Source organism: Arthrobacter sp. MW3 TE3886 (genome assembly GCF_041262145.1).
Classification (GTDB): Bacteria; Actinomycetota; Actinomycetes; order Actinomycetales; family Micrococcaceae; genus Arthrobacter.
This window is the reverse complement of sequence record NZ_JBGCAN010000001.1, coordinates 4,459,470-4,574,812: the sequence shown is the minus strand read 5'-3', so window position 1 is coordinate 4,574,812 and position 115,343 is coordinate 4,459,470. Positions and strand designations below refer to the sequence as shown.

Below are 115,343 nucleotides of genomic sequence, written 5' to 3'. Positions count from 1 at the left end.
CGCAGGGTTCCATTGGAGCCAGCAGGCCTTTGATGCCTCCGGCCGGCCCGTCAACGCAGGTCCCCAGCAGAACGCGGCAGCTCAGTCCGGCCGCATCAGTGTGGCCCCGGGCGGCTTTACCTGGGTGAGCCTGGTCCGCAACCAGTAGCAAGTAACCAAGAACCATCGCCGCCGCCGGGAGGCCTGGTCCCTGCGGCCCCGGCACCACAATCCAAGGACAGGAAGAGCCCACATGCAGAAAATCACCACCGAAGCGTTGCTCACGAGCTACGAGGGAGCGCTCAAGTTCAGCAACCCGCTGACGGACACCATCTCCACCGATCAATTTTCCGCCGAGTACCCCGAGCACCCCGAATGGGCTGTGGGCCCGTTCCGCAAGGACGATTCGCTTTCCTTCCGGCAGGTCCAGGACTGGGACGACCCCACCGGCATCGGCTGGACCGCGGATTCGATCTACAACCCGTCCATCATGGAGCGCGACGGCAAGCTCTACCTCTTCTACCGCGCCTCCCCGCGCAAGGAATCGGTCTCCAGCCGGATCGGTGTGGCGGTCTTCGATCCCGAAACCGGGTGGCAGGACAGCCCCTCCAACCCGGCAATCTACCCCACCATGGACAACGAGATCCTCGGCTGCGAGGACCCCAAGGTGTACCTGGCCAACGGCCGGTACTACATGTTCTACAACGGGATCTGGACGATCGAGCGCGGCGCGGGGGAGGCCGGCCAGGATGCGGATGTCTACCCCCTGGGCGATGTTGGCTGCGACATCAACGTTGCGGTGTCCGATGACCTGATCCATTGGGAGAAGCTCGGCCTGGCTGTCCCGCACGAGATTTCACGGTATTGGGCCAAGGGGGCCGTCATCCCCCGAAACGCCCACGGCGAAGCCGTCAAGATTGGCGGGGACTACCTGATGTATCTGTCGGAGGGCTGCGGGGGCACCACCCACGTCGGACGGTCCTCGGACATGGTGAACTGGACGTTCGCGCCGCAGGAATACCTGGACCTTGAAGCGTTGGGCGGTTCACTGCACGAAGTGGCCTGCGCAATCGTCGGCGACGGCGAGCGGCCCCAGCTGGTCCTGGACTTCTTCTATGCCGACCCCGAGGGCCAATTCGCGGCCGCGCAGGCACTGTATGACATCGACCAGCCCTTCACCCAGAAGGCCGTCCACCGGGGCGGGTCTCTGGCGTGGGGAGGGCTGCTGAAATTCGGCGGCACCTGGATGTTTGCACAGGGCTGGGATGCGCCCTCGGGATCCAGGGACATGTACTTCTACCGCGCCGACCTCAGCTAGCCCCGAAGGCGCACTGGGCCGGGCCGGTATTGGTCGCGGTGCGTCGTGCCCGGCGGATGTTACATAGTTGCAACTGCCGGGACACCCGTGCGAAATCGTCCCGGGAGGATACTTGAAGTGCGTCCTCCCGGGGACGATTCTCATGCAGGCATTGGGGACTACTCGAAGGACCGCGCCGATGCCCACACCGCTCAACCAGGCCCTGGCCGACTCTGCGCTTCTGACCAAATCCCTCCCGCTGGGCCTGCTCCGCGCTTTCGTGCAGACCAACGCGGCTGACGACGGGCTCACCCCGCAACTGCTCGCCGAGCTCAAGATCCTGGCCCGCACCCCCGGGCTGCTCGTGGCCTGCAATTACGGCGGCACGCTGTGCGCGGCGGAAGGCATTTCCACCGAGACCCTCCCGCTGGGCAGCGCGGCGATAGCGCTGCGGGCGCTGGCAGCCCTCCCGAACACGCACGCTGCCGTCATCTCCGGGCGGTCGCTGCGGGATCTGGCCGCAGTCTCTCGGCTCCCCGCGGAGGTGCACCTGGTCGGCTCGCACGGCGCGGAGTTCGACATGGGCTACGCCCACGGGCTGTCCCTGGCCACCGAATCAGTGCTGCAGCAGGCCAGCCAGGCGCTCGCCGAAACCGTAGGTGCCTACCGGGGCATCAGCATCGAGCGCAAGCCGGTCGCTGTGTCGGTGCACACCCGCCCGGCGGCCCCTGACGTCGTCGCACTGGCCACCTTGAAGGCGGAGGAGATCGCCCGGGCGCACGGGCTGCACTTCATCGTGGACGGCTCGGTGCTGGATCTCTCCGTGGTGGAGCCGTCCAAGGCCTCCGCGCTGGAGCACCTGCGCTCCATGCTCGGCGTGAGTGCCGCCCTCTACGCCGGCGACGCCTCCAGCGATGAGTTGGCCATGGCGACGCTGCGCGGGCCGGACATGGCGCTGCGCGTGGGGGAGGGGCCCAGCGTGGCAGCCCACACGCTTCGGGACCCGGAGTCGTTCGCCCGCGTCCTGGCGATCCTGTTCGAACTGCGGCGGGCGTGGCTCTTCGGCGAGGACGCCGTGGGGCTGGAGCGGCACTCCATGATCGGCAACGGCTCGTCCACTGCCCTGATCACGCCGGACGCGAAGATCTGCTGGATGAGCCACCCGCTGCCGGACAGCGGGTCGCTGTTTGCCCATTTGCTCGGCGGCGATGCGGCGGGGCACTTCTCCGTGGAACCGGCGAAGTCCTCGCAGGTCCTGGGCCAGCGCTACGTAGACAGCACCATGATCGTCGAAACCCGCTGGGCCGACGTCACCGTGACGGACTATCTGGAGCCGGCCCCGGACGGCATCACCAGCCTGGTCCGGGTGCTGTCCGGCACCGGCACGGCCCGGATTGTTTTCGCCCCGCGGCCGGATTACGCGAATGCCCCGTTCAGCATGGAGGCGCGCGGAACCGAACTGCACGTCGTGGGAACCGCGGATCCGATCATTCTCCAGGCGCCCGGCGTTGCCTTTGCCATCACCTCCGACGGCCGGCACGCCACCGCCACGGGCGACGTCGACCTGCGGGACGGGCCGGTGGTCCTCAACCTGCGCTGCGGCGACACCGAACCCCAGCCCGCGGTGCCGGAGGATGAAACCGGGCGCCGCGCCGCCGTCGCCCATCACTCCCGGCGCTGGGTGCACGAACTGCAACTGCCCGGCGTGAAGCCGTCGCTGGTCCGCCGGTCCGCGCTGGTGCTCCGGGCACTGGTCCACGAACCCACCGGCGCCGTACTGGCCGCGCCCACCACCTCACTGCCGGAGGGAATCGGCGGCACCCGCAACTGGGACTACCGGTACTGCTGGCTGCGGGACGGGTCCATGACCGTCAATGCGCTCGTGGACCTGGGATCCACCGCGGAGGCCGAGGGCTTCCTGGCCTGGCTGGGCCGGATCCTGGCCCACGCCCCGGGCCCGGAGTGGCTCCATCCGCTCTACTCAGTGACCGGGGCGCCGCTGTCCACCGAGGCCATCATCGAGAGCCTGCCCGGCTACGCGGGGTCCCGCCCGGTGCGGATCGGGAACGCCGCCGACCACCAGGTGCAGCTGGACGTGTTCGGCCCGATCGCCGAGCTGATCCACGCCCTCAGCGCCCGCCAGGGCGTGCTCTCCGACGACCACTGGGACCTGCTGGTCCAGATGGCCGTGGCCGTGCTGGCCCGCTGGCACGAGGCTGACCACGGCATCTGGGAGGCCCGGCGGGCGCCGCGGCACCATGTCTACACGAAGGTGATGTGCTGGGTGGCGCTCGACCGGGCGCTGCGCACGGCCGCCCGGCATGGCCGGGAACCGCTGCCGGCCTGGGAACCCACGGCGGCGAGGATCCGGGAGGAAGTCCTGCGCGAAGGCTGGGACGAGTCGGCGGCCTCCTACACCGTGGCGTACGACAGCCCGGACCTGGACGCAGCCGTGCTGCACATCGGTCTCTCCGGCCTGCTGGACGCCAACGACCCCCGATTCCTGGCCACCGTCACGGCGGTGGAACGGGAACTGCGGGTGGGGCCCACCGTTTTCCGCTACAGGTACGACGACGGCCTGCCGGGCCTGGAGGGCGGCTTCCACATCTGCACCACCTGGCTGATCGAGGCCTACATCGCCGTCGGCCGGATTGAGGAGGCCTGGGACCTCTTTGACCAGCTGGTGAACCTGTTCGGTCCCACCGGGCTGCTGCCCGAGGAATACGACCCCGGCACGGAAACCCACCTGGGCAACCATCCGCAGGCCTACTCGCACCTGGGCTTCATCCGCTGCGCCCGGCTCCTGCACGAGCACCAGAAGAACTGACCACCCGACCCGCGGACGGACGGCCGCCGCTACTCGCAGCCGACGCCGTCCCCGTCCCCGTCCAGCTTGCGGTTGTACCCCGGCTGGCCGACGTGGATGGGCGCCGCGCCGGCCGCACGGACCGCGGCGCAGTTCGCGTAAGCCACCCCGGGCGCCGGGGCAGGCGCAGGGGCGGGTGCAGGTGCGGGACGCGGCGCAGGCGCTGGGGCGGCTGCCGGCTGGTTCTTGGGGGCCAGGGCGGCCGGGCAGCTCGCCAGGACCCGGGCCATGGCGTCGTGCTCGGCCTGGGTCACCCAGAGCCCATAGCTGGATTTCACCGAAATCTGGCGGCCGACGTAGTCGCAGCGATAGGACTTGTTCGGCGGCAGCCAGGTGGCGGCGTCGCCGTCGCTCTTGCCCTGGTTGGCCGGACCGTCCACCGCCAGCAGGTTCAGCGGATCGTTGGCGAAGGCCAGCCGCCGTGCCGGGCTGAGCTGCTGGGCGCCCTTCTGCCAGGCGTCGCTGAGGGCCACGACGTGGTCGATCTGGACCGCGGTGCTGGTGGCGTTGCCGCGCAGGAAGTGGATGGCGGCGGCCGTGTAGGGATCGGCCAGGACGCCGGAGAGCACCACGCAGTTCCGTGTCCCGGGCCGGAACGCGACGGAAGTGAGGTCGCGGCGGAGCACGTCATTGCGGGTATCGCAGCCGTTGTGGTCGACGTCGGACCAGGCCGGGCCGAACTGGTCGCGGGAATAACCCGTCTTGGGGGCGCGGCCCTTGACGGGCAGCGTGGCCAGTACTGTCAGGGCTTTGCCCGCAGAAGCCGGCTGCCGGGGCGCGGCGCCGGCAACATCGGCGCCGGCAACTTCGACACCGGCCGCATCGGCGCCGGGAACCCCGGCGCCGGGGGTGGCGTCCGGATCCAGCGGAGCGCCGTCCGTGCCGGCTGACGCAGTGGCGGGGGCAGCCGTGACGACGGGCCGGACGCCGGTACCGGCGGCCGGGGGGACTGCCCCGGGGCCGGCGCACGCCGACGTCGCCACCAGCAGCAAGCCCGCCACTCCGCGCACGACCCAGTCAACCGCGCCGATTCGCGGGCTGCGGGCACCTGTAGTTTGGGCGCTGCCGGACTGGATGTCGCTGCACCGGGTGCTGCCTGATCGCGTGCTGAGCAATTCTTCCCCCACCTCATGCTGTTGCCCCGGGTACCCGCGGGGCGCTTAAGACCGGCCCCAGCCTACCGGTTGCTCGGGCGGAGTCAGCGGACCCCGGTGCGGGAGGCTGAGAAGATGGCCGGCGCTCCGCCGTCGCCGGTCGCGAGGTCGGCCAGCATCCTGCCCACGACCGGCGTGAACTTGAATCCGTGCCCGGAGAAGCCGGCGCCGATGACAACCGGGCCGATCCGGTCCAGGACAAAGTTCTCATCCACAGTGGTCGTGTAGGTGCAGCTGATGTCGGTGAGCGAGTCGGCGTCGACCCCGGGCAGCCAGTCCCGGGCGTAGCGCTGCAGAGCCGCCCGCTGTTCGGGCTCCGCCGCGAAGCTCCGCCGGTCCGGGTCCACCACCGGGCCCACCCCGTGCCATCCGGCCTTGATCCCCTCGCCCGGGGTTTGCATGCCGTAAACCGGAGAACGCCAGTACCCGTACGCATCGCCGTGGCCGGGCATGTGGTTGAACCCCGGCCACTGGGCTCCGCCGTCCGTGATGGCGAAGTGTGCGGGTTGTTCCTGCGTGACCGTCAGCCGGGGCAGGGGCGCCACTCCGGCCAGCAGTTTCGTGGTCCAGCCGCCGGCGGTGACTACCGCCCGCCTGGCGGCGAGGACCTCGGTGCGGCCGCCGGCCTCAAGCGTGAGCCGCACGCCGTCGTCGTGGACCTTCAGCTCGAGGACCTTTACATGGTGGCGGATCTCGGCGCCGAGCCCGGCGGCGAGGCGCTGCAGCGCCGGCAGTGCGGCGTCGGGGTTCAACTGGCCGCCGTCCGCCATGTGCAGCACGCGCGTCACGAACCGGATGCCCCGCCAGCGCTCGGCGGCTTCCTCGGCGGAGAGGAACTCCGCCCGGAGCCCGGCGGCGAGCAGCGCGTTCCGGACCTCGGGCAGCCGCGGATCGGGGCCGTGGTTGACGACGCCGGTGCGCGCCAGCAGGCGCTCGCCGGCGTCCGTTTCGATCTCACCCCACAGCCGCGCCGCCTCGGCCAGCATGGCGACGTAGTCCGGATCCGCGTAGCCGGGGTTGAAGTTCCGGGTGGTGCCATGGGAGGCACCGTTGCGGTGGCCGGGCCCGAACTGCTCCAGCAGGGTCACGTCCCGGCCGCGCCGGGCCAGCGCCCACGCGGCGGCGGAGCCCATCGCGCCGCCGCCGATGACCACGGTGTCCAGGGTTGTTCTCAAGGGTCCTCCTCCGGGTTGGGTGCCGGTCCGCCAGCGGGTCAGGCCAGCAACAGGGCCACGCCGATCATGGCGGGCACAGCTACCACAGTAGTGATCAGCACGGTGTCCCTGGCTACCGTGACGCCGGTGCGGTAACGGCTGGCCGCGACAAACACGTTCTGGGCGGTGGGCAGGGCTGCGGTGACGACGGCGGCAAAGAGCGCCTGCTCCTGCATGCCGAGGACAAAATGGGCGAAAAGGTACGCCACCAGCGGGTGGACAACGAGTTTGAAGAAGCTCGCCAGCAGGGCGTCCAGCCGGCGTCCGGCGGCCGCCTGCAGCGGTTTGGAACCGTTCAGGCTCATGCCGAAGGCGATCAGCATGGCCGGGATGGCGGCCCCGCCGATCAAGTGGATGGGCTCCAGGATCAGCGGCGGTACCGTCCAGCCGGTTGCTGCCACCAGAAGCCCTAGTCCGGTGCCCACGATCATCGGGTTGCGCAGGATCATGAGCACGAAACTCAGGGGCGTGGTGCGGTGCGAGCTGGTGGTGGCGTCCAACGCCATGAGGAACAAGGGGGTGAAGAAGGCCAGCTGGAAAATCAGCAGGGGTGCCACATAGCTGGCATCACCGAGCACGAAGACGGCGATGGGAATGCCGAGGTTGGCCGAGTTGGCCAGCGACGAGCTCATGGAGGAGATGAGGGCTTCCGGAAGGGACCGCTTGAGCGCGAAGCGCACTATGCCAAAGAACAGGACCGCCGTCGTCACGGCCCCGACGGCCGTCACGAGAAGCGGCGCGGCAAAGACGTCGTGCAGCTTCGCCTTGCTGAGGGTCTCAAACAGCAGGGCGGGGCTGGCCACAAAAAACGTCAGGGCGCTCAGGACGGGGCGGGCGTTCTCGCCGAGAATATTGCGCCGGCCCACGAACATGCCGACCAGGATGATGACCCAGACGACAAAGAATCCCGCCAGTACCCCTAGCACGCGGTTCTCCCCGGCGGGGCGGGCGGGCGGCGGGTTAGGGTCACCCGTCCAGAGTAATCAGCTTTATTCCGCGGGCTGTCCTATTACGCCCGACGGCGCGCTGCCGCTAGTTAAGCGTGGCGTTGTTAAGCGAGTGCGGCGGACGCATGAGGCCGGGCGTCATGCCCTCCGCGGGGTCGTTGCCGATCTGGACAATCTTGTTGTCCTGGTCAACGTGGACCACCTTGGGGTTGTACGCCCTGGCCTCTTCCGTGGTCATCTGGGCGTAGGTGATGAGGATGACGATGTCGTTCTCGTGCATCAGGTGGGCGGCGGCGCCGTTGATGCCGATCACGCCGGAACCGCGCTCGCCGGCAATCGTGTACGTCTCGAGCCGGGCGCCGTTCGTGACGTCGACAATTGCCACGAGCTCCCCGGGCAGGATGTCGGCCGCCTCCAGCAGATCCAGGTCCACGGTGACGGATCCGACATAGTGAAGGTCCGCGTGCGTGACCGTCGCGCGGTGGATCTTGGATTTGAATATTGTGCGATTCATAACGACATCAGTCTAACGCGGGGCCACCGTCCGCGCTGTGGCCCACTGCACACGGTGCAGGCCCGTCACGCGCGCCGTCCCACAAGGACCGGCAGTCACGCGGGCCGGTCCACGGGGGCCGGATCAAGAGCGCCGGCGGCCGCCGCCGGCACGATGGATGCCGCCGTCACCGCCAGGATTTCCCGGGCCGCCAGCAGTGCGGGCCGCCTGGCGCTCGAGCGCCGCACCGAGGTGAACACCGTCCGGTGCGGATCCCCGGGCAGGTCCAGGAGCTGCGCGCTGGTGCCGCGGCCGGTCCACACGAGGTCGGGCATCAGGGCCACCGCATTACCGGATTCGATCAGCCGGATCTGGGCCTGCAGGTCGGCGGTTTCAAAGCGGACATCGGGCTCGAACCCGGCGCTCCGGCAGGCCTGCTCGGCCCAGTGCCGGGAGGCCGCCCCGCGCGGTTCCATCACCCAGGGCAGCCCCGCCGTATCGGCCAGCGTCCTGATGGGCTCGCGCTCGGGCGAGGGCGGCGGAACGGCGAGCCGGATGGCGTCGCGGGTCAGGGCCACCCGGTCCAGTTCGGCATAGTGCGGGGCGGCATGGCCCGGGTACTGCTCGGCGATCACGAGGTCGAAGTCGCGGGCCCACGTCTCGTGAAGGGCCGTCTCCGGTTCCCGCTGGGTCATTTCCACCCGGACTTCCGGGTAGCTGGCGGTCATCCTGGTCAGGGTGTCCGGCATGAGCGCCAGCGCGGCGGACTGGAAGACCGCAATCCGCACGGTGCCGGTGACCGTGGTCAGCGACGCGGCCAAATCCGCCTCCGCCTGCTCGAGGGTCTCGAGGAGCTGGGAGGTGTGGGCCACCAGGACTTCAGCCTGCGGGGTCAGCTGCACCCGGCGCCCGGTCTTGCGCAGGAGCTCCACCCCGGCCTCCTTCTCAAGGAGCGCCAGCTGCTGCGAGACTGACGACGGGCTGTACTGGAGCGCTTCCGCCACCTCGGCCAAAGTGCCCCGGATCTTCAGTTCGCGCAACAGCCGCAAACGCCGGACGTCGAGCATCGCCATTCCTTTGTGAATTCTGACGGTTATTCATTAAGAGAATTCACTTTATCTAATGCAATCGGGCTTGCATACTGTTCTCACTCGATAATCCCCATCACAGGGTGGAGTGATGGGCACCGCACCTAAGCAGGAGGCCCTCATGGCTACAAGGGATTTGTCACAGTCGATCATGCGGCGCAAGCCCATCGACGACATCGAGGAAGAAAACAAACACAGCGGACTGCACAAGAGCCTGGGGCTCTGGCAGCTGACGGCCATCGGCGTCGGCGGCATTATCGGCGTCGGCATCTTCTCGTTGGCGGGCCTCGTGGCCCACGGCAGCGAGACCGAGCCCGGCGTCGGCCCGGCCGTGCTCATCTCGTTCCTGATCGCCGGCCTGGCATCCGCCGCCGCGGCGCTGTCCTACGCCGAGTTCGCCGGCATGATCCCGCGGGCAGGCTCGGCCTACACCTACGGCTACGTTGCCCTCGGCGAGATCATCGGCTGGTTTATCGGCTGGGACCTGCTGCTGGAGTACATCGCCATCGTGGCTGTGGTGGCCATCGGCATCTCGGGCTACTTCGATGCCTTCCTCTCCGGCATTGGCATCCACATGCCCGCCTGGATGACCTCGACGCCGGATGAGGGCACGGGCGGAATCATCAACCTTCCCGCGATCCTCGTCTGCCTGCTGGTGACCTGGATCCTCTCCCGCGGCACCAAGACCTTTGGACGCTTCGAACTGATCGCCGTCGGCATCAAGGTGCTGCTGATCCTGTTCATCATCGGTCTGGGCGTTTTCTACGTGAACACCAACAACTACAACCCGTTCTTCCCCAGCGGCTTCGGTCCGGTAGTGGCCGGTTCCGCCACGGTGTTCTTCGCGGTGTTCGGCTACGACGCCATGAGTACCGCGGCGGAGGAGGCCACCGACGGCAAGAAGCACATGCCGAAGGCGATCATCCTCTCGCTGGTCATCGCCATGCTGCTCTATGCCGCCGCCACCCTGGTGCTGACCGGCATGCAGAACTTCACGGAAATCGACCCCAAGGCCGGCTTCGCGTCCGCCTTCAACAGCGTCGGGTTGCCGGTGATCGCGACCATCATCTCCGTGTTCGCCGTGCTGTCCATCCTCACCGTAATGCTGACCTTCCTCCTCGGCGTCACCCGCGTCTGGTTCTCGATGAGCCGCGACGGCCTGCTGCCCGGCTGGTTCTCAAAGACGGACCGGCATGGCACGCCGCAGCGCGTAACGTGGATCGCCGGCCTCGGGGCCGCGATCCTGGCCGGCATCCTCCCGATCAAGGCTGTGGCCGACCTGACCAACATCGGCATCCTGGCCGCGTTCGTCGTCGTCTGCGTGTCGGTGATCGTGTTCCGCTACAAGAAGCCCGACGCCCCGCGGACCTTCCGCCTGCCGCTGATGCCCCTGGTTCCGGCGTTCGGTGTGTTTGCCTCGCTCTTCCTGATGTTCCAGCTGCACTGGGAGACCTGGCTGCGGTTCGGCGTCTGGCTCGTGATCGGGCTGATCATCTACTTCACGTACGGCCGCAAGAACTCGCTGATGAACCCGGACAGCCCGCGGCACGAGGAGATCGTGGAGATGCACCGCCCCCTGACATAGCCGCCCTACCCCCGTTGCGCTATCACTTCTGGCTCCCATTCCCCGGTCTTCCCCGGACTTGAGGCCCAGAAGTGATAGCGCAACGGGTTTTAAAGGGTCCGGGGTGGTTTCCGAACGTTAGGGCGGGAAAACAAAGCTTCGGTTTTTCTAACCGGTATTGCTCAGAAAACTTCGCTTTATCTTATGAAAATCCGGTCGCATACTGTTTCCTAAGAGGTCCACATTTTGAGAAAGAACGTGTTTCAGCCATGACCAACATCTCCACGGAGCCCGGCGCCACCACCGGAAACGCCGCAGGCAACGACGCCACGCACGCCGCCGTTTCGGAAGGCTCCACGGTCCTTGAGGCCGCAGCCCTCGCCGAGGACACCATCGCGCTGGTGCGCCACTGGCTCACCGAGGCCGCTAAGGTCCCCGTCGACGCCTCGGCCGAGCAGCTCGCCGGGGTCCTGAAGGACCCCAACGGCCTGGACTTCACCGTAGGGTTCGTCGACGGCGTCGTCCGTCCCGAGGACCTGCAGGTCGCCGCCCGCAACCTCGCCGCCCTGGCCCCCAAGGTCCCGGCGTTCCTGCCCTGGTACATGCGCAGCGCGGTCCGCCTCGGCGGCACCATGGCCCCGGTCCTGCCCCAGGTGGTCATCCCGGTTGCCCGCCGGGTGCTGCGTGAAATGGTCGGCCACCTCATTGTCGACGCCACCGACGCCAAGCTCGGCCCGGCCATCGCCAAGATCCGCAAAGACGGCATCAAGCTCAACGTCAACCTCCTCGGCGAGGCCGTGCTCGGCGAACACGAGGCCTCCCGCCGGCTCGAGGGCACGCACGCCCTGCTGTCCCGGCCCGACGTCGACTACGTCTCGATCAAGGTCTCCTCCACGGTGGCCCCGCACTCGGCATGGGCCTTCGACGAGGCCGTGGAGCATGTCGTGGAGAAGCTCACCCCGCTCTTCGCCCGCGCCGCCTCCTACGCGTCCGCTGGGCAGAAAGCCAAGTTCATCAACCTGGACATGGAGGAATACAAGGACCTGGACATGACCATCGCGGTCTTCACCCGGATCCTGGACAAGCCCGAATTCAAAAACCTCGAGGCCGGCATCGTGCTCCAGGCCTACCTCCCGGATGCCCTGTCCGCCATGATCCGCCTGCAGGACTGGGCCGCCGCCCGCCGCGTTGACGGCGGCGCCGCCATCAAGGTCCGCGTCGTCAAGGGCGCCAACCTGCCGATGGAGCAGGTCGAGGCCTCCCTGCATGACTGGCCGCTCGCCACCTGGGGCACCAAGCAGGACTCGGACACCAATTACAAGCGGGTCATCAACTACTCGCTGCACCCGGACCGGATCCGCAACATCCGGATCGGCGTCGCCGGCCACAACCTCTTCGACATAGCCTTCGCCTGGCTCCTGGCCAAGCAGCGCGGCATCGCGGATACCGCACAGCAGGGCATCGAATTCGAAATGCTTCTCGGCATGGCCCAGGGCCAGGCCGAAGCCGTCAGACAAGACGTCGGCTCCCTCCTGCTCTACACCCCGGTGGTCCACCCGGCCGAGTTCGACGTCGCGATCGCCTACCTGATCCGCCGCCTCGAAGAGGGCGCCAGCCAGGACAACTTCATGTCCGCCGTTTTCGAGCTCAGCGAAAACGAAACGTTGTTTGAGCGCGAGAAGCAGCGCTTCCTCGCCTCGCTTGCCAAGCTCGACGACGAGGTCCCGGGCCCGAACCGGCTGCAGAACCGCGCCCTTCCGGCCGCGCCGCTGCCGCACGACTCGTTCGAGAACACCGCTGACACGGATCCATCGCTGCCCGCGAACCGCGACTGGGGCCGCGCCATCCTGGGCCGCGTGACGACGTCGACACTGGGCAACGCCTCCGTCGAGGCCGCCACGATCAACGATGCCGCGACCCTGAACGCCGTGATCGACACCGCCGTCGAGAAGGGCAAGGCCTGGGGTGCACTCTCCGGCGCGGAGCGCGCCGAAATCCTGCACCGCGCCGGCGACGTCCTCGAGGCCCGCCGCGCGGACCTCCTGGAGGTCATGGCCTCCGAGACCGGCAAGACGATCGACCAGGGCGATCCCGAGGTCAGCGAGGCCGTGGACTTCGCGCACTACTACGCCGAGTCCGCCCGCAAGCTCGACGACGTCGACGGCGCCACCTTCGTCCCGGCCAAGCTCACCGTCGTGACGCCGCCGTGGAACTTCCCGGTCGCCATCCCGGCCGGCTCCACCCTCGCGGCCCTCGCCGCCGGCTCCGCCGTCGTGGTCAAGCCCGCCAAGCAGGCCCGCCGCAGCGGCGCCGTCATGATCGAGGCCCTCTGGGAGGCCGGCGTTCCGCGCGACGTGCTCACCATGGTCCAGCTGGGCGAGCGGGAACTGGGCCAGCAGCTCATTTCCCACCCGGCCGTGGACCGCGTCATCCTGACCGGCGGCTACGAGACCGCCGAGCTGTTCCGCTCGTTCCGCAAGGACCTGCCCCTGCTGGCCGAGACCAGCGGCAAGAACGCCATCATCGTCACCCCGAGCGCGGACCTGGACCTCGCGGCCAAGGACGTCGCATACTCAGCGTTCGGCCACGCCGGGCAGAAGTGCTCTGCCGCCTCGCTGGTGATCCTCGTCGGCTCCGTGGCGAAGTCGAAGCGCTTCCACAACCAGCTGATCGACGCCGTCACCTCGCTGAAGGTCGGGTACCCGCAGGACCCGGCGAGCCAGATGGGCCCGATTATCGAGCCCGCCAACGGCAAGCTCCTGAACGCCCTCACCACCCTCGGCGAGGGTGAGACCTGGGCCGTCGAGCCGCGGAAGCTCGATGATTCGGGCAAGCTCTGGAGCCCCGGCGTGCGCTCCGGTGTCCGCCGCGGATCCTACTTCCACCTCACCGAGTTCTTCGGCCCGGTCCTGGGCGTCATGACCGCGGAGACCCTCGAGGAAGCCATCGCGATCCAGAACCAGATCGAATACGGCCTCACCGCGGGCCTGCACTCGCTGAACACCGAGGAACTGGGGATCTGGCTGGACACCATCCAGGCCGGCAACCTCTACGTCAACCGCGGCATCACGGGCGCGATCGTCCAGCGCCAGCCCTTCGGCGGCTGGAAGAAATCCGCCGTCGGCGCCGGCACCAAGGCCGGCGGGCCGAACTACCTCGTCGGCCTCGGCGAATGGGTCAGCAAGCCCAGCACCGCCGCCGGCACCCCGGGCGCTGCTCCCGCCCACGCCGGCGTCCGCCGGATCGAGGACGCGGCCAAGGGCTTCCTGACCGCCGACGAACTCGCACCGCTGCAGCGCGCGCTCGCCTCCGACGCCCGCGCCTGGGCCGAAGAGTTCGGCACCGCGAGGGACGTCTCCGGCCTGAGCGCGGAGCGCAACGTCTTCCGTTACCGTCCGCTGCCCGTCACGGTCCGCCTCGCGGAAGGCGAGGCCCTTGCCGGCCTCGTCCGGACCGTCGCCGCCGGCGTCCTGGCCGGGTCGGCCCTGACGGTCTCCACCGCCGTCGAACTGCCCGCCCAGCTGCGTGCCGTCCTGTCCGGGCTTGGCGTCGCCGCGACTGTTGAGAACGACGCCGAATGGCTCGCTTCCGCCGGCACCCTCGCCGCGGCGGGCAAGCTCTCCGGCGCACGGATCCGGCTGATTGGCGGGGACGCCAAGGCGTTGTCCGAGGCCACGGGCGGACGCCCGGACCTGGCGGTGTATGTCCACCCCGTCACGGAAGCCGGACGCGTGGAACTGCTGCCGTTCCTGCACGAGCAGGCCATCAGCATCACGGCGCACCGCTTCGGTACGCCCAACCACATCTCGGACGCCCTGATCTAGCCCGGGGCTGCTAAAACCCCGGCTCGGGCGTGCTGGAACCCTAAAACACCGTCGCCGCTGTGCAGGCACCATAAGGTGCGGCACGGCGGCGACGGCGTTTAACGGCGAAGGCGATAAGCGGAGTCCGGGTTAGCCGAAGTACCAGCCCGGCGGGACCCAGGAAGCCGGGACCGCGTGGGCGGAGAAATCGTCGCAGCCCGAGCAGAAGTAGGTGACCTCGCCGAGCTTGCTGACCGAGCCGTCCCTCCGGTGCGTGGCCGGGACGAAAGTCTCAAGGAAAATGAACTCGTCCGTGCCGCAGCGTTCGCAGTACGGGCTGGCCACATAATCGGAGTCTGCGAGGGTAGCCGGGCGGACTCCCAGTTGGCCCGGGGTGCTCGCGTGCTGGGCGGCGGCTGAGTGCTGCATTCCGGCGGTCGAGTGGTGCATGGCCGCCGCGGGGTGGGACGGCGCGGTTGCCTGACGGGCAGGCTTTGGCGCGTGGGTGGCGGGGGCGGACAGTCGGGGATGATTAATGGCTGGCATCAATGGCGGCCTATCCCGAACGCCCCGACGCCAGCCATAGGGCTTCAGCGACGGACAGCGTTCGTATTTCGAATCGTTGTCGTGGGCCACTGCTTGACCTCGAACGGTTGATCTTAAGTATTGTCAGGATAGAGGAAGTACGTGCACCGTTCAATGGTCAAGTAAGTATGGTCAAGTAAGTACTGCTCGCGTCCGGGTAGTCCGGCTCCGTATGTGCCGATGCCCGATCACCGCTGGCTGCGGGACCGCCCGTGTGTCAGGCCGGTCGCTTCAGGGTTCGGCCCACGATCGCCTGCGTGAGGGCATCGATCACCTCGGTATTGGCCAGCGGATTGCGGATGAGTGTGAAATCGACGTCGCCTACCGGCGGCAAATCGAAGCGGCGGGTGATGATTTTCAGGTCCTCCGGCACCAGGGAGGAAGGCATCACCGCCACCCCGATGCCGGCCCGGACGGCGGCCAGCACGCCGCTGATCTGACGCGTGGTGCAGGTGATCCGCCACGTGCGCCCAGTGGCCTCCAGGGCGTCGATCGCAAGCTTCCGGCTCAGGCTGGGGGAGGGGTAGGCGATCAGCGGGACAGGATCAGACGGTTCCAGCACGGTCTGCTCCAAGCCGACCCAGGCGAAGGCGTCCTGCTGGACCACGGTCCCGTCCTTGGCCCCGGCCACCCATTTCACAAAGACCAGGTCCAGCTGCCCTGCATTGAGGCGCTTGTAGAGCTGGTCGCTCTGCCCCACCGTCAGCTCGAGGTTGATCTGCGGATAGATCTGCCGGAACTCCCGGAGGATGCGTGGCAGCCCGGTGATGGCGAGGTCATCGGCCGTGCCGAAGCGCAGGCGGCCGCGCATGGCGGAGCCGGAGAAATAGCGGGCGGCGGAGTCGTGCGCGGCGAGGATGCTGCGGGCGAACCCGGCCATGGCATCGCCATTGTCGGTCAGGCGTACATCCCGGGTATCCCGGGCAATCAGCACCCGCTTGGCGGCGGTCTCCAGCTTGCGGACGTGCTGGCTGACGGTGGGTTGGGCCAGGCCGAGGCGCTCCGCGGCCTTGGTAAAGCTCAAGGTTTCGGCCACGGCCAGGAACGAGCGGAGCTGGGCGGGTTCAAACATGGGGGTCTCCGGATCGGGTCGCCGCCAACCCTGCATTGCGTTCTGTAATGCGAGTTATGCGTGGGATAGGCTTCCATAATCTCTTGGGGCCAGCCTAGCGTTAAGTCCATCCCACTCACCCGCTCTTTTGAGGACTTTTCCGTGGCACCCCCTCCGCCGCTAGAGGCGAACGCAGCTTCCCTGCCGGACACCATCACCCAACCACTCGCCGTCGTCAACGAGCGCCTGCCCTGGCGCCACACCTTTATTTCGCTGAAGGTCCGCAACTTCCGCATCTTCGCGATCGGGCACTTCGTCGCCGTCATTGCGCTCTGGATGCAGCGGATCGCGCAGGACTGGCTGGTGCTCCAGCTCTCCGGTTCCGTCACCGCCGTCGGCATCACCGTGGCCTTGCAGTTCCTGCCGTCCCTGTTCCTGGGCCCGTGGGCCGGCATGATGGCGGACCGCTTCGCGAAGCGGAAGATCCTCATGCTGTGCCAGTCGGTGGCCGCCGCGTTGGCCGCGCTCCTTGCAGTCCTGGCGCTCAGCCAGCGGATCGAAGTGGGGCACGTCTACGCGATCGCGCTGGTCCTGGGCCTCGTGACCGTGCTGGACCAGCCGGCCCGCCAGGTGTTCGTCAACGAGCTCGTGGGCCCCGGCTACCTGCGAAATGCGATCAGCGTGAACTCCACGATCTTCCAGCTGGGCGGCCTGATCGGTCCTGCGATCGCCGGGCTCCTGCTGACCGCCGTGGGCGCAGGCTGGGCCTTTGCCGCCAACGCGGTGGCCTGCTGCTTCACGGTGGCCATGCTCCTGAGCCTGCGGACGGACCAGCTGCATGTCAGCACCCCGGCCGCCAAGCGCCGGGGCATGCTGCGGGAAGGGCTGGACTATGCGCTCAGCAAGCCCACCATCTACTGGCCCTGGCTGATGGCCGGGTTCATCGCGGTGTTCGCGATGAGCCTGCCGGTGCTGTTGGCCGCGTTCGCGGACCACGTGTACGACGCCGGTGCCGGCGGCTACGGGCTGCTCAACACGCTCGTGGCCCTCGGCGCCCTGGCCGGCGCCATCACCTCGGCCCGGCGGCGTGCTTTGCGGCTGCGCTCCGTGGTGCTGGGCGCCGGAATGTACGGGCTCATGCTGTGCCTGGCGTCCCTGGCGCCGTCGATGGCGTGGTTCGGCGTGGCCATGGTGCTGGCCGGCTTCTGGTGCCTGATGTTCCTGACCGCCGCGAACCAGCTGGTCCAGGTCAGCGCCAACCTGGCCATCCGCGGGCGGGTGATGAGCCTGTACATCATGGTGCTGATCGGCGGCCAGGCGATCGGCGGCCCGATGATGGGCTGGCTGGCCGAGCACGCGGACCCGCACACCGCCGTCCTCGTTGCCGGCGGGCGTGCCGGTGCTGGCCGCCGCGACCGTCGCCGTCGTCCTCGCCCGGCGCGGACAGCTCATGCTCAAGCTGGACCTGAAGGACCGGCGCCGGCTGCTGCGGATCGTCCCGACCCAGGGCGGCCGTGAGGCAGCCGCGACACCGTAGCTGTCCAAGAAAGGGCAGCCGTTGCGTGGATTCACGCAACGGCCGCCTCTTTTGCATGGGAACTCCCTAGACCGCCCGGGGGCGGTGCGGGAACTCTGCCTCCCGCTGCTGGAACTGCAGCACATCCGGGTTGAGGACCACGCCGTCGCGGACTTCGATCGCTCGGCGGATGGTCTCGTTCTCCGCCCAGGCCTCGGGGCCCGAGACCACAGTATTGAGGAACGGAAGCAGCGCCTCGCTGATTTCCCAGCTGGAGGAATTCCAGAGGTAGGACGGGCTGTGGTCCACGGCGTAGTAGTCGATGTGGTCCCCGACTTTGAACATCGGTTCGGCGAAAGTGGTGGTTTTCGCCCAGCTGAAGCCCATGCCCTCGTCGCAGGACACGTCGACTATCAGGCTGCCGGGCCGGAAAGCGGACAGGTCCTCGGTGCGCAGATAGGTCAGCGGCGCGTTGGGGTCCTGCAGCGTGCAGTTGACCACGATGTCACGCTCGGCGAGGAACGGCGCCAGCGGCACCCGCCCGCGCTCGGTAATGACCTCGCTGAGGAACGGCGCTTCGTTATCGTGGTCGAACTGCGCGATCCGGACCGAGTGGATGGGCGAGCCCACCGCGGCAACCCCGCGGTTGGTCAGCACCTGCACATCGTGGACGCCGTGGGCGTTCAACGCGGTCACAGCACCGCGGGCGGTGGCCCCGAAGCCGATCACGACGGCGCTTAGCCGGCGGCCGTAGTCGCCGGTGGACCCCGTCAGGGCGAGGGAGTGCAGCACGGAGCAGTAGCCGGCGAGCTCGTTGTTCTTGTGGAAGACGTGGAGGCCGAAGCCGCCGTCGCTGGCCCAGTGGTTCATCGCCTCAAAGGCGATCAGCGTCAGCTTCTTGTCGATTGCCAGCTGGGTGATGGCCCGGTCCTGCACACAGTGCGGCCAGCCCCAGAGGACCTGCCCGTCGCGGAGCTCGGCCAGGTCCTCTGGCTGCGGCTTGGGCAGGAGGACGACGTCGGCGTCGGCCAGCAGCTGCTGCCGCGGTGCGATGCGCCCCACGAGCGGCGCGAGCTCGGCGTCGGAAAGGCCGAAGCGCCCGCCGTAGCCTTCCTCGAGGATTATCCGGTCCCGGATATCCGGCGCGATGCGGTCCAGGTGCAGCGGGTGGATCGGGAGGCGCCGCTCGTCCGGTTTGCGCGTGGAGGCGAGGATGCCGAGAGTGAGGTAATTCGGTGTACCGGTCACTTCTTTTTGGGGCTCGCCGTCTTTGCGGCGGTCACTTTATCGAGGGAGCTGGCCGGCGCTGAAGCGGCCCTCTTGTCAGCGCGCTTTTCCTTGATGGATTTGCCGGATTTTTTGGATGCTGCTTGACGGGGGGATTTGTCAGCCATGATTGCTCCTGTAGCGGAACCGAAGAGGTTCCTGACTTCCGACGATACAGGTAGCAACCTAATGGGAGCCCGGGGGACATCTCGGCGCACAGGTAGCGCTGCGGAAACCAGGGAGCGCTGGAGGCTGTGGAGGCAATTGGAGCGGCTGACGGGAATCGAACCCGCGTATCAAGCTTGGGAAGCTAGCGCTCTACCATTGAGCTACAGCCGCAGTGGGACCGGCCAGAATTCCAGCCGTGAGTCCCGATCAACGAGGATTACATTACCTCAGTCTGAGTTAGAGGTTGTACACCCCGCTGTCGCCGGGCCGGTAAAGCCTGGCCGGCGCGACTGTGACCGGATGGCGCACTTGCGATGTCCCTTGCGCTGAAGATCGCTGATCCCAGCACCCGGAGCCCGTCATTTCCTCGAAACGCTGTGGGAACGCCGCGTTCATCTGCAGAGAATGGCGGCCGAAACCGCACCCCAAAATGGGTAGTGCTATCTCGAATCCGGGTAATGAGCGCAAGTAGTCCGCCCATGGCGGCGTAATTGACGAGTGGTCCCCCAACTCAAGAGGGGTAGGCCACACTCGTGTGCAGCAGAAAGCCATCGAATTTACTGGAGGGGACCACAGCCAACCGAGTCGCTAGAAGGTCTCACATGTACGACCAGAAGTTGATGGTGGCCCGTCCTTTGTTGCCAACGGGTGGGCTTGCCCAGCCAAACGTGCCGGATCAAAACCGCTCGCGGGCCAGTCAATTGGCGCGACATCGGGACCGCCGGACGGCCGGGCTAAGTGGTCAGCCGGGCGATATTGGCGGCAGGCATGAGTGAGCTCAAGCAGCGCGTTCCGGTCCATACGGGGTATCGGGCTCCGGATCATGTACGGGTCACCCCACGAGCGCAGGATTCACCGGGGCCTGTTGCCGGCGCGGCAGCTTTAGCCCCGCCGTCCATCCCATTTCCCGACTTCAGGTCGGCGAAGCTCCGGCTTGCGAGCAGTTCCCGGCGCGAGGGCATTCGTTGGGCAAACCGCTATCGGCATCTGCTGATAGCCGCAGACGCCCTGGTAATTGCGGGGGTGACTGCGGCCGCCCACATCACCCGGTTCGGGTTAAGCACCGTGAGCTCGGTGCAAGTGGGCGAGTTCCATGTTGACTACCTTTACATTTCCGTAATCATCGCGGCCGCCTGGATGGTTGCGTTGGGGCTGTACAAGAGCAGGGATGCGCGGATCGTCGGCATCGGAATCGACGAATACAGACGGGTCGTCAGCGCAAGCGCAATGCTGCTGGGCCTCATCGCTCTGGTGTGCTTTGTTCTAAATGTCGACGTAGCCCGCGGATTCTTCGCGCTCGCACTGCCCGCCGGGCTGACAGGCCTGCTGGCGGCCCGCTGGAGCATGCGTCAGTGGCTGTCCAGGCAGCGGGTTCACGGCCATTACCTTTCGCGTGTGGTCGTGCTGGGCCGGCCGAATGACGTCCGATACGTTGTCAGCCAAATAGAAAAGAAGTCAGGTGCGGCGTACAAGGTCGTGGGTGTCGCACTTTCCGGGTCCGCCGGCGCCGGCACCTTCACCCAGGGCAGCCATGTCCTCAACGTCGTCGGAGACGAACGGACCGTCGTGGAAGCTGTGGCTTCCGTGGACGCCGATGCTGTCATCGTGGCGGGACCCATGAAGGGCGGCAGCCGTTACATCCAAAGACTCGGATGGAAGCTGGAGCAGTCGTCCACCCAGTTGATCCTCACCACCGGACTGACCAATGTCGCCGGTCCCCGGATCCATTCCCGTCCCGTGGAGGGACTGCCCCTCATGCACGTGGAACTGCCGCAGTACGCCGGCGCCAAGCATGCTCTCAAGAGGCTGTTCGACATCACGTTGGCTGCAGCGGCGCTAGTGGCGCTCATCCCTGTGTTTCTTGTCCTCGCGGTGATGATCAAGCGGGACAGCCCCGGGCCCGTGATCTTCAGGCAGGAACGGGTAGGGCGCGGCGGTGAGAAATTCAACATGCTGAAATTTCGCTCGATGGTCGAAACCGCGGAGGACGATCTCGCCGGGCTCCTGGAACACAACGAGGGCGCGGGGGTGCTCTTCAAGATGCAGAACGATCCGCGGGTCACCGGGGTGGGCCGCTGGATGCGGAAGCACTCCCTCGACGAACTGCCGCAGTTCTGGAACGTCCTCAAGGGCGACATGAGCCTGGTCGGTCCACGGCCCCCGCTGCAGCGCGAGGTCGACAACTACCACCACAAGGTGCTCCGGCGTCTCTACATCAAGCCTGGGCTGACAGGCATGTGGCAGATCAATGGCAGGTCGGAGCTGAACTGGCGTGACAGCGTCCGACTGGATTTGTACTACGTCGAAAACTGGTCGCTGGCCGGAGACCTGATCATCCTTTGGCGCACAGCAAAGATGCTCATCAATCCGGTCGGGGCCTACTGACAAACCGAGGTTTTCTGTTCTACAAAATTGAGAAAGGCAAAACAATGACCACACTTGTTTCGGGGGCTGGTGGATTCATCGGAGGCCATTTGGTGGCCCAACTCCTCAAAGACGGACAATCTGTCCGGGCAGTAGACCGCAAGCCTTTTGCAGAGTGGTACCAGGTGCACCCGGCGGCGGAGAACGTGCAGGGCGACTGCTCGCTGCTCGAGACGGCCCGGGAGGTCAACCGGGGTGTGCAGCACGTCTACAACCTCGCCGCGGACATGGGCGGCATGGGCTTCATCGAGAACAACAAGGCAGCCTGCATGCTGACTGTGCTCACCAGCACCCACATGCTCATGGCAGCGCAGGAAGCTGGCGTTGAGCGGTTCTTCTACTCCAGCTCAGCTTGCGTTTACGCGGCGGGACATCAAACGTCCGCCAACGTCATCGCTCTGCGTGAGGAAGACGCCTACCCCGCACAGCCGGAAGACGGTTACGGATGGGAGAAGCTGTTCACCGAGCGTATGGCCCGGCATTACCGGGAGGACTTCGGGCTGCAGACCAGGATCGCCCGGTATCACAACGTCTACGGCCCACACGGCACTTGGGACGGTGGGCGCGAGAAAGCGCCGGCCGCACTCTCGCGCAAGTTCGCGCGGGCGGCCCTGACGGGCGACACCAATCTTGAGATCTGGGGCGACGGGGAACAGACCCGCAGCTTCATGTACATCGACGACTGCGTCCAGGGCACGAAGGACATCCTGCACGGCGACCTGACCGAACCGGTAAACCTGGGATCCTCTGAGCTGGTCTCGATCAACCAGATGGTGGATCTCCTCGAGCAGATCTCCGGCACCGTGGTGACCAGGCACTACAAGCTCGACGCCCCGCAGGGAGTTCGTGGGCGGAACAGCGACAACACGCTCTTCCATGCCACCTACGGCTGGGAACCGTCCATCACGCTCAGGACAGGACTGGAAAAGACCTACGAGTGGATCTTCGACCAGCTCAAGGCGCAAGGGTGAACCCCCGTGCGCATCCATATTCACGACTTCGCCGGGCACCCATTCCAGGCAGAGCTGTCCCGGGAACTCGCCGCGCGGGGACACCACGTCGAACATGCCTACGCGACCCAGTACCCCAGTGGCAAGGGAAAGCTGGAGCGCCTGGACGGTGACCCGGACGCGTTGACTTTCCGCGGAATCACGGCCGTCAGGACATTCGAGAAGTATTCGCCGCTGGGACGGATGCGGTTCGAGAAGTCATTTGCCCGGGCCTGGGTCAGCCACCTCGAGCAGACCCGTCCCGACTGCGTCGTGGCATGCAACGTTCCGTTGTTCGTACTGAACAGATTCAGTTCAACGATGGCAAAGTCGGGGCAGCCCTGGGTGTTGTGGCATCAGGACCTCTTCAGCAGGGCAATCGGAGAAGAGATCAGGAAGCGGCTGCCTGCGGCTGTCAGCCCGGCAGCGCAGCGATGGGTCACGCGCACGGAGAAGAACCTGGTCCGCAGCGCCAGCCAGGTCGTCGCAATTGGCGAGGAATTCCGCCGGGCTTACCGGCGCTGGGGCCTCGATGTGCGCCACGTTTCTGTCATTCCAAACTGGGCGCCGCTCGGTGAGATCCTTCCCGGGCCAAGGGACAATGGGTGGGCGCGCGCCCATCTCCCGCAGGCCCGGGAGATACGTCTGCTCTATGCCGGAACGCTGGGCCGGAAGCATAACCCGCTGCTGCTGATTGATCTCCTGCGCGGCGCCCTGGACAGGGGCATCCCGGCGCGTCTCGTGGTCGCCTCGGAGGGGGAAGGGATTGAAGCCGTGCGTGAGATCGCGGAGCGGCAACCGGAATTGCCGATCACCCTGCTGCCGTTCCAGCCGGCCTCCGAACTCTCTGACATGCTCGGCTCCGCCGATGTGCTCCTTGCCCTCCTTGAACCCGGGGCGTCAAAGTTTTCGATACCCAGCAAGGTGCTTTCGTCCTTGGCGGCCGGCCGTCCGGTCCTGGGACTCATGCCACGGGACAATCCAGCGGCCCTGGACATCAAGGCAGCCGGCGGGTACGTCGGAACTCCGGACGCGCAGGGCGTGGTGGGTGCCGCCGATTGGCTCCAAGGGATGGCGCAGTCGCCGACGGCGCTTGTGTCCGCCGGAGAGCGAAGCCGCCAGCTTTCCGTCGAGCGGTTTGGAATTGGTCCGATCGCTACCCGCTTCGAAGAAGTGCTGGCCAAAGCCGTTGCGGACCGTCCCCGTGCACCTCAAGGGTTCGCGCAGACTGCCGAGGCGGTGTCCTGATGCCAGCACAATCATCGCCGGACGCCGGACCAGGGCGGCAGACGCCCGTCATTGATCTGGCCCAGGCGCCGGGCGCGGGTGAGGCCTGGGACAGGCCACGGGCAATTGTCTATCTGTGGGGGGCCTGTGAGCTGTTGTTCGTGAGCAACCCCTGGCAGATAAGTTCACGGCTCCGGGTCGCCGTGCTGCGGGCCTTCGGCGCCGAGATCGGTCCGGGCGTCACCTTCCGGCCCCGCACCCGCGTCAAGTTTCCTTGGAAGCTGCACATCGGGGCCGGCTGCTGGATTGGGGAGGGCGTCTGGTTCCACAACCAGGACGATGTCTACATCGGCGCCAACGTTGTGGTTTCACAGGAATGCTTCATCACCACGGGAAGTCACCGCGCGCGCAGCGACATGGGCCTCATAACGAGCCCGGTGTATATAGACGATGGTGCATGGGTCACCTCGCGCTGCATGGTGCTCGGCGGAGCCCACATTGGCCAGTCAGCCGTCGTGGAGCCGCTCACCGTGGTCCGCGGTGACATTCCACCGAATGCTGTTTACGGGCGGGTGCCTGGCCCCTCAGTGATCAGGGAACGGTTCCGGGACAATGATGTCCTGTGATGGCACAATGCAGCCTAGGGGGTAGCCATGGTGGCCAGGGTCTTGGAAATCAACCCGTACATTTTTTCGGCGAGGTACTGATGGCCGGCGTCGGTCGGGTGGACGCCGTCGGCGCCGATGAGCTTGGAATCGGCGCCGAAGAACCAGCGCTCGCTCAGCGGGTTGACGAACTGAATGCCACCGGCAGACGCTGCCTCGGAGATCGCTTTGCTGTCACTGAGGATGAAGTCCGGCACCCGCTCGTCGACCCAGGCCGGCCCGACGACGATCAGCTTCGCGTGGGGCGCCCGCTCGTGGATCTTTGTGTAGAGATCAGTCGCAGCCGCGGCCATTGCTGCAGGGTCCTGCTTACCGTCGTTCCTGCTCCCGAAGACAAGGACCAGATCAGCCGTCGAGCGCAAGCTGGTGGTGGCGGCTTCGGCGAAAGTGACTTTCTCGGTTCCCCTGACGATGTACCCGGCACCGGGATGGCCGATGACGTTCATGTCGACCGGATGGGATTCCGAGTAAAAGCGGGACCCGACGATCTTTGCCCAGTTGGCTGCTCCGTAGCCACCCTGGTCGGAGCCGACAACGTACGAGTCGCCGATGATGTCAACGTTAGGGACCGCAGCACGGCTGGATTCCGGCGTGCTGGCAGCTGGAGCCGGCGAGGGGCCGGCCCCGTTGCCCCGCGCGGTGAACGCCAGCACAGCAATGATGACCGCCACCACGGCCAGCAGGCCAAAACCAAGTTCCTTCAGGTGACGGAACCGGAAGGATGATCTGGTCCTGTTTGTGCTCTTCAGAAAATCCATTCGCAAAGACTATCGGCAATCCACTCTTGAGGGGGAAGTGAATGCGTAAGATACCAGCTTCGATCCTGATTCAGACGAAAAATGAAGAGGCGAGCATCGAGAGGTGCTTGGCGGCACTGGGCGACTTCGACGAGATCATCGTGGTCGATTCAAACAGTACCGATCGGACGGCGGAACTTGCCGCCGCCAGAGGTGCGACCGTCATCAACTTCACCTGGAACGGGGCGTACCCCCAGAAGAAGCAGTGGCAGCTTGAACATGCGCCGACCCGCCATCCCTGGATTCTGTTTCTTGACGCCGACGAATTTCCGAGCCAGGAACTGATCGAGGAAATCGCCGTCATCGTCTCGGATCCGCTGGAACGCCGCGTGGCTTTCGACATTCCCATCTCCTATCACTTCGCTGGCAAGGTTCTCAAACACGGCCACCGGGTGGTCAAGCGTTCGCTGTTGAAGCGGGGCTTCAACCGCTATGAGGACACTGGTTTGGTGAATCTTCCGGTGATGACGGAGCTGGAAGTGCACTACCAGCCAGAGGCGACGGGCGAGGTGGGGCGCACTTCGGGCCTGCTGGCACACCACGATCTTGACCCGGTCCGCACCTGGTTCGACAGGCACAACAAGTACTCCGACTGGGAAGCCTATATCCATGCCGACCCGGCCATGCGGCGCTCGGTGCGCTCGTCGAAAAGCCTGCAGGGGCAGCGCTTTGACGTCGTCCCGTTCAAACCACTTGCCTTCTGGGTCTACAGCTACATTGTCCGGGCCGGCTTCCTGGATGGACGGGCCGGCCTTGACTACGCCGTCGCCCTGGCTTCGTACTACTGGCAGATCGGCCTGAAGACCCGCGAACTACAGCAATACGGCCGTCGGCTGGCTGAACATGCCTGAAAAACGCGCATCGTCGAGGCCGCCCCTGAGCGTGCTGCAGATCGGCGGCCTGGCCGGACCGGGCGCCGTCGCGGGCGGTGTCTGGGCGGTCGCGCGCATGCAAAGTGCAGCGCTGGTGCGCCACGGCGCCGCTGTTGAACTCGTCGGGGGCTGGCTCGGCGGCCGGCCGGCCACTCGACCGGAACCGCATGAAAGAATCTTTCCGGTCCGGCGCCCGTTCCGGGGCGCCCGTCTCAGGGGCCTGATTGGGGTCGGTCTCGTCAGGCATGTTTGGGACCGGAGCCGCGAGGTCGACGTCGTCCAGCTGCACCTCTGCCGCGACTTCATCACAACGTCCAGCGCCCTCTTGCTGCGCGGTGCCGCCATTCCCGTCATCGCCCAGGCACACGGCATGCTTGCAGCGCCGCGTTCGCGCGGGTTGCGCGTGTTCGATGCGCTGATCTTCCGACGGGCGATGCGGACGCCACAACTATGGCTGACCCTGACGGAGGCCGAGGAAAGGAACCTTGAGTCCCTCGGCGTGCCGAGGACGAAGATGCGCCGGGTGGTGAACGCGACAGCCGACCCCGGCACCGTGTGGGAAGACCCGCAGACCCCCACCTTTCTGTTTGTTTCACGGCTTGCGGCGCGCAAGCAGCCCACGGTGTTCGTCGAGGCAGCAATTGCCCTCCTGCGGGACGGAGCGGAAGCCCGATTCGTGGTTGCAGGACCTGATCAAGGCGAACTGGAGACCGTGCGCCGTTTGATCGACGCTTCAGGCTTCCGGGACCGGTTCGATGTTCCGGGGGAGTTGACGGAACCTCAGGTGCTGGAGGCTCTGTCCCAGGCGACCGCCGTCGTTTTGCCGGCCCGCCACGAGCCTTACCCGATGGTGATCATCGAGGCCGCGGCTGTGGGTACGCCCATCATTCTGACCTCGGAATGCGGACTGGCCGCGGCCTTGCAGAAAGCGGGTGCGGCGATTGTCGCTGCGCCCACGGCCGATGCTTTCCACGCAGCCATGGCCACAGTGGCGGCCAACAAGGATCTGCGGTACCGGCTGAGTGCGCGGGCCCGTGAGCTGCACCTGGGTCTATGGTCTGCCGAATCCCTCGCGGAGAGTCTCCTGGGATTGTATGCGGAGGCGATAAATGCTGGCCGGCAGTGACTTCCGAAGCCCGGTCAGCCTGCCGGGCGAGAGGAAGTCCGGAATCGGTGCGGCGGTGGCGATCCTGACTTTCCTGTGTTTTGCCGTGGCCATACCGCTCATCCTGCGGTCGACGTCGGAAGCCTCCTACAGCGATACTGACTTCCTCATCCGATACTCGGTGCTCCTCTATGCAGCCTTCCGCATGAGCGTCATTCTGTGGAAGGACCAGGTGCGACCGGTGGCCGGCGTCTTCTGGATGTTCGTCTACATCTGCCTCGGCGTTGTTCCACTGGCCCAATTGTCAACCGGCGCGTCAACCGTACTGGCCGTCCAGGTCGACGATTCGACTTTGTACGCGACGACCGCCATCACTCTTCTCGGCTGCATCAGCTTCGATCTGGCCTATCACCTTAGACTCTTCCGGAACTTGGGAGGCCCGGCGCCCGTGCGCAAGCTGCGGAGCATGGATGCCCTGAGGATCTTTGCGACAGCCGCGATCCTGGGCGGGTTGATCTACGTGGCTCAGGTCGGCGGAATCAGCGTGTTCTTTGCCAGCCGGCAGGAGGCGAGCCAGGCCCTGGACCAGGTGAGCCCCGACAGCGGGCAAGCTGCCCGGGCAATCATCTCCGCCTTCGGTTCCGTAACCTGCCTGGTGGCGCTCATTTTCTACATCCACGTATTCCGGAAACTCCGAAGCTCCCTCAACATGCTTGACGCTGTACTAATAGTCGGCCTGGTGGTGCTCAACGTCGTCGTCAACAACCCGATCTCCAACTCGCGTTACTGGACGCTGGCGGTGCTTTTCGGCCTGGTTTTGCCTCTTATCGGGTCCCGCAAAGCCCTCTTCAACGTCGCGATCGTCGGCGGGGTAGTGGCGGCGATCTTCCTTTTTCCGTTAAGCGACATCACCCGCCGGGCAGCGGGGACCGGCGTCATGCTCCAAACGGACTCGGTGTGGCGGATGATCTCGACCAAGGACTACGACCAGTTCAGCATGCTCGCGAATACCCTGGGGTTCACCCGGGATGAGGGGCTGACCTGGGGCTACCAGTTCCTTGGCGCCTTGCTGTTTTGGGTGCCGCGCGTCGTCTGGCCGACCAAACCGCTGGACAGCGGTGTTGAAGTCGGCCAGTGGATGAGCAGTGCCAACGTCAACCTGTCGTCCCCGCTGTGGGCAGAGGCCTGGATCAATTTCGGAGTAGTCGGGGTGGCAGTCACATTCGCCCTGCTCGGACTGCTGAGCAGACGGCTCGATGTCGGCTTCGGCGCGGGTGCATTGTCCGCCGGATCGGTGGGCTATCTGGGCGTCTCCATCTTCTCCGGGTACATGTTTATCCTGCTCCGCGGCTCTCTGCTGCAGTCGATGGGGAGGCTGCTGATCCTCGCCCTGGCCATTGCTGTTCTGAGCGTGGGCGCCAAACGAAAGCCAGGTGACACGAAATGAGTACGGACAAGCTCGAGCGTCCACATGCCGCGGGGCCCGGTTTTGCTCAGTCTTTCAGGGAACTCAGCTTGGCGCAGAAAGGCAAGAAGGGCGTCCCCCTGTACTGCCTGTACGTCAACCGACCGGCTGGCCGGGTGGTCGCAGCCGCGCTCAGGAACACCCGATTCGGACCCAACCACGTGACTTTCGCGGGGGCGTTCCTTACCTATGGGGCGTTGCTGTGGCTGGCCTTCGGTGCAGGAACCGGGGCAGCTTCCGCTCTGGTGGGAGTAGTGCTCGCCGCCGGGTTCGTCCTCGACTCTGCAGACGGGCAGCTGGCAAGACTCCAGGGACGCAGCTCAAAATTGGGTGAGTGGCTCGACCATGTGCTGGACAGCGGGCGGATCGTCGTCCTGCACGGAGCCGTCTTCTGCTTCCTCCTACGCACGACTTCCATCCCGGCGCTGCAGCTGGCCGCTCTGTGCGGCGTGTTCCTTTTCGCTAACTCCACAATTTTCTTCGCCGGCGCACTCTTCGATCAGCTGACCCGTCAGTCCGGGCAGCGCCCAGCACATCCCGGCCGCGATGCCCCAGCCTCCATAAAGCGATCAATTCTCACGTTGCCCGTCGACTACGGCATGACGTGCCTCGCCCTGATGACAGTGCCGTGGAGCAGCATATTCCTGCCCTGCTACGCGGTGTTGGCGGTCTTCCATTGCGTCTTCTGCGCCGCCTACGTGGCGAAGTTTTCCCGTGCCCTGGCAAGGATGGACTAGATGGCCCGTATGAGCCGGTACGTTGCCTTCGGCGATCAGGCCGTATCCAGCATCTCGAACTTCGTCGCGGTAGCCATTACAGCCAATGTTGCGACCGCTGGCCAGTTCGGTCAGTTCTCCTTGGGCTATGCCGGTTTGCTCCTGTTCCTGGGTGCCCAGCGTGCACTCATCGGAGAGACGCTGCTGGTCAAATACTCCGCCGCGGGCTCCCTGAAGGCGCCGGTGAGGAGAGGCGTTTTGGGTGCCAGCGTACTGGTTGCAGCCGCCACCGTTCCCTTGCTGCTGGCAGGTGCCGTCCTGGCTGACGAATCGGCCCGCCTCATCTGGTTTGTCATCGCCGCCACCCTGCCCTTCGTGCTCCTCCAGGACACGCTCCGGTATTTGTTCATCTGCGAGCACCGGCCATGGCGGGCGCTGCTCATCGACGCTGTGTGGGCCGCATTGTCGATCACGTCCATGGCGGCTGTCGCGGCCACCTCCGGAGCCGTGTGGGCCGTCGTTCTCTGCTGGGGCGGCGGTGCAGCGGCAGCATTGGTCCTGGGACTTCTGTTGGGGCGGGTGCTGCCTTCGGTGCGCGATGGCAGGCGCTGGCTGGGCGTCAACCGTAACCCCGGTCTCCGCTATCTCGGGGAGTTTTCAGCGCTCAACGCGTCCAACTTCGTCGTACTGTATCTCTTGGCGCTGCCTCTGGGCGCTGCTGGCGTGGGTGCGCTGCGGGCAGCGCAATTGCTGTTCTCGCCCCTCAACACCGCCTTTTCCGCTATCAAGATGGCTGTCATTCCCGAGCTCGTACGCGCCAAAGGCACTACGGTCTTTCGAACGCGGCTGATCGAGACGTTCGTGGTCGTAGCAGCCATGGCCGGGCTGTGGGGTGCTGCCGTCATGCTGCTGCCGGGCTCCATAGGAGCCCTCGTGCTCGGCGCATCCTGGGAGGCTGCGTCAGGACTGCGACTTCCCTACTTGGTGCAATACCTGGCGATGGTTCCCTACACCGTCTTGCTGGCCTACTACAGGTCCGTCCAGGCGAACAGGCTCTCGACGCTCATGCGGGCAGTTCTGGCCCTGCTAACGCTTGTGCTGCCGCTCGCCCTGGCGTATGCAGGCGGCACCGTCGGCGCCGCCTGGGCATTTGCGCTGGCAGTGGCGGCCGCAGTGGTCGTTGGGGGGGCCGCCACCGTTGTGTCGAGATCGCGGTCCCGTTCGCGGACCGAATCGTCGTCGCATCGGCCGGATCCGGCGGAAGTCGAGCTCCGGCGGGCTGCTGACGCCCGGTGAACGTGGGAGCACCACGCCGGGTGGCCGGCGCCGGGCACCCGGTCTAGGTGACCGAGACGCCCCTGAACTGGACGGGGACCGGGGCAGGGTAATCCTTGCAGAGACTGATATAGCCGCCGCGGTACTCCCGGTCCATCGTCTCTCCGGACCATCCGGCCCCGTCCACCCTGGAGAACCGGATGGAGGACGGCGTGACGTCGATTTTGAAGTGCAGCCATTCCCCGGGCTTTATGGGTGAGGTCGCGATCGTCTGTAGCCGTGTGCCGGCTGGATTCCCCGGGTCGCGCCGGTACAGGACCAGCTCTCCGGCCGGCCGAATGATCAGGTGATAGCCCCCGACGCTGCTTGGCACCAACACCCGGTAGGGGGTGTCATCCTGTTGCCCGAACGCGATTCCGGCGTGCTGAAGGTTCGACGGGAGTTCCTGTGGCCAACACATTTCGAACGTAATGCTGTGGATTTCTTTCGTGACAGGACCCATCGAACCCAGGCGGTAGCTGAAGTTCTCGCTCTTATCCAGCACCACCGATGCAGATGCCGCATCGATCACCGGTTGGGCTCCCCAGCCTTGGTCGACAGTCCAAGGAAGATCGCCGGCGGCCCGGGAGCCGGTCGAGAACGAGTCCTTGGGTTCCGCAGACGCCGATGTCACGTAGGGGATGTTTGAGCACATCAGGCCCTGAACGCCCAGGCTGGTTATGCGGTTGGCAGTGGAACGGGTATGGATTTCCCAGCAAATTACGGGCTTGCCGTAGGCCACGACCTTGCTGACCGTCGCGTCATCGGCGGTGTGGTAAACGCCAAGATAGTCGAATCCGGCGGCGAGCTCGTCCAAACGCGGAATGGCATCCGGCATGAAGTACCCCCACGTTTTGTAGCCGCGCTTGGCGGCTGCCGCTACCTGGAGGGCGGGGGCCGGCTGCTTCCAGATGAAATGCTCGGTGGAATTTGGGTAGCTGTCCATCAAGTCAAGGAGCGTTCTTGTGTTCGTGCCTTGTTTGTCTTCGATGAAGATGACATGCGAAGCCGCGAACCGGTCCAGGACGTCCCGTAACCTCGGAATAGGCTCAAGAGCAGTCGACGGGCCAAGCCAAGCGCGGGCATCGACCCGGAGGCCGCTGAGCTCGGCATAGGTAAGGTCCGCGACCTTGCGGTCCTGCCCGGTCACCCTGAGCGCACTTTGATCGTGATGGCACACCAGCACGCCGTCCTTAGTGGCGTTAACCGAAACCTCGAGGGCCGGAACACCGAAATTTACCGACTGCACGTATGCCTGCATCGTGTGTTCCGGCCAGTTATCTCCTGAGCCGCGGTGAGCCACAAAGAAGCGATTCTTTTCAAATAGCGTGGCTACCGTGTGAATTTCTGGGGTTTCAACAGGCGGACGGGCGGGCGCGCATCCGGCCAGAAATAATCCCGAGGCTCCAAGGAGGATGGCCTGGCGCCGGGAGAGAGGTTCGCAATTTTCCGGAATATTCCCAGTGCCGGTTCGCACTTTCCCTGCACTTTGATTTGCATGCATTTCACGCCTGCAATGACTCGTTGTCTTCAACGCCGCTTTCAAGCAGATTCAGGGCGCGCCGCAGCAGGGTGCTGGAGGTGTGAACGGTGTAGGGGAAATACACGACGTCGACGCCGAGCGCCAGCATGCCGGCTTCGAGGCGGTTTCCCTTTTCTGTTCCGCGCCAGTCATCGCCTTTGAAAATTACATGGAATCCAACGGCACGCCAGGCATCGACTTTGTCCGGGTAGTTGTCTACCACCACCTCATCGACAAGCCGGATATTACGGACGATCTCGAGCCGTTCATGAAGGGGCACGACAGGCTCTTTGTTCTTCATGAGCAGTGTCGCTTCAGTGGAGACCACTCCGGCGACCAGATAGTCGCAGTGCAGCCGCGCATGTTTGAGCAGGTTGAGGTGCCCGACATGGAAAAGATCGTAGACACCCGATGCATAGCCGATACGAACAGTCACAACGAACTCGATTCTTCACGAATGCCGAATAGGTCATAGGCACCGGCCGGCCGTCGAGGCGCTGGGCTGGTCCCCCCAATTCCATGCTGAGGGTGTTATTGCCTGACGCAAAGCACTTTAGGGAGAAACGCGTGGGCGGGCGGCTAAAGCAGGTAGCGGTGCTAGTAAGACAAGTAGGAGGGGTGGAAAAGCTAGTAGGAGCAACCGTTCCCGCCCTTGGTCTTTGCTGATTTGATCTTGGTAGCTTCAGCCCTGAAGTTCATGATTACGTAACCGGGGGGGACTCCATGCGTCAAAAAATCCCAGCTGTTCTAGCGGGTATTGCGCTAGCGGTGGCGCCGTTAATTGCCACCAGCAGCTCCGCGCTCGCTCTATCTCCGGGAGTTGCGTTTTCCGCCAACGCCCTCCCGACTTGGCAGACAAACGGCGTTGCCTGGACCATGGCCCAGTCAAACGGTGTTGTCTACGCCGGCGGAACTTTCACCCAGATCCGGCCTCCTGGCACCGCCGCCGGTAGCACCCAGTCAAGAAATGCAGTGAACTTCGCGGCCTTCGACGCGTTCACCGGCAACCCAACTTCCTGCGCCTTGTCCGTGACGGGCGGCACAGGTACAACCGTTCGGGCCCTGGCGGTAACGCCGGACGGCAGCCGGCTCTATGTGGGCGGTCTGTTTGGGGCTATCAACGGCGTCAACACCACCCGCATCGCTGCCGTTAAGCTTCCTGGCTGCACGGTAGACACGACCTTCCGGCCGGCAATCGTCTCGGCAACGGTCCGGACAATCGAGGCCACGAACACCGCCGTCTATTTCGGTGGCGACTTCCAAACGGTCGGGTCCGAGGCCCGTAGCCGCTACGCGGCCATGGACTCAAACGGCGGGCTCCTGCCGTGGGCGCCGGCCGTCAACGCGTCGGCTCGAGCGCTGACTGTTCCCGCCGGCCGCAACGTCGTCGTTCTGGGCGGCGATTTCGCAACTGTGAACGGCGTTGCCTCGCAGTCGATCGCCGTCGTCGACGCAACCACCGGCGCGAACGTGCGGACTTACGGCAGCTCGTTCATTTCACGCACGTCGTTCACGAAGTCCATTGTCAACGATGGGCAGAACTTCTACATCGGCAACGAGGGCACCGGGGGCGGTGTCTTCGACGGGCGGGCACGATTTAGCCTTGATACGTATGACCAGGTGTGGAGGGACACCTGCCTCGGAGCCACCCAGGCGGTGGACGTCTACGGCGGTGTCCTCTACGCCGCCAGCCACGAGCACGACTGCTCGACCATGAATGAAATGGCAGACGGCGTCCGGCAGCACCTGACTGCGCAGAGCGTAAACGCCCCGGCACCCCAACTGGGGTGGAGCCCTGACACCAACGACGGCATTGGTGAGGGCATTGGTCCGAGGGCCATCGTCCACACGAATCGGGGTTCGGGCGACATGCTCTGGGTCGCCGGCGAATTCACCACTACCAACGGCGCCGCCCAGCAGGGCCTGACCAGGTTCGGCCCCGGCCCGGGAACTGTGGCACCGTCCTCGCCCAGCAACGTCAGCGCGGAAAGCGTCAAGGCCGGCGAAAACCAGATCCGGTGGCGGGCCAGCCTCGACAACGATGACTCGGGGCTGACCTACAGCGTCTACCGTAACGGCTCGACGACACCGCTGGGAACTGTCAACGCCAACTCGCTGTGGTGGTCGACCGGCCAGGTGTCCTTCACGGACAAGACAGCCGTACCCGGAACGCAGTACAGCTACCGCGTCCGGGCGACTGACGGCACCAATACGGGTCCGCTCTCGGCCTCGGTGGCCGTCACAACAGCACGGAACACCGCAGCCTACCCGGCCGCTGTCCTTGGGGCAGGTGCCAGCACGTACTGGCGGCTTGACGGCAACGGTCCGACGGTCGGCGCCGACAGCTCTGCGGGCAACAACCTGGAACTGAGCTATGGCGGACCGGCATTTGCCGGCGACACAGGAGCCATTGCCAATGACACCAGCCGCTCGACGACGTTCAACGGCACGAGCGCATTCGCCTACGGCCAGAATCGGGGCAATGCGCCCACCGTCTACAGCGCGGAGGTCTGGTTCAAGACGAACACGACCCGGGGCGGGAAGATCTTCGGCTTCGGCAATGGCCAGCCGAACCGGCACGGTACCAATCCCGGACTCAGCAGCAGTTACGACCGGAACCTCTACATGACGAACGCGGGCACGCTGATCTTCGGTGTCTATGTCAACGGCACAAGGACGGTCAGCACGGCTCTGCCCTACAACGACAACGCCTGGCACCACGCGGTGGCGACGCAGGGCAGCGACGGCATGCGGCTGTACGTTGATGGGACCCAGATCGGTGCGCTGCCGAATCAGACTGCGGCGCAAAGCTACTGGGGTTCGTGGAAGATTGGCGGAGACCAGCTGAACAGCTGGCCGTTGCGGCCCTCGAGCAACTACTTCGCCGGCTCCATCGACGAGTTCGCCGTGTACCCGACGGTACTTTCGGCAGCGCAGGTCACCGACCACTTCAACATCGGCAAGGGAATCGGACAGCCGGTCCCCGACACACAAGCTCCCGCGGCCGTGACAGGAGTTGCGGCCGCGGTAAATGCCAGTGATGTGGCGGTTTCCTGGAACGAAACCACCGACAACGTCGGAGTTACTGAGTACCAGGTCCACCGTTCCGATACCAGCGGGTTCACCCCGTCAGCGGCGAGCCTCGTCGCTACGGTGAACGGGAGCACGCTCAGCTGGACCGACGCGGGCCGTCCGGCCGGAACCTCGTACTATCAGGTTCTCGCCGCCGACGAGGCCGGCAACGTCAGCGGCCCGTCCAACGAAGCCTCCGCAACGGTGGTTCCGTTACCGCAGCCGGTCTCGCTCACGCTGACACCGACCGCCGACACCTACGTGAACGAGGGAGCGCCGAATACCGCAACAGGGTCCTTCACGACCCTGGCCACCAGGGGTACGTTGGCCTACATCACCTACATGAGGTTCAACGCGTCCTCGCAGGTTCCTGCGGGCCAGCACCTCGTGTCGGCGACCTTGAGGTTCTCAACTACCACGGATTCGTTCGCAGGGTCCGCCGATCCGCAGCAGACGGTGGCGATGGCCGGTGACTGGTCCGAGGCGACGACGACCTACAACAACCGCCCGCAAACCAGCAGCACCTTGCTGGGAACGCTGGACGGTCCGACGGCACCGAATGCGTCGTACTCCATTTCACTCGACGCGGCCGCAATCTCGGCAGCACTCGCAGGTGACATCAACTTCTCGATGCAGAGCGCAGGAACCGACAACATGTGGTTCTTCTCGCGGGAAGCCACTGCTGTCAAACGTCCGGCCCTGGTCCTGAACTTCGAGCCGAATCCCTAGGTAAGAAAAGCTCTCGAAAGAAAACATCCCATGTATAACGGTCTCTCGAAATCCCTGGGAACGGTGCTTCTGGCGGCTGCGGTCTTCGCAGCCGCCGGTTGCACCTCCCCCGGAAACCCAAACGCCACGTCCACGTCCGCCAACTCATCCTCCCCGGCCGCCTCAGCCTCTGAGGCTGCGGCCGCTCCCCGGGGGTCTTCCCCCTCGGCTCCCGCCACGGGAGCCAAGACAGCGGCACCTGCTGCTACGCCCACCTCCTCCGGCGAGGCGCAAGCCCCGCAGGCTGCACCGGAGCCCACCTTCGCGCCTCCCGAGCAGCGGTATCTCTCATCACGGGTCCCCCAGGGCACCGACCCGAACGCGGTCCTTCAAGTCGGACAGGAAAGCTGCACCCAATTGGAAAACGTGAAAGCCACGGAGCAGAAGGCCGTGGTGTCCCACCTGATCGAGAAGGTGGACGCGGAGGTGGTCGCTGCCATTACTGATCTCTGTCCCGGGCTCCAGCCTGAGCTCGATGCCGCCCGCCGCGGCTTCACCGACGGCGACTTCACCATCGGTGCGGCAGCGCCCAAGGAAGGCGGCGGGTCAATCTCCGCGGGTAAGTACGAGGCATGGAATCCCTCTCCGAGCTGCACACTGGTGGCCTACGATGCAGCTGGCGGGGCGATTGCGCAATCGAACGGTACGTCGGCCTTCACCATCCCGGCCGGCACGGCCCGCGTCGTGTCGGATGGTTGCTACACCTGGCTGGCCGCATGAAACCGCGCCGCTTCGTCTGGAATGCAGCAACCACCGCCCGTGAAAGGACCCGCAATGGACGTCCGTGAACAATTGCTCATATTGCGCCGAAGCTGGCGCCTGATCACTGTCCTGGCGTTGCTGGGAACGATTCTCGCGGGCGTGGCGTCCTTGCTAACTCCCACGTCCTACACGGCGTCGACGAGCCTTTTCGTCTCGACGCAGAACTCGGAAACGTCCGCCGAATTGCAACAGGGCAGCGTCTTCGCACTGGCGCGCGTCCAATCGTATGTGGACGTCACCTCGAAACCGACAGTTCTCCAACCTGTTATCGACAAGCTCAATCTCGGCATGACCCCGGAGGCCTTGGCCGCCAAGATCAAGACATCCACCGCACGCAACACGGTGATCATCGAAATCGAAGCCAGGGACGGCTCCGCCCAGCGGAGCGCCGACATCGCCAACGCCGTCGCTGCCAGCCTCATCACGGCTGTCGCTGACCTGGAGCGGCCCACGAACGGAACGCCGACCCCGGTCCGGCTCAGCCCGGTGGATCACGCCACCACGCCGACCGAGCCGTCGAGCCCCAACGCGAAGCTGGACCTTGCCCTGGGCCTTCTGTACGGGCTCGCAGCCGGAATCGCGGCGGCCGTACTGCGCCATGTCCTGGACCGCAACATCCGGACCGAATCGGATTTGCGCAAGATGACTGATCTGCCGCTCCTGGCAGGAATCACCGAACAGACTGCCGGTCGTCTGCCCGGTGCGGCTCCGTCGGTCCTGGGCGGTTCGGGCGCGGAGGCGTTCCGCAAGCTCCGAACGAACCTCCAGTTCGCAGGTGTGAACCGGCCGATGCGCTCGATCGTTGTCACTTCGGCGTCAGCCGGGGAAGGGAAGAGCACGGTCGCGCTGAACCTTGCCGTCACCATCGCCAAGGGCGGCCAGAAGGTCATTCTCGTCGATGCGGATCTTCGTCTTCCTTCAGTTGCTTCAGCGACTGGCATCGAGGGGGGAATCGGCCTCACCACTGTCCTTGTCGGAACGTCCACCCTCGAAGACAGCATCCAGTACTGGTCCGACGACGGCTTGGCACTGCTGGCCTCGGGACCCTTGCCGCCCAATCCCAGTGAACTGCTCGGTTCGGCAGCCATGAGCCGTCTTCTGGAGGAGCTCCAGAAGAAGTTCGACGTGATCGTCGTTGATTCCCCGCCGATCCTCCCCGTCACTGACGCCAGTGTGCTGACCAAGAGCACGGACAGCGTGTTGCTGGTGGTCGGAACGAAGAGGGTGAGCCAACACAGCTTGGCCAAGGCAATTGACCAGCTCAATTTTGTTGACGCCAATATTCTGGGCGTTGTCCAAAACAGGATCCCCCGGCGGGGCCCCGACGCCAACACGGCATACGTTGCCGGATACGGCGCCGAACATCCCGATCGCATCCCTCCCGTCGACAACCGCGACGACGGTTCCTTCCGCCCCGCCCACGTTCGCCGCGGCAAGTTCGCGAGTGTGGAAACGTAAAGATGACTGCCAGGTTTTCCGGAGCCCTGCCCTTGGCGGGGCTCCTTGGCGGGGCGGCCAGCGACGATCGCCTTCGGTGGCCTCCGTAACTGTTCGGTAAAGGACCCGGAGCCGCCGCGGTGCTGGTGGCCCTGGCGAATATCCTGAAGTGGTTAGCTGCAGTTCGGGGGAAGCGGGCTACGCCTATCGCCGTCCGCCGAGCAAGGATTTTTGTGGCATTCGCAGAGTACGACGTCGTCATCCACCGTGACGCCATGAGCGTGTACAACTTCCTCCTGGACCCGGCCCACCTGCCGCTCTGGCGGGAAGGGGTCCGGAGCGTGGAGCTCCTCTCCGGTGCCGCCGGTGCCAAAGGTGCCGTGTACCGGCAGACGGTCGCCGGACCCGGCGGACGACCCGTGGCCGCGGACTTCGAAATCGTCGAAGCCCGGACGGGGGCGGAGATCCAGTACCAGGTCATCGTCGGGCCGGCCCGGCCGCACGGCGGCTACTACCTGAGCACAGAGGGTCCCAGCACCCGTGTCCGGTTCGCCCTGAAATACGAGCCCAGGGGGTTCGTGGTCCGGATGAGGAACCCCTTCCGCCGGCGGATGAAGGCCGAGGTCTGCCAGCTCGAGCGGCTCAAGTCCCTCCTCGAAGATATGCCCGCCACGGAATAAACGGACCGGTGAAGTAACACTGGGTGGCTGCACCCGCCCATGAAGCCTGGCAGGGTGCCGTGCGGTATTTTTGAACCTGTGCTGATCTCTGACCGCGACATTCGAACCGAAATTGACTCCCAGCGGATTGTCCTTGAGCCCTTCGACCCCGACATGGTCCAGCCGTCCTCGGTGGACGTCAGGATCGATAAGTTCTTCCGGCTGTTCGACAACCACAAATACGCCCACATTGACCCGGCCGAGGAGCAGCCCGAGCTGACCCGCCTGGTGGAAGTGGAGTCCGGCGAGCCGTTTATCCTGCACCCGGGGGAGTTCGTCCTTGGCTCCACCTACGAGACCGTGACGCTGCCGGATGACATCGCGGCCCGCCTCGAGGGCAAGTCCTCGCTCGGCCGGCTCGGCCTGCTGACGCACTCGACGGCGGGTTTCATCGACCCCGGGTTCTCCGGCCACGTCACGCTGGAACTGTCCAACATGGCCACGCTGCCCATCAAGCTCTGGCCCGGCATGAAGATCGGCCAGCTGTGCTTCTTCCGGCTGTCCTCGGCGGCGGAGCACCCGTACGGCTCGGGGGAATACGGCAACCGCTACCAAGGCCAGCGCGGCCCCACGGCCAGCCGCAGCCACCTGAATTTCCACCTCACCAACATCTAGCCCCGGGCCGCTACGCCAGGCATCCACACCAGGCAGCCGGCGCGGCCGCCGGCGCGGCAACCACGCCAGGCAGCCGGCGCGCTGACTCGCAGCGGGGGCAGCCTTACGCCGGGCCGGAGGTCCGGAACGCGGGCCGCCGCACGGGACGGCGCAGGAGCCGGACCAGCGGCTCCACGAAGCGGGCGGCCAGCGGCCCCGCGATCGCCATGATCAGAACGTAGGCGGTGGCGAGGGCGGCCAGATCCGCGGGCACCACGCCGGAGGCAACGGCCAGGCCGGCGATGACAATCGAGAACTCGCCGCGTGCGATCAGGGCGGCGCCCGCGCGGTAGCGGCCGGGAATGCCAATGCCGGCCCGTTTCGCCGCCCAGTACCCGGTAATCATCTTGGTGGCTGCCGTCACCAGGGCCAGCAGCAGGGCCCAGCCCAGGACCGGGGGGATGGACCGGGGGTCGGTGTTGAGGCCAAAAACCACAAAGAAGAGGGCCGCGAAGAGGTCACGGAGCGGTTCCAGGACACGGGTGGCGCTGTGGGCCGTGGCGCCGGAAATCGCGATGCCGAGCATGAACGCGCCCACGGCCGCTGAAACCTGCATGGCTGCGGCGAGCCCCGCGACCAGAAGCGCCGCGCCCAGCAGGTTGAGCAGGAAAACCTCGGAGTTTTCGCTGTGCACGGCCTTGGACACGTGGTGTCCATGCCGCAGGGCCACCAACAGGACCAGGCTGACGACAGCCAGGGAGATCCCCACCGTCTGCAGCCCCAGCAGGAAGCTGACGCCGGCCAGCGTGGCGGTCAGGACCGGCAGGTACACGGCCATGGCGAGGTCCTCAAAGACCAGGATGGACAGGACCACCGGGGTTTCCCGGTTGCCGATCCGGCCAAGATCCGTGATGACCTTGGCGGCGATCCCGGACGAAGAAATGTAGGTGACGCCCCCCATCACCATGGCCCCCACGACGCCCCATCCCAGCATCAGGGCGAGCCCGGCACCGGGCAGGAAATTGAGCAGCAGGTCCAGGACGCCGGCCTGCCAGGACCGCCGCAGGCCGGTGACGAGCTCGGACGCCGTATATTCCAGCCCAAGCATAAGCAGGAGGAGAATTACGCCGATCTCGCCGGAAAGGTGCGCGAACTCGTGCATGCCTTCGAGCTTGACCAGGCCCCCGGCCCCGAAGAACAGCCCGCCCACCAGATAGAGCGGGATGGGGGACATGCCGATCCGCCCGGCCAGTCTGGCCAGCAGGCCGAGGCAGAAGACGACGGCCCCCAGCTCGATCAGGGTCAGCGCGAGCGGATCCATGCCGCTTATCCGTTGCGCAGGATGCCGGCCGCCGTGTCCAGGCCTTCTTGCGTGCCCACCGCAACGAGGAGGTCACCGGGATGAAGGACGACGTCGGGTCCCGGGGAGGGCAGGACCTCGCCTTCGCGCATGATGGCCACGATCGAGACCCCGCTGCGGGTCCGGATGCAGGCCTTCCCCATCGGCTGGTTCTGGAAGGGGGACTCAGCGCTGATCGAAAACTGGCGCGTGACAATGCCCGGGATTTCCCGGTGGGCTTCCGAGAGCTGCATGGCGATGCGCTGGCCGCCCAAGAGGTTGCCCAGGGCGGCGGCCTCGTCCGCGGTCAGCGGGACTGAGGCCTGGCAGGTGTCAGGATCGTCCCAGGTCGAGACGATGAGTTCCGTCTGGCCCTCGCGATATTCGACCACGCCGATCCGGCGTCCGGAGGCAGTCATAAAGTCCTTGCGCCGGCCGAGGCCGGGGAGGTCCGTCTCATCCACGTTCATAACATCAGCCTAGTGCGCGAACCGGTGATTCGGCCGCCTCAGGACTCGGGGACGACCGCGATTTCGGTCTGGTCCGGGGCCTTGACCGGCAGGAGCACGACCAGGCCCACGAGCAGCACCACCATGATGCCCAGGATGCCCCAGCGCTGGGCCTCACCGGTGGCCACAAAGGGCGTGGCGACGGCGATGCACAGCGTGAAGAGGGCAGGGGCGAGGAAGCTCACGGCCCGGCCGGTGGTGGCGTAGAGGCCGAACAGCTCACCGGATTCGCCGTGCGGGGCGAGCCGGGCGAGGTAGGCGCGGGAGGACGACTGGGCCGGTCCCACGAAGAGGCACAGCAGCAGGCCAAAGACCCAGAACGTGGTGGTCCCGGCCCAGGCCATCCCAACGAACTCGTAACTCCCGTTGCCGAGGACCAGGATCGCGGTACCCGCGACCAGCAGGCCGGCGAGGGACCCGATAATCACGGCCTTCGGCCCGATCCGGTCATCCAGGATGCCGCCGAGGATGGCGCCGACGGCCGCCACGACATTTCCGAAGATCGCGAAGAAGATGACGTCCTTGAGCTCGAAGCCAAAGGTGCCGGCCGCGATCACCCCGCCAAAGGTGAAAACCGCTGCCAGCCCGTCCCGGAAGATGGCGCTCGCGAGGAGGAAGTAGATCGTGTGCGGGCTGGTCCGGTAGATCGCCTTGATGCGCCGGACGAGCAGGCCGTAGGAGGCGAGGAACCCCAGGCCCGCGCCCCGGTCCGAGCGTGGCAGCTCCGGGACCGCGAACAGCACGGGCAAGGCAAAGACGAGGAACCACAGCGCCGAAAACACCGCCACCAGCCGGATGTTCAAGCTGTCCGCGGTGGAGGCGCCAAACCAGTTCAGGCTGGGCTGGACGAAGAGCTGGAGCACCACCAGCAACGCCACGATGCCACCGAGATACCCCATTCCCCAGCCGAAGCCGCTCACTTTGCCGATGTTCCGCGGGGTGGAGATCTGGGTGAGCATGGCGTTGTAGTTGACCCCGGCAAACTCGAAGAAGACGTTGCCCAGCGCTATGAGCGTGACGCCCAGGATCAGGAAGTCCGGCCGTGGGAAGACAAAAAAGCACAGCCCGGTCAGGACCACGACGGCGGCCGTGTTGACCCCCAGCCACAGTTTCCGCCGGCCGCCCGTGTCCGAGCGCTGCCCGGTGACCGGGGCCAGGAGGGCAACGGCCAACCCGGCGACGGCCAGCGCGGCGCCCAGGACCGCCGAGGCCTGGTCCTCCCCGCCGAATGCCTTGGAGGTCAGGTAGACGGTGAAGACAAACGTTGTCATGACGGCGTTGAAGGCTGACGAACCCCAGTCCCACGAGGCCCACGCGAGGATCCAGCCCCGATGCGGGACAGGACTTCCTGATTCCAGTTCCGAGGGGCGCATGTCCTCTGGGGCGGCGGCAGTGTTCATAGCCAGAATCGTAGCCGCCCCGGGGGTCCTCCGAGGGGCAGCCGGCAGCGGGTTTCGCCAGGCAGAGTTTGGCCCCGGCTTCACATTTGCGTCGACTTGTTCAGCGGCCGGTGTCCCAGCCAAAAGAATTTGTACACGCTTGGTAAACTGTCGGCACCGAACCTAACAAATGACCCGCCTGCTCCAACTTGCTGACAATCGACTTTCTGACGTTGCGGAGATACCAGTGATCACAGTCCTTGCCGTGCACTTTGCGGTGGCTGCTGTGGCCCCGCTGCTGTTCCGAAAGTTTGGCAGGAATTCGTTCTTCGCCCTGGCCGCGGTCCCCGCGGCCTCCTTTATCTGGCTGCTGCTGCAGCACGACGCAGTTTATTCAGGGTCTGACGGCGCGATTACCGAAGTGATCCCCTGGATTCCCGGGCTGCAGCTCGAACTCGCGTTCCGGATGGACGCCCTGGCGTGGGTCATGTCCCTGCTGGTGCTGGGCGTGGGTGCGCTGGTGCTTCTCTATTGCGCCCGCTACTTCAAAGACAAGGACGACTACCTCGGCGGTTTCGGCGCCCAGCTCCTGGCCTTCGCCGGGGCGATGTTCGGCCTCGTCACCGCTGATGACCTCCTGCTGCTGTTCATCTTCTGGGAACTGACAACGGTACTGTCCTACCTGCTGATCGGCTACGCCCGCACCCGGCTGTCCGCGCGGCGCTCGGCGTTGCAGGCACTCGTGGTGACCACCGCCGGCGGCCTGGCTATGCTCGTGGGGCTCATCATGCTCGGTTCGACGGCCGGAACCTACCGGATCCAGGCCATCATGGACCTGGCTCCCACCCTGGTCGCCGGCCCCGCGGGCGGGGCCGTGAACGCCGCCGTCGTCCTCATCCTGGTCGGTGCGATCACCAAATCCGCCCTGGTGCCCTTCCACTTCTGGCTCCCGGGCGCGATGGCTGCCCCCACCCCCGTGAGCGCCTACCTGCACGCCGCGGCCATGGTGAAGGCCGGGATCTACCTTGTGGCACGGCTGGCCCCCGGATTCGCGGACACCCCGCCGTGGCTGCCGATCGTGCTCGGCCTGGGCCTGGCCACCATGCTGGTGGGCGGCTACCGGGCCCTCCGGCAGACCGACATCAAGCTCATCCTCGCCTATGGCACCGTGAGCCAGCTGGGCTTCATGACCATGGTGGTGGGCCTCGGCACCCCCGACGCGGCACTCGCCGGTATAGCCCTGCTCCTGGCGCACGGGCTGTTCAAGGCCACGCTCTTCCTGGTGGTGGGCATCATCGACCACCAGTCCGGGACCCGGGACATCCGCGAGCTCTCCGGCGTCTACGGCTCGGCCAGGGCACTGGCGGTCGTAGCGGCGATCGGCGCGGCATCGATGGCGGGCGTGCCCCCGCTGGCCGGCTTCGTCGCCAAGGAATCGGTGTTTGAGGCCTTCCTTCAGTACAAGACGGAGACCGGGACAGGGCCCTGGCTGCTGGCGGGGGTGGTCCTGGGCTCCATCCTGACCTTCGCCTACAGCGCCCGGTTCATGTGGGGCGCCTTCGCCCTCAAGCCCGGGGTGGAGCCCACGACCTTCAAGCCGGTCAAACCCGCCTTCCTCGCCGCACCGGCGATCCTGAGCCTCCTCACGATCCTTTATGGACTGTGGCCGGCCCCCGTTGATGCCTGGATCCAGCCCTATGCGGAGCTTTTTGTGCACGGCTCCGAGGCCCCGCCCGGGCACCTGGCGCTGTGGCACGGCATCACCCCTGCCCTCGGGCTGACCGCAGTGACGTTCGTCCTGGGCCTGGCCATGTTCTACGGCCGCAATGCCGTGGCCCGGCTGCAGGCGCTGGTGCCGGGCTGGATCGACAGCGACCGGGCCTACCAGCAAACCATCGGCGCCCTGGACGACACCGCGGTCTGGGTCACCGGCCGGACCCAGCGGGGTTCGCTGTTCTTCTACCTGTCCGTCATCCTGACCGTGGCCTTCGTCCTGCCGCTGACGGCGCTGCTGCTGGCCAACAAACCCCTGCCGCCCGGCCTCTATGTCATCGATCCCGGCTCGCCGCTGCAGTTGGTGGCCGGCGCCGGGATCGTGATCGGGGCGCTGGCAGCGGTGCGCGCCAACAAACGGTTCCTTGCCGTCCTGATGGTGTCCGTCACCGGCTACGGGATTGCCATGATGTTCGCCCTGCAGGGAGCCCCGGACCTTGCCCTGACCCAGATGCTCGTCGAAACCATGATCCTGGTGGCGTTCGTGCTGGCCATGCGGAGCCTTCCGCCGGGGCTGCGGGACCGCACCGGCGGCAAATACCGGGTGATCCGCGTGGTGATCGGCCTGGCATTCGGCGTCACCATGATTTTCGTGGCCATCCACGCCCTCGGCGCCCGGGTGGCACCGCCGGTCTCCTTGCAGTTCCCGCAACTGGCCTATGAGGGCGGCGGCGGCCTCAACGTCGTCAACGTGACCCTGGTGGACATCCGGGCCTGGGACACCTTTGGCGAGATCTCCGTCCTGGCCCTGGCCGCCACCGGCGTGGCCAGCCTCATCTTCGTCCGCGGCCGCGGCGACCGCATCCGGACCGCCGCGACCGTCGAGGAAGGCACGGTGGGCCGGCGGACCGGGGCCAGGGGCAGCAGCAGGGAGGATGCCGCCCTGGCGATGAACCGGCGGTTCGCTGCCGCCACGCGTGACGCCTGGCTGGTGGCCGGCCGGACCCTGGCCCCCGAACGCCGCTCGATCATTTTCGAGGTGGTCACCCGGCTCATCTTCCACTCGATGATCGTGTTCTCCATCTATCTGCTGCTCGCCGGCCACAACCTGCCCGGTGGTGGCTTCGCCGGCGGCCTCACCGCCGGCCTCGCCCTGACCATCCGCTACCTGGCCGGCGGCCGCTTCGAACTCCGCGAAGCCACACCAGTCGGCGCCGGCACCTTGCTGGGGATCGGACTGGCCACGGCGGCGGCCGCCGGAATGACGCCGTTGCTGCTGGGTGGCCAGGTGTTCCAGAGCGCCATCGTGGAGCTGTGGCTCCCCGTCTTCGGCGACATCAAATTCGTCACCTCGACCATCTTCGACATCGGTGTCTACATCGTGGTCGTCGGGCTCGCCCTGGACGTGCTGCGCAGCCTCGGTGCGGAGATCGACGAGCACTTCGAAGAACAACCCGAGCCGTCCGAAGGGGTGCCCGCCGAAGAGGCGCGTTCCGAAGAGGACGACGACGGAGTCCCCGGCGGAGTCCCCGCCGAGGCCGCCGACGCCGAAACCACCGCCAAGGGGAGAACATGAGCGTCAACCTGACCCTGCTGACGGTCATGGGCGCCCTCTACGCCTGTGGCATCTACCTGCTCCTGGAACGCAGCCTCACCCGGGTCCTGCTGGGCCTCATGCTGCTGGCCAACGCCACCAACCTGCTGATCCTCGCCACCGGCGGCTACTCCGGTCTGGCGCCGCTCTTCGACAAGGACACCGCGGCGGGGGATTACAACGACCCCCTGCCGCAGGCCCTGATCCTGACCTCGATCGTGATCTCCTTCGCCGTCACGGCGTTCATGCTGGGCATCATCTACCGCACCTGGGTCCTGGCCCGCCAGGATGAAATCCAGGATGACGCCGAGGACCGCCGCGTCGCGCAGACGCCAAGCTTCGATGCCGAGGACGACTCCGTGATCCCGGTCGAGACTTCAGAGTTCCCGCTGGCCACGGTCATGTCCGGTGACCGCGCCGTGCGGGCCGACAAGGCCGCCTCTGAAGAACAGCCCGGCTCCCTCAACGTTGACCCCAGCCCGGAAGGAGGCGGAGAGTGAACATCACCAGCCTTGCCCCGCTCGCCGTCGTACTCCCCATCCTGGGCGCCGCCCTGACGTTCCTGCTCATCCACCACCCCCGGGTCCAGCGCGCGGTCAGCATCGCCGTGCTGACCCTGACCCTGCTGCTGGAATGCTGGCTGCTGGCCTCCGTCTGGGATGGCGGGACGGCCGCGGTGAACATCGGCGGCTGGCTGCCGCCCTGGGGCGTCGTGCTGGTGGTGGACCAGTTCTCCTCGCTCATGCTCGTGGTGTCCTCGGCCGTGAGCCTCGCGGTGCTGATCTACGCAACGGGACAGGGCATGGCCGACGGCGACCGCGACGCGCCGGTCTCGATTTTCCACCCGACCTACCTGATCCTCGTAGCCGGGGTGTCCAACGCCTTCCTCACCGGGGACCTGTTCAACCTCTACGTCGGCTTCGAGATCCTGCTGACGGCCAGCTACGTGCTCATCACCCTCGGCGGGACAGGCCCGCGCATCCGGGCCGGCGTGACCTACGTGGTGGTCTCGGTCGTGTCCTCAGTGCTGTTCCTGATCGCGATCGCCATGATCTACGGTGCCACCGGAACCATCAACATGGCGGACCTCGCCATCAAGCTCGGGGAACTCGACCAGGGCACGCGGACGCTGCTGCACGTCATGCTGCTGGTGGCCTTCGGCATCAAGGCCGCCGTGTTCCCGCTGTCCTTCTGGCTCCCTGACTCGTACCCCACCGCGCCGGCCCCGGTCACGGCGGTGTTTGCCGGGCTGCTCACCAAGGTGGGCGTCTATGCGATGGTCCGCACGGAAACGCTGCTCTTCCCGGGGGATGCGCTCAACGGCCCGCTCATGGTCGCCGCGCTGCTAACCATGGTGGTGGGCATCCTCGGCGCCCTGGCCCAAAGTGACATCAAGAGGCTCCTGTCCTTCACCCTGGTCAGCCATATCGGCTACATGGTGTTCGGCCTGGCCATGTCCACGGTGGCCGGCCTGGGCGCCGCGGTGTTCTACGTGGCCCACCACATCACCGTCCAGACCAGCCTGTTCCTGGTGACCGGCCTGATTGAACGCCGTGGCGGCAGCTCGTCCGTGGACCGCGTGGCGGGGCTGGCCAAGCTCTCCCCGGTCTTGGGGGTCCTGTTCTTCGTTCCCGCCATGAACCTCGCCGGAATCCCGCCGTTCTCGGGTTTCCTGGGCAAGCTGGGGCTGCTTCAGGCAGGCGTGGAACTGGGAACGCCGCTGGCCTACGCCCTGGTGATCGGCGGCGTGCTGACGAGCCTGCTGACCCTGCTGGCGATCGCGAGGGTCTGGAACCGGGCGTTCTGGCGCAAGCCCGAGGACGCCGAACACCCCGATCCGGTGCTCCTGGCAGCGCCGGCCGACTCCGCCACAGGTGACCGGGCCGGCAAGACGAATGTGACCCTGCTGCCCCGCACCATGGTGGGCTCCACCCTTGGCCTGGTGGTTTTTGGCGTGGCCCTGACCGTCTTTGCCGGGCCGCTGTTCAGGGTGGCAGACCAGTCCGCCCAGGAGATGCTGGACCGGACCTCCTACATCCATGCTGTGCTCGGCCAGGACGCGCCCGTGCCGCCGGTGCCTCCGTCGGTCCATCCGGTGCAGGTCCAGGAGGGCAGCGGGAAATGAACCGGAAAAGGATCTCCCTGCGCCAGGAACTGCCGCTGCTGGTGTGGCTCGTCTTTGTCTGGGGCGCACTCTGGCAGAACTTCAGCCCGGGCAATCTCCTCTTCGGAGCCCTCATCGCGGTGCTCGTGGCGCGCATTTTCTATCTGCCCCCGGTGGAACTCGGCGGCCGCTTCAACGTGCTCCGCGCCGTGCCCTTCGCCCTCGTCTTTCTTGGAAAAGTCGTCGCGGCAAGCTTCCAGGTCATGTACCTGGCCGTGGTCCGCGGCCCGGACGTGGTCAGCGCAATCGTCGCCGTGCCGCTCCGGAGCCATTCGGACCTTCTGGTCACGGCCACCGGGCATGTGATCTCGCTGATTCCCGGGTCCCTCGTGGTGGAGGTGGACAGGTCAACGTCCACGCTCTACATCCACGGCATCAACGTCCGCAATGCCGAGGACGCGGCCAAGCTGCGCAAAGAGGTCCGGGACACCGAGGCCGGGCTGATCCGGATCATGGGGACCAAAGACGAACTTTCCGCACTGACACAGGAGATCGCCGCATGATGCAGACCGTCCTGACGGTGACCGCCGTCGTCCTGTCCCTGGCCGCTGCGGGGGCGATCGTCCGGATCGCGCGGGGGCCCTCGCTGCTGGACCGGGTTCTCGCCGCCGACGTGCTGCTGGCCATCTTCGGCGCAGCCCTTAGCATCGACATGGCCGCCAACCGGCACCTCAACAACCTGATGCTGCTCGTTGCGATTTCGCTGATCGGCTTCGTCGGCTCGGTCACCGTGGCCCGGTTCGTGGCCGACAGGCGGGAGGGCGTCCGTGAATCCTGACACAGTGATCGACGCCGTCTCCGGCGTGTTCATGGTGACCGGTGCCCTGATGTCCCTCGCCGCCGCCATCGGGCTGCTGCGGTTCCCGGACCTCATGAGCAGGATGCACGCGGCCACCAAACCGCAGGTCCTCGGCCTTTTCCTGCTGCTGGCGGCCCTCGGCCTGCAGATGCGCACCTGGTCGGTGTGGCCCGTCCTGCTGGTGGCCTGGCTCTTCCAGCTGCTCACCGTCCCCGTGTCCGCCCACATGGTGGGCCGGGCCGGCTACCGGACCAAGCACCTGCACCCGGAGCTGCTGAGCTCCGACGAGCTTGAGGCCATAGTCCAGAGGGCCGCCCAGAAGGCCGCCCGGCAGGCGGCAACGGACGGAGCGGACGACGACGAAGCCGGCCGCTGAGCCCGTTGGCCGGCGCCCGGGCCGGCGCTTCGACCGCAGCGGCCGCGGCTAGCCGGGTCCGGTCAGACGATATCCTGGGTCTTCGCGAAGCGGGTGATCGCGCGCTGCGTGCCACGGTTGGCGAGCACCTGGATGATGGCGCTGACCGATGCGGAGATCAGGGCGAAGGTCAGGGCCGAGTGCAGGGTGGTGGGGACGTCGTCCTCCTGGCCCTTGGGCGGCTTGTTGCCCGTGGACTTCTCCCACATGGTGTCCACCAGCTTGGTGCCGGCAAAGCCGGCCAGGAGGCTGACGCCGGTGCCGAGCAGCTTGATGAGGATGTTCATTCTTCGGTCTCCTTGGACGGGAACGGTTTTCCCCTAGCCTAGCGTTCCGGGGTGAGGACCATCCGCAGGGCCTCGACCACCAGTTCGTGATCCGTCTTCTGGGGCAGGCCGGAGACGGTGACGACGGCAACGGCACCCGTGCCGCGCACGTAGATGGGGAACGCCCCGCCGTGGGCGGCGAACTCCGACTGGTCCCACCAGGCGTTGTCCTCGATCCTTCCGCCTGCAGCGCGGGCCCGGAGGCCCACCAGCAGGGACGGGACCTCGTACCGCATGGCGGTGCGCTTCTTGGCGTTGATCCAGCGTTCGTTGTCCGGTGTGGCGCCGTCCAGCGCGGCGTGGAAGAGCACCTGCTCGCCTTTGGTGATGTCGACGGCAATGGGCAGCGAGCGTTGCCTGCCCAGCTCGACAAGGAGGAGCCCGAGGTCCAGGGCGTCATCCTTGCTGAACGACGCGAACTGGAGCGCCTCCATCTCGGCCAGCACGCGGCCGATGAGCGCCGCCAGGGAACCCTGCGGCTGCGGCTCGCTCGAATCGGGATCGTATTCCCCGGAGGGACCTTGTGTGGCCGGTGAGTGCGACAAAATATTCCAGCTTTCCGGTGGGTGACGAGGCCGCCCGCTGGCGGGTCCGGGTGTCCGACACGACGACTCTACCAAGATGGTTTTCCCGGCCGCCGGGACCGCCGCAGTCCGGTCCACGATTGTGACGGCACACCACTGAAAACCCGGCCGTCCGGGTGTAAACTGAGCCAGCCCACAAGGGCGAAAACAATTACGACAGGGGAGCGCCGCCGTCGGGCATCGCCGGAAAAATCCGGGGAAACCTTTGGTGGGCGCTGAGAGTGCGGACAGCCGCAGACCCTCGAACCTGATCCGGTTAGTACCGGCGCAAGGGAGTCGAGTTCTCAGGGTGCGCGGAGGGCGGCGGAAGCCGAGTCCGGCCGGAGCACCCTCCCCTCCTGTTCCTCAGGAGGACGACATGACAGATATTTCAGCACAGCATGGTTCCGCCAGCCGTTCATCCGCCCGGCGCAACTTCAGTTGGCGCGTGGTGGACATTGTGGTGGCCGCGTTGATCGCCGTAGCCGGCGGCGTCATTTTCTGGGCCTGGTCCCAGGGCGCGAACCTGATCTCGACTCCGGTCAACGCGGTCTACCCGCCGCTGAGCGGACTCTACGCCGGCGGGTGGATGATCCCGGCGGTGCTGGGGATGCTCATCATCCGCAAGCCGGGCGCCGCGCTCTTCTGCGAAACCGTCGCGGCCACGGGCGAGCTCATCATGGGCTCGCAGTACGGCACCACGGTGCTGATTTCCGGCATCCTGCAGGGCCTCGGCGCCGAACTGGTCTTCGCGGCCTTCCTCTACAAGAAGTTCAACCTGCCCGTGTCCTTGCTGGCCGGCGCCGGGGCGGGCCTCTTCTGCGGTCTGAACGATTCCTTCCTGCCGTGGGGCTGGAACATCGCCTACGAAGCCGGCGACAAGCTCGCCTACATCGTCTTCACCACGATCTCCGGCGCCGTGATTGCCGGCGGACTGGCCTGGCTCGCCACCCGCGGCCTGGCGAAGACCGGAGTGCTGGGCTCCTTTGCCTCCCGCAAGGCCGCCACGGAGCCCGTCTTCTCCTGAGCCCCGTCGCTGAATCCTGCAGAGAACCATGAAATCTTCACCGGGCGTCCGGCCGGCCGCCGTGACGGCCCGCGGCTGGGGCTGGCGGCACGCCGGACGGACCCGGCCCGCGGTCAGCGGCCTTGACCTGGACATCCGGCCGGGGGAGCGCGTGCTCCTGCTGGGGCCCTCCGGCGCCGGCAAGTCGACGCTGCTCCACGCCCTGGCCGGCGTGCTGGGCGACGGCGCGGCCGGCGCATCCGGGCCGGCCGGCGACATCGGCGACGCCGAAGATGCTGACGAGACCGGCAGCCTGCTGATCGACGGCGCCGCGCCACGGGCGCAGCGCGGCCGCGCCGGGCTGGTGCAGCAGGACCCGGAAACACAGGTGGTGCTGTCCCGTCTCGGCGACGACGTCGCCTTCGGGGCGGAGAACCTGGCCGTCCCGGCAGCGGAGATCTGGCCGCGCGTGCGCGAGGCGCTCGACGACGTCGGGCTGGGCCGGCTGCCGCTGGACCATCCGACGTCGGCCCTCTCCGGCGGACAAAAGCAACGGCTGGCGCTCGCCGGGATCCTCGCGATGCGGCCAGGGCTGCTGCTGCTGGACGAGCCGACCGCCAACCTCGACCCCGCGGGCGTCCTGGAGGTCCGCGACGCCGTCGGCCGCTGCCTGGACAAGACGGGCGCCACGCTGGTGGTCGTGGAGCACCGGGTGGGGGTCTGGAAAGACCTTGTGGACAGGATCGTGGTGCTGCAGCCAGGGTCCGCCACGGACTCCGCGGTCCTCATCGACGGGCCCCCGGACCGGGTCCTGGCCGAGGCGCGGGACATGCTCATCGGTGCGGGCGTCTGGGTGCCGGGCCACGTCCCGGCGACGCGGATGCGGCTGCCGGCGCGGGGAGCGGGACACGTTCTGCTCGCGGCCGAAGGGCTCGCAGTGTCCCGCGAGCGGCCGCGGCGGGCCGGGCTGCGCGATGGGTTCCGCACCATCGCGCCGCGCCCGGTCCAGTCCGGGGTCTCGGTCCAGGTCCGCGCCGGCGAGGCCCTGACCATCACCGGAGCGAACGGCACGGGGAAGTCCACCCTGGCGCTGACGCTGGCAGGGCTCCTGCGGCCCGTTGCGGGAACGGTCGGGGCCGCGGCGGAGCTGAGCAGTCCCGCCGCTGGTCACTCCAGTGGACACTCCGCTGATCGGTTAAGCAGGGGCGCCGGACCCGATCCCTACCGGTGGAAGGCCCAGCAGCTGATCGCCCGGATAGGAACCGTCTTCCAGGAACCCGAGCACCAGTTCGTCACCGGCAAGGTCCTCGACGAGCTCATGTTCGGCCCGCGCCACCTCGGCTACGGCGAAGACCGCGTGGACGAACTGCTGGAGCGGCTGCGGCTGACGGAGCTTGTGGACGCCAACCCCTACACGCTCTCCGGCGGCGAGAAGCGGCGCCTTTCGGTAGCCACCGTGCTGGCGGCGCACCCCCAGGTGCTGGTCCTGGACGAGCCCACCTTCGGCCAGGATGCCAATACCTGGGCCGAACTCGCCTCGTTCCTGTCCGAGCTCCTCGACGCCGGCACCGCCGTTGTGTCAGTGACGCACGACGCCGAATTCAGCGCCGTCCTCGGTGGCACCGAACTGCGCCTCCGGCCACGGGAAACGGCCGCCGCGGATGCTCCCGGCCCGGATCTTCAGCTGCCGGAGGGGGCCTCGCCATGAGGGACGCACTGAGCCTGCGCGGCAACCATGCGCTGCTGACCCGCGCCAACCCGCTCTCCAAGTTCACGGCGGTCACCCTGATCACCCTGGTCCTGGCGCTGTCCATTGACTGGGTTTCGGCGTCGGTGGCGCTCGCCTTCGAACTGCTGCTCCTGCCGCTGGCGGGCCTGACCGTTGCCTTGCTGTGGCAGCGCGGCTGGCCGCTGATCCTCGCGGCGGCATTGGGCGGCTGGAGCACGGCCATCCTGGCGCCTGATTCCGGATCCGTCCTGCTCGATGCCGGGATCTGGTCCATCAGTGCCGGTTCCCTGCAGCTGGGAATCGGCTTTATGCTCCGCGGGCTCGCGATCGCATTGCCTGCGGTGCTGCTGATGAGCTGCACCGACCCCACGGACCTGGCCGACGCCCTGGCCCAGAACGCAAAACTGCCGCACCGGTTCGTCCTGGGAACCCTGGCCGCCATGCGGCTCGTCGGGATCATGGCCGAGCAATGGCAGACCATCGGCATGGCCCGGCGGGCCCGCGGCGTGGGCTCAAGCGGCAACCCCTATCAGCGGTTCCGCGCCATGCTGGGCCAGAGTTTCGGCCTGCTGGTGCAGGCGATCCGGAGCGCCTCGCGGCTCGCGGTGACCATGGAGGCCCGCGGGTTCGGCGGCGCCGCGCGGACCTGGGCCCGACCGTCCACGTTCAGCGGACTCGACGCCTGGGTGCTGCTGGGCGGACTCGGCATCGCCGCTGCCGCCGTCGCCGCGGCCCTCGGCGCGGGCACCTGGAACCTCGTCTTCCTCACCCGCCAGTAACCGGCGCCGGCGCCGGAGGTCCGGGGAGCTCCGGCGCCGCGCCCGGTTATCGCATGGTGCGGGTATTCGTGTGAGATTGGCGCCATTCCGGCCGGAATTACCGCGATTGATAAATCATGCGTGATATTTTCGGGGCATGACTCAACCGACTGCTGAACACGTAGGCATCCTGCTCCGCGAGGCGCGCGGGGCCAAGGGCTGGACCCAGGGACAACTCGCCGCGGAGCTCGGCACCAGCCAGAGCGCCATCGCCAGGATGGAACAGGGCAAGCAGAACCTGAGCCTGAAGATGATCCAGCGACTGGAGGCGATCGTCGGGCACAGCATCGTCAAGGTGGGCCGGCCCCAGATGACCCACCTGCGCGTCGAGGGCGGCCGCACGCTCGCCGGCGCGGTGGACGTCAACAGCAGCAAGAATGCCGGCGTCGCGCTGTTGTGCGCCAGCCTCATCAACCGTGGCACCACCACCCTGCGCCGGCTGGCCCGGATCGAGGAAGTGAACCGGATCGTGGAGGTGCTGACCAGCATCGGCGTCGAATGCACCTGGCTCAACGCGAACGACCTCCAGATCCGCCGCCCCGCCGTCCTGGACCTGGCATCCATGGATGTGGAGGCGGCCCGCCGGACCCGCAGCGTCATCATGCTCCTGGGCCCGCTGCTGGACGAGGCCGACACCTACCGGCTGCCCTACGCCGGCGGCTGCGACCTCGGCACCCGCACCGTGCAGCCGCACATGCAGGCGCTGCGCCAGTTCGGCCTCAGCGTGGAGGCGAAGTCCGGGTTCTATGCGGTGCAGGCGCCGCCGGCGGACGGTCACGACCGCTCCTTCGTGCTCAGCGAACGCGGCGACACCGTCACCGAGAACGCCATCATGGCCGCAGCCCACCGCCGTGGCACCACCATCATCCGCAATGCCAGCCCGAACTACATGGTGCAGGATCTGTGCTTCTACCTGCAGATGCTCGGCGTCGACATCGCGGGGGTTGGCACCACCACGCTGAAGATCACCGGACGCCCGTCGATTGACGCCGACGTCGAATACTTCCCGTCCGAGGACCCGATCGAGGCGATGAGCCTCATCACCGCCGGCATCGTGACGAACTCGGAAGTCACCATCCGCCGCGTCCCGATCGAGTTCATGGAAATCGAACTGGCCACGCTCGAACAGATGGGCCAGCGGCTCGAGGTTTCCGGGGAGTACTTTGCCCGCAACGGCCGCACCCGCCTGGTGGACGTCACCACCAAGCCTTCGGAGCTGCGGGCGCCGGAGGACAAGATCCACCCCATGCCCTTCCCCGGCCTGAACATCGACAACCTGCCTTTCTTCGCGGTGATCGCCGCCAACGCCCATGGCCAGACCATGATCCATGACTGGGTCTACGAGAACCGGGCCATTTACCTGACCGAACTCAACAAGCTCGGCGCCCAGGTCCAGCTGCTCGATCCGCACCGCATCTACGTCAACGGGCCCACAAAGTGGCGTGCGGCCGAGGTGGGCTGCCCGCCGGCTCTCCGCCCCGCCGCCTGCCTGCTGCTGGCCATGCTGGCGGCCCGTGGCGTCTCGGAGCTGCGGAACATCTACGTCATTGAGCGCGGCTATGAGGACCTGGCTGAGCGGCTGAACACCATCGGCGCGAAGATCGAGTACTTCCAGGACTGAATCCAAGCAACGCGGGGTCACTCCGCGCCCATCCGAAGGGATGACACGGGCGCGAAGTGACCCCGCGTTGGTGTGGGGCGTTTCGGCGGATCCTGACGCACAATAGATTCATGCGCACCTTCGGCGTGGAGGAAGAACTGCTGATAGTGGACCCCGAATCGGGGATGCTGCTTGCCCTCGCCGACCTCATGCTGCCGAGTCTGGTGCCGCCGCAGCAGGAAGCCGCCAGGGTTCTCCCGGCCCAGAAGCCGGTCCACGAAGGCGCCGATTTCAGCTACGAACTCAAGCTCGAACAGATCGAGACCCAGACGCATCCGTGCCTGGAGTACACGGAAATGCTCCGGCAGCTCAGGCGCGGCCGGGCCCTCGCGGACCAGGCCGCCCGGGCGCACGGCGGCCGCGTCGCAGCCCTGGCTACGTCGCCCCAAGGCTCCGCCACGCACCTGACACCGAATCCCCGCTATATGACCATGCAGCAGCGCTTCGGGCTCACCGTCCGGAACCAGCTGACCTGCGGCCTCCACGTCCACACCTTTGTGGAGTCCCCGGAGGAGGGCGTGGCCGTGATGGACCGGATCCGGGACAAACTGGCCGTGCTGATAGCGCTCAGCGCGAATTCCCCCTACTGGAACGGGGCCGAGACCGGATTCGAGAGCTACCGCACGCAGGCCTGGAACCGCTGGCCGGGCTCGGGTCCCACGATGATCTTCGGCAGCCTCCCCGTCTACCGCCGCGTGGTCACCCGGCTGGTGGAAAGCGGCGTCCTGATGGATGAGGGAATGGTCTATTTCGACGCGCGGCTGTGCCGTCAGCATCCCACCGTGGAGATCCGGGTCGCGGATGTCTGCCTGCGGGCCGAGGACGCTGCCCTCATTGCCGTGCTGGTGCGCGCCCTCGTGGAGTCGGCGGCGCGGGAATGGAACGACGGCGTCGATCCCGCCCCGGTGCCCACGCTGCTGCTGCGGATGGCCGCCTGGCAGGCCAGCAATTGCGGGCTGCGCGGGGAGCTCCTGGACTTCGGAACCTTCACCCCTGCCCCGGCCGCGGACGTGGTCAGGGCGCTCGTGGACTTCGTGGCCCCGGTGCTTGAGGAGCAGGGCGAGCTGGAGCTGGCGCGCGAGGGCGTCGAGCGGATTCTGACAGAGGGCACCGGTTCGCAGCTACAGCGCGGCCCATTCCGGGCTGGCGGCCTGCCCGCCGTCGTCGAACGGGCCATCGAACTGACCACCGAGGGGCCCGTCACCGAAGGGCCGGCCGAAAATCGTTCGCCCCTGGGCCGGTTGCGCCCGGCCTGACCGGGAGCCGGCACCAGGGGCAGTGCACGGCAGGGGGCGGCGGCCCTAGACCTGCTTGAGTGCCTGGCCGAGGTCGCGGATGAGGTCCTCGACGTCCTCCAGGCCCACCGAAAGCCGGACCACACCGTCGCTGAGCCCGATCGCCGCGCGGCCTTCCGGACCCATCGCGCGGTGCGTGGTGGTGGCCGGGTGCGTGATGAGCGTCTTGGCGTCGCCGAGGTTGTTGGAGATGTCGATGATCCGCAGCGCGTCCAGGAGTGCGAACGCGGCCTGCTTCGCCGTGCGGCCGGGGGAGGGCTGCAGCTCCAGGGTGAGAACCGTCCCGCCGGCCTTCATCTGCTGCACCGCCAGCCGGTACTGCGGGTGGGACGGCAGCAGCGGGTACTTTACCCAGCCCACCGCAGGCTGTCCCTCGAGCCATTCGGCCAGCCGCAGCGCCGAGGCCGAGGAATGGTTGACGCGCAAGGCCATGGTCTCCAGGCCCTTGGTGAGCACCCAGGCATTGAACGCCGAAAGCGCCGGACCGGTGTGCCGCATGAGCTGCTTGACGGGCCCGTCGATGAATTCCCTGGTGCCCAGGATGGCTCCGCCCAGGACCCGGCCCTGGCCGTCGATGTGCTTGGTGCCGGAGTAGACCACCACGTCCGCGCCGAGGTCGCCGCAGCGCTGCAGCAGCGGGGTGGCGAAGACGTTGTCTACCACCACCGTGGCGCCGGCCGCATGCGCCAGTTTGCTCACGGCGGCGATGTCCACGATTTCCTGCATGGGGTTCGACGGCGACTCGAAGAACACGGCGGTGGTCGGCTCGGACAGCGCGGCTTGCCACTGCTCCAGGTCCGGGCCGTCCACGAAGACCGTCTCGACACCCCAGCGCGGCAGGATCTCGTTGAGGATCACGAAGCACGAGCCGAACAGCGAGCGGGCCGCGACCACCCGGTCCCCGGCCGCCAACAGCGCGCCCAGGGCGGTGAAGACGGCGGACATGCCGGACGCCGTCGCAAAACACGCCTCCGTCCCTTCGAGCAGCCGGAGCCGCTCCTGGAAGGTGGCGACGGAGGGGTTGCCGTAGCGGGAGTAGACGAAGCGCTCGTCCTCCCCGGTGAAGGCGCGCTCGGCGGCGGCCGCTGACTCGTAGACGAATCCTGAGTTGAGGAAGATCGGCTCGGTGGTTTCCTGGAAGCCGGTGCGGTCAAGGCCGCCGCGGACAGCCTGGGTGTCGGCCGCCCAGCCGGCGGCGTCGGGATTGAAAGTCACTTAAATCTTTCCGAGGTTGGTGGGCAGGCCGCGGTTCTTCCAGCCGTTGACGGTGCGTTCGCCGAAGCGGTCGGTCTCGCCTTCGAAGCCCTCAAGGACGTTGTAGGAGGTGAAGCCGGCGGCCGTCGCGGCCGTCGCGGCGGCGATCGACCGGGCACCGGAGCGGCAAAGGAACACCAGTTCGACGGCGGTGTCCTCCGGCGCCTGCTGCCTTAGCTGTTCCACGAAGTGCGGGTTCGGCGTGCCGCCGGCGAGGTTCCACTGGATGAAGAGCGGATCGTTGCGGCTTTCGCCCGCAGCCGCGGTGTCCGGGATACCGATGTGGGCCCATTCGCCCTCGGTTCGGACATCCACCAGGATGGCTCCGGCCTCCAGCTTGGCCCACGCCTCATCCGGGCTGAGGTCTCCGGCGTAGCTCATGCGTGGCCCGCGAAGACCCCGTCGGCGCCAGACTCGTCGGCGTCGAGCTCATCAACCGCATTGGCCACGGCGGCGTCCGCACTTGCAATCGCGGCCGGCAGGACCAGCGCCTGCGCCACGATCACGGTGCTTCCGTTGAAGCTGGCGGCGGGGCTTCCGTGCAGCACATAGCCCTCGGCCAGGGCGGCTGACACCCGCTCGCAAAAGGCGCGGTCATCCGCGCCGGTGAACAGGCGGTAGGCCAGCCTTTCCTCGCCGGCGGTTGCCGCGCTGGGGGCTGCGGCGGGGACTGTACTGGTGGCTGGTGTGGGTGTTGACGTGTCGGGCACGACGGATCTCCTCTTTCACGCTTGCAGCTCGAATGGTCGATATGCCGAGTATTCACCTGAGGCACCCCGCCGCGAAAGGGAGGGTTGCCGACCGGCCAGTCAGGGCTTGGCACCGGTTCTCATTACTCCCCAAAAACGTAACACCTGCGGCGCCGGCCCGCACCGCCGCCGCCGTCATGTTCCGTAACCGGACCGTGGCCCGGGCGAGTAGTGGCGGGCTCCAGTTTCGGGTACTGCCCACTCGTGTCTGCCGGGATGTTTCGCCGTCTACTGGGGGGATTAGGTCCGACGCGTCGGCCGGCGCTGCAGGTGATTCGGGCAGTTTGTGAATCGAGCAGTCCGTGAAACGACTCGTCTGTCCAACAACAGGCTGTCTGAGAATCGGTGGCTGGAACGGTCGGAGCCGCAGCCGCGGTCGGGACGGTGACGGCGGAATGGAGCAATCGTGGACCCGCGCATACTCGTTACCGGGATTACCAGCGCCGCCGGACGGGCCGTCGCGGCCCAACTCGAAGCCCGAGGCCTCCCGTACCTCGGCTCCGATGCCCGCGCCGACACCCGTCAGGCCGGCGAGACTCCCGCCGCCGCGGTCAGGCTCCTGCCGGCGACGGACCCGGACATGATTCTGGACCTGCGCCGGCTGGTGGACCGCGAAGCCATCAACGTCATCATTCCGACCCTCACCGTGGAACTCCCGGTCCTGGCCGCGGCCCGCGCCGGATTCGCCCAGGACGTGCGGATCATCGTGGGTGATCCTGCCGCGGTGGCCCTCGCCAACGATCAGCTGTTCACCACCTGGGCGCTGCAGGCGGCCGGCATCCCGGTGCCCCGGTTCGCGGTGCCGGGCGACCTCGCCGCCGCGCCGGCATCCCTCGCCGGCCTCAGCGGCCCCGTGGTGGTCAAGCCGCGGGTCTTCAAAGGCTTCCATGGTGTCCACCTGCTGGCCGGAACCGCCTCCGTTAGCTGGAAGAACCTGCCGGCGGGGCAACTGGTCCAGGAATTCATCCCGGGCGCCGACTACGTGTGCCTGGTGTTCGGCACCCCGGCACGCAACGCGATGGCCCCGGTGGCGGTGGTCCTCGAGAAGACCAGGACTCCGTATGGACGCGCCGGCAGCGACGAAGTCAGCCGGAGGGTGCCGGCGGATCAGGCCGGGGATGTGCGCAAGCTGGGTCTGGCCGCCGTCCGCACGCTCGGGCTGACCGGGCCGGTCCAGGTCCAGATCCGCCGCCGCACCGACGGAACGCCCGTGGTGCTGGGTGTCTGCGCGACCCTGGGGGAGAACAGCACGTGGGCTCCGGAAATGCTCGACGCCGTGCTGGCAACGTTCACGCTCCCGGCGTTCAACCCGGCCTCCTTCCGCCGGTGCCCGGCAGTGCCCGCGGACGCCCTGGGGTGATCCCGCGTTGCTATTCGATGGTGGCGAAGAGGGCGTTGAGTTCGGCCGTGAGCTGGCGCCGCAGTTCCGGGGTGCCGATTTCCTGGCCGTCGATGTGGTTCACCGGGGCCAGGAGCCGGATGCTGGAGATCAGCCAGACCGCGTCGGCGTCCAGCAGGTCCTTCGGCTCCAGCGGGCCGTAGCCCAGTTCCCAGCCGGCAGCCTTGGCGGCGGTGAACAGGGCGCCCTGTGACGTGCCGGGCAGGATGCCGCTGTCCAGCTGGGGAGTGATGAGCCGCCGGACGGTGCGGACGCCGCCGGCGCCGTCGTCCGAGGTTTCCAGGTGGGCCAGCAGAACGGTCGACGTCGGACCCTCCAGCACCCGGCCGTCCGCGGACGTGAAGATGACGTCGTCGGCGCCCTGCCGGTGGGCGTAGCGCAACGCCGCCATGTTCACGGCGTACGAAAGGGTCTTGGCGCCGAGCAGGAGCCACGGGGCGCGCTCGCCGACTTCACTGTCGTAGCCGCGGTCCAGCAGGATGACGTCGATCCCGGTCTCGCGCTGCCGGCGGCCCGCGGCCGCTGGCGCGGAGGCCTGGATCCAGCACGTGGGGGCAGCCGCGCCCTCCGGCCCGCGGGTGACAATCAGCTTCACCACCACCTCGTCCTGCCCCGTGCCGCCGGCTGCACCCTCGGCAGGTTCCTGCCCCCGGAACTCGCGGATGGCGGTTTCCACCGCCCGCCGCCATGCGTCCTCGGCCGGGATGTCCAGCTCCAGCAGCCGGGCCGAGCCGGCCAGCCGGGTCAGGTGCGCCTGGATCTTGCGGGGCCGGCCGCCGACGGCCAGCAGGGATTCGAATACGCCGTCGCCGCGGGTGGCGCCCAGGTCCGTGGCCATCAGTTGCGGCTGGGACGCGTCGGCAACGCGGCCGCCGTCGAACGCCGGGTCGAGGAAGACCAGCACGGTCGCGGGCGCAGGAACAGGGGCAGGAGTGGTCATGGCTACAGCTTAGTCTCGGCGGTCCCGGGATAGGATTTGCACGTTGCCCGTTCCGGAACTGTTCCGCGGGCCTGTAGCTTGAGGGGTTCGCCTGTGCTGTGGCCATTTCCGCTGGCGGAAACTTTACCGTCCTGGGCGATTCTGATTTTGACCGTGATCGACTTCGCCATCCGCGTGCTGGCCCTGGGCATCATCCCCGGAAACCGGCGGCCCACCACCGCGATGGCCTGGCTGCTGGGCATCTTCATTGTGCCCATCATCGGCCTGGCCTTGTTCCTGCTGTTCGGCAATTTCCGGCTCTCCCGCAAGCGCCGCGCGCAGCAGGACGCGGTCAATACCCGGGTGCGCGCCGGGACCTCGGAACTGGCGATGCTGGAGAGCCGCTACGCCGGACCCGAATGGGTGGCTTCCGCCGCGGAACTGAACAAGACGCTCGGCTCGCTGCCGATGGTGGACGGTAACCAAGTGGAACTGCTGCCCGGCTACCCCGACTCCATCAAGGCGATGGCCAAGGCGGTCCGCGGCGCAAAGTCGTTCGTCAACGCCGAGTTCTACATCATGAGCTCGGACCACGTCACGGACGATCTGCTGACCGCGCTGGAAGAGGCCGCCGAGCGCGGCGTCGAGGTCCGTGTCCTGTTCGATCACCTTGGCACGCTTCGCATCAAGGGCTATCGCAAGCTGATCGCCCGGCTCAAGGCCAGCAAGATCCGCTGGCGGCCCATGCTGCCGCTCAACCCGATGCAGGGGCAGTGGCGCCGGCCGGACTTGCGCAACCACCGCAAGATCATGGTGATCGACGGCGAGATCGCCTTCACCGGATCGCAGAACCTGATCGAGCCCTCCTACAACAACCCCAAGCACCGCAAGATCGGCCGCGAATGGGTCGAGCTGATGGCCTGCCTGCGTGGACCGATCGTCACCACGCTCAACGTCGTGTTCGCCACCGACTGGCTCAGCGAGACCGACGAATCCATTGAGGAACAGCTCGCGCACCGGCCCGAACTGCACGCCGGCAACATCACCGCCCAGGTGGTGCCCAGCGGCCCCGGCTTCATCACCGAAAACAATCTGCGGCTCTTCAACACGCTGATCTACTCGGCGCAGCGCAAGATCTCGATCTGCAGCCCGTACTTCGTCCCGGACGACTCGCTGCTGTATGCGGTGACGACGGCGGCGCAGCGCGGCGTCGACGTCGAACTCTTCGTCTCGGAAAAGGGCGACCAGTTCCTGGTCCACCACGCCCAGCAGTCCTACTATGAGGCTCTGCTTGAAGCCGGGGTGCGGATCTACCTCTACAAGGCCCCCTTCGTGCTGCACGCCAAGCACTTCACGATCGACGACGACGTTGCCGTGCTGGGTTCCAGCAACATGGACATGCGCTCCTTCTCGCTGAACCTGGAGGTCTCGGTGATGCTCCTGGGGGAGGACATCGTGCGGCGGATCAGCGCCGTGGAGGACACCTACCGGGGCATTTCGCGCGAACTTACCCTCGAGGACTGGATGAAACGTCCGATGGGCGTCAAATACGTGGACAACGTCGCACGGCTGACGGCCACCCTGCAGTAGCCGGGGGAGCCGGCGGGAGAGCCGACTCAGCCTTGGGGAAACTCGGCGCCGAGCGCCGAGAGGACGCCGAACGCTTTGGTCCGGATTTCCTCGTACTCCTCCTGCGGCGTCGAGTCGGCGGTGACGGCGCCGCCGACGCCGAGGCTCAGTTCCGCGGCACCCGCGCCCAGGGCCCTGACCACGAGGGTCCGGATTGCCACGGCGAGGTCGGCGGCCCCGTTCAGGGAGAAGTAGCCGATCGCCCCGGAGTACACTCCGCGCGGTGCGGCCTCCAGCCGGTCCAGGATTGCCATGGTGCTGACCTTCGGGGCGCCGGTCATCGAACCGGCGGGGAAGCAGGCCGCGACCGCCTCGGCCCGCGGCATCCCGGGCCGCAGCCGGGCATCGATGGTGCTCACCATTTGGTGCACGGTGGCGTAGCTCTCGATCGCGCACAGCCGGCTGACGGCCACCGAACCCGGGACGGCGAAATGGCTCAAGTCATTGCGCAACAGGTCCACGATCATGATGTTTTCCGCGCGGTCCTTGGCCGACGATTCCAGCTCCTCCCGCAGGGCGGCATCCGTCCCCGGTTCCGGATCGCGGCGGCGGGTGCCCTTGATCGGCTCTGCCCGCATCCTGCCGTCCGCGGCAATCTGCAGGAACCGCTCCGGCGACGTGCTCGCCACGGCGAGCTCGCCGAACCGCAGAAAACTGGCGAAGGGGGCCGGGTTGCGGCGCCGCAGCTCCAGGTAGGCCGGCCACGGATCCATGCCCTGAGGCCCCGCGGGCGGGGCAGCGGTGAGCACCGTGGTCAGGCAGACCTCATAGGTGTTTCCTTCCGCGATCTCATGCTGGGCCTCGGTGACTTTGGCCTTGTAGCCGGCTTCCGTGTCCCGGGCGGCGAAGCGCGGAGCGGCGGGCGGCGGGGCGCTGACACGCTGGGCCGGGGCAGCGGGCACGGCCCCGGGCGCCGGCGCGGCCGCGGTGACGGCCGTGCGGGCCGCCCCAAGCCAGTCCCCGGCGTCGGGCGCGTCCAGGGTCAGCAGCCAGGCTGTGCCCTCGGCGTGGTCGAGGACCACGGCGCGGCCGGCGAAGATCAGGCAGGCGTCCGGGGTGGCGGCGGTGACGTCGTTGCCGCCGGTTTCGCGTTTGAGCTCATAGCCGAGGTACCCGAGCCAGCCCAGGGTGAACTCGCACGGGTAGGCCTCGGGTGCACGGAGCGCGCGGCGGCCCCACACGCCGTCGAGCCAGCGGAAGAACGGCCCATCGGTTGTCACGGTGGCCTGGCCGGTACTGACGCGGGTCCGTCCGGAACTGTGCCGGACGGACTGGCCGAAGCGGCCGCCGTCGTCGGCCAGGATGCTGAAGCGGCTGCGCTCCGCAGCCTCCGGGGCCAGGCCTGCCGGGTCCAGGGAGGAGTCAAGCCACACGGCGTTGGTTGAACCGCCAAAGAGCGCCGCAAACAGTTGCGCGGGCTCGGGCTGGGCCTGGATCCGTTCTGCCAGCAATTGCAGCCCGCGCCGGGCGGCGAGTTCGGGCAGCAGGGAGGAGGCGACGGCGGGAAGGTACTGAAGGGCCTGCAGGACGTCGTCCGGGGCGGTGCCGTCCGCCAGGTTGAGCACGTGCACATCCGCGCGGGCCGGGACGTCATCGGCCGCCAGCCACTCCGCTTCCTGGGCAGCCCACTGGTCCCAAAACGGTTCGTAGGTGTCGCCGTCCCGGGCCAGCGCCCGTGCCCGGCGGTCCGCGTCGGAGGAGTCCGCCCAGATCACGGCGTCCAGCAGGGGTGCCGCGGCCGCCGCGGCGGCACCGACGCCCTCCACCAGGAGGATTTCGGCCGGGCGTGTGGTGCGGGCTTCGCCGTCGTAGTGCCGTTCCCAGTCCCAGCTGACCCATTCCGCATTCTCCCCGCGCCGCAAGGGTGAAAGCACGGTGGTGACGTAGCGTTCGATCCCCGCCGCCAGCCCGTTCCAGCCGGGGTAGATGTCCTCAAGGTGGAAGAGCGAGACCTTGTGGTGTTCCCTCAGCCGCGCCGCCAGTTCGATGGCCAGGGTGGTCTTGCCGGAGCCGGAGCGCCCGTCGATTGCGATGATGACGGGTGCGGGGCTCATGAAATAGAGCGTACCGGCTGCTGTGCCTTGGGTTGGTCACTGCCGTGATGTTGCCCGTTCTGCCGCTCAAGCTCGGTGCGCACATGCTGCACAATCCCCGGAAGGGAGGCCCGGATGAGGTTCCAGGTGGTGTCGAAGTCGGTGTGGCCGCCGTACCACGGGTCCTCGATGCCCTGCTCCAGCGGGTCCTTGTCCGCCACGGCGGGGTCGAAGCTGCGGAGCATGCGGATCTTGGCCAGGGATTCCCGGTCCGGTGCTGCCTGCCGGAGCCAGCCGTAGTGGTCGACGTCGAGGGCCAGGATCAGCTCCCGGCTGGCGAACCATTCGGGCCGCCATTCGCGCGCCACGTGGCGGTCCGAAGCGATGTTTTGCGCCGTGAGTTTGCGCGCGGCCCGGGGATCGATGGGCCGGCCGGCCTCATAGGCGGTGGTGCCGGCGGAATCGATCACGGCCCCGGTCAGGCGCTCGGCCCGGAATGCCTCCGCCAGCATGAGTTCGGCCATCGGCGACCGGCAGATGTTTCCGGTGCAGACCGCGATGATCCGGTACTGGCTCGACATTGAGGTCATAGCTAAGCATGAACGATCCGGGGCCGCTTGGCTAGCTGACCCCCGCGATGTATTACAAAAGGTGTCAATCGATTTTTAGCTATTGTCATGCCCAGGCTCGGGTGCGGCCGGGTCCAGCCCAAGGTGCCGGACCAGCGCGTCGAGGACGGGCAGCTGGCCCTTGACCAGCCTGGACCGGGCTGCGGGCCCGGCGGTCCATTCGGCGCGGTCGATCTCCGGGAAGCTGCTGACCGCACCGGATCCCCTCGGCCACTCCAGCTCGAAGGTGTTGCTCACGATGCGTTCGGGCTGAAAGTCCGCTTCGGCCGTGAAGACCGTGATGATCTTCCCGGAGGGCTGGCGGAAGTCGCCGAGCCGGTGGTACTCGGCGGCCGGTGCCGGCGTGCCGATTTCCTCCGCGAACTCGCGGTGCGCGGCCGCCAGCGGGTCCTCGTCGGCGGCGTATTCACCCTTGGGGATGGACCAGCCGCGGGCGTCCTTGCGGGCCCAGAACGGTCCGCCCATGTGGGCTATCCAGACCTCAAGCTGCGGTGTGCTGCCCGACTGGGGCGCCCCGACGGGCGGGGACGCGCTCCCCAGGCGGTAGAGCAGAATGCCGGCGCTCCGAACGGTCACGGTTCCTCCTTCTCCAATTCCCGCGGCCATTCCGCGGCCATGCCCCGCTGGCCCGGATTCAGGCCGCCGGTCCCCACAGTGCCTTGCGCAGCAGTCCTTTGAGGGCCGCGATTTCGGTGCCGTTAAGGCCGGCCAGCGCTGCGGCTTCCGCTTCCCGCGCCGCGGCCTCGGCCTGCCGGAAGACGGCTGCCCCTTCGGCGGTCGCCGAGACGATCTTGGCGCGACGATCCTGCTTCCCGGGCGCGCGGATCACCAGTCCGCGCTTCTCGAGCTCGTCAATCAGGGCGACGATCTGGCTGGGGTCCAGGCTGAGGAACTCCGCCATCTCCCGCTGGGTGGGCTCCAGCTCGCTGTTGGCCAGGGCCAGCACCGAATAGGAGCGCTCCTTGAGGCCAAAGTCGGCCAGCGCGCGGTTGTTCAGGACCGAGCCGGAGGCATGAAGTTTGGCCAGCAGGAAGCCCGCGTCCTGGCTGATGGTCGCCGCCACAAGCTTCTCGGTCGGCACGATGTCCAGCTGTTCGTCTGCTTCGGTCGGCATGCCCAACTCCAATAGTCCCAAAAATAAATCATTGACTTTTTCAACTATCCATATTTTCATGGATGCAGAACAGCATCCCATGCCGCACGGACGGATGCACACGGCAGCTAGCAAAGGAGCGGCAATGAGCCTGTCAGGAAAAGTAGCAATCGTCACCGGAAGCGGCCGGGGCCTCGGCCTGGCCTACGCCCGGGAACTGGCCCGGCAGGGCGCCGCCGTCGTCGTCAACGATGTGGACGCCGAGGTCGCCGCAGACGCCGTCCGGACGATTCAGTCCGACGGCGGCCGCGCATCCGCCGTCGTTGCCCCGGTGGGCAGCTCCGACGTCGCCAAGCAGCTCGTGCAGGCAGCCGTCACGGAGTTTGGTCGGCTGGACATTCTGGTCACCAACGCCGGCATCCTGCGGGACAAGAGCCTGCTGAAAATGACGGACGAGGACTTCGACGCCGTGATCAACGTCCACCTGCGCGGCACCTTCACCTGTGCACGGGAGGCCTTCGGCTACTTCAAGGAGCACGGCCTCCGCGGACTCCTACACAGGGGACGGCTGGTTCAAGTCCGGCGACATGGGCTACAAGGACCCGGACGGCTTCGTGTTCATCTCCGACCGGCTCAAGGACATGATCATTTCCGGCGGGGAGAATATCTACCCGGCCGAGGTGGAGCAGGCGATCGCCGAGCTCGACGCCGTCGGAAGCGTCGCGGTGATCGGTGTGCCGGACGAGAAGTGGGGCGAGGTGCCGCGCGCCGTGGTGCTGCTGCGGGAGGGGGTCCGGCTCACGGAAGAGCAGCTGCGCTCCCACCTGGAGGGCCGGCTGGCGCGGTACAAGATCCCCAAATCCGTCGTCTTCGTGGACGAGATGCCCCGGACCGCGAGCGGCAAGATCCGGAAAGCTGATCTGCGGAAGCTCACGTCCGGCCACGTCTGACGGGGAGGGGGAAGCCCCAGCCTGCAACATGGCCCAGCACGCGGCCCGGGGCGCGGCTGCGGTCCGGGGGCACTTTGGCGCGGACACGCCGCCAACAAAGGTGCCGGCGTCGAATATTGCCCGCAAAGTGCCCCCGGACGGACGGACGGACGGACGGACGCGGCCCGCTGACCGTTCCGCCGGTGCCGGGACGCCGGCGGCCGCGGCGCTTAGTGGATCGCGGCCAGCAGGACGCCGACGCCGACGAAGAGCCCGCCAAACGTCCGGTTCAGGACCTTTTGTCCACGGGCGTCGTGGGTGAAGCGCTGGAAGGACCTGGCCGCTGCCGCGAAGAAGAACCACATGACCAGGACGTCGATCACGATCACGGTGGCAGCCAGGACCACGTACTGCGGCAGCAGCGGCTGCTCCGGGCGGATGAACTGCGGCATGAAGGCCAGGAAGAAGACCACGGCTTTGGGGTTGAGCAGATTGACCCAGAGGCCACGGCGGAACATGGACAGGCCCGGCTCGTTGCGCAGGGCGGCGGCCTTCTCCTGGTCGAGGTCCGGCTTGTGCAGGAACTGCCGGATGCCCAGGTAAACCAGGTAGGCGGCGCCGGCGTAGCGGATCACGTTGAAGGCAACCGGTGAGCTCGCCACGAGCACGCCGACGCCGAGGGCCACGATCAGGATGTGCACCACGAGGGCGGCCTGCTGGCCCAGGATGCCCCAGAGGGACCGGCGGAATCCCGAGTTCAGGGAGTTGCTCATGGTGTTGATGGCGCCCGCGCCGGGAGTGAAGCTGATCAGGACGCCGGCGCCGGCCAGGGCGAGCCAAAGGGAAGGTTGCACGAGGTAAGTTTACGGTCCCGGCCGTGGCCGGCCCGGTTTGATGACGGGAGTCAGTCGCCGCGGAGGCCGTAGCTGAGAATCATGTTGCCTTTGCTGGTCTGCTGGGACCGCTGCAGCTCCAGCCGGGTGAGGGGATCGCCGTCGTTGAACAGCCGCCGCCCGCTGCCCGCGATTACGGGATGAACGATCAGCATCAAGGTGTCGAGCAGCCCGGCGAACAGCAATTGGTGGACCAAGGAAATGCTGCTGAAGATCCCTATTTCGCCGCCGTCGCTGTTTTTCAGGGCCGCGACGAAGTCCTCCAGCGGGCCCTCGATCAGGCGCGAATTTTGCCATTCCAGCTCCCCGGTCAGGGTCCGGGACGCGACAAATTTCGGCAGCGGATTGATGAATCCGGCGAAGTCGGCGTCGCTTTCGGCGTTGGGCCAGTATTCTGCCCATTGCTGGTAGCCCACCCGGCCGAGGAGTGCTGTGTCGATCCGGCCCATCATCTCGCCCATCCCGGCACCCAGTTCTTCGTCGAAGCTGTCGAATTGCCACTTGAACGGGTCTTCAACCACGCCGTCTACAGAGCAGAAAAGGCCGGCCGTCAATTTGCGCATGGGGTTCTCCTTGCCGTGGGTCTCCGGTGCAGATATCTAATGCACCCTATCCGCAGACCCGGCCGCAGGGAATGGCTGCCGGCAACGCGACGGCGAACGCCCCGGAGGCCGGCTGTGCCGCGAGAATACGGGTCTTGGGCGTGCCCGGGGCGCGCCCAAGACCCGCTGGGTTAGCCGTTGGACATGTAGCCATCCGTGGCGGTGTCGCCGGGGCCGCCATGGCCGCCGCCGGGTCCGCCCTGGCCTTCCTCGGTTGCGGTCACCGTGAAGTTGGCATCCAGCAGGACAGTGGCGCGCGTGCCGTCCGCCTTCGTGATGTGGGCTTCGTAGGTGGCGCCGTCGGCGTCGGTCTCCATCCGCTCGATCGTCGCATCCGGCTGGGCGGCCTTTACCGCGGCCTCAACCTTCGTGGCGGTGTCGCCGGTGAGGACCTCCTCCGTCTTTCCGTTGGCCTGGTGCGGGCCGCGCTGGCCCCCGGTGCCATAGCCGTCGGTGGCCTGGGCCGAGGACGAACTGCCGGTGGAATCGGCAGCCATCGCGGGGATGGCCGACGCGCCAATGGCGCCGCCGCCGATCACCGCAGCGAGCATGATGCCCGCGGTGGTCTTGTTGATCTTTGCCATGGTGAAACTCCTTTGCTGGGGCCCGGGCTTCCGGGCCGGCCGAGGTTTCGGCCTGTACCCAGCCTCAGGCGCGGAGTTATGGCTGCACTTTCGGCAGGCTGTGCCGGTGCTGTGACCGCTGGCCGCCGCTCACGCCCGGGCACACTTGCCCAGCCTCGAATGAGACCAGTGGAACATGGTCCTGGGAAGGTCATCGTGACTCGGATACTGGTCGAAGTAGGAGTGCGCGCGGGCAGACATATAACCCGTTTCGTCGATGGCGAAGTGGCCGATCAGCTGCACGCCCCGTTCTGCTGCTTTCGATTCCAATGCGTCTGCCTCATCCATGATTGGCTCCGAGAAGTCGTATTCGCTGAATCTCCCAGGGTGGGCGATCGCAAAGTACTTGGTGAATTCCGGATGCAGCGCTGCCAGGACAGCATCGTGGAAAGGCGTCAGGGAACCAGCAAAATCTTCGGCCATGACCTCGACTGTGTCCAACCGCATTTCCTCGTCCACGCACATCACCACCAGCTTTGGCATGAGCTTGCCGTCCTGGACGATAAACGGGCGGGCGAGAACCTGGAAGTCAAAACCTGCTTGGATGATCATGTTTTGACGCTATGACCCCCGCGCCCGGAGCTCTAGGGCCACGAGCGCTTATGTGGACAAACAGACCGGCCGCTCACGCCCGGGCGATGACCTCGCCGTTCGGAATCAGGAACCAGCCGTCGTCGGTGGAGCCCCACCGGTGCCAGCCCGCGGATATCCGGGCCAGGTCCGCCTCGCTGGCCAAGCCGTACTCGAGCGCCTGGTCGGCAAAGGACGAATGCAGCACCCGCTCACCCCACACCCGGGCCTGCCAGCGCCGCTCATGTCCGGTCGCGTAGAGCCAGTTGCTGCTGGACGGCGCCACGTCCGTGAACCCGGCGGCCTGCGCCCAGGACACGAGCCGGCGGCCGGCGTCGGGCTCGGCGCCGTTGCGGCGGGCGATCCGCTGGTAAAGCTCCATCCAGTCGTCGAGCTCTGGGATGGCCGGGTACCAGCTCATGCCGTGGAAGTCAGCGTCGCGCACCGCCACGATCCCGCCGGCCTTGGCCGCCCGACGCATCTCCCGCAGGGCCGCGACCGGGTCCGTGAGGTGCTGGAGGACCTGATGGGCGTGGACGACGTCGAAGGATTCGTCCGGGAAGTCGAGGTCGTAGATGTTGCCGACGGCAAAGCTGACATTGTCCACGCCGCGCTCGACGGCGAGGGCCGCGGCCTGGGCGGTGATGTCGGGGGAGCGGTCCAGGCCCGTGACCCTGCCCGGCGCCACGAGCTCCGCGAAGTCGCATGTGATGCTGCCCGGCCCGCAGCCGACGTCGAGGACGGACGTCCCGGGCGTGAGATGCGGGATCACGAACGCTGCCGAGTTTTCCGCCGTACGGGAGGCATGGGCACGGACCACCGACTCGTGATGGCCGTGCGTGTACACATCGTCAGGCTGCTGCGCACTCATAATGGAACGCTACCCTCCCGCGCCCGTAAAAGGGTGGACTCCTCAACTGCGGGTCAGCAGGCTCGCGCCGGCAGGCAGTTTTTTGCGGCTGGCCGTCAGTTTTGCAGCTTCCGGCGCCGGGGATTCTGCGGATGAATGGAGGGGTGGAGATCAACAACAGCAACAGCAACAGCAACAGCAACAGCAACAGCGACGCCGGCAAGGGACTGGGCCTGTTCCGGGCCACCGGAATCTATGTCGGGGCGATCCTCGGCTCGGGCGTCCTGGTGCTCCCCGCCATCGCAGCCAAGGAGGCCGGCCCGGCGTCGCTCCTGGCCTGGGCCGTCCTGCTGGTGTTCTGCATTCCGGTTGCCTTCAGCTTCGCCGAGATGAGCCGCCAGCAGCCCGACGCCGGGGGGATCGCCCACTTCGTCAAGCGTGCCTTTGGGCGCCGCGCCTCGGTGGTGGCCGGGTACCTCTTCTACTTTTCGATCCCCTTCGGCGCCCCGGCAACGGCAGTGATCGGCGGCAACTACATCGCCTACGCGGTCGGCGGCGGCCGGAACACCGCGGTCCTCGCGGCGGCAGTGATCCTGCTGGCCGCCTTCGCGAGCAACGCCGTCGGCATCAGGGTTTCCAGCCGCGTGCAGCTGGCGCTCATGGTGCTGCTGGTGGGACTGCTCGCCCTCGCCGTCGTGCTCGCGGCGCCCCACGCAAAAGCGGAGAATTTCCAGCCCTTCGCCCCGCACGGCTACTGGTCGGTCGGCGGCGCCGCGAGCCTGCTGTTCTTCTGCTTCGCCGGCTGGGAAGCCGTCTCCCACCTTGCCGGGGAGTTCCGGAATCCCGGGCGGGATCTCCGGCGGGCCACGTGGCTCACGCTGATTGTGGTGGGCGCGGTCTACATCGGCGTTGTGGCCGCCTCGGTGGCCGTCCTCGGCCCGGAGCTGCCCGCTACGGCGGTGCCCGTCGCGGCGTTGCTGGAGAAGGGGTTGGGCTCACTGGCGGCCCCGCTCACCGCGGTGGCCGCCGCCGTGTTGACATTCGGCCCCATCAACACCTTCGTGGCCGGAGCCAGCCGGCTCGGGGCGGCCCTGGCGTCCGACGGCGTGCTGCCGCCCGCCCTTGCCCGCGGCGCCGGGCGGGGACAGGTGCCCGCCGGAAGCCTGGCAACCCTGGCCGTCCTGACGCTGCTGTCCTTCGCCGCGGCCATCGCCGGACTCACCGACATGCAATTCCAGATCGGCGCCGCTTCGGCGTGTTTCACGGCCGTCACCGCGTTTGGGCTCGCTGCCGGCATCCGGCTGCTGCAGCCGCGCACGGCGGCCTGGTACGGCGTGATCCTGGCGGCCGGGGTCATGGTGGCGGTGCTGCTTTTCAGCGGCTGGGCGCTGGGGGTCCCGCTGGCGCTGGCAGCGGCCGCCGTCGGCGTCGGCAGGCGCTTTGGCCGGGCCCCGGAACCGGAGACGACGCCGGAGACGGCGCCTCCCGTACTGGCGGCGGTCCCCGGTGGCCGGCCGCAGGCTGCCGCCCACCCGTGACGCAACGCGCCGCCGCCCACCCGTGACGCAACGGGCCGCGAATCAGCCGGGGCGCTGCCCCGGCTCCTGCTCCGGCCCGGGCCCGCGGGCTGCTTCCTCACCGGCCCGGACGGTGGCATCGATCATGGAGTTCATGAACCGGGTGACGATCTCCAGTTCCTCCGGGGTGAAGTTCGCCATGGCTGCACCCATGTGGCGGGCCAGCGGGAGGAACATTGCGCCGCCGTCCCGGTAGGCCTTGGGGGTCATGCGCAGCTGTACCTGGCGGCGGTCCGCGCCCTCGCGCTCACGGACCACGTGGCCGGAACTGTAGAGCCGGTCGATCAGGGCCGTAGTGGCCGGGGAACTGAGGTTCAGCTCTTTCCTCAGCACCCCTGGAGTGACAATCTGGTCCCGCGCCGCGTGCCGCATGATGACGGCGAGGGCGTTGAGGTCCGTGCGGTGCATGTCGTTGCGGCCGCCGGCGGAGTCCACATAGCGGTTGGCTTCGAGGGTGAATTCCTGCAGGATCCGGACCAGGGGCGGCGGGCCGGCGGCTTCGGGCGGGACTGTGTTCTTGGGCGGGACCGCGTCTTTGGTTGGGCCTGCGTTATCGGATAGGCCCGGGGATTCGGCTGACACGGCAGACCTCCTTCGTCCCTTGATTCTGCCCCGGCGGTCTGACCGCGGCAGGTCGGCGCTGTCGACGGCGCCTTCGGGAGTCTACTGCAGGGTCTGCGGAGCGGGACGACGCCGGTTGTCCTCCCATTCTCCTCCGGTAGGGCGCGCCGCCGTCTTATCTCTATGATGGAGATAGTCTACTATGGAGTTTATCTCAGGTCCTACTCCGAAGCGCACCCTTGGAAGGAAACATGAAAACCACTTCGCCCGCTACGACGCGCGCCCCGCTCTGGCTGCGCTGGCTGGTTCCCGCAGTGCTCGTCCTGGCCTGGCTGGCGATCGCCGGCATCGGCGGCCCGACATTCGGCCGCCTGAGCGAGGTGTCATCCAACGACCAGGCATCATTCCTTCCCGCCGGTGCCGAGGCCACCGAAGCCGCGGACTGGCAGGCCAAGTTCAGGGATTCCACGGAGATCCCCGCCGTGATCGTGGTGGAAAGCGACTCCGCCTTCACCCCGGCCCAGCTCCGCGAGGCCGCGGCCCTCAAGGGCACGCTGGAGGCCCTGCAAGCCGGCAGTACGGTGATCGGACCCATCCCGTCCGAGGACGCCAAGGCGGTGCAGTTCGTCGTGCCCATCGATTCCTCGGCGGAAGTGAAGACGGTAGTTAAGGAGCTGCGCAACGAGGTCCAGGCGTCCGCGCCGGCAGGAATGCGGACTTTCGTGACCGGGCCGGCCGGGCTCACAGCGGATCTCGTGAGTGCCTTCGCCGGCATCGACGGCATCCTGCTGCTGGTGGCCCTCGGCGCCGTGTTCCTGATCCTGCTGATCGTCTACCGGTCGCTGCTGCTGCCCGTCATGGTGCTCTTCACTTCAGTGTTCGCGCTGTGCGCCGCGATCCTGCTGGTGTTCGGCATGGCCAAGGCCGGCTGGATCCAGCTGAACGGCCAAAGCCAGGGCATCTTGTCCATCCTGGTGATCGGCGCTGCCACCGACTACGCCCTGCTGTACGTGGCACGGTTCCGCGAGGCACTGACCCACACCACCGACCGGACGGCCGCCGCGCTCACCGCGTGGAAGGCCGCCTGGGAGCCGATCCTGGCCTCCGGCGCCACCGTGATCATCGCACTGCTCTGCCTGCTCTTCTCCGACCTCAACTCCAACAAGGCCCTCGGCCCGGTGGCGGCGGCGGGCATCCTTTGCGCGCTGTTCGCGGCACTGACCCTGCTGCCGGCCCTGATGGCGCTGCTGGGCCGGGCGGCGTTCTGGCCGTTCCGGCCCAAGCTGCTGCAGGAAACCCAGCGGGAACCGGAGCTGGTCACCGGGCTGGAGGGCCAGAACGGGCTGTGGCGGGCCACCGGATCGCTCGTTGCCCGCCGGCCGCGCACGGTCTGGGTCGCCTCCGTCCTGTTGCTCCTTGTGGCCGGTGCCGGCCTCCTGCAGCTCAAGGCCAACGGCGTCGCCCAGACTGACGTCATCCTCACCGCCTCCAACGCCGTGGACGGCCAAGAAGCCCTGGGCCGGCACTTCGACGCCGGGTCCGGCAGCCCCGCGGTGATCGTGGCCGACGAGGCAAAGGCCCAGAACGTGCTGGCGAAGGTCAAGGCCAGCGACGGCGTCGGGGACGCCTATCTGCTGGCCGACGGCGGTGCCCCGGTCATCACCGGCGCCCCGGGCGTGCCGGCTGCCCCGGCCGTCAGGGACGGGAAAGTCCTGATCAACGCGACACTGGACCACGCCGCCGACTCCACCGACGCCGAAAACGCAGTGCTATCGCTCCGCCAGGAACTGAAGAAGATCGACGGCGGGGTTTTGGTCGGCGGAGTGACAGCCACGGCCCTGGATACGAACACCACGGCCCAGCGTGACCTCGTCACCATCATCCCGGTGGTCCTGGGTGTCATCCTGGTCATCCTCATGCTGCTGCTGCGCTCGGTGCTCGCCCCGGTCCTGCTGGTCGCCTCCGTGGTCCTGTCCTATGCCGCGGCGATGGGCGTCTCCGCCTTCGTGTTCAACAACGTCTTCGGCTTCCCCGGAGCGGACGCAACAGTGCCCCTGTTCGGCTTCGTGTTCCTCGTGGCGCTCGGCGTCGACTACAACATCTTCCTGATGAGCCGGGTCCGGGAGGAATCCCTCAAGCACGGCACCCGGGCCGGCATCCTGCGCGGCCTCGGCGTGACGGGCGGGGTCATCACCTCTGCCGGGGTGGTCCTGGCGGCCACCTTTGCGGCCCTCGGCGTCATCCCGATCATGTTCCTGGTCCAGCTCGCCTTCATCGTCGCGTTCGGCGTCTTGCTGGACACGGTGCTGGTCCGCTCCCTGCTGGTGCCCGCGCTGGCCTACGACATCGGCCCGCGGCTTTGGTGGCCCGGCAAGCTCGGCCGGCCCGGGAGCGGAGCCGCGGCCCGCGACGGCGCCCGGTACTCTCTGTCTGCCGCAAATCCGGCAGAAAATGAGGAGGCAGGGGTCCGTTAGGCGGGACCGAACACCGCGGCCGCCGTCACTGTCCCCCAGTCACCGTCCACCGTCGCCCCACCAGGCGACGGTGGCGGCGGCCGCCTCATGCAGCGGGGTTGGTGTCAGCCCCAGGGCGGCCTGGCTCGCCGTGGAATCCATGACGAAGGGGTGCTCGAACTGGTACATGGTCTCGGCCAGCTCCCGCATATCCGGGGAAAAGAAGCCCATTGCCTTCACTGCCCACCCGGGTACGCCGGTGACCCGCGGTGCCCGGGCGCCGGCCGCCTTGGCGAATGCCCCCGCGATCTCGCGCTGGGTAAGCGCAGGTCCGGTGGGCGCATGCCACACCCGGTTCCACACCTCAGCCCTGCCTGCCGCGGCAATCATGGCGGCCGCGAGGTCCGGGACGTACGTGAAGGAATGCGGCTGGTCCGTCCGCCCGATCACCTGCATTGGCTTGCCGGCCGCGACGGGCCGGACCATGCGCTCGCCGGCGTGCGAGTTGCGGACCCGCGGGCCGAAGAAGTCGCCGGCCACCATGCTCACAGTAGCGGTGGGGGACGCCGCGCGGGCAGCGAGCAGCGCGGTCCGGACGCCGCGCTTGCCGCCCTGCGCCTGCCGGGGGCTGTCCTCGGTCATGATGTTTTCCGGCGTGCTGTAGGAGTACAGGCTTTCCGGAAAGACCACGACGGCGCCCGCCGCGCCCGCCGCAGCGAGCACGTTCAGCTCGGCGGCCGGCAGTTCCCTGGCCCACACTTCGGCGTTGTACCGCGAGCCGTGGATGCAGTGAAAAACGGCCGCGGCGCCCCGGAAGGCCTCGCCGAGCCGGGCGGGCTCGGAAACGTCGATGGACAGTCTTTCCACCAGCGGATGGGCGGGTCCGCTGCCGGACCTCGTCAGGAGGCGCACCCGGTGGCCCGCCGCAGCCAGCTGTTCCGCGACGGTCCAGCCCACCGGGCCGGCCCCTGTGACGACATAGAGCCTGGACGATTGGTGCCCGGAGGCTGCAGGTTGGGACATTCCGATCTCCTTTGAACTATCGAGAGCAGTGCTCTCCCATTCAGGATGCGACGCCGGGGCCCGGCAAGTCAAGAGCGGTGCTCACATTTGTTGACAGTGCTCTTGTATGTGGAATGCTGGACTCATGCCAGAGGACAGGACTGCGGGCGCGATAGACGCCGGCGTTGCAGCCAGCCAGGCCGGAGCGGCCGCCGCGGCTGTCCGGCCGCGCACCCCACGCGAGCGTGCCCGGGCCCAGACCGTCGCCGATATCGTCCGGCTGGGCCGGGAGCATCTGGCGCTGCACGGGGCCGCCGCGCTGTCCCTCCGTGCCGTGGCCCGTGATCTCGGCGTCGTCTCCTCGGCGGTGTACCGCTATGTGGAGAGCCGCGAGGAGCTGCTGACCCTTCTGCTGATTGATGCCTACAACGACCTCGGCGATGCGGTGGATGCTGCCGTCGGGGCGGTGCCCGAGGATGACTTCGGCGGGCGCTTCGCGGCGCTGGGGGGCGCGGTGCGGGGCTGGGCGCTGCGCGAGCCGTCCCGCTACGCCCTGCTCTTTGGCAGTCCGGTGCCGGGTTACCAGGCCCCGGCAGAGCGGACCACCGGCCCCGGGACGAGGGTGATAACGGCCCTCATTGGCATCCTCGACGGCGCCTTCCGGGCCGGGCGGCTGGCCGAGGCCGGCCGGCAGGGCCCTGCCGTGGCCGCCGGACTAGCCGGGGATCTGGCGAAGATCCGCGCCGAGTTCGGCCTGACGGTGCCGGATGACCTTCTGGCCCGCGGCGTGCTCGCCTGGACCGCACTCTTCGGCGCCGTCAGCTTCGAAGTTTTCGGCCAGTACGGCGCCGGCACATTCACTGCCCCGGAGGAGCTCTTCGGCCACCACCTCGCGGTGCTGGCCGACGTCGCGGGGCTGCCGGCGGCCGGTACTGCCCCGTAAGCGAGCATCCCCTGTTCCCCCGCCGTGGCGCTCGATAGACTGCCCCTGCGCCCGCTCGGGCGCGCCAGATGCGTCCAGGAAGGATCCATCCATGTCTGAAGAGAACAGGCCTGAAGAGAACAGGCCTGCTGAGAACACGCCTGAAGAGAACGTCGCCGGAAAAGCAGCGCCCCAGAACGTCGATGCCGGTCCCGCGGAACGTGAAGCAGAGGCCGCGGCGCCCGAGGGGCAGTATGTCGAGGGCGACTACGGCACCGCCGGCACGGCAGGCCAAGTCCCGCCCGCGGCCGTCGAAGGGGAGTACGCGGCGGGGGACTACGGCGAGGCCGGCGTGGCCGGAGCAGCCGTCGTCGGCGACGTGGAAGGCGACTATCCCGAGGGCGACTACGGCGAGGGCGGGGTCTCCGGTGAGCCCGCCGGCGTCTCCGGTGAGCCCGCCGGTGTCGCCGGTGAGTCGGCCGGCGTCGCCGAGGAAGGTGAATACCCCGAAGGCGACTATGGGAGCGCCGGTACGTCCCGTCCCGAGGGATCCGCCCGGCCGGCTACGGGAGAGCCTGCCGAGGGCGACGCCGCCCGGGACGACAACTAACGCCTAGGAAAACGGCGGGACCGGCCGGCGCGGGCGCCGGCTGGTCCCCGGCCCGGGTCTGCGCGCCGGCGCCCACTGTGCAGGTTCGCGCAGGGCGAAACGCTGCCCGGGAGGCGCCAGAAGGGCTGGAATCCGGGGGATTTAGCCGGCGATGAGTTGCCGCGGCCCGGGCGGGAAAACAAAGTTGAGTCAATGTCGCTCAACTTTGAATTGACTTATGTCCGCCTCTGGGTAAAGTTGAGTGTAGATCGCTCAATAACGGTCGGACCGGCTGTGGTGAGAGCCACTGCGGGTCCGCGGCCATCTCCGCAAGATTCCAAGGAAGTAAGGAAGCAATCCATGTCACGTGCAGTAGGTATCGACCTCGGAACCACTAACTCCGTCGTCTCCGTTCTCGAAGGTGGCGAGCCCACCGTCATTGCCAACGCCGAGGGTGGCCGCACCACGCCGTCGGTTGTTGCCTTCTCCAAGTCCGGCGAGGTCCTGGTAGGCGAGATCGCCAAGCGCCAGGCCGTCAACAACATTGACCGCACCATCGCGTCCGTCAAGCGCCACATGGGCACTGACTGGACCGTCGCCATTGACGACAAGAAGTACACGGCGCAGGAAATTTCCGCCCGTATCCTCATGAAGCTCAAGAACGACGCCGAGTCCTACCTCGGTGAAAAGGTCACCGACGCCGTCGTCACCGTGCCGGCCTACTTCAACGACGCCCAGCGCCAGGCCACCAAGGAAGCCGGCGAAATCGCCGGCCTGAACGTCCTGCGCATCGTCAACGAGCCCACCGCGGCCGCCCTGGCCTACGGCCTGGACAAGGGCAAGGAAGACGAACTCATCCTGGTCTTCGACCTCGGTGGCGGAACCTTCGACGTCTCCCTCCTCGAGGTCGGCAAGGATGAGGACAACTTCTCCACCATCCAGGTCCGCGCCACCGCCGGTGACAACCACCTCGGCGGCGACGACTGGGACCAGCGCGTCGTGGAATACCTGCTGAACCAGCTCAAGGTCAAGGGCATCGACCTCACGAAGGACAAGATTGCCCTGCAGCGTCTCCGCGAAGCCGCGGAGCAGGCCAAGAAGGAACTCTCCTCCTCCTCCAGCACCAACGTCTCCCTCCAGTACCTGTCCGTCACCCCCGACGGCCCGGTCCACCTGGACGAGCAGCTGACCCGCGCCAAGTTCCAGGACCTCACCAAGGACCTGCTGGACCGCACCAAGAAGCCCTTCCAGGACGTCATCAAGGAAGCCGGCATCAAGCTCTCCGAGATCGACCACATCGTGCTCGTCGGCGGCTCCACCCGCATGCCGGCCGTCTACGACCTCGTGAAGGAACTGGCCGGCGGCAAGGAGCCCAATAAGGGCGTCAACCCCGATGAGGTCGTCGCCGTCGGCGCAGCCCTGCAGGCCGGTGTCCTCAAGGGCGAGCGCAAGGACGTGCTGCTGATCGACGTCACCCCGTTGTCCCTTGGCATCGAAACCAAGGGCGGCATCATGACGCACCTGATCGAGCGCAACACCGCCATCCCCACCAAGCGGAGCGAGACCTTCACCACCGCGGATGACAACCAGCCGTCCGTGGCCATCCAGGTCTTCCAGGGCGAGCGTGAGTTCACCCGCGACAACAAGCCGCTGGGCACGTTCGAGCTGACCGGCATCGCGCCGGCCCCCCGCGGCGTTCCGCAGGTCGAGGTCACCTTCGACATCGACGCCAACGGCATCGTGCACGTTTCGGCGAAGGACAAGGGCACCGGCAAGGAACAGTCCATGACCATCACCGGCGGCACCGCGCTGTCCAAGGAAGACATCGACCGCATGGTCCGCGACGCCGAAGAGCACGCAGCCGAGGACAAGGCCCGCCGCGAGGCAACCGACACCCGCAACACGGCCGAGCAGCTCGCCTACTCCGTGGACAAGCTGATCGCTGACAACGCCGACAAGCTGCCCGAAGAGGTCAAGACCGAGGTCAAGGCCGACGTCGACGCCCTCAAGAAGGCCCTCGAAGGCACCGATGACGCCGCCGTGAAGACCGCGTTCGAGAAGCTGCAGGCTTCCCAGACCAAGCTCGGCGAAGCCATCTACGCCCAGGCCGGTTCCCCCGACGGCCACGCCGGTGCTCAGGGTGCCCCCGCAGGCGAGCCGGCAGCCGGCTCCGACGAGGACATCGTCGACGCCGAAATCGTTGACGAAGACGAGAAGAAGTAATCATGCCGCACCACGGTAACGAAGAAGAGCACGGTTCTTCCGGGAACCCGAGCCGCGGGAACGAGCAAGAGAACGACCCGCAGAAGCCGGTGATCCACGACAACCGGAAGGTTGATCCGAAGACCGGCCAGGCCCGCCACCCTGACCAGGAGCGCGCTGCCGCCGCGGCGGACTCCGGCTCCGGGGATGCCCTGTCCCAGGCGGAGGACATCCTCAACAGTGTTGAGGTGCCCGCCGCGGAATCTGTAGCCCAGGGCGCTCCCGCCGCCGAGGCGGAGGAGCTCAGGAATGACCTCCGCCGCCTGCAGGCCGAGTACGTCAACTACCGAAAGCGGGTCGAGCGCGACCGGGCCGTGGCGGGCGAGATGGCCGTCATCGGCGTCCTGAACGCACTGCTGCCGGTACTGGACGACGTCGACGCCGCCCGCCAGCACGGTGACCTCGCGGACGGCCCTTTCGCCGCGATCGCCGCCAAGCTGGAGGCTGCGCTGAAGACGTACGGACTGGTCCGCATCGACGAGACCGGCGTGGAGTTCGATCCGACCATCCACGAGGCCCTCATCCAGCAGCCGGGCACGGACATCGAAATCGACACCGTCAGCCAGGTGCTCCGCTCGGGCTACAAGTCCGGCGACCGCGTCCTCCGCGCGGCCCAGGTGATCGTGGCGGTACCGGCGTAGTTTCACCTCCACGCCTTCGCGGATGAGGGGGCCCCGCCCCTACGCGTGGTGGCAAAGTCCTTACGGACTTTGCCACCACGCTCCGGCAGGCCCGAAGCCACTCCCGGGCCCCCTCATCCGCTCCGGCGTTCAGCGTTCGTGTCACCTAAGGTGAGATGATCACAAGCTCGGAGCGATGCATGGGCCCCGGGAGTGGCATCGGGCCTGTCGAAGCCGGGTGGCTTGGGATCGTAGATCCCAAGCCACCCGGCGAAGGGGCGGGGGCCCATGCATCGCGGAGAGTTCGGTAAGAACAGAATTGAAAGGAAACGCCATTGGCTAGCCAGGACTGGGTGGACAAGGACTTCTATAAGATCCTTGGTGTTGCCAAGGACGCTTCCGACGCCGACATCAAGAAGGCCTACCGCAAACTTGCCCGGCAGCACCACCCGGACACCAACGCGGGGAATGTCGCCTCGGAGAAGAAGTTCAAGGACATCTCTGAGGCCTATTCCGTGCTCTCGGACCCCGATGAGCGCCAGCAGTACGACGCCATCCGGGCCATGGGCGGCGGCGCACGCTTTGCCCCCGGCGGAAGCGGCGGAGCTGCCGGCGGAGCAGGCTTCGAGGACCTCTTCGGCGGACTCTTTACCGGCGGCGGGGGCCGCCATTCCGGCGGCTACAGCACGGCCGGCGGCATTCCGCCCGAGTTCGCTGATCTCTTCGGAGGCGGCGGATTCGGTGGTGGTGGCCAGTCCTTCCAGCGGGCTCCGCAGAAGGGGGCCGACCGGACCGCGTCCACCTCGATCTCATTCGCCGGGTCAATCCGCGGCACCACGATCGGCCTGCGCGAACCGGACGGCGAGGTCATCGACGTCCGTATCCCGGCCGGCATCAAGGACGGACAGAAGGTCCGCGTCCGCGGCAAGGGCCAGCACGCTCCCGCCGGCAACGGCGACCTCATGGTCACCGTCTCGGTGAAGCCGCACGAGTTCTACATCCGCGACGGCGACAACCTCCGGATCCATGTTCCGGTCTCCTTCCCCGAGGCGGCACTGGGCGCGGACATCGAGGTTCCGACGATCGACGGTGACAAGGTCAAGGTCAGGGTCCCCGCGGGAACGCCCTCGGGCAGGACGCTGCGCGTCAAGGGCCGCGGCGTCAAACACGCCAAAGCCACCGGCGATCTGCTGGTGACAATCGACGTCGCTGTTCCGCGGAAGCTGAACAAGGAAGCGGAGGAGGCCGTGAAGGCCTTCGCCGCGGCCACCGCCAATGAGGACGTCCGCGCGGGCCTGGCAGCCAAGGCCCGGCTCTAGGAACGGGATCCAGCCATGGCCATCGACTTCGACCAGCCGATCTTCGTCATCTCCGTTGCCGCGGAACTGGCGGACATGCACCCGCAGACACTGCGCCAGTACGACCGGCTGGGCATCGTCTCGCCCAGCCGTGCCCCGGGCAAGTCGAGGCGTTACTCGCAGCGGGATGTGAACATGCTCCGCGAAGTCCAGCGGCTCTCCCAGGAGGGGGTCTCGCTGGAGGGCATCAAGCGTATCCTGCAGCTGGAGAACCAGGTGGCCGCCCTGCAGCGCCGGGTCAGCGAACTGACTGAAGAACTGGGCCGGCGTCGCCAGGGGGCCGATTCGCGGATCTTCGCCGCAGGAACTGCCGGCGACGTCGTCAGCCTGGCCCGCGGCAAGCGTCCGCAGGCGCGGTCGCAGGCGCTGGTGGTGTGGCGGCCGCGGGGCATGGACTAAAACTCATCGGCTGGGACATACAGCTGTGCCCGGGACCTGGGGGTCCCGGGCACAGCTGTTGTTGCGTCCGGCGGTGCTGCCGTGGGCCTACTTGCTGGCGGCGATGAGCTGGTCGACGTCGGCGCGTTCGCGCTTTCCCCAGGTTTCCCTGGTGAGCAAGGCGGCGATGAGCCCGATGGCTCCGCAGGCCATGTAGACGATTGCCACGCCGCTCCAGCCCCAGGCCGCGGCTGTGGCTGCTGCGATGAGAGGGATGAAGCCGGAGATTGCGGCCGAGAACTGATAGCCGATGGATGCTCCGGAGGTCCGGGTGTTGGCGGGGAACAGCTCGGAGAACCAGGCGCCCTGGGCGCCGGCGAGCATGTCGTGCAGGATCGGCAACCCGATGATATATACGAGGATCACCATGAACGGGACGCCGGTGTTGACCATGAGGAACATCGGGAAGCCGAAGAGGATAATGCCGGCGGTGCCGACGATGTAGAGGCTGCGGCGTCCGATCCTGTCCGTGAGCCGGCCCCAGAGGATTGTGGTCACCACGCCCAATGCTGCGGCGAGCACCAGGCCGGTCAGGCCCGTCTGGCGGTCGACCAGCTTGTTGGCGACGATGTAGGAGAGCAGGTATGTGACGATCACATAGAAGCCGCCGGATTCTGCCAGCCGAAGACCGATGACCCGCAGAATGGTGCGCCAATCATTCTTGATGACGGTCAGGAGCGGATTCTTGACGAGTTCGCCTTTGGCTTTCGTTTCCTCGAACTCCGGGGATTCGCTGACCTTCATTCGGATGATGATGCCGGCAATGATCAGGACGGAACTGGCGAGGAACGGCACGCGCCAGGACCATTCGTTGTTCCAGCCGGTGGTGGCAAGGAAGACGAGGTTGGCCAGCAACAGACCAAGCGGGACACCAGCCTGCGGGATGCCGGTGTAGCGGCCGCGCTGGCGCCACGGAGCGTGCTCGAAGGTCATCATGATGGCGCCGCCCCATTCGGCGCCGAAGGCCAGGCCCTGGATGATGCGGATCGCGACGAGCAGGATCGGGGCCAAGACACCGACCTGCTGATAGGTGGGCAGGACGCCGATCAGGAAGGTCGCGACGCCCATGACCAGCAATGCGCCGACAAGGACCGGTTTGCGGCCGTACTTGTCGCCGAGGAAGCCGCCGATCAGTCCGCCCAGCGGCCGCATGGCAAAGCCCACGGCAAGAGTGGCGAACGCCAGCAGGGTGGCGGCGACGGGGTCCTGGCCCGGAAAGAATGCGGTGCCGAAATAGAGCGCGGCGGCCGTGCCGTAGGCGAGGAAGTCGTAATTTTCGATCGTCGTGCCGACGGCACTTCCGATCGCGACCTTGAGCTTGTCCGGTGAACCGTGTTCAGCCTGGCGGGTCTGTGTTTGCGTGAGCGTGCTCATCAGCGTCCCTATCTCCTTCGATATGGGGAGGGGGTTTTCCCCTGTCCCGGGTGCCGGGGGCCCTGCACCGGGCGACGCCGTCAGCGGGCGTCAGCGCGGGTTGTTCGGTCCCTCGACGTTTCCAATGTTGTAAAAGCTGCGGATGTGATCCCCCACAGCGCGCCTGGACTCATTCGCGTCCCCCTGCCGGATGGCATCGAGGATGTGGCGGTGTTCGCTGCGAACGACTGTGGCGGTTTTCTTCCAGTCCTCCAACCGCGCATAGGCCTCGATCATCTGGCGGTTGATCGCGGTCCGAAGCGAGCCCATCAAGTGGGAGGAAAGCGTGTTGCCTGTTGATTCTGCGATCCGGACGTGGAATGCGGCGTCCAGCCGGTTGAACTCTGCGGTTGAAATGTCGGGGTTATCCATCGCATCCAGGATCAGTTCCAGTTCGTGGTGGTCCTGCTCGCTGGCCCGCGCTGCGGCTTCCTCACAGCACCAGGTTTCCAGTGCGACCCGGGTTTCAAGAACCTCTTTCTGGTCGAATTGACCCAGTGCGAGCTGGAGCTTGAGCAGGTTGACGAATCCGGATCCCGGCTCGCCCACCAACACCGCCCCGCCTTCGGCCCCGCCGCCGGGACGGATATCCACGATGCCCAGGGCCTCCAAGACCCTGAGTGATTCCCGGAGCGACGGCCGGGAAACTCCCAGAAGTGCCGAGAGGTCCCGTTCGCTGGGCAGCTTGTCCCCTGCCTTCAGCCTGCCGTCCAGGATCCTGTCCTCGATCTGGGACATCACCTGTTCGTAGGTCCGGACCCTTTGGACCGGTTCCCATGCTTCTGCACTCATGTTCGACCACCTCGTTGATTGCCATGCCGCCGGCCGACCGCCGGCGGCATTTCCATCGTAGTCTCGGCCTGAAGGTCTGACCTATGCGGGCATGAGCATCTCGGTCCGGAATTCCGTCTCCAGCTGCCGCCTGATCTGGACCGCAAGGAGGGTTTCGTCGGCGTCGACGTCGTCCCAGGAGACGGTTCCGTCCTTGGGAACGTCACGCTTGAGTTTCATCCCGTGCGCGAGGCCCAGCGGCAGGGCGTTGCGCTCCAGCGAGATCCGGGCCGGAGCCAGCTTGCCGAACGCGGTGTAGCCGCCTTCGCCATCCAGGATTTCCCCTGCCTTGAGGTCCTTCTTTGCCGTCGTCATGACGTCGCCGCGGAAGCCGGTGGGCGAGCCAGTGGCTTCCCCGCGCAACACGGCCGAGGCGATACTGACGCCCAGCTCGAGGCCGATCATGTGGTACGGCCGGTACAGCGACCCGTAACGCCCGGTGGGGTCGGTCTTGACGCCGTACTCGGCGAAGCACTGGACTGCGTAGTCGGTCTTGGCCTCGAAGGTGACATAAACGCCCCAGCGCAGGTCGTGCTCCACCTCGGTGCCGTCCCGGTTCAGGCTGGAGGCGATCTCCACGGTGCCGCGCCGGGTCAGGATCCCGCCGACGGATTTCTCGCGGTACACGTTCGGGAGGTCGTCCACGCCGGCCGGAGGGAAGAAGAGCCCCTCGTCCTGCGGGGTGAGGCCCGTGCCGTTGGCCACTGCTGCCATTTCGATCGCCGACTTAGTGCCGTCCAAAAAGGAGTTGAACATCTTGGGGTTGAAGTCACCGGATGCAAGCTGCTCGTCACTGAAGCCGTAGTAGTTCCATACGGTGTCCGGCGTGGAGTAGTTGTACTCCGGGAGGTACTTGGTGCCCTTGCCGGCGGCGACGATGTCGAATCCGACCGTGCGGCACCAGTCGACCATTTCGCAGATCAAGGCGGGCTGGTCGCCGTAGGCCATGGAGTAGACCACACCGGCGGCTTCGGCGCGGCGCTGGAGGATCGGGCCCACCATGCAGTCGGCCTCGACGTTGACCATGATGATGTGCTTGCCGTTGTCGATACTTTGCACGGCATGGGCAGTGCCGACGATCGGGTTTCCGGTCACCTCGAGGATAACCTCAACCTCCGGGAGCCTGATGAGGTCGGCGGAGCTTTCCGTGACGAAGGTGGTGCCGTTGCGCAGGGCTTCGGCGAAGTTCTTGGCGGCGTAGCGCTCTGCCGGCCAGCCCGTGCGCTGGAGTGCGCCCCTGGCCTTGGGAATGTCGATGTCCGCGACGCCGACAACGTGGATCCCCTCGGTGTTCAGCGCCTGCGTCAGGAACATCGAGGCGAACTTTCCGGCGCCAATGACGCCGACCCTGATGGGCCCCTGCGTGGCGGTTCGCTTCTGCATGAGCGAGTAGAGATTCATGTGGCTACTTCCTCGTAGTATCGCTGGGAGTCATTCGGTCTGTTGGTCAGACCATCTGGTGTTGTAACCATGACACGGTCGCGGGGAATGTGTCAACCATCACGTTCTTCGGTACGGGGTTCGGGCCCGAACCGCGAGGCACCGAAGGATGACTGCGGACTTAAACACAAAAGAGGGCCCGGGACCTGGGGTCCCGGGCCCTCCTGTGCGTTAGAAGCGTGATGTGGTGGGGCTGGTGAATGAGGTTAAGGCGAGGGAATTTCCGGCGATGTCCTTGATCCCGTCCGGCGGCGTGTAGGACGGGGCCGCCGCGACCTGTTCCGCTCCGTTGGGTGTGCCCGTGGCCAGGGCTCCGAGCGTGATGGTGAGCTTTTTGGTGCTCGCATCCCAACTGACTGTGGAGGCGTTCGATCCGTTGCCTTTGTACGTTGCCGTCCCCGTCGCCGGTCCGTAGGCGGTGCCAGCCCCCAGCCCGACGGTGCCGATTCTCGACGTCGCGCAGGCCGAGCTATTCACGGCGACCGTCAGGACGTTGCGGGAGCTGATGGTGACCGTCACGTCGTTGTTCCCCTTCAGGGTGCCGCTGGCGCCGGCAGCCCAGTCGCTGCAGATTGTTGAGGCGTCCAGGGCTTCCGAGAAGGTGATGGTGGCCGTGTCTTTGGGCTCCATCATGCCGTCATCTTTTCCGGGGCCCGCGCTGTCAGCCAGCGCTACCGCTGTCACCGTGGGGGCGGTGACGTCCTTGGTCGAGGTCGCTATGCCCGGCACCGTGCCCGGGTTGCCCGCGGTGTCGGTGGCGACCGCGCGGTAGGTTATCGTTCCGGCATTCAGGGACGACAAGTTGACGGCGACGCTCCAGCCTCCCAAGGCATTTGCGGTCGCGGTCGCGGGGACCGTGTGCGCGGCGCCGGCGTCCGTGATGGTCAGGGCAATGGATGCCCCGGGCTCGGTGGTGCCGCTGACCGGGACCGCAGTGACGTTGCCCGCGTTGACGAAGGGAGGGACGCTGATCCCAGGGGCGGCCGGCGGCGTGGTGTCCACGGCGGCTCCGGCGCTCCGGGCGCTCTCAGATCCTGTCCACTGCGCGAGCACCGGGGTGACCGTGTAGTACCAGGTGCCGGTCGGGACACCTTGGTCGGTGCAGCCCAGCCCGGCGGCAACCGTCCCCGCGCAGCTTCCCCCGGCGGGGATCTTCGTGCCCCCGGCGGCGGAGGCATAGCGCGCCACCGTGTAACCGCTGACCGGGCGGCCGGCGAGTGTGGCGCTGGCGTTCCATGCCAGCGTGACATTGCCCGCGGACACCGACGTCGACGGCGTTGCGCCGGCAGCCACGGCGTCTGCGGCGGCCGCCGCGCTGCCCCCATTGGAGGAAGCAGTCCAGAAGGCGTTGGCTCCCGGACCGGCCCATGAGAGGAGGGCGGCGCCGGCAACGATGACGGCAACGCGGCTCCGGATGCGGACGCCGGCCTGGCGGTTGTTGCGGTGACTCATCGTCGTGCCTCCACAGTCACGGGAACCCTGAAGGTCGCGCCCTGGCAGGCGGACTGGGACTGGATAGACATGCTTGCCGCGCCGGGCAGGGTCACCAGCAGGGAAGAGTTCGGCGGAATGGTGACGGCTGGTGCCAGCGGGGCAGCGGGGGCCGTGAAGGAAACCCCGGTGGTGGCGCATCCGGCATGGGCGGCATCGGCCGTGACCGGCCCGGCGGAGACCACCGCGTGGATCCTGACCGCGAACGCGTTGGGGTTGCTGGTCCGGAGGATCACGTCCGCCGTGCCGCCCGGGACCAGGCTGGTCCGGTTCGAGTCGCCCGCTACAAACGCATCGACAGTGACAGCATTCATCGTTGCGGCGGCTGCGGCGCCGGAACCTGCGCCGGCGGTGGCCCAATAGGCGTAGGCCGTGCCCCCGCCGGCCAGCAGGCAGAGCGCGGCGGCAGCGGCGGAGGCGGTTCCGGCAACTTTGGTGCCGCGCAGCATGGAGCGTGTGGAGTGCATGTCAGTTTCCCTGCCCTGATCCCGAGTAGGCCAACTGGAGGACTGCGCCCTTGCAGCCGTCCTGCAGGCGAGGAGTGTCGAGCATGGCGATCCGGGGCCATTGGGCAGACGGGACACCGAGTTGTGAGAGCGAGCTGCTGCCGGACGGAACCGTCAACGGATAGCGCCCGCTGTACTGCACCACGGCATAGTCCTGCGCCGTGCAGGGCAGGTTGGCCGCGATCGCCTTCGCCGTGCGGACCACACCCGTGATCGAGACCGTCAGGTTGCCGACGTCGATGCCCTTGTCCGGGTTGGTGAATCCCAGATCCATGGACCGGCTCGTACCCGGCGCCAGCAAGCCGGACACATCGCCCGAGAGTCCGAACACGCGCAGGGGCGCCTTGACCCGCAACTGGGTCTTTACGGCGGCCGACTGGACCGCCCCGCTCTGGCCCGTCAGGGTCAGCTCGTAGTCTCCGGCGGCGGTGCTGGATGCCGTGGATATGTTCATGCTCAGCTGGGCGGTGCTCCCGGCCGTCAGCTTGACGGACGACGGCGAGAAGTTTGGCGCTGCCCCCGAGGGGAGGCCGGTAACAGCCAGCACGACCGTGCCGGCAAACCCGCCGGTGGAGCTGACGGTCGCGGAATAGCTCGTGGCCAGTCCCTGGTCCACATTCCTGCTGGACGGTGTGATCTGCACCAGGATTCCTGGCTTTTGCGGGGCCGACTGCTGCCCCGCCGCGTAGAGCGTGCCCGCGGGCAGGAAGATGGCCAACAGGCCAATGATGAGGACGCGGCCGGCGAGGCCCGCATTCTCCCTGGCGAGCCGGACGAACCGCAGTGGATGCTGCATTCCCTATCCTCCTTGGACCCGGCAGCCTTGCCCGGGTGGTGGGTGTCGACGGTTGCTGATGCGTTGTTGCGCGGTGGCCCGAAGGCCGCCCCGGGGGCCATGCGTCCGGCCCCCGGGGACGCCAGCTACACGCTGCCGACGGTGACCGTGACGACGGCCGACTTGCAGGCATCCTGGTTGGCGGTGCTGTTGAGGAACTCCAATGTTCCCGACCCCACCTGGGTGCCCGTGCTGTTCGCTGCCACGGGCGTGTTCGTTGTTGCGGCGCTGACCGTGAACCATTCCGGCAGGCATTCGGGCACGCTGGTGGTCACGTTTGCAGTGAGGGCGCCGACGACCGTGCCGGTGTTGGTGCTGTTGTCGGCCGTGTACGTCACAGGCACCGAGTTGCCCGGCGCCAGGCCGGCATCGAAGCTGGCGTGCAGGGTCACAGTGCCGCCACCGGCGGAGTTGGCAGCAGTGCCGCTGCCGTTGCCTGTGGTGGTCCAGTAGGCGTAGGCAGTGCCTCCGCCGACGGCCACGAGGGCGACCGAGGCTGCAACGGCGATGACCTTGCTCTTCTTGGTGAGCTTGCGCATTTGTGAGACTCCTTGTGTGGGTGGCACCCGGACAGGAGTCATCAGGCCGGAGCCGCATTCCCCCAATCCTGCGGTTGCCGCGCTGAATCGATGGCCCAATCGTTGCGGCGAACTGCGGACGGGACAACGCGTAGTTGTACTCGTCTTTTGGCTCCCGAACTACGTGCCTCCGAGGAAAGTACTCGCGTTCCGGCGCGGAGAGCCTCTGTAATCCGGCCGGAAAACACCCGCCCGGAAGCACTTCGGAGTAGTTATTGGGGCGAAACTACCTGCCTGCGGCTGGTGCCGGGCAGTTGGGCCCGGCCAGGAACAACGGAGCAAGTAGTCTGCTTTTTGTGCGAACAGCCAGCCGGCGGGCTGTCGGGCAAATCCGCGCGGGCAAGTAGCCACAGGAGCGAACTGAGTACACCGGAATGCAAACAGGTAACCGGCCATCCGATAGTCGGGTACCTGATTTGCGTGACTTCATGCCCGGGTCGCGCGTTGAATTGGAATGTCAGAAAAGGTTGGCGTGACAAGCTCACAGCTCCTACGGGAAGCCGGGCGCGGAGCCAGCGCAGGAGCAGCGTAGACGCCGGGGGGCATCGCATGCATGATTCAGCCGAGCTTGATCCGTCCACTGCCGATTCTTCGCGGCCGGCTACTCTGAGGTGCGCGCCGTGAGCCCGGGGCTCCAGGCCGCCGCCCTGTTTGCCGGTTCCCTGCCAGGGCACATCCTGATGTCCCTGGGACAGGCCCTCGTGGTCGTCTGCCTGTGCTTCGACTTCGTCCGCGCGGTCTCCGTGCCGCGGTCCCGCAGCCGGTACGTCGCCAACACCTGGTTCCGGACACTTGCGCTGCCTTCCATCCTGGTCATGGCGTTCAGCGTGCTCCTCGATGCCGCCTCCGGCTCTTGGCCCGAGGTCGCCGCCGGGATGTTCATCTTGGTCGCTGTGATCTTCCGGTGGCACCATGGCAGCGACGAAGACAGCTGGTGGAAGGGCAAAGGCAAGGCCCTGGGCCGATGGCTCCGGAACCGGGCATCCTCCGGGTCCCTGGTTGCTCCGGCCACGGCCTGAAAAAGCCCTTGCTGTCCGGGCGTCCCAGGGTGTCCAATCCTTAACACAAGGCCCTGCAGGGCACGAGTGGATGCGACGCCGGGAGGTTCTCATGCCGTCGAAAGGCGCCAAGACGCCGTCAAGGGGACCGGTCCGGGGTACATCTGACCTCCGGCGGGCGGACGCCAACGGCGTCGCGCCGCCGGAGCAGCCGGACAAGGTCCGCAATGTGGCGCTCGTAGGGCATTCCGGTTCCGGAAAAACGATGCTCACCGAGGCGCTGCTTGCCGCAACCGGAGCCATCACCCGCAAGGGCTCGATCGCCGAAGGCACCACGGTGAGCGACTCGGATCCTTCCGCCATCGCGCAGCAGCGCTCTGTGGCGCTGGCGGTCGTGCCGGTGATGGTGGGGGACATCAAGGTGAACCTGCTGGACACTCCGGGCTATACGGATTTCATCGGCGAGCTGCGGGCAGGGCTCCGTGCGGCGGATGCGGTGCTGTTTGTCGTCTCGGCCACCGACGACGTCGATGCAGCGACCACTGCACTCTGGAGCGAGTGCCAGCGGCTCGGGATGCCGCGGGCTGTGGTCATCAGCCGCCTGGACCATCCGCGCGCGGATTTTGACGCCGCCGTCGCCCGCTGCCGCCTGGCATTCGGCGACGCCATTGTTCCGCTGTACCTGCCGGTCCCCGCGGACGGTGCCGTCACCGGGCTGCTGGGACTGTTGACCGGGACGGTCTCCGACTACGGTACGGCGGAACCGGTGCCGGCCACCCGGGCCGCGACCGGCGTCGAGCTTGCCGCGGCGGAGTCCGCACGCGGCGCGCTGATCGAGGGGATCATTGCCGAGAGCGAAGACGAATCACTCATGGACCGCTACCTCGGAGGCGAGGAAATCGCCCCCGATGTCCTGATCGCCGATCTTGAGACGGCCGTGGCCCGCGGGTCCTTCCACCCGGTGCTGCCGGCGTCGGCGGAGTCCGGGCTCGGCCTGGCGGAGCTGCTCGAGGTCCTGGTGCGCGCGTTTCCGACGCCGGCGGAGCGCGGCGTCCCCGCAGCGACGGACCTCGACGGGGTGCCAGCCGGCGAGCTCGGCTGCGACCCCGACGGCCCGCTGCTCGGTGAAGTGGTCCGTACGACGATCGACCCGTTCCTTGGCCGCGTCTGCCTGGTGCGCGTCTTCTCCGGCGCGGTGCGGGAGGACGCCGCGATCCATGTGGGCGGCCGCGGAATGGCGGACCGCGGCCACGAGGACCACGACAGCGACGAGCGGGTCACCCATCTGTACTCGCCGCTGGGATCAGGACTGCGGCCGGTGCCGTTCTGCGTTGCGGGGGATATCTGCGCGCTGACCAAGCTGGGCAACGCCGAGACCGGCGACACGATTTCGGCCAAGGAGCTGCCCCTGCTGGTAGCCGCCTGGGACATGCCGGACCCGCTCATGCCGGTTGCCATCGAGGCCGCCACTCACGGCGACGAGGATGCCCTGGCCAGGAACCTGGGGAAGGTCACGGCCGGGGACCCGACGCTGCGGGTGGAACGCAACTCCGAAACCCACCAGCTCATCCTGTGGTGCATGGGCGAGGCGCACGCCGACGTCGTCCTGGGCAGGCTGCGGGACCAGGGCGTGAACCTGCAGAGCGTCCCGGTGATCACGCCGCTGCGGGAGACGTTTGCCGCGCCGGCCGCCGGGCACGGGCGCTATGTCAAACAATCCGGCGGCCACGGCCAGTACGCGGTGTGCGACATCGAGGTGGAACCGCTCGACCGCGGCGCCGGGTTCGAGTTTGTCGACAAGACCGTGGGCGGGGTGATTCCCGGGCCGTTTATCACCTCGGTGGAAAAGGGCGTGCGGGCGCAGATGCAGAAGGGCGTCTCGGCCGGGTTCCCGGTGGTGGATATCAAGGTGACGCTGATCGGCGGCAAGACGCACAGCGTGGATTCCTCCGATGCGGCCTTCCAGGCTGCCGGCGCGCTGGCCCTCCGGGAGGCGGCCGGGGCAACCCGCATCCAGTTCCTGGAACCGGTGTCGTCCGTGACCATCTCCGTTTCGGAGGACCACGTGGGTGCCGTGATGAGCGACTTGTCCTCCCGGCGGGCACGCCTGACCGGGACCACCTCCGCCGGCGCCGACGGCACCGAGATCAGCGCCGAGGTTCCGGACCAGGAACTGTTGAGGTACGCGGTGGAGTTGCGGGCCCTGACCGCCGGCAGCGGCCGGTTCCGGCGCAGCTACCTGCGGCACGAACCCGTGCCGCAGGCGCTGCACTGATGGTCCCTGCCGGGATCAGCGTCAGCCGTTGATGACCTGCGGGACGCCGAGGGCCTTGAGGCCTTCGACGCCGAATTCGAGTCCGTAGCCGGACTGCTTCGCGCCGCCGAACGGGATGCGGGGGTCTACGGCCCCGTGCTTGTTGATCCAGACGGTGCCGGCCTCGAGCCGGGCCGCCACCTTGCGGGCTTCGGCGGGGTCGGAGGACCAGACCGAGGCGCCGAGTCCGACGTCGAGGGCGTTGGCCATGGCGACTGCCTCGTCCACGCTGCGGTACCGGATGATCGGCAGGGCGGGGCCGAACTGCTCCTCGGCGACGAGGGGGTTGCTGTTGGCGATGTCCGCGACGAGGGTGGTGGGGTAGAAGTTCCCGGGCTGGTCGCTCTCCGGGTTGCCGCCGAGGAGGATTCTGGCCCCGGATTCGCGGGCGGCGTCGACCAGTGCCGCGACAATGTCGAACTGCTGGCGGTTCTGCAGCGGGCCGAGCACGTTGGCCTCGTCCAGGCCGTTGCCCATGGGCATGGCGGCGGCGACATTGGTGAGTTCCTCGCAAACGGCGTCGTAGATGGCGTCGTGGACGTAGAGCCGTTTGAGTGCCGCGCACGTCTGGCCGGTATTGATGAAGGCGCCCCAGAACAGGCCCTCGGCGATCGCCCTCGGGTCGGCGTCGGGCAGGACGATGCCGGCGTCGTTGCCGCCGAGTTCCAGGGTGAGGCGTTTGACGGTGTCGGCGGAGGATCTGATGATGGCCTTGCCGGTGGCGGTGGAGCCGGTGAACATGATCTTGCCGATCGCGGGGTGTCCGGCCAGGGCCTCGCCGACGTCGCGGCCGCCGGCGACCGCCGTGAGGAGGCCCTCGGGGAGTTCCTGGTTGAGGATTTCGACGAGGGCCAGGACGGACAGCGGGGTGTATTCGGAGGGCTTGATGACGACGGCGTTGCCCATGCGCAGGGCGGGGGCGAGCTGCCAGACGGTGATCATCATGGGCCAGTTCCAGGGGCCGATCGCGCCGACGACGCCGATGGGCCGGTAGTGCAGTTCGGCGCGGGTTTCGCCGTCATCCACCACGGTTTCGGGGTCCAGCGGCGTGCCCGCGGCGACGCGGAGCCAGGCGGCGCAGGCGCCGACCTCAAAGCGGGCGTTCGGGCCGTTCAGCGGTTTGCCCTGCTCGCGGGAGAGCAGGCGGGCGAGTTCCTCGGCGGAGCGTTCGACGGCGTCGGCGGCCTTGAGCAGCGCGGCGGACCGGGCGTCGTGGCCCAGCGCGGCCCACGCCGGCTGCGCGGCGGCTGCGGCGGCGATGGCGGCTTCGAGGTCCTGGACCGTGTGGACCGGTGCTTCGCCCACCGGCTGGCCGGTGGCCGGGTCAAAAATCGTGCGGGTTTCACCGGACGCCGGCGTGATCGCGGCGAGAAGGGCGTCGTAGGTTTCCATGGGGGTACTCCACATCGAGTAGGTCAGAGATCGCGGCCGGTGCGGCCTAAGAGTGCTGCTTCAAGCGTGCTCCGGCGAGGGTCCGAGGGGCTTGTCTATCCGCGAAGAGCTGTTGTGCGGGAGCGAACGGTACGCCGGAAGCATTCCCAAGGCTGCGGACCGGCGGACGTCCTCCCCGCCATGCAGGCGGCGCACGTGCTGACTACGCTCAGGAACAACAACCGGTCGCTAATCGACAAAAGCGTGACGAGCGCCACCTGCCATGCTGGATTTCACGGTGCAACGCACCCCCATTTCCCAGACTCATGACCGTTAAGAAGGATCCGATGAGTATTTCAAATTCCGATTCCCGGACCGCAGAATCCAGCCCCCGCACGGAGCACTCCACCGCGCTGCGTGCCGGCAGCGTCGGCGTCATGGGCATTCTCTTCTTTGTTTTGTCAGCCCAGGCGCCGTTGACTGGAATCGTCGGGGCATCACCGCTGGCGGCGGCCCTCGGCAACGGTCCCGGTGCGCCCGGCGCGTATCTGGTGGTGGGCATCGTGATCGTGATCTTTGCCGTCGGGTTCGTCGCGATGAGCCGTAAGATCCAGGCCAACGGCGCCTTTTACGCCTATGTCACCGCCGCCTTCGGACGGAGGGTCGGCGCCGGAGCGGCGTGGCTCGCGCTCCTCGCGTACAGCACGGTCCAGGCCGCGATGTATGGGCTGTACGGCGCGGCGTTCTCGGGGCTCCTCGGATCCGCCGGGATCGTGGTCCCCTGGTGGCTTCTGGCCGTCATCACCATGGCGGGCGTGCAGGTGCTGGGCTCCCTCAACATCGAACTCGGGGCCCGGGTCCTGGCGGTGCTCGTGGGCCTGGAGGTCGCCATCCTGCTCATGTTCGGGTTCGCCGTGCTGTTGCGGGGCGGCGGACCGGAGGGGATCAGCCTGGCGGCGTCCTTCTCTCCCGCGGCGATCGGCGCGGGCGCCCCGGGCGTTGCCATCATGTTCGCCGTCGCCTCCATGTTTGGCTTCGAATCAACGGCCATCTACTCGGCCGAGGCCAAGGACGCCCACCGCACGGTCGCCCGGGCCACGTACCTTTCGGTAGGCGTCATCGCGGTCTTCTTCTCCTTCATATCTTGGATGCTGGTCAGCTACTACGGACCCTCGCACGTCATCGACGCCGCGGGCGCGGCCCTCGAATCGGGCGATTCCACCTCCTTCGTGCTGACCCCGATGGTGGAACTGTTCGGGCCGTGGGCCGGAACAGTCACCGGCATGCTGCTCGTGACCTCCCTGCTGGCCGGCATCATCGCCTTCCACAACGGCATCAACCGCTACCTCCATTCGCTGGCCCTGCGCGGGTCGATGCCCCGCATAGTGGCCCGGACCAACCGGCACAAGGCGCCCGCCGTCGCCGCGCGAATCCAGACCGTGGTCGCCTTCCTGCTCGTGGCGCCGTTCGCGGTGCTGTCCCTGGATCCTGTCCTGACCCTCTTTTCCTGGTTCAGCGGGCTGGCCGTGGCGGCGCTCCTGGTGCTCTACATGCTCTGCTCGCTGGCCGTCGTCGCGTACTTCCGGCGGGAAAAGGTGCCCGGCCAGCTCTGGCAGACCGCGGTGGCACCGGTGCTCGCCACCCTGCTGCTCGGCTGGGTCCTGTCACTCGTCATCAGCAACTTCACCGCACTGATAGGCGGCAGTGCCGAAACGGCCGTGGGCCTGCTGCTGACCGTACCCATTGTGTTTGCCGCCGGTGTGCTGGTGGAAATTGCCGTGGAACGCAGGGCCGCGCGCGCAGGGGCCACCTCCTGACGGTCGGGCGACGGGCGCCTGCCTGAGGGTGCTGCCCTGCTCCGGATGTCTTATTTCGACACGTTTATCTTCATCGGGGCAGTTCGGTCCGTAACATTGGAGCCAATAGAGGCTTCGGCTTGCCAAATTCGCTGTAAAGGACTAAGTGCATTGTCACTCGAATCATTGCCCGTCCTGGACTTCTCTCGATTGACTGCAGGGCCGGAGGAGGCCTCCCGGTTTCGGGACGAACTGCGTAACGCCATGCATGAAGTCGGGTTCCTTTATCTGGCGGGCCATGGCATCCCGCAGGAGCTCATTGACGCCATGCTCGATGTCTCACGCCGCTTCTTCGAATTGCCCGACGAGCAGAAACTCGCCGTCGAGAACGTTCACAGCCCGCAGTTCCGCGGCTACACCCGCGTCGGCGGCGAACTCACGGACGGCGCGGTCGACTGGCGCGAGCAGATCGACATTGGCGTCGAGCGTGACGCTGTGGAGCCGGGTGCCGGCGTCGCTGACTACTGGCGCCTGGAGGGGGCCAATCTGTGGCCGGATGCACTGCCCGAAATGCGGGCGATTGTCTCTGAGTGGACCGAGCGGCTGAGCGCCATTTCCCTCGCTCTCCTGCGGGCGCTTGCCGTGTCCCTCGGGGCGCCAGAGGACACCTTCGACGCGGCGTTTGCCGCACGGGCTTTCCCACTGCTCAAGATTGTGCGTTATCCAGGGGAGTCCAATCCGGAGCCGAAGCAGGGTGTCGGGTCCCACCGCGACGGCGGCGTCCTGACGCTCCTCCTGGTCGAACCCGGAAAGGGCGGACTCCAGGTCGAGTACCAGGGAAGGTGGATCGACGCACCCCAGGTGCCCGGAACATTCGTGGTCAACATCGGCGAGATGCTCGAGCTGGCCACGAACGGCTACCTCAAGGCGACTCTGCACCGCGTGATCTCGCCCCTTCGCGGCACTGACAGGATCTCGCTTCCCTTCTTCTACAACCCGGCGCTGGACGCGACGATGCCCCAGCTCGCGGTGAGCCAGGAGTTTCAGTCGAAGGCCCGCGGTCTGTCGGTTGACCCGACCAACAGCCCGATCCTGGAGACCTACGGGGACAACGCCCTTCGCTACCGGCTCCGGGCCCACCCGAACGTCGCCGCAGCCCACCACGCGGATCTCATCACGAACTGACGTCGGCCACGCTCAGGCGCCGCGCCGCCAGTCGCTGGGGGATTCGCCGAAGGCATCACGGAAGGTGCGGCTGAAATGGGCCGCATCCAGGAAGCCCCAGCGCGCGGCAACGGTTCCCACCGGCATGCCGCCCAGGAGCGGATCCCGCAGTTCGCGGCGCGCCCCCTCCAGCCGCTGGGTCCGGATCCAGCTCGCCACGGTGGTTCCGGATTCATGGAAGACGTTGTGCAGGTGCCGTGTGGAAATGAAATGGGCCGCCGCGATGGACGCCGGTGAGAGCAGCGGATCGGCCAGATGGGCGTCGATATACTCGCGGACGGAGGCCGCCAGCAGGGCCTGCGGCCTCATGCGGTCGGGGGACATGTCCAGTTCCGAATGCAGCATCGTGGAGACGAGATCGAGGGCATTGGTGGCGAGGCGGGACCCGCTGGGGCCGCTCAGCGCATCCAGGTTCTCCGCGAGGTGGGCGATGAACGGCCCGACAATCGCGGCGAGGCCGCCGTCGGAGGCCATCCGCACGGCCGAAAGCTGCGCGATGCAGTCCGGCGGGAGGGACAGCGCGTCCCATGGAAACATCATCACCATGAGCCGGGCGTCGCCCTCGAAGGCAAGCGTGTAAGGGCGGCTGGTGTCATAGATGGAGAGATCACCCGGATGCAGGACTGCCTCGCGGTTGTCCTGGATGAGGAGCCCGGTGCCCTGGAGCTGGAGATTGAGCTTGAAATAACGCTGGTTGGACTGTGCAATCAGCGCCGGCGTGCGGTGGACTTCATGGCTCGTTGAGGAAACCTCGACGAGTGCCACACGGTCCAGCCTGCGGGCCCGCATGCGGCCGCGGAAGTTGTCCGCATCGGCGCTCGAGGCGGCCAGGGGAACGAAGGACTCCGCGACGAGGTGCCGCCAGTGGTCGAAGGATTCTGCCGTGCTGGTGAGGACATCCTGTCCGGCGGGACTGGGCGATGGGCGGGCTGCAACTGCGGTCATAGAAGATCCTGACGCCGTCGTAATTCTGGGAATGTGTCATGGGACACAGTCCTCTCAGGGTAGCGCCGCAGCCCGCCGATGTCATCTTTTTTCGACGCTCGGCGAATAAAGATTGCCTGAGGCCCAGCGGGCCTAGCAGGCCAGCAGGGTCAGGAACCCCTCCAGTTGCTCGTTCAGCCCGAGTTCCACCTGGCCCTCCGGGGCGAGTGCCGCCGCGATCTGCGCGCCAAGGAGAAGATTGAGCAGTTGCCCGGCCAGGGCGGCGTCGTCGACGGCGGTGGTGACGGCGCCGGCCCGCCGCGCCTCGGCAAGGTACTGCCGCATCGCCGCGAGCCACTGCTCCATCGAATCCCGGTGGATCCGGGCCTTGCCGGGGTCGTTGATGGCTTTCTGCCAGAACGGGATGACAATCCGGGCCTCGTTGATCCGCTCCTCATCCAGCGGCAGCACCTCGACGCAAAATGACCGCAGGGCCGCGAGGCCGGACTGCCCGGCGGTGACTTCCGCGATGCGCTCGTTGGTGCGGTTGAAGACGTGCCCGAACGCGAACGTCAGCAGGTCATCCTTGGTGGGGAAGTAGGGCTTGAGGGCGCCGTTCGCAAAGCCTGCCTCGAGGGCGATTTCCCGCATGGTGGCACTTTCAATCCCGAGCCGGGCGATGATCCGCCACGTGGCGTCGACGAGTTCAAGCCGCCGCTGGTCGTGGTCGACAATCTTTGGCACCGGGCAGCTCCCCAAATATTTTGCGTCGGACTCTTGTGGCACAGCTTACATTTCCGTATTCTCTACAACTATAGAAAATAAAGTTCTGACCCGCCAGGGTCCCCGAACGAAGGCCGTCATGATGACCGCACACACTGAGACCCGCACCTCGTTGAGTCCGTACAGCCCGTACAGTCTGGCCGCGGACGCCGAAATCACCGCCGTCCAGGGCATCCTGCGCGCGGCCGGCCTGCTGGGCGAGACCAGGCGCATCGCGTACCTGGGCCTGGTGGACCCTGCCAGGAACGCGCCGGCGGGAATCGAGGAGCGCCGGTTCCGGGTCTTCGTGCACGACGTCTCCGGGGGGAAACCGGCCGACGTGACCGTCTCCGTGTCCAGCGGCACGGTGATTTCCGTCGTCGAACTGGACACGGCGGTGACCGGCGAGCTTCCTGTCCTGGAAGAAGAGTTCGAGGTCGTCGAGGAGCTCCTGGCCACGGACGAGCGGTGGCTTAAGGCGCTGGCCAACCGTGACCTGGACGTGAGCAAGGTCCGCGTTGCCCCGCTGTCTGCCGGGGTGTTCGAGTACCCGGAGGAAAAGGGCCGCCGGATCCTCCGCGGCCTGGCCTTCGTGCAGAATTTCCCCGAGGACAGCGCCTGGGCGCACCCCGTGGACGGCCTTGTGGCGTACGTCGACGTCGTCAGCAAGGAAGTCACGCAGGTGCTGGACACCGGCGTCGTCCCGATTCCCGCGGAGCACGGCAACTACACCGACCCGGAGCTCACCGGCCCGCTGCGGACCACGCAGAAGCCCATCACCATCACCCAGCCCGAGGGACCCAGCTTCACGGTCACCGGCGGCAACCACGTCGAATGGGAAAAGTGGAGCGTCGACGTCGGCTTCGACGTCCGCGAGGGAGTGGTGCTGCACAACCTTGCCTTCCAGGACGGCGACCGCTTGCGTCCCATCATCAACCGGGCATCCATCGCCGAAATGGTGGTCCCGTACGGGGACCCGTCGCCGATCCGGTCGTGGCAGAACTACTTCGACACCGGCGAATACCTCGTGGGCCAGTACGCCAACTCCCTGGAACTGGGCTGCGACTGCCTCGGCGAGATCACCTACCTCAGCCCCGTCATCAGCGATGCCTTCGGCAACCCCCGGGAGATCCGCAACGGCATCTGCATGCACGAGGAAGACTGGGGCATCCTGGCCAAGCACAGCGACCTCTGGACGGGCATCAACTACACCCGCCGCAACCGCCGCCTGGTGATTTCCTTCTTCACCACGATCGGCAACTACGACTACGGCTTCTACTGGTACCTCTACCTCGACGGCACCATCGAGTTCGAGGCCAAGGCCACCGGCGTCGTCTTCACCTCCGCATACCCGGAGGGCGGCTCGGCCAACATTTCCCAGCTCGCCCCGGGCCTGGGCGCTCCGTTCCATCAGCACCTGTTCAGCGCCCGCCTGGACATGGCGATCGACGGCCTCACCAACCGGGTGGAGGAGGAGGACGTGGTCCGCCAGGGAATGGGCGAGGGCAACGAACGCGGCAACGCCTTCTCCCGGAAGCGGACTGTCCTGGCGCGCGAGTCGGAAGCCGTCCGGGAAGCCGACGCGCGCAGCGGCCGGACCTGGATCATTTCCAATCCGGAATCACGCAACCGCCTGGGCGAACCCGTGGGCTACAAGCTGCATGCCCAGGGCCAGCCCACCCTGTTGGCAGACCCGGAGTCCTCCATCGCCCGGCGCGCGGCCTTTGCCACGAAGGACCTGTGGGTCACCCGGTTCGCGGAGGAGGAGCGGTACCCCACCGGGGACTTCGTCAACCAGCACGCCGGGGGAGCAGGCCTGCTGGCCTACATTGCCCAGGACCGCGACATCGACGGCCAGGACATCGTGGTGTGGCACACCTTCGGGCTGACGCACTTCCCCCGGATAGAGGACTGGCCCATCATGCCGGTGGACACGGTCGGCTTCAAGCTCCGTCCCGAGGGCTTCTTCGACCGCAGCCCCGTGCTGGATGTGCCGGCCAACGCTCAACAGTCCTCTGGTTGCCATGGCGATGGCGACCCCGGCGCACACTGCCACAGCTAGGCCGACGCCGTGAGTGCCGCCGCCAGCTTGGGCCGCCGGGCCGGCATCACCGGCATCGTCTTCCATTCCCGGACCTGTGCCGCCGTGACGGCGGCGTCGTGCCTCGCGCATCTGTGGCTGGTCGCCGGGAACCAGCACGGGACGTGGCTGAACCTGCTCATGCTCGCCATGGTGGCGGTATGCCTGCCGTGCGCCGTGCACATCCTGCGCCACGGCCGCATCAGCGCCATTCGCCAGGTGATGGCCGCGGCACTGGCGATGACCGGCGTGCACGCGGTCCTGCTTCTCGGTGCCGGGGCCGGCGGCGCGGGCCACAGCCACCATGGAACCGCTGCCGCCGCTTCGGCCGGCGCGTCGCCGTCGGGCTCCTTGGCGCTGCTGGCGGTCATGGCGCTGGAAATGACGACGGCGCTGCTCGCCGCGACGCTCCTGGCCCGGCTCCGCGCGCAGCCCCGCGGCTGACGCATCAGTCCGGCCGGGACAGTGTCAGTCGTTGAACAGCCCCGCCAGGTCCTCCGCCGTCAGGGCGCCGCCGGTGAGCGCGTCGCCTTCCATGACGTCGGCGAAAAGCTGGGACTTCTTCGCCTTGAGCGCCATGACCTTCTCCTCGATCGTGTCCTTGGCGACCAGCCGGTAGACCATGACGTTCCGGGCCTGGCCGATCCGGTGGGTCCGGTCCACGGCCTGGGCCTCAGAGGCCGGGTTCCACCACGGGTCCAGCAGGAACACGTAGTCGGCCTCGGTCAGGTTCAGGCCGAAGCCGCCGGCCTTGAGGCTGATGAGGAACACCGGCGCGGCGCCGTTTTTGAACTCATTCACGACGTCGGTGCGGTTGCGTGTGCCGCCGTCGAGGTAGCAGAACTCGATGTTCTCCTCGACCAGCCGCTCCCGGACCTTGCCCAGGAAGCCGGTGAACTGGCTGAAGATCAGGGCCCGGTGCCCTTCGGCCACCAGGTCCGCGAGCTGCTCGAACAGGACATCGAGCTTGCTGGAACGCACCCCGGACAGGGAGGGATCGATCAGCGAGGGATCCAGGCTCAGCTGCCGGAGCAGGGTCAGCGACTGGAAGATGGTGAACCGGTTCTTGTTGACGTCCTCGATCAGGCCAAGGATCTTTTGGCGCTCCCGCTGCAGGTGGGTCTGGTAGACCTTCTGGTGCCGCGGGTTCAGCACGACTTCCAGGATCTGCTCCTGCTTGGGCGGCAGGTCACTGATGACCTGTTCCTTGGTGCGCCGCATCATGAGCGGCCGGACGCGCCGCCGGAGCTTGTCCAGCTGCCCCTTGTCGCCGTTCTTCTCCACCGGCTTCTGGTAATACTCGGCGAACCGTTTGGGGCTGGAAAAGAGCCCGGGAGCCACGATCGAGGTCAGTGCCCAGAATTCCATCAGGTTGTTCTCCAGCGGCGTGCCGGTGATGGCGAGTTTGAAGGTGGCGGGCAGTTTGCGGGCGCACTGGTAGGCCTTGGACTGGTGGTTCTTGACGAACTGCGCCTCGTCCAGGACCAGCCCGGCCCAGGCCTGGGAGGCGTAGGCCTCGTAGTCGATCCGGAACAGGGCGTAGGAGGTGATGATGATGTCCGCACCGGCCATCGCCTCGGCCGGGTGCGAGCCGTTCTTGGCGAAGGTTTCGCCGATGGCGCGAACGCTGAGCCCGGGCGCGAACCGTGCCGTCTCCGCCTCTCCCAGTTGCCCACCACTGAAGTGGGAGCGACGACGAGGAACGGGGCGGTCCCGGCTTCATCGCCTGCGGCGGCGTCCTTCGCGGCGCAGATCAGTGCGAGGGCCTGCACGGTCTTGCCCAGGCCCATGTCGTCGGCCAGCACCCCGCCGAGGCCGTGGCGGTACAGGAAGCTCAGCCAGTTGAAGCCCTCCAGCTGGTACGGGCGCAGCTCGGCGTTCAGCGACCCGGGCAGGGGCAGGCCCTTGATGCCGCCTTCGAGCAGGCCGCCAACAGACTCGCGCCACGCGGCGGCCTGTTCATCCACGATGCCCAGGTGCGCGAGCTCGTCCCACAGCCCGGCCTGGAAGCGGCTGATCTGCAGCGGGGCATCTTTGTCGCCGGGGTTGTCCTGCAGGGAGCGGGCCTCGTCGATCAGCGCCCGCAGCTGGTGCAGCTCCGGCAGGTCCAGCGCGAAGTACGCACCGCTGGGCAGCAGCATGCGGGTCTGGCCGGCGGCGAGTGCCGAAAACAGTGCCGCGAAGGAAACCGGCTGGCCCTCCAGGGTGATGACGATGCCCAGATCGAACCAGTCGCGGCTGTCCGTCGCCTTGGTGGAGATCGCCACCACCGGGGCTTCTTCGGCTTCGCGGTAGTCCGCGATCTCGCCGGAGGTATCCACGGAGACGTCGGGGAGGTCGCGGAGCCGGGGGAGCACGTCCTCGGTGAAGGCGAGGGTGTCCAGCCCGGACAGTTCTGCCGTGGCTGCCAGGCGCGGCGTTCCCCAGCCGCCGGTCGCAGACTCGCCCAGGGCCGGCACGACGTCCCAGGGCTGCCCGACCGCCTCAAGGATGCGGGCCTCGGCCGGGTCGTCCCGGTAGCCGTGATCGCCCGGGTGCCGCCACAGCGGCTGCGCCGTGACGAGGTTCCCGGAGGTGTAGTGCCATTCCCAGTGCAGCCGGACCCGGTGGTCCGCCCCGTAGTTGGCCAGCAGGGACAGGGTGGGGACGGCCAGCGTGGGCAGTTCCACCGACTCGTCGGAGGCGGTAACCCGGGCGGTTTGCTTGAGCTTGGGGTAAAAGCCGGTCAGGAAGCGGCTTTCGTCCCGGGCGGGGATGTGCAGGGTGGTCCCGCCCGTGACGAAGGTCAGCAGTTCCTCGCTGAGACCGCTCTCCAGCGGGGCAAGGGTGATGACGGGGTCGGTGGGGGCGATACCGGGCAGGGCGTCGCCGTCGGAAGCCAGGAAGATGCCGTGCGCCGGGCGGCCGATGGTCCCGACCGACGCCGGATCCACCACCTCGCCTTCGACCGTGATGGTCGGCGCGAGCTCGAGGCCGCCGTCGTCCCCGCCGGTGCCGAACCGCGCCAGGTTCAGCCCGACGGCGGCAGGCTGCTCGACCAGCCGCACCGGCTCCGTGCCGCGGCTGTGCACCAGGGCGACGCCGATTTTCTGGGCCTGGGACAGCAGGCTCCACAGGTTCTTGCCGGCGTAGGTGTTCAGTCCCAGCCACAGGCCGGTGCCGGAGTGCTGGCGGTTCGCCACGGCGGTGTGCGAGGCGAGGAATTCCTGCATCCACTCGACGTGCGCCTCGTTGCATTCGCGCCGGTAGTTCAGGTAGCTCAGCGTGCTCCAGGAGACGTCGCCGCGGATCCACTTGCCCTTGGCCCCCATGATGACGGGGCGTGCCTTGAGCTGGCGGACGCTGCGGAGCGGATCGCGGCGGCCCGTGTAGGAAAAGTGCGGGGCGGGTTCCTCGACGTCGAACTGGAGCGCCAGCGGGGTGCCGTTGGCGGACGGCGTGATGCCCGGATGGGCGATCAGGGGGCTGAGGGCCTGCTCCCAGTCGGCCATTTCCGGCGGCGCGCTCTGGCGGGAGAGCCGGGTGCCCTCGGCGGGGGCCAGCAACTGCATCCGGGTGGCCGGGTTGTCCTCGGCCGCGAAGAGCAGGGCCGCCACGTGCTTGCAGTCCTTGCGGACCGGGCAGCTGCAGACGCCCACCGTGCAGCTCCAGCCGCCCGCCTTCCGGACCAGCTTCGCCGTCGTGGAATACGGCACGTCGGAACCGCCCCGCACCTTGCCCAGCAGCAGGCCTGTGGCCGCGTCGAAGGAGATCCCGGAAACGCGGCTCCCCATGGCGTAAGCGAGCCCGGCCGCGAGGGAGCGGTCGTTGATCGCGGGAGTCTGTATTGCCAGTGCCGCACTCTCGTCCGGATGGGATGGCATGTGCGCGCTACTTTCGGCAGGTGGTCATCTGATCCATCTTACCGAGCCTGCCGGGCCCCAGGAACTTCGCCGCCGCCCGCGAAACCGCCACTCAAACTTCGCCTGACATTCAACTGGGGCTCGGCCGCCCGCCGTGAAGACGGACCTACCGTGGAGGGGTCCGGAGAACCAGCAGAGCCAGCAGTAAGGATCCCGCATGACCAACGGCGAGCCCACCGCCCAGTCCGCCCACAGCTACCCCACAGTACTGACCACGGAAAGCCTCAAAGGCGGAAACGACGACGTCGTCGACGCGAACGTCAACGTGGTCAACGCCATGTTCGAGGAGTTGCTGGACACGGAAGAGATCTCCCCGGCCGCGCTGCGCAGTTACTACGTGGACTTCTACCTGACGCAGGCGCTGGCCGGCGGCTTCGCGCAGTACGTGTTCACCGCGCCCGAACGCGAGGAAGTCGACCCCTATGTCCGGGAAGGCCTGGCGGCCATGGGCGCCGGCGCGCACCTGGACCTCTTCAACCGCACGGTGGCCGCCTTCGGCGCCCTGACCGACACCGACGTCGACGCCTACCTCGACGGCGGCAGCGGCTGGGCCGCCGGAGCCGGCACAGAGGAAGGCGAACCCGGGGACGGAGTCTCCGACGCCGTCCGGCACATTGAAGAACTGGACGGGGAATTCGAGTCGATCCTCGCAACGGAGGACATCGCGGCACTGAACGCCGCCTGGCTGCGCGGCCAGGAGGACTTGCTGGTCCTTTCCGACGACGACCTCGACGCCCACATTGCCGGGCGGGTGGCCCGGCTATTCCGACCTCGCCGAGCGCCAGGCGGCAGCCGCCGAGGAAGCGCTCCTGGACGCGCCGGAGTTCGAACAGATCATCCGGGAGCTGTGCGAGATTGCCGGCCACAGCCTGGAGCGGATCACCATGGGCGATCCCAACTACGCGCACAACGGGGAGACCACCCTGGCCTGGCACTTCACCACGGAACAGGGCGAATTCCTCATGCTGGAGGACGACGACGAGGCCTTCATGCTCAATCCGCGGACCCAGGAAATCCTCGCGGCTGTGGAGTTCGAGGAGGCCGAGGACTTCGAAAGGTCAGCGGAGTTCGAAAAGGCCCGCGCGTAGGCGGCCCTTCCCGACAGTTTTTCCGGTACGGCCGGCGTCTGCCCCCCAAATGCAGGCGCCGGCCGTACAGTGCTTAGTGACGGTAGTGTCCCTGGCCCGGCCCCGCCGCGCTTAGTTTTCCGGCCCGGCGACCCGGACCGGGCGGATCCGCGGCGGGCGAGCCTACCCGGCCGGCGGTGCGGTGATCATTTCCCCGGAGGGTGACACGAGGTACCAGACGCCGCCGACGCCCTGGCCGGTGATGTCGCCCGCGGTCTGGTCTTTGGAGTAGTAGTAGATCGGCATCCCGTTGATGGTCACCTGCATCTTTCCGTCAGCCGTTGGGATGGTTCCGACCTTGCCGGTGACGCCATTAACTGTGGGAGTGGCTGTCGTCGACGTGACAGGGGGCCACGACGTCAGGCACGCGCCGGTGCAGACGCTGTTCCCGGAATCCTTCGTGTTCTTGGTGAAGTAATAGACGCTCAGTCCCTGGGCGCCCACCACGATCTGGCCCGCCTTGGACTCGGCCACCGAGAGCTCCGCGGCAGACGTGGACGCCGGAGCGGAACTGGCCGGCGCGCTGGTGGCGGTCTCTGCGGGAGCGGACGTGGCCGGTGCCGCCGACGTCGGCGTCGTGGTCGTTCCGCCGCCGCAGCCGGACAGCAGCACGGCCAGAGCGAACGCGGACAAGCCAATGCTGAGGTGCTTCTTCATTTGTTGCTCCTAGACTCGAGCCAGCCCAACTCGGAGGCCGGCGCTACCGGATACGACGCCATGGAGCGCGGAATGGTTCAGGCGGAACCGACATGTTCGTGTCGGGCCGTCCTGGGGCACACTGAACTATTGGGCCTGCCCGTACGTCTTACAGGGGCAGAACAAGGTTCCCGGGAGGTGGGCAATGCCGCTGGACGAAGACGTGGTGGCTGCGATCTACCGCGACCACGGAACGGCCCTGAAGCGCTTTGTCCTCAGCGTCTCCCGGGATCCTCAGCTCGCCGACGACGTCGTCCAGGAGACGGTGCTGCGGGTCTGGCAGCAGGCGCCGCAGATCACCGGCAGCCTGCGCAGCTACCTGTTCCGGACGGCCCGCAACATCATGATCGACAACTACCGCAAGGCCCAGCGGCGGCCGCAGGAAGCCGGCGACCGCGATGTCCAAGCCCTCCCGGAAGGCGGCGTCGGCGCCGGGCGCATCGACGAGCTGCTCAACAAGGTGCTGATGGAAGAGGCGTTGCTGCGGCTCAGCGCGGAACACCGCGAAGTCCTCGTCGCGCTCCACTACCGCCGCTACACAGTCCAGGAGGCATCCGCCCAATTGAAGATCCCCAGCGGCACGGTGAAGTCCCGGGCGTTCTACGCCGTGCGGGCCCTACGGACAATCCTCGACGAAATGGGGGTGCAGCAGTGAACGGGACCGAGCTGCATCACCTCCTCGGCGCGTACCTGCTCGGCGGGCTGGACCCGGCCGAAGCCGCGGCCTTCGAGCAGCATCTTGCCGGGTGCGCGGACTGCCGCCGGGAGCTGGACGACCTTGCCAGCCTCCCCGCGCTGCTGGACGCGATCCCGGTCTCCGACGCCGTCGCCCTCACCGCCGCGGCTGCGGCCGCCCGGGAACGCGCGCTGGTTCCGCCGGAACCCGAACCTGTCCCGCGCCGGCTCCTGGACGAGCTCGCCGCCCGACGCCGGAAGGTGCGGCGCCGGTGGACGTCGGCGGTGGCCGCGGCGGCCGCCGCCTGCCTGGGGCTGGGGATCATGGCCGGTCCGCTGCTGAATCAGCCCGCCAAGCCGGACGCGAGCTATTCCGTTGCGGCCAGCAGCGGGCTGGAGGTCACGGTGGGGCTCGTCAAGAAAACCTGGGGCACCGAACTGGCGGTGGACGGCCGCAGCCTGCCCGTCGCCGGGACCCTCTCGCTCTGGGTAAAGGACCGCGACGGCGGCGTGGACCGTGCCTGCGCGTGGACGGCCACGCCCACCGGCAGGGTCCGGATCACCGGGGCGACGCCGGTGCAGCTGGCCAGGATCGCCAGTGTCGAGATGCGCGACGAGCAGCAGCAGACCGTGGCTGTCATCGCCGTGCCGCAGGGGTAGCCCACCCCTGGCGGCACGGCTGCACGGCGGCCCGTCCGGTCCGGGAAATCGGTCCGGGATCCGGAAGTCGGCGCGAGCCTACATCTTCGCGAGCTTGGCCCGCACCGCCATGTAGATGCCGTAGCAGATCAGCCCCACACCCACTGCGGCCAGCAAGTACACGCCGAACGGCTGCTCCCGCAGGGCCTTCAGGCTGCCGTCGAGCCCGGTTGACTCTTCGGGGTGTGCCTTCACCGTGGCGATGATGATGAGCAGGCCCACCAGCAGCAGGGCAAAGCCCTTGGCCACGTAGCCCACGACTCCGATCACCGTCACCGCGGTGCGGGCCTGCGGCTTTGACGGCATGCGCAGGTACTTGATGAAGGACTTCTTGAAGCCGCGGATCGCGTAGACGATTCCCGTGACGGCTACCGCGACGCCGATGACCACCAGGAGCGCAACGCCGCCCGGTGCCTTCATGAGGTTTGCGGTGAAATCGCTGGTTGACTCGCGGTTGTTGGAGCCGGCCCCGGTGGCGACCGACGCGAGCGTCAGGGCGAACACGGCGTAGACCACGGCCTGCAGGGCTGCTTTGAGCTTCTTGCCGACCTTCTTCTTGGTCGGCAAGTGCCCGAAATCGAAAATGGCGTCGGACGCCTGCCAGATGGCCAGCGCAACGCAGGCGGCAAAAGAAGTCCAGAGCAGCAACGGCCCCGCCGGCTGCCCGGCGAGCTCCTCCACCGCGCCGCTGACATCGGCCTGGCCCTGGCCGCCCATGGCGAGCCGGATCGCGACCAGCCCGATGAGGAAGTGCAGCAACCCCGACACAGCGAACCCGGCCCGCGCTGCGATTTCGAGTGGCTTCGAATTGGTGACGTCCTCGGCGACGTCAGCGGCCTCGTTCAGTTCTCGTTTGATGATCGTTTCCTTAGTACTACCCAGCGTGATTCGTTCCGTAATCGTGCCACGCGAAGCCGCTCAGCAAAAGGTGCCCGCGCACCGGGGTGCCTAAATTCGGCGGTAGCTGAGGTCGAAGATCAGGCGGCCTGCTTCGTGCGCCTTGTTTTCGAAGCTGGTCAGAATGCGGCCCTCAAACCGTGGCGCCCACCCGCCGGTCCCGTCGACGCCCTCGTTGGGCCCGGTGTGCTCGGTGCTGACGGGCGCCCGGCCTTCCTTGACGGGGGCTCCGCCCACGCGGGACTCGACGCCGGATTCCCACACCTGGGTCAGGGGGCTGTCCGCGCCGGCGCGCTCGCCCTCGTGCAGGTTCTCGAACTCTGCCGAGCCCGCCATGACCTCGCGGACGTGAACGGCGTAGTTGGACCAGTCGGTAGCGATCCGGAAGGTGCCGCCAGGTTTGATGGCCCGGGCGGCGAGATCAGCGAAGGCCGGTTGAATGAGGCGTCGCTTGTGGTGCCGGGACTTGTGCCACGGATCCGGGAAGAACACCCAGAGTTCCGTGACGGAGCCGGCCGGGAGCATGGTTGCCAGCACCTCGGGCGCGTTCGCCTCGACCACCCGCACGTTGCTCAGTCCGCGACTGTTGATTTTGATCAAAGTGTTGGCCAGGCCGGGGGTGTACACCTCCACGGCCAGGAAGTCCGTGTCCGGGTTCTGTTCCGCGGCGTGGCAAACGGCATCGCCCAGTCCGGAGCCGATCTCGACCACCAGCGGAGCCGTGCGGCCGAATTCGGCCTCCGCGTCGAACACATAGTCCGGGTGGACGGAGGTGTTGGCGACATGGCGGGGGACCTCAACCGCCCAACGGTCCGCGTGTTCCTCCCAGGCCGCCTGGCGGCGGCCCTGCAGGCGTGTGCCGCGGCGCACGAAGCTCACCGGACGGCCTCCGTACGTGCCGAACGAGGCTTGGCTGCCGGGGGTCACGGGGCGCGGCAGCTGGGTCTCGTCCGGGGCGCCGGACTCCGGGTTTGCCGGCGTGCCGGGGGATTCTGGGGATTCGCTCATCCCTTCCAGAATAGTTGAGTTCGCCGGCCCGGGCCGCCCGGGGGATCCCGTAGGCTCCCCGCGGGCCGGCCGCGGAGGAGGGGTTGACGGGATAGGGGTAAAGAAGCGGGGCTGCAAGAATGGGGCGGGTGACCTCAGCTGGGAAAACTGACGAGTTGGACCATTCGGCCGGCGCCGTCCTCCGGGACGGCCCCGCCGGGTCGCCGCGTGCCGCCGGCCGCCGGCAGCTCGCGTATCTGGGGATCTGCCTGGTCCTGATCGGGCTGAACCTGCGCACAGTCTTTTCGAGCTTCGCTGCGGTACTGCCGGAGGTGACCGCCGACGCCGGGCTGCCGGCCTGGGCGGTCATGGTGCTCACCACCGTCCCGGTGACCCTGCTCGGGCTGTTCGCCCCGCTGGCTCCTGGGCTGGCACGCCGGTTCGGGGCCGAACGGGTGCTGCTCGGTGCCATGGCGGTGCTCACTGCCGGGCTGCTGCTGCGGCCCGTGGAGCTGCCGGCGGCCGGCCACCTTCCGGCTCTGCTCGCCGGAACCGCCGCGTGCGGCGCCGCAATTTCACTCTGCAACGTGCTGCTGCCGGGCGTGGTCAAGCGTGACTTCCCACATCGCCTGGGCCTCATGGGCGGCCTCTACACCACGGCGATCTGCGCCTCGGCCGCGCTCGGTGCCGGCTTCACGTTCCCGGTCTTCCGCGCGAGCGGGGAGTGGACGGCGGCGCTCTGGTTCTGGGCGCTGCCGGCCGGCGTCGTCCTTCTGCTGTTCCTGCCGCCGGCGCTCCGGGCCCGTCCCGGCGGGGCGGCGCGGCCGGCCGGCGGCGTCAACGTCTGGCGTTCCGCCGTGGCCTGGCAGGTGACCGGGTTCATGGTCCTGCAGGCCATGATGTCCTTCAGCGTCTTCGCCTGGCTGGCACCGATCCTGCGCGAACGCGGCGTGGACGGCGGCACGGCCGGCCTGATCGTCTCGGCCTCGATTGTGCTGCAGATGCTCGGCTCGCTTTTCGCGCCGGCGCTGGCCACCCGGTTCCGGGACCAGCGCGCCCTCAACACGGCGGTGGCGCTCATGACCGGCGGAGGCTTCGCGCTGAGCATCTTCGGGCCTGTGGAATTCCTTTGGCTGTGGACCGGGCTGCTCGGCCTGGGGCAGGGGAGCCTGACCGCCGCCGCGCTGACGCTGATCATGGTCCGCACCCGGGACGGGCACACCGCGGCCCACCTTTCCGGGATGATGCAGGGCGTGGGCTACGGGGTTGGCTCCAGCGGCACGCTCCTGGTCGGCCAGCTGCACCAGTCCACCGGGTCCTTTGCCGCGGCGGGTGTGCTGTTCATGCTGGTGGGCTTGCTCGCCGCGGTGTTCGGGTACCGGGCCGGGCGGGACCGCTTCATCGGCTGAGGTTTTAATGCGATGAGCTACCAGTTGTGGCTGTCCTGAACCATCCAGGACAGCCACAACTGGTAGCTCAACCGGGCCGGGCCGCATCAGAGGGTGAGGTCCTTGCCTTTCGTTTCCGGGATGGTGAATACGAAGGCCGCGGAGATGGCGAGCAGCAGCACGGCGTACACATTGAACAGCTGCGGCATCTGCACGGTGGTGCCGAGCCACTGCTGCAGATAGGGCGCGGTTCCGCCGAACACGGCCACACAGATCGAGTAGGGCACTCCGACGCCCACGGTGCGGATGCTGGTGGGGAACAGCTCGGCGTAGACGGCCGGGACGATCGCCGCGCTGGCGGCGATGAAGATCAGCATGACGGACATGCTGACGGCCAGTTGCCAGGCGGAATCCTTGAGCAGGGCGGTCATCGGGAAGTGCATGATGCCTGCGCCGATCGCACCGGCCCACAGCACTTTTTTGCGTCCAATCCGGTCCGCCAGCTTGCCCCAGAAGGGCAGCGCCGCGATGAAGACGATGTTGCCGATCACGCCGGCCCACAGGGCCTCGCCCCGGTCGATCTTCAGGGCGGTGGTGGCGTAGCTGGGAGCGACGACACCCCAGATGTAGTAGATGACGGTCAGGCCGACCGTCAGGCCGATCACCTGGAGGGCCTGCTTGCGGTGGCGGACGATCTGCGGCCAGATCGGTGCGCGCTTCTCCGCCGAGGTTTCGCCCTCGAAGACGTCCGTTTCGTGCAGCCGGGACCGCATGATCAGCGCGTAGAGTCCCATGGCCGCGCCGATCAGGAACGGGATGCGCCAGCCCCACGCGTTCATGACTTCGGTGCTCAGGCTCATGTTCAGCACGGCGCCGAGCAGGGTTCCGAACAGGATGCCCACGGTGCCGGAAGTGTAGATCAGGGTGGCCCAGAAGCCGCGGTGTTCCTTCGGCGCCATTTCGGACAGGTACGTCTGCGACGACGGCAGCTCGCCGCCGTGGGCCAGGCCCTGGATCAGGCGCGCCACCAGGAGCGTGAGCGATGCCCAGACGCCGACGGCCGCGAACGTCGGCGCGATGCCGATCATCAGGCTGCCCACCGACGCCAGCCCCACGGCCAGGGTCATCGAAGCCTTCCGGCCGATCCGGTCACCGATCCAACCGAAGAGGAAGCCGCCGAAAGGCCGGGCGACGAAGCCGACGGCGAAAATCGCCAGTGTGGACAGCACCGCGGACGCAGGATCCGACTTGCTGAAAAGCTGGCTGGCGATGAACGGCGTGAACGTGGCATAGATGGCCCAGTCGTACCATTCGACGGCATTGCCGATGCCGGTGCCGACGAGCGTCTTGCGGGTGGATGTTCGGGTTGCCGCCGGCGTGATCGTGGCTGCAGTCATGGTCTTCTCCCTCGGGGGTGCGGGCTAGGAAAGGGCGGAGGCGGCGGCAACAGTGTTGGCCGCGGCGGGAGCGTCGGCGGCCGCAAGTGCGGCCAGCCTTGAGATGGCGAGTTCGGCGTAGAGTGCGGCGCCGTCAGCCAGCACGCCGTCGTCGAACGTGGCGTACGGGGAGTGGTTGAACGCGGAGGTGGCGTGGTCGGCGTCCCGGGGGACGGCGCTCAGCCCGATGAACGTGCCGGGGACCTCGGCCAGAACCCTCGAGAAGTCTTCGGAGCCGCTCAGCGGGGTGGCCCAGCGGGAGAGCCGGGAGTCGCCGAACAGGCCCGCAATGACATTCTCCGCGGTGTGCGTCTCGTCCTCGTCTGTGATGGTCAGCGGATACTCCTGCTGGTAGTCGACGTCGACCTCGAGGCCGTGCGCCGCCGCGATTCCCTTCAGCAGGCGCGGCACGGCGTCCATCATTTTCTGCCGGGCTTCCTCGGAGAAGGTCCTGATGGTGGCCTCGATCCGTGCGGTTTCCGGAATGATGTTGCGCTTGGTGCCGGCCTGGAGGACTCCCACGGAGAGGACTACGGGGTCGAACATGTTGAACTGGCGGGTGATCATGACCTGGAGGGCGGTGACCATCTCGGCGGCCGCCGTCACGGGGTCCTTGGCGGAATGCGGGGCCGACCCGTGGCCGCCGGCGCCGAGCACGGTGACCACCAGGCCGTCGGAGGAACTCAGCATGACGCCGGGCTTGGTGCAGAACGTGCCGTGCGGTTCCAGGGCGGAAAACACGTGCATGCCATAGGCGGCGTCCACACGCCGGCCGGCGGCGTCCAGCACGCCTTCGCGGATCATGTGGCTGGCGCCGTCGAAGCCTTCCTCGCCCGGCTGGAACATCAGGACGACGTCGCCGGCCAGCTGGTGCCGGCGTTCGGCCAGGAGCGTGGCGGCTCCTGCCAGCATGGCAGTGTGCAGGTCGTGCCCGCAGGCGTGCATGGCGCCGTCGGTCCGGGACGTGTAGTCCACGCCCGTCTTCTCCTGCACCGGCAGGCCGTCCATATCCGCGCGCAGCAGCACCGCCGGGCGGGAGCCCGCTTCGGTCCCGGACCCCTGGCCCCGCAGTACCGCGGTGACCGACGTCGTGTCCTGGCCCAGGGTGATCTCGTAGGGAAGCCCGTCCAGGGCCTTGAGCACCTTCTCCTGGGTGCGGGGCAGTGCAAGGCCGATCTCGGGTTCCCGGTGCAGTTCATGGCGGAGCCGGGCAAGGTCCGTCTGCATTTCCCGGGCGTCTGCGGTGATCGGCACGTGTTCTCCTTGTTTGTCGAAATCGCCTGGTTGGCGAGCGGCTTGGTTTGGCTAATTGGCTTGCTTCGCGTCCGGCGAGGAAGTCCTGCGTCTATTCTCAAGTGACATGGTTCACACCCATGCAAACGCCAGAAAAAATGCAGGAATAGACTGTTGCCGCAGGTTTCGTGCATGGATGAAGGGAAAAATGGTGGAACTCAGCGAGGACGATCTTGCCCTGATCAACGTCCTGCAGATTGCCCCGCGCCTGAGCTGGGCGGATGCGGCCCAGGTGCTGGGCGTGCATGCCACCACCCTCGCCGCCCGGTGGCAGCGGTTGCTGGACTCTGGGGTGTCCTGGATCACCGCGCACCTGATCGGCGACCCCCAGCAGATGTGCCTGGCGTTCGTCGCCGTGGATTGTGAAATGCACCGGCGCGAGGAAGTCACCGCCAGGCTCGCCGAGATGCCGGAGATCGTCACGGTGGAGGAGGCGGCCAGCCACCGGGACCTTATGCTGACCGTCATTACGCCCTCCCTGGACGATTTCAGTCTGAAAGTCATCTCGCGGCTGAAGGAGATTGACGGGCTCCTCAAATATCAGACCGCCCTCTGCACCAGGCTGCACGCGAGCGGCGGCTCCTGGCGGCTGAACGTGTTGAGCCGGGCGCAGCAGGCCGCCGTGCGGGCGCTGGCCGGTCCCGAGGCCACCGGGGTTGCCCAGGCCGCCGCCCGTGAGGCGTTGCCGGAGAGCCACCTGGCGCTCCTGCCGTTCCTGGCCAGGGACGGGCGGGCCACGGCGGCGGACATTGCCCGCGGCCTGGGCAGGCACCCTGCCACCGTCCAGCGCCAGCTCAACCGTGTGCTCGCCAGCGGCATCCTGTCATTCCGGTGCGAGGTGGCCCAGAAGCTCTCCGCTTTCCCTGTGACCTGCCAATGGTTCGTCAACGTCCCCGCCGGGCGGCACGAGGCAGCCGCCGCCGAGCTGAGGACCATGCGGAACGTCCGGCTCAGCGCCTCCACCACGGGGCCTACGAA

Annotated in this window: 97 protein-coding genes, 1 tRNA gene, 5 pseudogenes and 2 riboswitches (2 of these 105 cut by a window edge); of the genes and pseudogenes, 54 read left to right on the top strand and 49 right to left on the bottom strand. The window is 67.2% G+C overall.

Features of this window, described 5'->3' with window-relative positions:
• The 3 genes from ABH915_RS20895 to ABH915_RS20885 all read left to right on the top strand — a co-directional run.
• Positions 1 to 148: the 3' portion of a hypothetical protein gene (locus tag ABH915_RS20895; protein WP_370124874.1), read on the top strand. Its footprint begins 110 nt before the window's first position; 148 of the gene's 258 nt are visible here — the last part of the coding sequence; the start codon falls outside the window, past its left edge; its stop codon occupies positions 146 to 148.
• 84 nt (positions 149 to 232) lie between these two features.
• Positions 233 to 1,297 carry a hypothetical protein gene (locus tag ABH915_RS20890; protein ID WP_370124873.1) on the top strand — a complete coding sequence of 355 codons (1,065 nt, stop codon included), beginning with the start codon at positions 233 to 235 and terminating at the stop codon, positions 1,295 to 1,297.
• 178 nt (positions 1,298 to 1,475) lie between these two features.
• Positions 1,476 to 4,103: a trehalase-like domain-containing protein gene (locus tag ABH915_RS20885; protein ID WP_370124872.1), complete on the top strand. Its 2,628-nt coding sequence runs from the start codon at positions 1,476 to 1,478 to the stop codon at positions 4,101 to 4,103.
• Between the two features lie 29 nt (positions 4,104 to 4,132).
• Here the strand turns inward: ABH915_RS20885 and ABH915_RS20880 are convergent, their stop codons facing one another.
• From ABH915_RS20880 to ABH915_RS20860, 5 genes are all read right to left on the bottom strand, one after another.
• Positions 4,133 to 5,257, bottom strand: coding sequence for a DUF1524 domain-containing protein (locus ABH915_RS20880; protein WP_370124871.1), 1,125 nt, complete (start codon positions 5,255 to 5,257; stop codon positions 4,133 to 4,135).
• Positions 5,258 to 5,340: 83 nt separating this feature from the next.
• Positions 5,341 to 6,471, bottom strand: a complete 1,131-nt coding sequence (locus ABH915_RS20875) for an FAD-dependent oxidoreductase (protein ID WP_370124870.1) — start codon at positions 6,469 to 6,471, stop codon at positions 5,341 to 5,343.
• Positions 6,472 to 6,509: 38 nt separating this feature from the next.
• Positions 6,510 to 7,436, bottom strand: a complete 927-nt coding sequence (locus tag ABH915_RS20870; protein WP_370124869.1) for an AEC family transporter — start codon at positions 7,434 to 7,436, stop codon at positions 6,510 to 6,512.
• A gap of 106 nt (positions 7,437 to 7,542) precedes the next feature.
• Positions 7,543 to 7,971: an aspartate 1-decarboxylase gene (gene panD / locus ABH915_RS20865; RefSeq protein ID WP_018774010.1), complete on the bottom strand. Its 429-nt coding sequence runs from the start codon at positions 7,969 to 7,971 to the stop codon at positions 7,543 to 7,545.
• 95 nt (positions 7,972 to 8,066) lie between these two features.
• A complete protein-coding gene (locus ABH915_RS20860) occupies positions 8,067 to 9,017 on the bottom strand; it encodes a LysR family transcriptional regulator (protein ID WP_018774011.1) in 951 nt (316 codons plus the stop codon).
• Between the two features lie 142 nt (positions 9,018 to 9,159).
• Here ABH915_RS20860 and ABH915_RS20855 point away from each other — a divergent pair, with 142 nt between their 5' ends.
• Both ABH915_RS20855 and ABH915_RS20850 read left to right on the top strand, forming a co-directional pair.
• On the top strand, positions 9,160 to 10,623 hold the full coding sequence (locus tag ABH915_RS20855) for an amino acid permease (protein ID WP_026538223.1): 1,464 nt from the start codon (positions 9,160 to 9,162) through the stop codon (positions 10,621 to 10,623).
• Between the two features lie 248 nt (positions 10,624 to 10,871).
• Positions 10,872 to 14,426: a proline dehydrogenase family protein gene (locus ABH915_RS20850; protein ID WP_370124868.1), complete on the top strand. Its 3,555-nt coding sequence runs from the start codon at positions 10,872 to 10,874 to the stop codon at positions 14,424 to 14,426.
• Between the two features lie 129 nt (positions 14,427 to 14,555).
• Here ABH915_RS20850 and ABH915_RS20845 read toward each other — a convergent pair whose 3' ends face one another.
• Together ABH915_RS20845 and ABH915_RS20840 are read right to left on the bottom strand one after the other, a co-directional pair.
• A complete protein-coding gene (locus ABH915_RS20845; protein ID WP_370124867.1) occupies positions 14,556 to 14,951 on the bottom strand; it encodes a hypothetical protein in 396 nt (131 codons plus the stop codon).
• Between the two features lie 256 nt (positions 14,952 to 15,207).
• Positions 15,208 to 16,062: a LysR substrate-binding domain-containing protein gene (locus tag ABH915_RS20840; protein ID WP_018774015.1), complete on the bottom strand. Its 855-nt coding sequence runs from the start codon at positions 16,060 to 16,062 to the stop codon at positions 15,208 to 15,210.
• A 141-nt stretch (positions 16,063 to 16,203) separates the two neighbouring features.
• Between ABH915_RS20840 and ABH915_RS20835 the strand changes: the two are divergent.
• Positions 16,204 to 17,578 (top strand): annotated as a pseudogene (locus ABH915_RS20835) (MFS transporter).
• A gap of 66 nt (positions 17,579 to 17,644) precedes the next feature.
• On the opposite strand, the gene ABH915_RS20830 reads toward ABH915_RS20835, so the two are convergent.
• From ABH915_RS20830 to ABH915_RS20820, 3 genes are all read right to left on the bottom strand, one after another.
• On the bottom strand, positions 17,645 to 18,805 hold the full coding sequence (locus ABH915_RS20830; protein ID WP_370124866.1) for a N(5)-(carboxyethyl)ornithine synthase: 1,161 nt from the start codon (positions 18,803 to 18,805) through the stop codon (positions 17,645 to 17,647).
• On the bottom strand, positions 18,802 to 18,951 hold the full coding sequence (locus tag ABH915_RS20825) for a hypothetical protein (RefSeq protein ID WP_018774018.1): 150 nt from the start codon (positions 18,949 to 18,951) through the stop codon (positions 18,802 to 18,804). The genes ABH915_RS20830 and ABH915_RS20825 overlap by 4 nt, the downstream gene beginning before the upstream one ends.
• Positions 18,952 to 19,088: 137 nt before the next feature.
• Positions 19,089 to 19,162, bottom strand: a tRNA-Gly gene (locus ABH915_RS20820).
• Positions 19,163 to 19,759: 597 nt separating this feature from the next.
• Between ABH915_RS20820 and ABH915_RS20815 the strand changes: the two genes are divergently transcribed.
• The 4 genes from ABH915_RS20815 to ABH915_RS20800 are packed head-to-tail and all read left to right on the top strand — an operon-like array spanning position 19,760 to position 24,257.
• A complete protein-coding gene (locus ABH915_RS20815) occupies positions 19,760 to 21,376 on the top strand; it encodes a sugar transferase (RefSeq protein ID WP_370124865.1) in 1,617 nt (538 codons plus the stop codon).
• Positions 21,377 to 21,420: 44 nt separating this feature from the next.
• A complete protein-coding gene (locus tag ABH915_RS20810; protein ID WP_370124864.1) occupies positions 21,421 to 22,386 on the top strand; it encodes an NAD-dependent epimerase/dehydratase family protein in 966 nt (321 codons plus the stop codon).
• A gap of 6 nt (positions 22,387 to 22,392) precedes the next feature.
• Positions 22,393 to 23,652 carry a glycosyltransferase family 4 protein gene (locus tag ABH915_RS20805; protein WP_370124863.1) on the top strand — a complete coding sequence of 420 codons (1,260 nt, stop codon included), beginning with the start codon at positions 22,393 to 22,395 and terminating at the stop codon, positions 23,650 to 23,652.
• Positions 23,652 to 24,257, top strand: coding sequence for an acetyltransferase (locus tag ABH915_RS20800; protein ID WP_370124862.1), 606 nt, complete (start codon positions 23,652 to 23,654; stop codon positions 24,255 to 24,257). The genes ABH915_RS20805 and ABH915_RS20800 overlap by 1 nt, the downstream gene beginning before the upstream one ends.
• A 14-nt stretch (positions 24,258 to 24,271) precedes the next feature.
• Here ABH915_RS20800 and ABH915_RS20795 read toward each other — a convergent pair whose 3' ends face one another.
• The gene (locus ABH915_RS20795; protein ID WP_370124861.1) at positions 24,272 to 25,054 is read right to left on the bottom strand and encodes an SGNH/GDSL hydrolase family protein; all 783 of its coding nucleotides are present in this window, start codon (positions 25,052 to 25,054) and stop codon (positions 24,272 to 24,274) included.
• 41 nt (positions 25,055 to 25,095) lie between these two features.
• On the opposite strand from ABH915_RS20795, the gene ABH915_RS20790 reads away from it, so the two are divergent.
• Genes ABH915_RS20790 through ABH915_RS20770 form a run of 5 tightly spaced genes read left to right on the top strand, consistent with a single transcriptional unit; the run spans position 25,096 to position 30,547 of the window.
• Entirely contained in the window at positions 25,096 to 25,944 is an 849-nt protein-coding gene (locus ABH915_RS20790) for a glycosyltransferase family 2 protein (RefSeq protein WP_026266533.1), read from the top strand.
• On the top strand, positions 25,937 to 27,091 hold the full coding sequence (locus ABH915_RS20785) for a glycosyltransferase family 4 protein (protein ID WP_370124860.1): 1,155 nt from the start codon (positions 25,937 to 25,939) through the stop codon (positions 27,089 to 27,091). Before ABH915_RS20790 ends, ABH915_RS20785 begins: the two co-directional genes overlap by 8 nt.
• The gene (locus ABH915_RS20780; protein ID WP_370124859.1) at positions 27,075 to 28,517 is read left to right on the top strand and encodes a hypothetical protein; all 1,443 of its coding nucleotides are present in this window, start codon (positions 27,075 to 27,077) and stop codon (positions 28,515 to 28,517) included. The genes ABH915_RS20785 and ABH915_RS20780 overlap by 17 nt, the downstream gene beginning before the upstream one ends.
• Complete coding sequence (locus ABH915_RS20775; RefSeq protein WP_370124858.1) at positions 28,514 to 29,272, top strand: CDP-alcohol phosphatidyltransferase family protein; 759 nt, start codon at positions 28,514 to 28,516, stop codon at positions 29,270 to 29,272. Before ABH915_RS20780 ends, ABH915_RS20775 begins: the two co-directional genes overlap by 4 nt.
• Positions 29,273 to 30,547 (top strand): hypothetical protein, encoded by a 1,275-nt coding sequence (locus tag ABH915_RS20770; RefSeq protein WP_370124857.1) that lies wholly within the window; start codon positions 29,273 to 29,275, stop codon positions 30,545 to 30,547.
• 43 nt (positions 30,548 to 30,590) lie between these two features.
• On the opposite strand, the gene ABH915_RS20765 is transcribed toward ABH915_RS20770, so the two are convergent.
• Positions 30,591 to 32,069, bottom strand: a complete 1,479-nt coding sequence (locus ABH915_RS20765) for a glycerophosphodiester phosphodiesterase (protein ID WP_370124856.1) — start codon at positions 32,067 to 32,069, stop codon at positions 30,591 to 30,593.
• 1 nt (position 32,070) lies between these two features.
• Positions 32,071 to 32,523: an adenylyltransferase/cytidyltransferase family protein gene (locus ABH915_RS20760; protein ID WP_197026139.1), complete on the bottom strand. Its 453-nt coding sequence runs from the start codon at positions 32,521 to 32,523 to the stop codon at positions 32,071 to 32,073.
• 536 nt (positions 32,524 to 33,059) lie between these two features.
• On the opposite strand from ABH915_RS20760, the gene ABH915_RS20755 reads away from it, so the two are divergent.
• From ABH915_RS20755 to dcd, 5 genes are all read left to right on the top strand, one after another.
• Positions 33,060 to 35,888, top strand: a complete 2,829-nt coding sequence (locus ABH915_RS20755) for a LamG-like jellyroll fold domain-containing protein (RefSeq protein ID WP_370124855.1) — start codon at positions 33,060 to 33,062, stop codon at positions 35,886 to 35,888.
• A 30-nt stretch (positions 35,889 to 35,918) separates the two neighbouring features.
• On the top strand, positions 35,919 to 36,647 hold the full coding sequence (locus ABH915_RS20750) for a hypothetical protein (RefSeq protein ID WP_370124854.1): 729 nt from the start codon (positions 35,919 to 35,921) through the stop codon (positions 36,645 to 36,647).
• 54 nt (positions 36,648 to 36,701) lie between these two features.
• Positions 36,702 to 38,147 carry a polysaccharide biosynthesis tyrosine autokinase gene (locus ABH915_RS20745; RefSeq protein WP_370124853.1) on the top strand — a complete coding sequence of 482 codons (1,446 nt, stop codon included), beginning with the start codon at positions 36,702 to 36,704 and terminating at the stop codon, positions 38,145 to 38,147.
• 212 nt (positions 38,148 to 38,359) lie between these two features.
• The gene (locus tag ABH915_RS20740; protein WP_018774034.1) at positions 38,360 to 38,806 is read left to right on the top strand and encodes an SRPBCC family protein; all 447 of its coding nucleotides are present in this window, start codon (positions 38,360 to 38,362) and stop codon (positions 38,804 to 38,806) included.
• 78 nt (positions 38,807 to 38,884) lie between these two features.
• Positions 38,885 to 39,460, top strand: a complete 576-nt coding sequence (gene dcd / locus ABH915_RS20735) for a dCTP deaminase (RefSeq protein ID WP_026538211.1) — start codon at positions 38,885 to 38,887, stop codon at positions 39,458 to 39,460.
• 103 nt (positions 39,461 to 39,563) lie between these two features.
• Here the strand turns inward: dcd and ABH915_RS20730 are convergent, their stop codons facing one another.
• From ABH915_RS20730 to ABH915_RS20720, 3 genes are read right to left on the bottom strand one after another with little or no spacing between them, the layout of a single operon-like run.
• On the bottom strand, positions 39,564 to 40,760 hold the full coding sequence (locus tag ABH915_RS20730; RefSeq protein ID WP_370124851.1) for a cation:proton antiporter: 1,197 nt from the start codon (positions 40,758 to 40,760) through the stop codon (positions 39,564 to 39,566).
• Between the two features lie 5 nt (positions 40,761 to 40,765).
• Complete coding sequence (locus ABH915_RS20725) at positions 40,766 to 41,248, bottom strand: cation:proton antiporter regulatory subunit (RefSeq protein WP_018774037.1); 483 nt, start codon at positions 41,246 to 41,248, stop codon at positions 40,766 to 40,768.
• A gap of 38 nt (positions 41,249 to 41,286) precedes the next feature.
• Complete coding sequence (locus tag ABH915_RS20720; RefSeq protein ID WP_370124849.1) at positions 41,287 to 42,687, bottom strand: MFS transporter; 1,401 nt, start codon at positions 42,685 to 42,687, stop codon at positions 41,287 to 41,289.
• A 226-nt stretch (positions 42,688 to 42,913) separates the two neighbouring features.
• Between ABH915_RS20720 and ABH915_RS20715 the strand changes: the two genes are divergently transcribed.
• From ABH915_RS20715 to mnhG, 6 genes are read left to right on the top strand one after another with little or no spacing between them, the layout of a single operon-like run.
• Complete coding sequence (locus ABH915_RS20715) at positions 42,914 to 45,955, top strand: Na+/H+ antiporter subunit A (protein WP_370124847.1); 3,042 nt, start codon at positions 42,914 to 42,916, stop codon at positions 45,953 to 45,955.
• Positions 45,952 to 46,473 carry a Na(+)/H(+) antiporter subunit C gene (locus tag ABH915_RS20710; protein WP_018774040.1) on the top strand — a complete coding sequence of 174 codons (522 nt, stop codon included), beginning with the start codon at positions 45,952 to 45,954 and terminating at the stop codon, positions 46,471 to 46,473. Before ABH915_RS20715 ends, ABH915_RS20710 begins: the two co-directional genes overlap by 4 nt.
• Positions 46,470 to 48,098 (top strand): Na+/H+ antiporter subunit D, encoded by a 1,629-nt coding sequence (locus tag ABH915_RS20705; RefSeq protein ID WP_370124845.1) that lies wholly within the window; start codon positions 46,470 to 46,472, stop codon positions 48,096 to 48,098. The genes ABH915_RS20710 and ABH915_RS20705 overlap by 4 nt, the downstream gene beginning before the upstream one ends.
• Positions 48,095 to 48,640, top strand: a complete 546-nt coding sequence (locus tag ABH915_RS20700) for a Na+/H+ antiporter subunit E (protein ID WP_026538206.1) — start codon at positions 48,095 to 48,097, stop codon at positions 48,638 to 48,640. The genes ABH915_RS20705 and ABH915_RS20700 overlap by 4 nt, the downstream gene beginning before the upstream one ends.
• Complete coding sequence (locus ABH915_RS20695; protein ID WP_370124843.1) at positions 48,637 to 48,915, top strand: monovalent cation/H+ antiporter complex subunit F; 279 nt, start codon at positions 48,637 to 48,639, stop codon at positions 48,913 to 48,915. Before ABH915_RS20700 ends, ABH915_RS20695 begins: the two co-directional genes overlap by 4 nt.
• Positions 48,905 to 49,312 carry a monovalent cation/H(+) antiporter subunit G gene (gene mnhG / locus ABH915_RS20690; RefSeq protein ID WP_370124841.1) on the top strand — a complete coding sequence of 136 codons (408 nt, stop codon included), beginning with the start codon at positions 48,905 to 48,907 and terminating at the stop codon, positions 49,310 to 49,312. The genes ABH915_RS20695 and mnhG overlap by 11 nt, the downstream gene beginning before the upstream one ends.
• A gap of 62 nt (positions 49,313 to 49,374) precedes the next feature.
• On the opposite strand, the gene ABH915_RS20685 is transcribed toward mnhG, so the two are convergent.
• Together ABH915_RS20685 and ABH915_RS20680 are read right to left on the bottom strand one after the other, a co-directional pair.
• Positions 49,375 to 49,638, bottom strand: coding sequence for a DUF4235 domain-containing protein (locus tag ABH915_RS20685; protein WP_370124839.1), 264 nt, complete (start codon positions 49,636 to 49,638; stop codon positions 49,375 to 49,377).
• Between the two features lie 38 nt (positions 49,639 to 49,676).
• A complete protein-coding gene (locus ABH915_RS20680) occupies positions 49,677 to 50,222 on the bottom strand; it encodes a heme-degrading domain-containing protein (RefSeq protein WP_018774046.1) in 546 nt (181 codons plus the stop codon).
• 187 nt (positions 50,223 to 50,409) lie between these two features.
• A riboswitch (TPP riboswitch) is annotated at positions 50,410 to 50,553 on the top strand.
• 66 nt (positions 50,554 to 50,619) lie between these two features.
• Here ABH915_RS20680 and ABH915_RS20675 point away from each other — a divergent pair.
• The 5 genes from ABH915_RS20675 (at position 50,620) to ABH915_RS20655 (ending at position 56,709) form a co-directional block, all read left to right on the top strand.
• Positions 50,620 to 51,267, top strand: coding sequence for an ECF transporter S component (locus ABH915_RS20675; protein WP_026538204.1), 648 nt, complete (start codon positions 50,620 to 50,622; stop codon positions 51,265 to 51,267).
• 28 nt (positions 51,268 to 51,295) lie between these two features.
• Positions 51,296 to 52,954 carry an ABC transporter ATP-binding protein gene (locus ABH915_RS20670; RefSeq protein WP_370124836.1) on the top strand — a complete coding sequence of 553 codons (1,659 nt, stop codon included), beginning with the start codon at positions 51,296 to 51,298 and terminating at the stop codon, positions 52,952 to 52,954.
• The gene (locus ABH915_RS20665; RefSeq protein ID WP_370124834.1) at positions 52,951 to 53,754 is read left to right on the top strand and encodes an energy-coupling factor transporter transmembrane protein EcfT; all 804 of its coding nucleotides are present in this window, start codon (positions 52,951 to 52,953) and stop codon (positions 53,752 to 53,754) included. Before ABH915_RS20670 ends, ABH915_RS20665 begins: the two co-directional genes overlap by 4 nt.
• A 136-nt stretch (positions 53,755 to 53,890) precedes the next feature.
• Positions 53,891 to 55,414: a UDP-N-acetylglucosamine 1-carboxyvinyltransferase gene (locus ABH915_RS20660; RefSeq protein ID WP_370124832.1), complete on the top strand. Its 1,524-nt coding sequence runs from the start codon at positions 53,891 to 53,893 to the stop codon at positions 55,412 to 55,414.
• Between the two features lie 110 nt (positions 55,415 to 55,524).
• Positions 55,525 to 56,709, top strand: a complete 1,185-nt coding sequence (locus ABH915_RS20655; protein ID WP_370124830.1) for a glutamate--cysteine ligase — start codon at positions 55,525 to 55,527, stop codon at positions 56,707 to 56,709.
• Positions 56,710 to 56,754: 45 nt separating this feature from the next.
• Here ABH915_RS20655 and ABH915_RS20650 read toward each other — a convergent pair whose 3' ends face one another.
• From ABH915_RS20650 to ABH915_RS20640, 3 genes are read right to left on the bottom strand one after another with little or no spacing between them, the layout of a single operon-like run.
• The gene (locus ABH915_RS20650) at positions 56,755 to 57,963 is read right to left on the bottom strand and encodes an O-succinylhomoserine sulfhydrylase (RefSeq protein WP_370124828.1); all 1,209 of its coding nucleotides are present in this window, start codon (positions 57,961 to 57,963) and stop codon (positions 56,755 to 56,757) included.
• Complete coding sequence (locus ABH915_RS20645; protein WP_026538198.1) at positions 57,964 to 58,383, bottom strand: rhodanese-like domain-containing protein; 420 nt, start codon at positions 58,381 to 58,383, stop codon at positions 57,964 to 57,966. It abuts the gene before it with no gap.
• Positions 58,380 to 58,712: a DUF1737 domain-containing protein gene (locus ABH915_RS20640; RefSeq protein WP_370124826.1), complete on the bottom strand. Its 333-nt coding sequence runs from the start codon at positions 58,710 to 58,712 to the stop codon at positions 58,380 to 58,382. Before ABH915_RS20640 ends, ABH915_RS20645 begins: the two co-directional genes overlap by 4 nt.
• A 12-nt stretch (positions 58,713 to 58,724) precedes the next feature.
• Positions 58,725 to 58,839: riboswitch (SAM riboswitch) on the bottom strand.
• 318 nt (positions 58,840 to 59,157) lie between these two features.
• Between ABH915_RS20640 and ABH915_RS20635 the strand changes: the two genes are divergently transcribed.
• A complete protein-coding gene (locus tag ABH915_RS20635) occupies positions 59,158 to 60,111 on the top strand; it encodes a hypothetical protein (protein ID WP_370124824.1) in 954 nt (317 codons plus the stop codon).
• A 10-nt stretch (positions 60,112 to 60,121) separates the two neighbouring features.
• Here the strand turns inward: ABH915_RS20635 and ABH915_RS20630 are convergent, their stop codons facing one another.
• Positions 60,122 to 61,090 (bottom strand): aminodeoxychorismate lyase, encoded by a 969-nt coding sequence (locus ABH915_RS20630; RefSeq protein ID WP_370124822.1) that lies wholly within the window; start codon positions 61,088 to 61,090, stop codon positions 60,122 to 60,124.
• Between the two features lie 93 nt (positions 61,091 to 61,183).
• Between ABH915_RS20630 and cls the strand changes: the two genes are divergently transcribed.
• Complete coding sequence (cls, locus tag ABH915_RS20625; protein ID WP_026266539.1) at positions 61,184 to 62,659, top strand: cardiolipin synthase; 1,476 nt, start codon at positions 61,184 to 61,186, stop codon at positions 62,657 to 62,659.
• Between the two features lie 26 nt (positions 62,660 to 62,685).
• Here cls and pabB read toward each other — a convergent pair whose 3' ends face one another.
• From pabB to ABH915_RS20605, 4 genes are all read right to left on the bottom strand, one after another.
• On the bottom strand, positions 62,686 to 64,752 hold the full coding sequence (pabB, locus tag ABH915_RS20620) for an aminodeoxychorismate synthase component I (protein ID WP_370124819.1): 2,067 nt from the start codon (positions 64,750 to 64,752) through the stop codon (positions 62,686 to 62,688).
• Positions 64,749 to 65,321 (bottom strand): low molecular weight protein-tyrosine-phosphatase, encoded by a 573-nt coding sequence (locus ABH915_RS20615; RefSeq protein WP_370124817.1) that lies wholly within the window; start codon positions 65,319 to 65,321, stop codon positions 64,749 to 64,751. Before ABH915_RS20615 ends, pabB begins: the two co-directional genes overlap by 4 nt.
• 75 nt (positions 65,322 to 65,396) lie before the next feature.
• The gene (locus tag ABH915_RS20610; RefSeq protein ID WP_370124815.1) at positions 65,397 to 65,936 is read right to left on the bottom strand and encodes an NUDIX domain-containing protein; all 540 of its coding nucleotides are present in this window, start codon (positions 65,934 to 65,936) and stop codon (positions 65,397 to 65,399) included.
• A gap of 58 nt (positions 65,937 to 65,994) precedes the next feature.
• Complete coding sequence (locus ABH915_RS20605; protein ID WP_018774065.1) at positions 65,995 to 66,474, bottom strand: MarR family winged helix-turn-helix transcriptional regulator; 480 nt, start codon at positions 66,472 to 66,474, stop codon at positions 65,995 to 65,997.
• A gap of 124 nt (positions 66,475 to 66,598) precedes the next feature.
• Between ABH915_RS20605 and ABH915_RS20600 the strand changes: the two are divergent.
• Positions 66,599 to 67,003 (top strand): annotated as a pseudogene (locus ABH915_RS20600) (SDR family NAD(P)-dependent oxidoreductase); the annotation flags it as partial.
• A pseudogene (locus tag ABH915_RS20595) lies at positions 66,981 to 67,403 on the top strand (p-hydroxycinnamoyl-CoA synthetase); the annotation flags it as partial. The pseudogenes ABH915_RS20600 and ABH915_RS20595, both read left to right, overlap by 23 nt.
• Positions 67,404 to 67,612: 209 nt before the next feature.
• Here the strand turns inward: ABH915_RS20595 and ABH915_RS20590 are convergent.
• The 5 genes from ABH915_RS20590 to ABH915_RS20570 form a co-directional block, all read right to left on the bottom strand.
• Positions 67,613 to 68,236: a LysE family transporter gene (locus tag ABH915_RS20590; RefSeq protein ID WP_079550732.1), complete on the bottom strand. Its 624-nt coding sequence runs from the start codon at positions 68,234 to 68,236 to the stop codon at positions 67,613 to 67,615.
• Between the two features lie 50 nt (positions 68,237 to 68,286).
• Entirely contained in the window at positions 68,287 to 68,838 is a 552-nt protein-coding gene (locus tag ABH915_RS20585; protein ID WP_370124812.1) for a dihydrofolate reductase family protein, read from the bottom strand.
• A 170-nt stretch (positions 68,839 to 69,008) separates the two neighbouring features.
• Positions 69,009 to 69,461 (bottom strand): hypothetical protein, encoded by a 453-nt coding sequence (locus ABH915_RS20580; protein WP_370124810.1) that lies wholly within the window; start codon positions 69,459 to 69,461, stop codon positions 69,009 to 69,011.
• A gap of 129 nt (positions 69,462 to 69,590) precedes the next feature.
• The gene (locus ABH915_RS20575) at positions 69,591 to 70,052 is read right to left on the bottom strand and encodes a hypothetical protein (RefSeq protein WP_370124808.1); all 462 of its coding nucleotides are present in this window, start codon (positions 70,050 to 70,052) and stop codon (positions 69,591 to 69,593) included.
• 73 nt (positions 70,053 to 70,125) lie between these two features.
• Positions 70,126 to 70,941, bottom strand: coding sequence for a methyltransferase domain-containing protein (locus ABH915_RS20570; RefSeq protein WP_370124806.1), 816 nt, complete (start codon positions 70,939 to 70,941; stop codon positions 70,126 to 70,128).
• Between the two features lie 143 nt (positions 70,942 to 71,084).
• Between ABH915_RS20570 and ABH915_RS20565 the strand changes: the two genes are divergently transcribed.
• Positions 71,085 to 72,458 carry an APC family permease gene (locus ABH915_RS20565; protein WP_370124804.1) on the top strand — a complete coding sequence of 458 codons (1,374 nt, stop codon included), beginning with the start codon at positions 71,085 to 71,087 and terminating at the stop codon, positions 72,456 to 72,458.
• Positions 72,459 to 72,500: 42 nt separating this feature from the next.
• Here the strand turns inward: ABH915_RS20565 and ABH915_RS20560 are convergent, their stop codons facing one another.
• Positions 72,501 to 73,079, bottom strand: coding sequence for a MarR family winged helix-turn-helix transcriptional regulator (locus ABH915_RS20560; RefSeq protein ID WP_370124802.1), 579 nt, complete (start codon positions 73,077 to 73,079; stop codon positions 72,501 to 72,503).
• 230 nt (positions 73,080 to 73,309) lie between these two features.
• Between ABH915_RS20560 and ABH915_RS20555 the strand changes: the two genes are divergently transcribed.
• Positions 73,310 to 75,532, top strand: a complete 2,223-nt coding sequence (locus ABH915_RS20555) for an MMPL family transporter (protein WP_370124800.1) — start codon at positions 73,310 to 73,312, stop codon at positions 75,530 to 75,532.
• 39 nt (positions 75,533 to 75,571) lie between these two features.
• On the opposite strand, the gene ABH915_RS20550 is transcribed toward ABH915_RS20555, so the two are convergent.
• A complete protein-coding gene (locus ABH915_RS20550) occupies positions 75,572 to 76,534 on the bottom strand; it encodes an NAD-dependent epimerase/dehydratase family protein (protein WP_370124798.1) in 963 nt (320 codons plus the stop codon).
• A 124-nt stretch (positions 76,535 to 76,658) separates the two neighbouring features.
• Between ABH915_RS20550 and ABH915_RS20545 the strand changes: the two genes are divergently transcribed.
• The 6 genes from ABH915_RS20545 (at position 76,659) to ABH915_RS20520 (ending at position 82,663) form a co-directional block, all read left to right on the top strand.
• Positions 76,659 to 77,456, top strand: a complete 798-nt coding sequence (locus tag ABH915_RS20545) for a TetR/AcrR family transcriptional regulator (protein ID WP_370124796.1) — start codon at positions 76,659 to 76,661, stop codon at positions 77,454 to 77,456.
• A gap of 91 nt (positions 77,457 to 77,547) precedes the next feature.
• Positions 77,548 to 78,045: a hypothetical protein gene (locus tag ABH915_RS20540; RefSeq protein WP_370124794.1), complete on the top strand. Its 498-nt coding sequence runs from the start codon at positions 77,548 to 77,550 to the stop codon at positions 78,043 to 78,045.
• A 339-nt stretch (positions 78,046 to 78,384) separates the two neighbouring features.
• Entirely contained in the window at positions 78,385 to 80,247 is a 1,863-nt protein-coding gene (gene dnaK / locus ABH915_RS20535) for a molecular chaperone DnaK (RefSeq protein ID WP_018774082.1), read from the top strand.
• A 2-nt stretch (positions 80,248 to 80,249) separates the two neighbouring features.
• Positions 80,250 to 80,927, top strand: a complete 678-nt coding sequence (locus tag ABH915_RS20530) for a nucleotide exchange factor GrpE (protein ID WP_370124791.1) — start codon at positions 80,250 to 80,252, stop codon at positions 80,925 to 80,927.
• Positions 80,928 to 81,241: 314 nt separating this feature from the next.
• Entirely contained in the window at positions 81,242 to 82,225 is a 984-nt protein-coding gene (locus ABH915_RS20525; protein WP_026538173.1) for a DnaJ C-terminal domain-containing protein, read from the top strand.
• 15 nt (positions 82,226 to 82,240) lie between these two features.
• Positions 82,241 to 82,663 (top strand): heat shock protein transcriptional repressor HspR, encoded by a 423-nt coding sequence (locus ABH915_RS20520; protein WP_018774085.1) that lies wholly within the window; start codon positions 82,241 to 82,243, stop codon positions 82,661 to 82,663.
• 87 nt (positions 82,664 to 82,750) lie between these two features.
• Here ABH915_RS20520 and ABH915_RS20515 read toward each other — a convergent pair whose 3' ends face one another.
• From ABH915_RS20515 to ABH915_RS20485, 7 genes are all read right to left on the bottom strand, one after another.
• Positions 82,751 to 84,076, bottom strand: coding sequence for an MFS transporter (locus ABH915_RS20515; protein WP_370124789.1), 1,326 nt, complete (start codon positions 84,074 to 84,076; stop codon positions 82,751 to 82,753).
• A 90-nt stretch (positions 84,077 to 84,166) separates the two neighbouring features.
• The gene (locus ABH915_RS20510; protein ID WP_370124787.1) at positions 84,167 to 84,907 is read right to left on the bottom strand and encodes a FadR/GntR family transcriptional regulator; all 741 of its coding nucleotides are present in this window, start codon (positions 84,905 to 84,907) and stop codon (positions 84,167 to 84,169) included.
• A gap of 81 nt (positions 84,908 to 84,988) precedes the next feature.
• Positions 84,989 to 86,347, bottom strand: coding sequence for an NAD(P)H-dependent oxidoreductase (locus tag ABH915_RS20505; protein ID WP_370124785.1), 1,359 nt, complete (start codon positions 86,345 to 86,347; stop codon positions 84,989 to 84,991).
• Positions 86,348 to 86,557: 210 nt separating this feature from the next.
• Positions 86,558 to 87,838, bottom strand: coding sequence for a hypothetical protein (locus ABH915_RS20500; protein ID WP_370124783.1), 1,281 nt, complete (start codon positions 87,836 to 87,838; stop codon positions 86,558 to 86,560).
• Entirely contained in the window at positions 87,835 to 88,344 is a 510-nt protein-coding gene (locus ABH915_RS20495; protein ID WP_370124781.1) for a hypothetical protein, read from the bottom strand. Before ABH915_RS20495 ends, ABH915_RS20500 begins: the two co-directional genes overlap by 4 nt.
• Before the next feature lies 1 nt (position 88,345).
• Entirely contained in the window at positions 88,346 to 89,179 is an 834-nt protein-coding gene (locus ABH915_RS20490; protein WP_370124779.1) for a hypothetical protein, read from the bottom strand.
• Positions 89,180 to 89,304: 125 nt separating this feature from the next.
• A complete protein-coding gene (locus ABH915_RS20485) occupies positions 89,305 to 89,757 on the bottom strand; it encodes a hypothetical protein (RefSeq protein WP_370124777.1) in 453 nt (150 codons plus the stop codon).
• A 659-nt stretch (positions 89,758 to 90,416) separates the two neighbouring features.
• Here ABH915_RS20485 and ABH915_RS20480 point away from each other — a divergent pair.
• Both ABH915_RS20480 and ABH915_RS20475 read left to right on the top strand, forming a co-directional pair.
• A complete protein-coding gene (locus ABH915_RS20480; protein ID WP_370124776.1) occupies positions 90,417 to 90,815 on the top strand; it encodes a hypothetical protein in 399 nt (132 codons plus the stop codon).
• Positions 90,816 to 90,906: 91 nt separating this feature from the next.
• Positions 90,907 to 93,069, top strand: a complete 2,163-nt coding sequence (locus ABH915_RS20475) for an elongation factor G-like protein EF-G2 (RefSeq protein WP_370124774.1) — start codon at positions 90,907 to 90,909, stop codon at positions 93,067 to 93,069.
• Between the two features lie 21 nt (positions 93,070 to 93,090).
• Here the strand turns inward: ABH915_RS20475 and ABH915_RS20470 are convergent, their stop codons facing one another.
• Positions 93,091 to 94,500 (bottom strand): aldehyde dehydrogenase family protein, encoded by a 1,410-nt coding sequence (locus ABH915_RS20470; protein WP_370124772.1) that lies wholly within the window; start codon positions 94,498 to 94,500, stop codon positions 93,091 to 93,093.
• 326 nt (positions 94,501 to 94,826) lie between these two features.
• Here ABH915_RS20470 and ABH915_RS20465 point away from each other — a divergent pair, with 326 nt between their 5' ends.
• Both ABH915_RS20465 and ABH915_RS20460 read left to right on the top strand, forming a co-directional pair.
• Positions 94,827 to 96,296, top strand: a complete 1,470-nt coding sequence (locus ABH915_RS20465; protein ID WP_370124770.1) for an APC family permease — start codon at positions 94,827 to 94,829, stop codon at positions 96,294 to 96,296.
• Positions 96,297 to 96,446: 150 nt separating this feature from the next.
• Entirely contained in the window at positions 96,447 to 97,460 is a 1,014-nt protein-coding gene (locus tag ABH915_RS20460; protein WP_370124768.1) for an isopenicillin N synthase family dioxygenase, read from the top strand.
• Positions 97,461 to 97,472: 12 nt separating this feature from the next.
• Here the strand turns inward: ABH915_RS20460 and ABH915_RS20455 are convergent, their stop codons facing one another.
• The gene (locus tag ABH915_RS20455; RefSeq protein WP_370124766.1) at positions 97,473 to 98,444 is read right to left on the bottom strand and encodes a helix-turn-helix domain-containing protein; all 972 of its coding nucleotides are present in this window, start codon (positions 98,442 to 98,444) and stop codon (positions 97,473 to 97,475) included.
• A gap of 132 nt (positions 98,445 to 98,576) precedes the next feature.
• Positions 98,577 to 99,167 carry a TetR/AcrR family transcriptional regulator gene (locus tag ABH915_RS20450; protein ID WP_370124764.1) on the bottom strand — a complete coding sequence of 197 codons (591 nt, stop codon included), beginning with the start codon at positions 99,165 to 99,167 and terminating at the stop codon, positions 98,577 to 98,579.
• Positions 99,168 to 99,285: 118 nt separating this feature from the next.
• Between ABH915_RS20450 and ABH915_RS20445 the strand changes: the two genes are divergently transcribed.
• Positions 99,286 to 101,247, top strand: a complete 1,962-nt coding sequence (locus tag ABH915_RS20445; protein ID WP_370124762.1) for a primary-amine oxidase — start codon at positions 99,286 to 99,288, stop codon at positions 101,245 to 101,247.
• Positions 101,248 to 101,256: 9 nt separating this feature from the next.
• Entirely contained in the window at positions 101,257 to 101,709 is a 453-nt protein-coding gene (locus tag ABH915_RS20440) for a hypothetical protein (protein WP_370124760.1), read from the top strand.
• A gap of 24 nt (positions 101,710 to 101,733) precedes the next feature.
• Here ABH915_RS20440 and ABH915_RS20435 read toward each other — a convergent pair.
• Positions 101,734 to 105,128 (bottom strand): annotated as a pseudogene (locus tag ABH915_RS20435) (SNF2-related protein).
• Between the two features lie 196 nt (positions 105,129 to 105,324).
• On the opposite strand from ABH915_RS20435, the pseudogene ABH915_RS20430 reads away from it, so the two are divergent.
• Positions 105,325 to 106,255: pseudogene (locus ABH915_RS20430) on the top strand (hypothetical protein).
• A 162-nt stretch (positions 106,256 to 106,417) separates the two neighbouring features.
• Here the strand turns inward: ABH915_RS20430 and ABH915_RS20425 are convergent.
• On the bottom strand, positions 106,418 to 106,951 hold the full coding sequence (locus tag ABH915_RS20425; RefSeq protein WP_018774101.1) for a hypothetical protein: 534 nt from the start codon (positions 106,949 to 106,951) through the stop codon (positions 106,418 to 106,420).
• Positions 106,952 to 107,135: 184 nt separating this feature from the next.
• On the opposite strand from ABH915_RS20425, the gene ABH915_RS20420 reads away from it, so the two are divergent.
• A complete protein-coding gene (locus ABH915_RS20420) occupies positions 107,136 to 107,645 on the top strand; it encodes a sigma-70 family RNA polymerase sigma factor (RefSeq protein ID WP_026538160.1) in 510 nt (169 codons plus the stop codon).
• Positions 107,642 to 108,325, top strand: coding sequence for an anti-sigma factor (locus ABH915_RS20415; RefSeq protein WP_370124758.1), 684 nt, complete (start codon positions 107,642 to 107,644; stop codon positions 108,323 to 108,325). Before ABH915_RS20420 ends, ABH915_RS20415 begins: the two co-directional genes overlap by 4 nt.
• Before the next feature lie 78 nt (positions 108,326 to 108,403).
• Here the strand turns inward: ABH915_RS20415 and ABH915_RS20410 are convergent, their stop codons facing one another.
• Positions 108,404 to 109,210, bottom strand: a complete 807-nt coding sequence (locus ABH915_RS20410) for a DUF1206 domain-containing protein (RefSeq protein WP_370125052.1) — start codon at positions 109,208 to 109,210, stop codon at positions 108,404 to 108,406.
• Positions 109,211 to 109,312: 102 nt separating this feature from the next.
• Entirely contained in the window at positions 109,313 to 110,269 is a 957-nt protein-coding gene (gene trmB, locus ABH915_RS20405; protein ID WP_370124756.1) for a tRNA (guanosine(46)-N7)-methyltransferase TrmB, read from the bottom strand.
• Positions 110,270 to 110,388: 119 nt separating this feature from the next.
• Here trmB and ABH915_RS20400 point away from each other — a divergent pair, with 119 nt between their 5' ends.
• Complete coding sequence (locus tag ABH915_RS20400) at positions 110,389 to 111,657, top strand: MFS transporter (RefSeq protein WP_370124754.1); 1,269 nt, start codon at positions 110,389 to 110,391, stop codon at positions 111,655 to 111,657.
• A gap of 86 nt (positions 111,658 to 111,743) precedes the next feature.
• On the opposite strand, the gene ABH915_RS20395 is transcribed toward ABH915_RS20400, so the two are convergent.
• Together ABH915_RS20395 and ABH915_RS20390 are read right to left on the bottom strand one after the other, a co-directional pair.
• On the bottom strand, positions 111,744 to 113,033 hold the full coding sequence (locus ABH915_RS20395; protein ID WP_370124752.1) for an MFS transporter: 1,290 nt from the start codon (positions 113,031 to 113,033) through the stop codon (positions 111,744 to 111,746).
• A gap of 24 nt (positions 113,034 to 113,057) precedes the next feature.
• Positions 113,058 to 114,326, bottom strand: a complete 1,269-nt coding sequence (locus ABH915_RS20390; RefSeq protein ID WP_370124750.1) for a M20 family metallopeptidase — start codon at positions 114,324 to 114,326, stop codon at positions 113,058 to 113,060.
• Positions 114,327 to 114,513: 187 nt separating this feature from the next.
• On the opposite strand from ABH915_RS20390, the gene ABH915_RS20385 reads away from it, so the two are divergent.
• Positions 114,514 to 115,343 carry the 5' portion of an Lrp/AsnC family transcriptional regulator gene (locus tag ABH915_RS20385; protein WP_231386305.1) on the top strand. Its footprint extends 205 nt past the window's final position, so only the first 830 of its 1,035 coding nucleotides appear in the window; its start codon is at positions 114,514 to 114,516; its stop codon lies off the right edge, out of view.

Coding starts and splice junctions, on each gene's coding strand:
- ABH915_RS20890 (WP_370124873.1), top strand. CDS start 233: ATGCAGAAAATCACCACCGAAGCGTTGCTCACGAGCTACGAGGGAGCG.
- ABH915_RS20885 (WP_370124872.1), top strand. CDS start 1,476: ATGCCCACACCGCTCAACCAGGCCCTGGCCGACTCTGCGCTTCTGACC.
- panD (WP_018774010.1), bottom strand. CDS start 7,971: ATGAATCGCACAATATTCAAATCCAAGATCCACCGCGCGACGGTCACG.
- ABH915_RS20860 (WP_018774011.1), bottom strand. CDS start 9,017: ATGCTCGACGTCCGGCGTTTGCGGCTGTTGCGCGAACTGAAGATCCGG.
- ABH915_RS20855 (WP_026538223.1), top strand. CDS start 9,160: ATGGCTACAAGGGATTTGTCACAGTCGATCATGCGGCGCAAGCCCATC.
- ABH915_RS20850 (WP_370124868.1), top strand. CDS start 10,872: ATGACCAACATCTCCACGGAGCCCGGCGCCACCACCGGAAACGCCGCA.
- ABH915_RS20845 (WP_370124867.1), bottom strand. CDS start 14,951: ATGCCAGCCATTAATCATCCCCGACTGTCCGCCCCCGCCACCCACGCG.
- ABH915_RS20840 (WP_018774015.1), bottom strand. CDS start 16,062: ATGTTTGAACCCGCCCAGCTCCGCTCGTTCCTGGCCGTGGCCGAAACC.
- ABH915_RS20825 (WP_018774018.1), bottom strand. CDS start 18,951: ATGGCTGACAAATCCCCCCGTCAAGCAGCATCCAAAAAATCCGGCAAA.
- ABH915_RS20815 (WP_370124865.1), top strand. CDS start 19,760: ATGAGTGAGCTCAAGCAGCGCGTTCCGGTCCATACGGGGTATCGGGCT.
- ABH915_RS20810 (WP_370124864.1), top strand. CDS start 21,421: ATGACCACACTTGTTTCGGGGGCTGGTGGATTCATCGGAGGCCATTTG.
- ABH915_RS20800 (WP_370124862.1), top strand. CDS start 23,652: ATGCCAGCACAATCATCGCCGGACGCCGGACCAGGGCGGCAGACGCCC.
- ABH915_RS20795 (WP_370124861.1), bottom strand. CDS start 25,054: ATGGATTTTCTGAAGAGCACAAACAGGACCAGATCATCCTTCCGGTTC.
- ABH915_RS20790 (WP_026266533.1), top strand. CDS start 25,096: ATGCGTAAGATACCAGCTTCGATCCTGATTCAGACGAAAAATGAAGAG.
- ABH915_RS20785 (WP_370124860.1), top strand. CDS start 25,937: ATGCCTGAAAAACGCGCATCGTCGAGGCCGCCCCTGAGCGTGCTGCAG.
- ABH915_RS20780 (WP_370124859.1), top strand. CDS start 27,075: ATGCTGGCCGGCAGTGACTTCCGAAGCCCGGTCAGCCTGCCGGGCGAG.
- ABH915_RS20775 (WP_370124858.1), top strand. CDS start 28,514: ATGAGTACGGACAAGCTCGAGCGTCCACATGCCGCGGGGCCCGGTTTT.
- ABH915_RS20770 (WP_370124857.1), top strand. CDS start 29,273: ATGGCCCGTATGAGCCGGTACGTTGCCTTCGGCGATCAGGCCGTATCC.
- ABH915_RS20765 (WP_370124856.1), bottom strand. CDS start 32,069: ATGCATGCAAATCAAAGTGCAGGGAAAGTGCGAACCGGCACTGGGAAT.
- ABH915_RS20750 (WP_370124854.1), top strand. CDS start 35,919: ATGTATAACGGTCTCTCGAAATCCCTGGGAACGGTGCTTCTGGCGGCT.
- ABH915_RS20745 (WP_370124853.1), top strand. CDS start 36,702: ATGGACGTCCGTGAACAATTGCTCATATTGCGCCGAAGCTGGCGCCTG.
- ABH915_RS20730 (WP_370124851.1), bottom strand. CDS start 40,760: ATGGATCCGCTCGCGCTGACCCTGATCGAGCTGGGGGCCGTCGTCTTC.
- ABH915_RS20725 (WP_018774037.1), bottom strand. CDS start 41,248: ATGAACGTGGATGAGACGGACCTCCCCGGCCTCGGCCGGCGCAAGGAC.
- ABH915_RS20720 (WP_370124849.1), bottom strand. CDS start 42,687: ATGAACACTGCCGCCGCCCCAGAGGACATGCGCCCCTCGGAACTGGAA.
- ABH915_RS20710 (WP_018774040.1), top strand. CDS start 45,952: ATGAGCGTCAACCTGACCCTGCTGACGGTCATGGGCGCCCTCTACGCC.
- ABH915_RS20700 (WP_026538206.1), top strand. CDS start 48,095: ATGAACCGGAAAAGGATCTCCCTGCGCCAGGAACTGCCGCTGCTGGTG.
- ABH915_RS20695 (WP_370124843.1), top strand. CDS start 48,637: ATGATGCAGACCGTCCTGACGGTGACCGCCGTCGTCCTGTCCCTGGCC.
- ABH915_RS20685 (WP_370124839.1), bottom strand. CDS start 49,638: ATGAACATCCTCATCAAGCTGCTCGGCACCGGCGTCAGCCTCCTGGCC.
- ABH915_RS20675 (WP_026538204.1), top strand. CDS start 50,620: ATGACAGATATTTCAGCACAGCATGGTTCCGCCAGCCGTTCATCCGCC.
- ABH915_RS20670 (WP_370124836.1), top strand. CDS start 51,296: ATGAAATCTTCACCGGGCGTCCGGCCGGCCGCCGTGACGGCCCGCGGC.
- ABH915_RS20665 (WP_370124834.1), top strand. CDS start 52,951: ATGAGGGACGCACTGAGCCTGCGCGGCAACCATGCGCTGCTGACCCGC.
- ABH915_RS20660 (WP_370124832.1), top strand. CDS start 53,891: ATGACTCAACCGACTGCTGAACACGTAGGCATCCTGCTCCGCGAGGCG.
- ABH915_RS20655 (WP_370124830.1), top strand. CDS start 55,525: ATGCGCACCTTCGGCGTGGAGGAAGAACTGCTGATAGTGGACCCCGAA.
- ABH915_RS20645 (WP_026538198.1), bottom strand. CDS start 58,383: ATGAGCTACGCCGGAGACCTCAGCCCGGATGAGGCGTGGGCCAAGCTG.
- ABH915_RS20630 (WP_370124822.1), bottom strand. CDS start 61,090: ATGACCACTCCTGCCCCTGTTCCTGCGCCCGCGACCGTGCTGGTCTTC.
- pabB (WP_370124819.1), bottom strand. CDS start 64,752: ATGAGCCCCGCACCCGTCATCATCGCAATCGACGGGCGCTCCGGCTCC.
- ABH915_RS20615 (WP_370124817.1), bottom strand. CDS start 65,321: ATGACCTCAATGTCGAGCCAGTACCGGATCATCGCGGTCTGCACCGGA.
- ABH915_RS20605 (WP_018774065.1), bottom strand. CDS start 66,474: ATGCCGACCGAAGCAGACGAACAGCTGGACATCGTGCCGACCGAGAAG.
- ABH915_RS20585 (WP_370124812.1), bottom strand. CDS start 68,838: ATGCGCAAATTGACGGCCGGCCTTTTCTGCTCTGTAGACGGCGTGGTT.
- ABH915_RS20580 (WP_370124810.1), bottom strand. CDS start 69,461: ATGGCAAAGATCAACAAGACCACCGCGGGCATCATGCTCGCTGCGGTG.
- ABH915_RS20575 (WP_370124808.1), bottom strand. CDS start 70,052: ATGATCATCCAAGCAGGTTTTGACTTCCAGGTTCTCGCCCGCCCGTTT.
- ABH915_RS20570 (WP_370124806.1), bottom strand. CDS start 70,941: ATGAGTGCGCAGCAGCCTGACGATGTGTACACGCACGGCCATCACGAG.
- ABH915_RS20555 (WP_370124800.1), top strand. CDS start 73,310: ATGAAAACCACTTCGCCCGCTACGACGCGCGCCCCGCTCTGGCTGCGC.
- ABH915_RS20550 (WP_370124798.1), bottom strand. CDS start 76,534: ATGTCCCAACCTGCAGCCTCCGGGCACCAATCGTCCAGGCTCTATGTC.
- ABH915_RS20545 (WP_370124796.1), top strand. CDS start 76,659: ATGCCAGAGGACAGGACTGCGGGCGCGATAGACGCCGGCGTTGCAGCC.
- ABH915_RS20540 (WP_370124794.1), top strand. CDS start 77,548: ATGTCTGAAGAGAACAGGCCTGAAGAGAACAGGCCTGCTGAGAACACG.
- dnaK (WP_018774082.1), top strand. CDS start 78,385: ATGTCACGTGCAGTAGGTATCGACCTCGGAACCACTAACTCCGTCGTC.
- ABH915_RS20530 (WP_370124791.1), top strand. CDS start 80,250: ATGCCGCACCACGGTAACGAAGAAGAGCACGGTTCTTCCGGGAACCCG.
- ABH915_RS20520 (WP_018774085.1), top strand. CDS start 82,241: ATGGCCATCGACTTCGACCAGCCGATCTTCGTCATCTCCGTTGCCGCG.
- ABH915_RS20515 (WP_370124789.1), bottom strand. CDS start 84,076: ATGAGCACGCTCACGCAAACACAGACCCGCCAGGCTGAACACGGTTCA.
- ABH915_RS20510 (WP_370124787.1), bottom strand. CDS start 84,907: ATGAGTGCAGAAGCATGGGAACCGGTCCAAAGGGTCCGGACCTACGAA.
- ABH915_RS20505 (WP_370124785.1), bottom strand. CDS start 86,347: ATGAATCTCTACTCGCTCATGCAGAAGCGAACCGCCACGCAGGGGCCC.
- ABH915_RS20500 (WP_370124783.1), bottom strand. CDS start 87,838: ATGAGTCACCGCAACAACCGCCAGGCCGGCGTCCGCATCCGGAGCCGC.
- ABH915_RS20495 (WP_370124781.1), bottom strand. CDS start 88,344: ATGCACTCCACACGCTCCATGCTGCGCGGCACCAAAGTTGCCGGAACC.
- ABH915_RS20490 (WP_370124779.1), bottom strand. CDS start 89,179: ATGCAGCATCCACTGCGGTTCGTCCGGCTCGCCAGGGAGAATGCGGGC.
- ABH915_RS20485 (WP_370124777.1), bottom strand. CDS start 89,757: ATGCGCAAGCTCACCAAGAAGAGCAAGGTCATCGCCGTTGCAGCCTCG.
- ABH915_RS20475 (WP_370124774.1), top strand. CDS start 90,907: ATGCCGTCGAAAGGCGCCAAGACGCCGTCAAGGGGACCGGTCCGGGGT.
- ABH915_RS20470 (WP_370124772.1), bottom strand. CDS start 94,500: ATGGAAACCTACGACGCCCTTCTCGCCGCGATCACGCCGGCGTCCGGT.
- ABH915_RS20465 (WP_370124770.1), top strand. CDS start 94,827: ATGAGTATTTCAAATTCCGATTCCCGGACCGCAGAATCCAGCCCCCGC.
- ABH915_RS20455 (WP_370124766.1), bottom strand. CDS start 98,444: ATGACCGCAGTTGCAGCCCGCCCATCGCCCAGTCCCGCCGGACAGGAT.
- ABH915_RS20445 (WP_370124762.1), top strand. CDS start 99,286: ATGATGACCGCACACACTGAGACCCGCACCTCGTTGAGTCCGTACAGC.
- ABH915_RS20425 (WP_018774101.1), bottom strand. CDS start 106,951: ATGAAGAAGCACCTCAGCATTGGCTTGTCCGCGTTCGCTCTGGCCGTG.
- ABH915_RS20420 (WP_026538160.1), top strand. CDS start 107,136: ATGCCGCTGGACGAAGACGTGGTGGCTGCGATCTACCGCGACCACGGA.
- trmB (WP_370124756.1), bottom strand. CDS start 110,269: ATGAGCGAATCCCCAGAATCCCCCGGCACGCCGGCAAACCCGGAGTCC.
- ABH915_RS20400 (WP_370124754.1), top strand. CDS start 110,389: ATGGGGCGGGTGACCTCAGCTGGGAAAACTGACGAGTTGGACCATTCG.
- ABH915_RS20395 (WP_370124752.1), bottom strand. CDS start 113,033: ATGACTGCAGCCACGATCACGCCGGCGGCAACCCGAACATCCACCCGC.